Source organism: Mycolicibacterium novocastrense (genome assembly GCF_001499835.1).
GTDB lineage: Bacteria > Actinomycetota > Actinomycetes > Mycobacteriales > Mycobacteriaceae > Mycobacterium > Mycobacterium novocastrense.
Map to the genome: position 1 here is coordinate 1 of NZ_LQIH01000045.1, position 115,343 is coordinate 115,343.

The 115,343-nt window shown below is 67.9% G+C and carries 116 protein-coding genes (1 of these 116 running past the window's edge); 43 read left to right on the forward strand and 73 right to left on the reverse strand.

Going from position 1 to position 115,343, the window contains the following annotated elements; all coding sequences use genetic code 11:
- The 3 genes from AU072_RS21800 to AU072_RS21810 form a co-directional block, all read right to left on the reverse strand.
- Positions 1-1,724, reverse strand: a 1,724-nt coding sequence (locus AU072_RS21800) for a DUF2207 domain-containing protein (RefSeq protein WP_133147310.1), incomplete at its 3' end; no start/stop codon positions are given.
- A gap of 37 nt (positions 1,725-1,761) precedes the next feature.
- Positions 1,762-3,708, reverse strand: a complete 1,947-nt coding sequence (locus AU072_RS21805; protein WP_174523688.1) for a primosomal protein N' — start codon at positions 3,706-3,708, stop codon at positions 1,762-1,764.
- A 77-nt stretch (positions 3,709-3,785) separates the two neighbouring features.
- A complete protein-coding gene (locus tag AU072_RS21810) occupies positions 3,786-4,508 on the reverse strand; it encodes a lysoplasmalogenase (RefSeq protein WP_064415709.1) in 723 nt (240 codons plus the stop codon).
- Here AU072_RS21810 and AU072_RS21815 point away from each other — a divergent pair.
- Genes AU072_RS21815 through AU072_RS21825 form a run of 3 tightly spaced genes read left to right on the forward strand, consistent with a single transcriptional unit; the run spans position 4,507 to position 7,395 of the window.
- Positions 4,507-5,469, forward strand: a complete 963-nt coding sequence (locus tag AU072_RS21815) for an alpha/beta hydrolase (RefSeq protein WP_064415710.1) — start codon at positions 4,507-4,509, stop codon at positions 5,467-5,469. The two genes, AU072_RS21810 and AU072_RS21815, sit on opposite strands and share 2 nt — an antisense overlap.
- On the forward strand, positions 5,466-5,885 hold the full coding sequence (locus tag AU072_RS21820) for an ester cyclase (RefSeq protein ID WP_064415711.1): 420 nt from the start codon (positions 5,466-5,468) through the stop codon (positions 5,883-5,885). The genes AU072_RS21815 and AU072_RS21820 overlap by 4 nt, the downstream gene beginning before the upstream one ends.
- Positions 5,886-5,913: 28 nt before the next feature.
- Positions 5,914-7,395 carry a flavin-containing monooxygenase gene (locus AU072_RS21825; RefSeq protein WP_064415712.1) on the forward strand — a complete coding sequence of 494 codons (1,482 nt, stop codon included), beginning with the start codon at positions 5,914-5,916 and terminating at the stop codon, positions 7,393-7,395.
- A gap of 122 nt (positions 7,396-7,517) precedes the next feature.
- On the opposite strand, the gene metK is transcribed toward AU072_RS21825, so the two are convergent.
- From metK to pyrR, 12 genes are all read right to left on the reverse strand, one after another.
- Complete coding sequence (gene metK, locus AU072_RS21830; protein ID WP_064415713.1) at positions 7,518-8,726, reverse strand: methionine adenosyltransferase; 1,209 nt, start codon at positions 8,724-8,726, stop codon at positions 7,518-7,520.
- A gap of 126 nt (positions 8,727-8,852) precedes the next feature.
- Positions 8,853-10,103 carry a bifunctional phosphopantothenoylcysteine decarboxylase/phosphopantothenate--cysteine ligase CoaBC gene (gene coaBC / locus AU072_RS21835; RefSeq protein WP_064415714.1) on the reverse strand — a complete coding sequence of 417 codons (1,251 nt, stop codon included), beginning with the start codon at positions 10,101-10,103 and terminating at the stop codon, positions 8,853-8,855.
- A gap of 31 nt (positions 10,104-10,134) precedes the next feature.
- A complete protein-coding gene (gene rpoZ, locus AU072_RS21840) occupies positions 10,135-10,452 on the reverse strand; it encodes a DNA-directed RNA polymerase subunit omega (protein ID WP_064350753.1) in 318 nt (105 codons plus the stop codon).
- A gap of 73 nt (positions 10,453-10,525) precedes the next feature.
- Positions 10,526-11,101: a guanylate kinase gene (gene gmk / locus AU072_RS21845; RefSeq protein ID WP_064415715.1), complete on the reverse strand. Its 576-nt coding sequence runs from the start codon at positions 11,099-11,101 to the stop codon at positions 10,526-10,528.
- A gap of 9 nt (positions 11,102-11,110) precedes the next feature.
- Positions 11,111-11,428: an integration host factor, actinobacterial type gene (gene mihF, locus AU072_RS21850; protein WP_003889986.1), complete on the reverse strand. Its 318-nt coding sequence runs from the start codon at positions 11,426-11,428 to the stop codon at positions 11,111-11,113.
- A 427-nt stretch (positions 11,429-11,855) separates the two neighbouring features.
- The gene (gene pyrF, locus AU072_RS21855; protein ID WP_064415716.1) at positions 11,856-12,674 is read right to left on the reverse strand and encodes an orotidine-5'-phosphate decarboxylase; all 819 of its coding nucleotides are present in this window, start codon (positions 12,672-12,674) and stop codon (positions 11,856-11,858) included.
- Positions 12,671-16,018 (reverse strand): carbamoyl-phosphate synthase large subunit, encoded by a 3,348-nt coding sequence (gene carB / locus AU072_RS21860; protein WP_064415717.1) that lies wholly within the window; start codon positions 16,016-16,018, stop codon positions 12,671-12,673. The genes pyrF and carB overlap by 4 nt, the downstream gene beginning before the upstream one ends.
- Before the next feature lie 92 nt (positions 16,019-16,110).
- A complete protein-coding gene (carA, locus tag AU072_RS21865) occupies positions 16,111-17,241 on the reverse strand; it encodes a glutamine-hydrolyzing carbamoyl-phosphate synthase small subunit (RefSeq protein ID WP_064415718.1) in 1,131 nt (376 codons plus the stop codon).
- Positions 17,238-17,741, reverse strand: coding sequence for a PH-like domain-containing protein (locus AU072_RS21870; protein ID WP_064415719.1), 504 nt, complete (start codon positions 17,739-17,741; stop codon positions 17,238-17,240). The genes carA and AU072_RS21870 overlap by 4 nt, the downstream gene beginning before the upstream one ends.
- Positions 17,742-17,772: 31 nt before the next feature.
- Positions 17,773-19,065 (reverse strand): dihydroorotase, encoded by a 1,293-nt coding sequence (locus AU072_RS21875; protein ID WP_064415720.1) that lies wholly within the window; start codon positions 19,063-19,065, stop codon positions 17,773-17,775.
- Positions 19,062-20,012 carry an aspartate carbamoyltransferase catalytic subunit gene (locus tag AU072_RS21880; protein WP_064415721.1) on the reverse strand — a complete coding sequence of 317 codons (951 nt, stop codon included), beginning with the start codon at positions 20,010-20,012 and terminating at the stop codon, positions 19,062-19,064. Before AU072_RS21880 ends, AU072_RS21875 begins: the two co-directional genes overlap by 4 nt.
- Positions 20,009-20,605, reverse strand: a complete 597-nt coding sequence (gene pyrR / locus AU072_RS21885; RefSeq protein WP_064415722.1) for a bifunctional pyr operon transcriptional regulator/uracil phosphoribosyltransferase PyrR — start codon at positions 20,603-20,605, stop codon at positions 20,009-20,011. Before pyrR ends, AU072_RS21880 begins: the two co-directional genes overlap by 4 nt.
- Positions 20,606-20,749: 144 nt before the next feature.
- Here pyrR and AU072_RS21890 point away from each other — a divergent pair, with 144 nt between their 5' ends.
- Positions 20,750-21,952 (forward strand): serine hydrolase domain-containing protein, encoded by a 1,203-nt coding sequence (locus AU072_RS21890; RefSeq protein ID WP_064415723.1) that lies wholly within the window; start codon positions 20,750-20,752, stop codon positions 21,950-21,952.
- A 17-nt stretch (positions 21,953-21,969) separates the two neighbouring features.
- Positions 21,970-23,190 carry an FAD-dependent monooxygenase gene (locus AU072_RS21895; protein WP_064415724.1) on the forward strand — a complete coding sequence of 407 codons (1,221 nt, stop codon included), beginning with the start codon at positions 21,970-21,972 and terminating at the stop codon, positions 23,188-23,190.
- Here AU072_RS21895 and AU072_RS21900 read toward each other — a convergent pair.
- From AU072_RS21900 to AU072_RS21945, 10 genes are all read right to left on the reverse strand, one after another.
- Positions 23,166-25,871 carry a fumarate reductase/succinate dehydrogenase flavoprotein subunit gene (locus tag AU072_RS21900; RefSeq protein ID WP_064415725.1) on the reverse strand — a complete coding sequence of 902 codons (2,706 nt, stop codon included), beginning with the start codon at positions 25,869-25,871 and terminating at the stop codon, positions 23,166-23,168. The two genes, AU072_RS21895 and AU072_RS21900, sit on opposite strands and share 25 nt — an antisense overlap.
- Positions 25,868-26,629 carry an ABC transporter ATP-binding protein gene (locus AU072_RS21905; RefSeq protein ID WP_064415726.1) on the reverse strand — a complete coding sequence of 254 codons (762 nt, stop codon included), beginning with the start codon at positions 26,627-26,629 and terminating at the stop codon, positions 25,868-25,870. The genes AU072_RS21900 and AU072_RS21905 overlap by 4 nt, the downstream gene beginning before the upstream one ends.
- Positions 26,626-27,477: an ABC transporter permease gene (locus tag AU072_RS21910; protein WP_082680642.1), complete on the reverse strand. Its 852-nt coding sequence runs from the start codon at positions 27,475-27,477 to the stop codon at positions 26,626-26,628. The genes AU072_RS21905 and AU072_RS21910 overlap by 4 nt, the downstream gene beginning before the upstream one ends.
- A complete protein-coding gene (locus AU072_RS21915) occupies positions 27,474-28,901 on the reverse strand; it encodes an ABC transporter substrate-binding protein (protein ID WP_064415727.1) in 1,428 nt (475 codons plus the stop codon). Before AU072_RS21915 ends, AU072_RS21910 begins: the two co-directional genes overlap by 4 nt.
- Before the next feature lie 10 nt (positions 28,902-28,911).
- Positions 28,912-29,139 carry a 4Fe-4S dicluster domain-containing protein gene (locus tag AU072_RS21920; protein ID WP_064350766.1) on the reverse strand — a complete coding sequence of 76 codons (228 nt, stop codon included), beginning with the start codon at positions 29,137-29,139 and terminating at the stop codon, positions 28,912-28,914.
- Complete coding sequence (locus AU072_RS21925) at positions 29,136-29,879, reverse strand: GntR family transcriptional regulator (RefSeq protein WP_064415907.1); 744 nt, start codon at positions 29,877-29,879, stop codon at positions 29,136-29,138. Before AU072_RS21925 ends, AU072_RS21920 begins: the two co-directional genes overlap by 4 nt.
- A 179-nt stretch (positions 29,880-30,058) precedes the next feature.
- Positions 30,059-30,607 carry a hypothetical protein gene (locus tag AU072_RS21930; RefSeq protein ID WP_064415908.1) on the reverse strand — a complete coding sequence of 183 codons (549 nt, stop codon included), beginning with the start codon at positions 30,605-30,607 and terminating at the stop codon, positions 30,059-30,061.
- A gap of 3 nt (positions 30,608-30,610) precedes the next feature.
- Entirely contained in the window at positions 30,611-31,090 is a 480-nt protein-coding gene (gene nusB / locus AU072_RS21935; protein WP_064415728.1) for a transcription antitermination factor NusB, read from the reverse strand.
- Between the two features lie 75 nt (positions 31,091-31,165).
- On the reverse strand, positions 31,166-31,729 hold the full coding sequence (gene efp, locus AU072_RS21940) for an elongation factor P (protein ID WP_064350768.1): 564 nt from the start codon (positions 31,727-31,729) through the stop codon (positions 31,166-31,168).
- Positions 31,730-31,745: 16 nt separating this feature from the next.
- The gene (locus AU072_RS21945) at positions 31,746-32,831 is read right to left on the reverse strand and encodes a M24 family metallopeptidase (RefSeq protein WP_064415729.1); all 1,086 of its coding nucleotides are present in this window, start codon (positions 32,829-32,831) and stop codon (positions 31,746-31,748) included.
- Positions 32,832-32,864: 33 nt separating this feature from the next.
- Here AU072_RS21945 and AU072_RS21950 point away from each other — a divergent pair, with 33 nt between their 5' ends.
- Positions 32,865-33,410 (forward strand): B-4DMT family transporter, encoded by a 546-nt coding sequence (locus AU072_RS21950; RefSeq protein WP_064350770.1) that lies wholly within the window; start codon positions 32,865-32,867, stop codon positions 33,408-33,410.
- 29 nt (positions 33,411-33,439) lie between these two features.
- The gene (locus AU072_RS21955; RefSeq protein WP_064415730.1) at positions 33,440-34,336 is read left to right on the forward strand and encodes a hypothetical protein; all 897 of its coding nucleotides are present in this window, start codon (positions 33,440-33,442) and stop codon (positions 34,334-34,336) included.
- Here AU072_RS21955 and aroQ read toward each other — a convergent pair.
- Genes aroQ through AU072_RS21995 form a run of 8 tightly spaced genes read right to left on the reverse strand, consistent with a single transcriptional unit; the run spans position 34,264 to position 39,649 of the window.
- A complete protein-coding gene (aroQ, locus tag AU072_RS21960) occupies positions 34,264-34,731 on the reverse strand; it encodes a type II 3-dehydroquinate dehydratase (RefSeq protein WP_064415731.1) in 468 nt (155 codons plus the stop codon). The two genes, AU072_RS21955 and aroQ, sit on opposite strands and share 73 nt — an antisense overlap.
- 4 nt (positions 34,732-34,735) lie before the next feature.
- Positions 34,736-35,812, reverse strand: coding sequence for a 3-dehydroquinate synthase (aroB, locus tag AU072_RS21965; RefSeq protein ID WP_064350773.1), 1,077 nt, complete (start codon positions 35,810-35,812; stop codon positions 34,736-34,738).
- Positions 35,805-36,452, reverse strand: coding sequence for a shikimate kinase (locus AU072_RS21970; protein ID WP_064350774.1), 648 nt, complete (start codon positions 36,450-36,452; stop codon positions 35,805-35,807). Before AU072_RS21970 ends, aroB begins: the two co-directional genes overlap by 8 nt.
- A complete protein-coding gene (gene aroC, locus AU072_RS21975; RefSeq protein WP_064415909.1) occupies positions 36,452-37,663 on the reverse strand; it encodes a chorismate synthase in 1,212 nt (403 codons plus the stop codon). The genes AU072_RS21970 and aroC overlap by 1 nt, the downstream gene beginning before the upstream one ends.
- A 37-nt stretch (positions 37,664-37,700) precedes the next feature.
- The gene (locus AU072_RS21980) at positions 37,701-38,315 is read right to left on the reverse strand and encodes a TetR/AcrR family transcriptional regulator (protein WP_064415732.1); all 615 of its coding nucleotides are present in this window, start codon (positions 38,313-38,315) and stop codon (positions 37,701-37,703) included.
- A gap of 16 nt (positions 38,316-38,331) precedes the next feature.
- Positions 38,332-38,805, reverse strand: a complete 474-nt coding sequence (locus AU072_RS21985; protein WP_064415733.1) for a nitroreductase/quinone reductase family protein — start codon at positions 38,803-38,805, stop codon at positions 38,332-38,334.
- Complete coding sequence (locus AU072_RS21990; protein ID WP_064415734.1) at positions 38,802-39,290, reverse strand: DUF3237 domain-containing protein; 489 nt, start codon at positions 39,288-39,290, stop codon at positions 38,802-38,804. The genes AU072_RS21985 and AU072_RS21990 overlap by 4 nt, the downstream gene beginning before the upstream one ends.
- Positions 39,287-39,649, reverse strand: a complete 363-nt coding sequence (locus AU072_RS21995; RefSeq protein WP_231744757.1) for a nuclear transport factor 2 family protein — start codon at positions 39,647-39,649, stop codon at positions 39,287-39,289. Before AU072_RS21995 ends, AU072_RS21990 begins: the two co-directional genes overlap by 4 nt.
- Positions 39,650-39,781: 132 nt before the next feature.
- Between AU072_RS21995 and AU072_RS22000 the strand changes: the two genes are divergently transcribed.
- Genes AU072_RS22000 through AU072_RS22020 form a run of 5 tightly spaced genes read left to right on the forward strand, consistent with a single transcriptional unit; the run spans position 39,782 to position 42,158 of the window.
- The gene (locus AU072_RS22000; protein ID WP_064415735.1) at positions 39,782-40,324 is read left to right on the forward strand and encodes a DUF1097 domain-containing protein; all 543 of its coding nucleotides are present in this window, start codon (positions 39,782-39,784) and stop codon (positions 40,322-40,324) included.
- On the forward strand, positions 40,324-41,061 hold the full coding sequence (gene nthB / locus AU072_RS22005) for a nitrile hydratase subunit beta (protein ID WP_064415736.1): 738 nt from the start codon (positions 40,324-40,326) through the stop codon (positions 41,059-41,061). The genes AU072_RS22000 and nthB overlap by 1 nt, the downstream gene beginning before the upstream one ends.
- Entirely contained in the window at positions 41,058-41,678 is a 621-nt protein-coding gene (gene nthA, locus AU072_RS22010; protein ID WP_064350781.1) for a nitrile hydratase subunit alpha, read from the forward strand. Before nthB ends, nthA begins: the two co-directional genes overlap by 4 nt.
- Positions 41,675-41,965, forward strand: a complete 291-nt coding sequence (locus AU072_RS22015) for a nitrile hydratase accessory protein (protein ID WP_064415737.1) — start codon at positions 41,675-41,677, stop codon at positions 41,963-41,965. The genes nthA and AU072_RS22015 overlap by 4 nt, the downstream gene beginning before the upstream one ends.
- A complete protein-coding gene (locus AU072_RS22020; protein ID WP_064415738.1) occupies positions 41,958-42,158 on the forward strand; it encodes a CbtB domain-containing protein in 201 nt (66 codons plus the stop codon). Before AU072_RS22015 ends, AU072_RS22020 begins: the two co-directional genes overlap by 8 nt.
- On the opposite strand, the gene AU072_RS22025 is transcribed toward AU072_RS22020, so the two are convergent.
- From AU072_RS22025 to AU072_RS22060, 8 genes are all read right to left on the reverse strand, one after another.
- Positions 42,155-42,586 carry an A24 family peptidase gene (locus AU072_RS22025; protein ID WP_064415739.1) on the reverse strand — a complete coding sequence of 144 codons (432 nt, stop codon included), beginning with the start codon at positions 42,584-42,586 and terminating at the stop codon, positions 42,155-42,157. The two genes, AU072_RS22020 and AU072_RS22025, sit on opposite strands and share 4 nt — an antisense overlap.
- Before the next feature lie 99 nt (positions 42,587-42,685).
- Entirely contained in the window at positions 42,686-43,207 is a 522-nt protein-coding gene (locus AU072_RS22030) for a hypothetical protein (RefSeq protein WP_064415740.1), read from the reverse strand.
- A 20-nt stretch (positions 43,208-43,227) separates the two neighbouring features.
- Entirely contained in the window at positions 43,228-44,349 is a 1,122-nt protein-coding gene (locus tag AU072_RS22035; RefSeq protein WP_120271055.1) for an esterase-like activity of phytase family protein, read from the reverse strand.
- A gap of 56 nt (positions 44,350-44,405) precedes the next feature.
- The gene (locus tag AU072_RS22040) at positions 44,406-45,212 is read right to left on the reverse strand and encodes a shikimate dehydrogenase (RefSeq protein ID WP_064415742.1); all 807 of its coding nucleotides are present in this window, start codon (positions 45,210-45,212) and stop codon (positions 44,406-44,408) included.
- Positions 45,213-45,225: 13 nt separating this feature from the next.
- A complete protein-coding gene (locus AU072_RS22045; RefSeq protein WP_064415743.1) occupies positions 45,226-46,467 on the reverse strand; it encodes an endolytic transglycosylase MltG in 1,242 nt (413 codons plus the stop codon).
- On the reverse strand, positions 46,460-47,041 hold the full coding sequence (ruvX, locus tag AU072_RS22050) for a Holliday junction resolvase RuvX (RefSeq protein WP_064415744.1): 582 nt from the start codon (positions 47,039-47,041) through the stop codon (positions 46,460-46,462). The genes AU072_RS22045 and ruvX overlap by 8 nt, the downstream gene beginning before the upstream one ends.
- Before the next feature lie 4 nt (positions 47,042-47,045).
- A complete protein-coding gene (alaS, locus tag AU072_RS22055) occupies positions 47,046-49,742 on the reverse strand; it encodes an alanine--tRNA ligase (RefSeq protein ID WP_064415745.1) in 2,697 nt (898 codons plus the stop codon).
- A 147-nt stretch (positions 49,743-49,889) separates the two neighbouring features.
- Positions 49,890-50,291: a secondary thiamine-phosphate synthase enzyme YjbQ gene (locus AU072_RS22060; RefSeq protein WP_064415910.1), complete on the reverse strand. Its 402-nt coding sequence runs from the start codon at positions 50,289-50,291 to the stop codon at positions 49,890-49,892.
- A 122-nt stretch (positions 50,292-50,413) separates the two neighbouring features.
- Between AU072_RS22060 and AU072_RS22065 the strand changes: the two genes are divergently transcribed.
- Positions 50,414-51,034 (forward strand): hypothetical protein, encoded by a 621-nt coding sequence (locus tag AU072_RS22065; protein WP_064415746.1) that lies wholly within the window; start codon positions 50,414-50,416, stop codon positions 51,032-51,034.
- A gap of 72 nt (positions 51,035-51,106) precedes the next feature.
- Positions 51,107-51,415: a GlsB/YeaQ/YmgE family stress response membrane protein gene (locus AU072_RS22070; protein ID WP_064415747.1), complete on the forward strand. Its 309-nt coding sequence runs from the start codon at positions 51,107-51,109 to the stop codon at positions 51,413-51,415.
- A 66-nt stretch (positions 51,416-51,481) separates the two neighbouring features.
- On the opposite strand, the gene AU072_RS22075 is transcribed toward AU072_RS22070, so the two are convergent.
- From AU072_RS22075 to AU072_RS22090, 4 genes are all read right to left on the reverse strand, one after another.
- On the reverse strand, positions 51,482-51,955 hold the full coding sequence (locus AU072_RS22075) for an SRPBCC family protein (protein ID WP_064415748.1): 474 nt from the start codon (positions 51,953-51,955) through the stop codon (positions 51,482-51,484).
- A complete protein-coding gene (locus AU072_RS22080; RefSeq protein WP_064415749.1) occupies positions 51,952-52,326 on the reverse strand; it encodes an ArsR/SmtB family transcription factor in 375 nt (124 codons plus the stop codon). The genes AU072_RS22075 and AU072_RS22080 overlap by 4 nt, the downstream gene beginning before the upstream one ends.
- Before the next feature lie 78 nt (positions 52,327-52,404).
- Positions 52,405-53,733 carry a replication-associated recombination protein A gene (locus AU072_RS22085; RefSeq protein ID WP_064350794.1) on the reverse strand — a complete coding sequence of 443 codons (1,329 nt, stop codon included), beginning with the start codon at positions 53,731-53,733 and terminating at the stop codon, positions 52,405-52,407.
- Positions 53,734-53,753: 20 nt separating this feature from the next.
- Positions 53,754-54,590, reverse strand: a complete 837-nt coding sequence (locus tag AU072_RS22090) for a DUF3097 domain-containing protein (protein ID WP_064415750.1) — start codon at positions 54,588-54,590, stop codon at positions 53,754-53,756.
- Between the two features lie 120 nt (positions 54,591-54,710).
- Between AU072_RS22090 and AU072_RS22095 the strand changes: the two genes are divergently transcribed.
- Complete coding sequence (locus AU072_RS22095; RefSeq protein WP_064415751.1) at positions 54,711-55,511, forward strand: SDR family NAD(P)-dependent oxidoreductase; 801 nt, start codon at positions 54,711-54,713, stop codon at positions 55,509-55,511.
- Positions 55,508-55,981, forward strand: a complete 474-nt coding sequence (locus AU072_RS22100; protein WP_064415752.1) for a nuclear transport factor 2 family protein — start codon at positions 55,508-55,510, stop codon at positions 55,979-55,981. The genes AU072_RS22095 and AU072_RS22100 overlap by 4 nt, the downstream gene beginning before the upstream one ends.
- A 104-nt stretch (positions 55,982-56,085) precedes the next feature.
- Here AU072_RS22100 and AU072_RS22105 read toward each other — a convergent pair whose 3' ends face one another.
- The 4 genes from AU072_RS22105 to AU072_RS22120 all read right to left on the reverse strand — a co-directional run bounded on the left by AU072_RS22105 (position 56,086) and on the right by AU072_RS22120 (position 61,239).
- Positions 56,086-57,114, reverse strand: a complete 1,029-nt coding sequence (locus AU072_RS22105; protein ID WP_064415753.1) for a zinc-binding metallopeptidase family protein — start codon at positions 57,112-57,114, stop codon at positions 56,086-56,088.
- Positions 57,107-58,039 (reverse strand): transglutaminase family protein, encoded by a 933-nt coding sequence (locus AU072_RS22110; RefSeq protein ID WP_064415754.1) that lies wholly within the window; start codon positions 58,037-58,039, stop codon positions 57,107-57,109. The genes AU072_RS22105 and AU072_RS22110 overlap by 8 nt, the downstream gene beginning before the upstream one ends.
- Complete coding sequence (locus tag AU072_RS22115; protein WP_064415755.1) at positions 58,036-60,696, reverse strand: circularly permuted type 2 ATP-grasp protein; 2,661 nt, start codon at positions 60,694-60,696, stop codon at positions 58,036-58,038. Before AU072_RS22115 ends, AU072_RS22110 begins: the two co-directional genes overlap by 4 nt.
- A 75-nt stretch (positions 60,697-60,771) precedes the next feature.
- A complete protein-coding gene (locus tag AU072_RS22120) occupies positions 60,772-61,239 on the reverse strand; it encodes a winged helix-turn-helix transcriptional regulator (protein WP_064415756.1) in 468 nt (155 codons plus the stop codon).
- 94 nt (positions 61,240-61,333) lie between these two features.
- Between AU072_RS22120 and AU072_RS22125 the strand changes: the two genes are divergently transcribed.
- The gene (locus AU072_RS22125) at positions 61,334-62,515 is read left to right on the forward strand and encodes a thiolase family protein (protein ID WP_064415757.1); all 1,182 of its coding nucleotides are present in this window, start codon (positions 61,334-61,336) and stop codon (positions 62,513-62,515) included.
- 54 nt (positions 62,516-62,569) lie between these two features.
- The gene (locus AU072_RS22130) at positions 62,570-63,364 is read left to right on the forward strand and encodes an SDR family NAD(P)-dependent oxidoreductase (RefSeq protein ID WP_064415758.1); all 795 of its coding nucleotides are present in this window, start codon (positions 62,570-62,572) and stop codon (positions 63,362-63,364) included.
- Here the strand turns inward: AU072_RS22130 and AU072_RS22135 are convergent, their stop codons facing one another.
- Entirely contained in the window at positions 63,365-64,231 is an 867-nt protein-coding gene (locus AU072_RS22135; protein WP_064415759.1) for a DUF8686 domain-containing protein, read from the reverse strand.
- A gap of 46 nt (positions 64,232-64,277) precedes the next feature.
- Positions 64,278-66,044: an aspartate--tRNA ligase gene (gene aspS / locus AU072_RS22140; RefSeq protein WP_064415760.1), complete on the reverse strand. Its 1,767-nt coding sequence runs from the start codon at positions 66,042-66,044 to the stop codon at positions 64,278-64,280.
- A 78-nt stretch (positions 66,045-66,122) separates the two neighbouring features.
- Between aspS and AU072_RS22145 the strand changes: the two genes are divergently transcribed.
- On the forward strand, positions 66,123-67,010 hold the full coding sequence (locus tag AU072_RS22145; RefSeq protein ID WP_064415911.1) for an oxidoreductase: 888 nt from the start codon (positions 66,123-66,125) through the stop codon (positions 67,008-67,010).
- Between the two features lie 36 nt (positions 67,011-67,046).
- Entirely contained in the window at positions 67,047-67,547 is a 501-nt protein-coding gene (locus AU072_RS22150) for an SRPBCC family protein (protein WP_064415761.1), read from the forward strand.
- A 12-nt stretch (positions 67,548-67,559) separates the two neighbouring features.
- On the opposite strand, the gene AU072_RS22155 is transcribed toward AU072_RS22150, so the two are convergent.
- Positions 67,560-69,065, reverse strand: coding sequence for a carboxylesterase/lipase family protein (locus AU072_RS22155; protein WP_064415912.1), 1,506 nt, complete (start codon positions 69,063-69,065; stop codon positions 67,560-67,562).
- A gap of 31 nt (positions 69,066-69,096) precedes the next feature.
- Here AU072_RS22155 and ypfJ point away from each other — a divergent pair, with 31 nt between their 5' ends.
- The 5 genes from ypfJ to AU072_RS22180 are packed head-to-tail and all read left to right on the forward strand — an operon-like array spanning position 69,097 to position 74,000.
- Complete coding sequence (ypfJ, locus tag AU072_RS22160) at positions 69,097-69,990, forward strand: KPN_02809 family neutral zinc metallopeptidase (RefSeq protein ID WP_064415762.1); 894 nt, start codon at positions 69,097-69,099, stop codon at positions 69,988-69,990.
- Positions 69,983-71,641 carry a DUF885 domain-containing protein gene (locus tag AU072_RS22165; RefSeq protein ID WP_064415763.1) on the forward strand — a complete coding sequence of 553 codons (1,659 nt, stop codon included), beginning with the start codon at positions 69,983-69,985 and terminating at the stop codon, positions 71,639-71,641. The genes ypfJ and AU072_RS22165 overlap by 8 nt, the downstream gene beginning before the upstream one ends.
- Before the next feature lie 40 nt (positions 71,642-71,681).
- Positions 71,682-72,356 carry an MBL fold metallo-hydrolase gene (locus tag AU072_RS22170; protein WP_064415764.1) on the forward strand — a complete coding sequence of 225 codons (675 nt, stop codon included), beginning with the start codon at positions 71,682-71,684 and terminating at the stop codon, positions 72,354-72,356.
- Between the two features lie 56 nt (positions 72,357-72,412).
- Complete coding sequence (locus tag AU072_RS22175) at positions 72,413-73,159, forward strand: SDR family oxidoreductase (RefSeq protein ID WP_064415765.1); 747 nt, start codon at positions 72,413-72,415, stop codon at positions 73,157-73,159.
- Positions 73,160-73,172: 13 nt separating this feature from the next.
- The gene (locus AU072_RS22180; protein ID WP_064415766.1) at positions 73,173-74,000 is read left to right on the forward strand and encodes a mycofactocin-coupled SDR family oxidoreductase; all 828 of its coding nucleotides are present in this window, start codon (positions 73,173-73,175) and stop codon (positions 73,998-74,000) included.
- A gap of 103 nt (positions 74,001-74,103) precedes the next feature.
- On the opposite strand, the gene AU072_RS22185 is transcribed toward AU072_RS22180, so the two are convergent.
- On the reverse strand, positions 74,104-74,988 hold the full coding sequence (locus AU072_RS22185) for an acyl-CoA thioesterase (protein WP_064415767.1): 885 nt from the start codon (positions 74,986-74,988) through the stop codon (positions 74,104-74,106).
- 76 nt (positions 74,989-75,064) lie between these two features.
- Between AU072_RS22185 and AU072_RS22190 the strand changes: the two genes are divergently transcribed.
- The 4 genes from AU072_RS22190 (at position 75,065) to AU072_RS22205 (ending at position 79,530) form a co-directional block, all read left to right on the forward strand.
- Positions 75,065-75,715, forward strand: a complete 651-nt coding sequence (locus tag AU072_RS22190; RefSeq protein WP_064415768.1) for a TetR/AcrR family transcriptional regulator — start codon at positions 75,065-75,067, stop codon at positions 75,713-75,715.
- Positions 75,716-75,825: 110 nt separating this feature from the next.
- A complete protein-coding gene (locus tag AU072_RS22195; protein WP_064415769.1) occupies positions 75,826-77,049 on the forward strand; it encodes an amidohydrolase family protein in 1,224 nt (407 codons plus the stop codon).
- Positions 77,050-77,122: 73 nt separating this feature from the next.
- Positions 77,123-78,271 carry an acyl-CoA dehydrogenase family protein gene (locus AU072_RS22200; protein ID WP_064415770.1) on the forward strand — a complete coding sequence of 383 codons (1,149 nt, stop codon included), beginning with the start codon at positions 77,123-77,125 and terminating at the stop codon, positions 78,269-78,271.
- Entirely contained in the window at positions 78,268-79,530 is a 1,263-nt protein-coding gene (locus tag AU072_RS22205; protein WP_064415771.1) for an acyl-CoA dehydrogenase family protein, read from the forward strand. The genes AU072_RS22200 and AU072_RS22205 overlap by 4 nt, the downstream gene beginning before the upstream one ends.
- 27 nt (positions 79,531-79,557) lie before the next feature.
- Here AU072_RS22205 and AU072_RS22210 read toward each other — a convergent pair whose 3' ends face one another.
- Positions 79,558-80,577, reverse strand: coding sequence for an Rv2578c family radical SAM protein (locus AU072_RS22210; RefSeq protein WP_064415772.1), 1,020 nt, complete (start codon positions 80,575-80,577; stop codon positions 79,558-79,560).
- Positions 80,578-80,666: 89 nt separating this feature from the next.
- Here AU072_RS22210 and helR point away from each other — a divergent pair, with 89 nt between their 5' ends.
- Positions 80,667-82,835, forward strand: coding sequence for an RNA polymerase recycling motor ATPase HelR (gene helR, locus AU072_RS22215; protein WP_268874540.1), 2,169 nt, complete (start codon positions 80,667-80,669; stop codon positions 82,833-82,835).
- Positions 82,836-82,862: 27 nt separating this feature from the next.
- On the opposite strand, the gene AU072_RS22220 is transcribed toward helR, so the two are convergent.
- Complete coding sequence (locus AU072_RS22220) at positions 82,863-83,282, reverse strand: Rv2576c family protein (RefSeq protein WP_120271057.1); 420 nt, start codon at positions 83,280-83,282, stop codon at positions 82,863-82,865.
- Positions 83,283-83,536: 254 nt separating this feature from the next.
- On the opposite strand from AU072_RS22220, the gene urtA reads away from it, so the two are divergent.
- The 7 genes from urtA (at position 83,537) to AU072_RS28700 (ending at position 89,490) form a co-directional block, all read left to right on the forward strand.
- Entirely contained in the window at positions 83,537-84,802 is a 1,266-nt protein-coding gene (urtA, locus tag AU072_RS22225; protein WP_064415773.1) for an urea ABC transporter substrate-binding protein, read from the forward strand.
- A 7-nt stretch (positions 84,803-84,809) separates the two neighbouring features.
- Positions 84,810-85,694, forward strand: coding sequence for an urea ABC transporter permease subunit UrtB (gene urtB, locus AU072_RS22230; protein WP_064415774.1), 885 nt, complete (start codon positions 84,810-84,812; stop codon positions 85,692-85,694).
- Positions 85,691-86,809, forward strand: coding sequence for an urea ABC transporter permease subunit UrtC (gene urtC, locus AU072_RS22235; protein ID WP_064415775.1), 1,119 nt, complete (start codon positions 85,691-85,693; stop codon positions 86,807-86,809). Before urtB ends, urtC begins: the two co-directional genes overlap by 4 nt.
- Positions 86,806-87,624: an urea ABC transporter ATP-binding protein UrtD gene (urtD, locus tag AU072_RS22240; protein ID WP_064415776.1), complete on the forward strand. Its 819-nt coding sequence runs from the start codon at positions 86,806-86,808 to the stop codon at positions 87,622-87,624. The genes urtC and urtD overlap by 4 nt, the downstream gene beginning before the upstream one ends.
- Complete coding sequence (gene urtE, locus AU072_RS22245; RefSeq protein ID WP_064415777.1) at positions 87,625-88,317, forward strand: urea ABC transporter ATP-binding subunit UrtE; 693 nt, start codon at positions 87,625-87,627, stop codon at positions 88,315-88,317. It abuts the gene before it with no gap.
- A 103-nt stretch (positions 88,318-88,420) separates the two neighbouring features.
- Positions 88,421-88,951, forward strand: a complete 531-nt coding sequence (locus AU072_RS28430; RefSeq protein WP_174523683.1) for a hypothetical protein — start codon at positions 88,421-88,423, stop codon at positions 88,949-88,951.
- Entirely contained in the window at positions 88,948-89,490 is a 543-nt protein-coding gene (locus AU072_RS28700; RefSeq protein ID WP_064415778.1) for a hypothetical protein, read from the forward strand. Before AU072_RS28430 ends, AU072_RS28700 begins: the two co-directional genes overlap by 4 nt.
- 137 nt (positions 89,491-89,627) lie before the next feature.
- Here the strand turns inward: AU072_RS28700 and hisS are convergent, their stop codons facing one another.
- Complete coding sequence (gene hisS, locus AU072_RS22260; protein WP_064415779.1) at positions 89,628-90,893, reverse strand: histidine--tRNA ligase; 1,266 nt, start codon at positions 90,891-90,893, stop codon at positions 89,628-89,630.
- Positions 90,894-90,902: 9 nt separating this feature from the next.
- A complete protein-coding gene (locus AU072_RS22265) occupies positions 90,903-91,589 on the reverse strand; it encodes an MBL fold metallo-hydrolase (protein WP_064415914.1) in 687 nt (228 codons plus the stop codon).
- Positions 91,590-91,693: 104 nt separating this feature from the next.
- On the opposite strand from AU072_RS22265, the gene AU072_RS22270 reads away from it, so the two are divergent.
- From AU072_RS22270 to AU072_RS22280, 3 genes are read left to right on the forward strand one after another with little or no spacing between them, the layout of a single operon-like run.
- A complete protein-coding gene (locus tag AU072_RS22270; RefSeq protein WP_064415780.1) occupies positions 91,694-92,563 on the forward strand; it encodes a peptidylprolyl isomerase in 870 nt (289 codons plus the stop codon).
- 4 nt (positions 92,564-92,567) lie between these two features.
- Positions 92,568-93,701: a SecDF P1 head subdomain-containing protein gene (locus AU072_RS22275; protein WP_064415781.1), complete on the forward strand. Its 1,134-nt coding sequence runs from the start codon at positions 92,568-92,570 to the stop codon at positions 93,699-93,701.
- Positions 93,698-94,681, forward strand: a complete 984-nt coding sequence (locus AU072_RS22280) for a peptidylprolyl isomerase (RefSeq protein ID WP_064415782.1) — start codon at positions 93,698-93,700, stop codon at positions 94,679-94,681. The genes AU072_RS22275 and AU072_RS22280 overlap by 4 nt, the downstream gene beginning before the upstream one ends.
- A gap of 4 nt (positions 94,682-94,685) precedes the next feature.
- Here AU072_RS22280 and AU072_RS22285 read toward each other — a convergent pair whose 3' ends face one another.
- From AU072_RS22285 to yajC, 7 genes are all read right to left on the reverse strand, one after another.
- Entirely contained in the window at positions 94,686-94,979 is a 294-nt protein-coding gene (locus AU072_RS22285; protein ID WP_064415783.1) for a DUF4333 domain-containing protein, read from the reverse strand.
- A 107-nt stretch (positions 94,980-95,086) separates the two neighbouring features.
- The gene (locus tag AU072_RS22290; RefSeq protein ID WP_064415784.1) at positions 95,087-97,441 is read right to left on the reverse strand and encodes a RelA/SpoT family protein; all 2,355 of its coding nucleotides are present in this window, start codon (positions 97,439-97,441) and stop codon (positions 95,087-95,089) included.
- A gap of 86 nt (positions 97,442-97,527) precedes the next feature.
- On the reverse strand, positions 97,528-98,106 hold the full coding sequence (locus tag AU072_RS22295) for an adenine phosphoribosyltransferase (protein ID WP_064415785.1): 579 nt from the start codon (positions 98,104-98,106) through the stop codon (positions 97,528-97,530).
- Positions 98,061-99,752, reverse strand: coding sequence for an ABC transporter substrate-binding protein (locus tag AU072_RS22300; protein ID WP_082680640.1), 1,692 nt, complete (start codon positions 99,750-99,752; stop codon positions 98,061-98,063). Before AU072_RS22300 ends, AU072_RS22295 begins: the two co-directional genes overlap by 46 nt.
- Positions 99,753-99,755: 3 nt before the next feature.
- A complete protein-coding gene (secF, locus tag AU072_RS22305; protein WP_064415786.1) occupies positions 99,756-101,036 on the reverse strand; it encodes a protein translocase subunit SecF in 1,281 nt (426 codons plus the stop codon).
- Positions 101,037-101,039: 3 nt separating this feature from the next.
- Complete coding sequence (secD, locus tag AU072_RS22310) at positions 101,040-102,857, reverse strand: protein translocase subunit SecD (RefSeq protein ID WP_064415787.1); 1,818 nt, start codon at positions 102,855-102,857, stop codon at positions 101,040-101,042.
- A 79-nt stretch (positions 102,858-102,936) separates the two neighbouring features.
- Entirely contained in the window at positions 102,937-103,272 is a 336-nt protein-coding gene (gene yajC, locus AU072_RS22315) for a preprotein translocase subunit YajC (protein WP_064415788.1), read from the reverse strand.
- A 418-nt stretch (positions 103,273-103,690) separates the two neighbouring features.
- Between yajC and AU072_RS22325 the strand changes: the two genes are divergently transcribed.
- A complete protein-coding gene (locus tag AU072_RS22325) occupies positions 103,691-105,133 on the forward strand; it encodes a gamma-aminobutyraldehyde dehydrogenase (protein ID WP_064415790.1) in 1,443 nt (480 codons plus the stop codon).
- Positions 105,134-105,201: 68 nt separating this feature from the next.
- On the opposite strand, the gene AU072_RS22330 is transcribed toward AU072_RS22325, so the two are convergent.
- Together AU072_RS22330 and AU072_RS22335 are read right to left on the reverse strand one after the other, a co-directional pair.
- On the reverse strand, positions 105,202-105,510 hold the full coding sequence (locus AU072_RS22330) for a cytochrome P450 family protein (RefSeq protein WP_064415791.1): 309 nt from the start codon (positions 105,508-105,510) through the stop codon (positions 105,202-105,204).
- 248 nt (positions 105,511-105,758) lie between these two features.
- A complete protein-coding gene (locus tag AU072_RS22335; protein WP_064415792.1) occupies positions 105,759-106,496 on the reverse strand; it encodes a hypothetical protein in 738 nt (245 codons plus the stop codon).
- 190 nt (positions 106,497-106,686) lie between these two features.
- Between AU072_RS22335 and car the strand changes: the two genes are divergently transcribed.
- Complete coding sequence (gene car, locus AU072_RS22340) at positions 106,687-110,208, forward strand: carboxylic acid reductase (RefSeq protein WP_064415793.1); 3,522 nt, start codon at positions 106,687-106,689, stop codon at positions 110,206-110,208.
- A gap of 13 nt (positions 110,209-110,221) precedes the next feature.
- Here the strand turns inward: car and AU072_RS22345 are convergent, their stop codons facing one another.
- The 6 genes from AU072_RS22345 to AU072_RS22370 form a co-directional block, all read right to left on the reverse strand.
- Complete coding sequence (locus AU072_RS22345; protein WP_064415794.1) at positions 110,222-110,608, reverse strand: DUF1304 domain-containing protein; 387 nt, start codon at positions 110,606-110,608, stop codon at positions 110,222-110,224.
- Positions 110,608-111,246, reverse strand: a complete 639-nt coding sequence (locus AU072_RS22350; protein ID WP_064415795.1) for a hypothetical protein — start codon at positions 111,244-111,246, stop codon at positions 110,608-110,610. The genes AU072_RS22345 and AU072_RS22350 overlap by 1 nt, the downstream gene beginning before the upstream one ends.
- A gap of 10 nt (positions 111,247-111,256) precedes the next feature.
- Positions 111,257-112,327, reverse strand: a complete 1,071-nt coding sequence (gene ruvB / locus AU072_RS22355; RefSeq protein WP_064415796.1) for a Holliday junction branch migration DNA helicase RuvB — start codon at positions 112,325-112,327, stop codon at positions 111,257-111,259.
- Positions 112,324-112,911 (reverse strand): Holliday junction branch migration protein RuvA, encoded by a 588-nt coding sequence (ruvA, locus tag AU072_RS22360; RefSeq protein WP_064415797.1) that lies wholly within the window; start codon positions 112,909-112,911, stop codon positions 112,324-112,326. Before ruvA ends, ruvB begins: the two co-directional genes overlap by 4 nt.
- A complete protein-coding gene (gene ruvC / locus AU072_RS22365) occupies positions 112,908-113,474 on the reverse strand; it encodes a crossover junction endodeoxyribonuclease RuvC (RefSeq protein WP_064402843.1) in 567 nt (188 codons plus the stop codon). Before ruvC ends, ruvA begins: the two co-directional genes overlap by 4 nt.
- A gap of 76 nt (positions 113,475-113,550) precedes the next feature.
- Positions 113,551-113,859, reverse strand: a complete 309-nt coding sequence (locus tag AU072_RS22370) for a hypothetical protein (RefSeq protein ID WP_067390227.1) — start codon at positions 113,857-113,859, stop codon at positions 113,551-113,553.
- Positions 113,860-113,987: 128 nt separating this feature from the next.
- Between AU072_RS22370 and AU072_RS22375 the strand changes: the two genes are divergently transcribed.
- Complete coding sequence (locus AU072_RS22375; RefSeq protein ID WP_064415799.1) at positions 113,988-115,217, forward strand: mechanosensitive ion channel family protein; 1,230 nt, start codon at positions 113,988-113,990, stop codon at positions 115,215-115,217.
- Between the two features lie 7 nt (positions 115,218-115,224).
- On the opposite strand, the gene AU072_RS22380 is transcribed toward AU072_RS22375, so the two are convergent.
- Positions 115,225-115,343: the end of a hypothetical protein gene (locus tag AU072_RS22380; protein WP_064415800.1), read on the reverse strand. It continues 214 nt past the right edge of the window; the window shows 119 of its 333 coding nt (coding positions 215-333); its start codon lies beyond the right edge, outside the window; the stop codon is at positions 115,225-115,227.

Genomic DNA, 115,343 nt, shown 5'->3' on the forward strand with positions numbered 1-115,343 from the left:
GTACCGCAGCCATCGGAGGGAGTGACGATCGCCCCCAAGATCACCGTCGACGAGGCTCGCGTGCGCCCGGAGCCGCCGATGAAGCCCGAACCGCCGTATGTGGTCGAGTTGTACCAATCCGGTTGTGGCGCAGCCGTTCCCATCGTCGTCTCGTACTTCTTGGCCCACAAGGCCGCAGCACCCGCGGCGACCGCGAACGGGACATAGGCCGAATAGAGGTCCTTGCGCGCCCCGAAGTCGAACCGCGCTTCGGCCGAGTCGGTGGTCAACATCCGGTGGAAACCCCCTGCGCGCGACCAGAGTTCGCGGCCGGCCTCGGTACGCCTGGTGCCCACGCCGGCGGCCCAGGAGCCGATCGACAACAAGAAGAACGCCGCGAACGGCAGCGCCCACATCGTCGTCGGGAAGAGCCAGCGGAAGACGGCGCACAGCATCAGTACGAACGCGATCGCGTTCGCGGTGCGGAGCCAGAGTTCCTTGCGCCGTTTGACCAGAAGCTTGTTGTCGAAGGCCCAGTTCTGGACGGCTTTGGCCAGATCGGTCTTGGCTTTGTTGAGCTTCTGCCCCGACTTGACGGTCTTCTTCGCTTCGAACTCGCCGCCCGGATGCAATACCTTCAGCACCGACCCGACCGTCACACTGACCGGATCCACGTCGACCCAGGCGCTGTGCTCGGCGATGCCGCGGATCCGCCAATGCTGCTCACTGACCTGGCGCAGTTCGATCAGCCCCCGCTCGGCGAGGTAGAACAGCGTCGCGGTCAAGGCTTGTTTGGGCACCGCCTCGGTCCGGATGTACTCCGTCTGCACCGGACCGAGCCCCTCCGGCGGCGCGTACTGCAGCGGGAAGCCCGGCGACGGTTCGACCGTGCTGCGGTACCAGAGCAGACCGGCCAAGCCGGCCGCCACGGTCAGCGCCGCGACCCACAGCACTCCGGCCAGCGACTGTCCCAGTACCCGGTCCCACTCATGGGTCCACGGCAACTCGGTGCGCGGCGGGGTCGGGACGTCCACACTCGCGCGCACCGTCACCGGTGTGCGCGGCGGAAGGTTTCGCGCGGAGAACGTCACCCGGTTTCCGGCCGTCGTCAGGTCCAGGCAGGGTCCGCCGACGCCGTACCCGACCGAACATTGCACGCGGGGAACGTCTCCGGGAAGCCGGATCGAGATGTCGGCGCGCTGGATCCGGTTGTTCCAGGCCGGCGCGATCACGTTCCAGAAGAACACCGATTCGGTTGCGGCGGGTTCACCCGACGATGTGGCGAATCTGCGGTCGGCACCGGTGGTTCCGGGATCGAGGACGCCGTCGATGGAGTAGCGGATCTCATAGACGTGCTCGCCGTAGCTCAGGTAGCTGTCGGGATCGCCGATCTTGGCCACCCGGAACCGTTCCCCGTCTTCCCACAGCATCTCGTAGGGTGCTGGGTCGCCGTCGAGAAGGATCGACTCGATCTGCGGCACTTGACGTACGTGAGGACTGTTGGGGTTGGTCACGTCCCAGTACCGGAAGATGCCATGCCTGCTGGTGGGAAAATCGGCCGTGATGGTCTCCACGGCCTCGAGTCGCCCGTCCTCGTCGACGACGAGGTTCACGTCGTAGTCGGTGATGACGACGGGGTCGTCGGCGGGCGCGGCCTCTGAACCACCACCGCTGAACACCACGGGCCAGAGCACCGCAAATGCCAGCACCAGCAACGTGATCGACCACGCGAACAGCCGGCGCATGCGGACCTCCTGTTGCCTGCGACGCCAGGTTTCCGGTTCACCCTATGTGCAAAGGGTCGATTTGGACGCGAACCGGCTGTTGGTCGTGACGAGCGCTGAGCACGGCGGTGGCCCGGCGCAGGGCCGAGGAAAGGGCCAGTCCGGTGTTGCGGGGAACCCGCAGCAGCATCCGGATCACGGTCGTGTCGGGGCCCAGTCCTGGCGGGCGGCGCGCGCCGACCGGCAGATCGACCGGGCCGAGTTGTTCGGTGCCCTCGGGCGTATCGGCGGTGTCGAGCAAGGCGTGCACCGCCTCGGGCGGCCCGTCGACCGCGGCCATGTGCACAGCGGGCGGCAGGCCGACTTCGGCGCGTGCGTTCAGCTCCGCGTCGGCGTGGCCGACGGGGTCCCAACGGATCAGCGCCTGCACGGTGGGAATCGCGGACTCGGCCACCACGGCGATCACGCCGCCATCGCCGCGGTTGCGGACCAGCGCGCCCGCGGCCATCCACCGACGCAAGGTGTCCTCGGCCGCCCGCAGGTCCTGGCGGCCGAGCAGCGCCCAGCTGTCGAGCAGCAGCGCGGCGCCGTAGCCGCCCGCGGCCTTTGGTTCGGCGCCGGGGGTGGCGACGACGACGGCGGGCCGCTGCGGGACCTCTGCCACCATCGCGTCGCCGCCGGAGGTGATGACCGTCGCGCCCGGGAACGCCCTGCCGAGCTCCTCAGCGGTGCGCCGGGCCCCGACGACGACCGCGCGCACCGCATCCGAACCGCACCGCACGCAGCGCAACGACGGGTGGGCGCGTCCGCACCACCGGCACACCGCGCCGACGGCATCGCGGTCGGGCAGCGACAAGGGCCCGGTGCAGTTTCGGCACCGGGCGATGCTGCGGCAGCGCGCGCACGCGAGCGCAGGTACGTATCCACGGCGAGGCACCTGCACCAGCACAGGCGCGCCGGACTCCAGCGCCTTACGCGCGGCCTGAAGCGCCATCGACGGAAGCCGGGCCGACCGGGCCGCCGGGTCGCGTTCCTGTTCGAATCCGCTGTCGTCGAGGGCGATGACGCGCGGTGAGGCCGCCCGCACCACCGGCCGCAGCGCAACCAGGTCGTGCGCCCACCCGCTGCGCACCAGCGCCTGAGCCTCCGCGGTTCGGGCGAACCCGCCGATCAGTGCGGCGCAGCGCAGCTGATGTGCCCGCAACATCGCCACCTCCCGCGCATGCGGATACGGCGCACGGGGTTCGGCGAGCGTGTCGTCGCCGTCGTCCCACACCATCACTAGACCGAGGTCGGCGACGGGCGCGAACACCGCGCTGCGGGTACCGATGACGAGCCGAGCGCTGCCGCGGAGCACCGACAACCATCGCCGATAACGTTGCGCGGGACCGAGTCCCGCCGACAACGCCACCACCAGGGCCTCGTCGAGGAGGCCGAGCGCGGCGGCGTGCACCGCGTCGATGTCGCGCTGATCCGGCACGATCACCAGCACTCCGCGGCCCGCGTTCACCATCGCCGCCGCGGCCTCGGCCAGCCGATCGGGCCAGGCTTCCCCGGGCAACGCCTGCCATACCGCGCGGGCGGCCCGTCCGCCCGCCACCGCCGCGAGGAACTGCTCGCCTCTGCCGTAGGCGTTCCAGGGATCGCTTGGGACGGGTCGCGGGTCGAGCGGCGCGGTCTGCGGTGGCTCCTGTTTCTCGACCCGGGCGTGCCGCGGCGGGATGGCCAGCCGCAGAACGTCGGCGCGGGTGCCGGCGTAGCGGGCCGCCACGGCGTCGGCGAGTCGGCGGATCTCGGGCGTCAGCACCGGCTCGGGCGAGACCACCCGATCGAGCCAGCCGAGCTTGCCGACATGGTCGGTGTCGGACCGCCTCTCGAGGATGAACGCGTCGACCAGGCGGCCGTGGAAACGCACCCGGACGCGGACGCCGGGTTGCGCGTCATCGGACTGCTCGGCCGCGACCAGGTAGTCGAACTCGCGGTCGAGGTGCGGGACGGTCAGCATCGGCAGCACCCGCGCGACCGGCTCATGCTCGGCAGGCTGTCTCGTGGCGCCCGGGCGGGCCGGGCTGTCAGACCCCGTCACGCAGGATTGATAGCAGACGGCACCGACGTCCGGCCGAAGAAGAACCCGGCTGTGATGAGCACCAGCGAGGCCGCATACACCCACCAGATCGGCACCGCCAGAGCCTCCGAACCCAACACGAACTTGCCGATCCCGATCATCGCGTCCGACACGGCGAAACACACCGCGCCCAGTGCGGTCCACGGCGTGGGCAGCCGCGCCATCAGCGCGGCGCACACCATCGCCCCGAGCACCGCGATGTACAGCGTCACCGGAACGGCCATGCCCTCGGCGATCAGCCGCGGCCAGAACCACACCAGCAGGGCCAGGCAGGCCGCGACCGTGATCGCGGCGGCGGTCAGCCTGGGACCGGAGCGGGTGACCAACGGCCACAGTGCGCCCAGGAAGCACAGATGGGCGACCAGGAACGCGGACAACCCGAGCACGAACGAGGGCTCCCACCAGGGCAGCGCCAACAGGAAATCGCCCGCCGCCGAGAACAACAGCGCGGCCACCAACCAGCGTCGTTCCCGGGCGATCGGATGTGTCATCGCGGCCCCGGCGAGTAGCACCGCCGCGGCGGCCTTGACCGCGGGCTGCAGCGCGAACTGACCGGTGAGCTCGGCACCGGCGGGCAGCCGCAGCGCGGTCGCGATCAGGAACACCCCGTAGCAGGCGGCGACGACGGAGGCGGCCACCCACAGAAGTCGGGTTCGCCGGTGAACGTACGGTGTCCCCATGTCAGTCCCCGAGGTAGGGCCGGCCAGCCCGGAACCCATAGACGCCATTCTGCTGAAGGTACTGCAGGCAGTTCCGTTCCAGTTGACAACCGACGGCGGCGCGCAGGCCGCGCGTGAACGGTTCAACGCGCTGCCGCGGGTCGAGATCCTGCCCGAGGTGCGCGCCCAGGACCGCACGGTCGACGGGCCCGGCGGCCCGATCCCGGTCCGGGTGTACCGGCCGCCGACCGAAACCGATGCGCCGCTCCCCGTGGTGGTGTTCTTCCACGGCGGCGGCTGGTCGGTCGGCGACCTCGACAGCTACGACGGCACGGCGCGTCGACACGCGGCCGAGGCCGAGGCCGTGGTGATCTCCGTCGACTACCGGTTGGCACCCGAGCACCCCTATCCCGCCGCGGTCGACGATGTGTGGGCGGTGACGCAGTGGGCCGCCGCGAGCGCGGACGAACTGGAGGTCGACGCGTCCCGGCTCGCGGTCGCCGGCGATTCGGCGGGCGGCAATCTGGCCGCGGTGGTGGCGCAGTTGGCGCGTGATTCCGGCGGGCCGCAGATTTGCTTCCAGCTGCTGTGGTATCCGGCGACGACGTGGGACACCTCGTTGCCGTCGTTCGCCGAGAACGCCGACGCGCCGATCCTGAATCTCGATGCGGTGGGGGGCTTTTCGCGGTGGTACGTCGGCGACATGGATCTGTCCGACATGCCTGCGACGCTGGCGCCCGCGCGCGCGAAGGATCTGACCGGTCTGCCGCCGGCGTATATCGCCGTCGCGGGGCATGACCCGTTGCGCGACGACGGCGGCCGATATGCGGAGTTGCTCGCCGCCGCGGGTGTTCGCGTCGAACTGCACAACGCCGAATCCCTCGTGCACGGCTACCTCGGTTACGCCGGGGTGGTGCCCGCCGCGACCGAGGCCACCGAACGGGGATTGAACGCATTGCGCACCGCGTTACACCCCGTGTGAACACATCGAGATCCGTCGACATCGTGCACGCGTTCTGGGACGAGGTCTGGAATGCCCACGACCCGGCGGCGGTAGATCGTTTCGTGGTCGACGACTTCGTCATCGTCACCGGCGGCGAGACGGTCCGCGGCCGCGAGAACTTCAAGGCCTGGATCACCGGTTTTCTCAGCAGCGTCGACGATTTGCACCTCGACGTCGTCGAGTCGTTCGCCAACGCCGACGGCAGCCGAGTCGCATCGCGGTGGTTGCTGACCGGCAAGAACAACGGCTATCTAGGGACCGCGCCCGACGGTAGCGACATCGCGATGACCGGCACCGCGGTGTGGGCGGTCGGCGCGGACGGCAAACTGCTCACCAACTGGGTCGAACGCAGCGCTTGGGAGTTGTCGCAACGGCTGAACGACGGGGTACCGTGAGCGAGATGTGAGCGACACGGGAGGCCCGATGACAGTGCCCGATCACGACACCATCATCGTCGGTGCTGGATTCTCCGGTATCGGCGCCGGGATCAGCCTCGACAAAGCCGGTCTCGGCGACTATCTGATCGTCGAAGCCGGCGAGGGCCCCGGCGGGACGTGGTACTGGAACACCTATCCCGGTATCGCCGTTGATATTCCGTCGTTCTCCTACCAGTTCTCCTTCGAGCAGAGTCCGGAGTGGACCCGCACCTACGCACCGGGGCACGAACTGCGCGCGTACGCCGAGCATTGCGTCGACAAGTACGGCCTGCGGCCCAAGATCCGGTTCAACACCAAGGTGCTCGGCGCGGTCTTCGACGACGACGAGAACCTGTGGCGAATCGAACTCGACTCCGGCGACGTCGTCACGGCGCGGTTCCTGATCAATGCGTGCGGGGTGCTCATCACACCGAAACTGCCCGATATCGACGGGGTCGACTCGTTCGCCGGCGTGACCATGCACACCGCGCGTTGGGACCACTCGCAGGACCTCGCGGGCAAGCGCGTCGCGGTCATCGGCACCGGCGCCTCAGCGGTACAGGTGATCCCCGAGATCGCGCCGATCGTTAAGCAGCTCACCGTCTTTCAGCGCACACCGATCTGGTGTTTCCCGAAGTTCGACGTGCCGCTGTCGTCGACGGCGCGGCGGATGATGCGGCTGCCCGGCGGCCATGTGGTGCAGCGTCTGCTGAGCCAGGCGTATGTCGAGCTCACCTTCACGCTGCCCGCGCAGTACTTCACCATCAACCCGATGGCGAAGAACATGTCGAAGGTCGGCGAGGCGTATCTGCGCAAAGAGGTCCACGACTCGGAGGTCCGCGACAAGCTCACGCCGCGCTACGCCGTCGGGTGTAAACGGCCCGGCTTCCACAACACGTATCTGTCGACGTACAACCGGGACAACGTCGAGTTGGTGACCGAGCCGATCGACAAGATCACCGGTTCGGGTGTGGCGACCTCCGACGGGACGATCCGCGATGTGGACGTGCTGATCCTCGCCACCGGTTTCAGGGTGATGGACGCCGACGACATGCCGACCTATCCGGTCACCGGTTCACGCGGTCGGTCGTGGAGCCGGCACTGGCAGGAGAACCGGCTGCAGGCCTACGAGGGTGTGAGTGTGCCGGGTTTCCCGAACTTCTTCACCGTGTTCGGGCCGTACGGCTACGTCGGATCGTCGTACTTCGCGCTCATCGAGACGCAGACGCATCACATCGTCCGCTGCCTCAAGCACGCCCGGCGGAAGGGGGCCCGCCGCGTGGAGGTGACGCAGGAAGCCAACGACCGCTACTTCGACGAGATGATGCGCAAGCGCCATCGCCAGATCTTCTGGCAGGAGAGCTGCCAGCGGGCCAACAGCTACTACTTCGACAAGAACGGCGACGCTCCGCTGCGCCCGACCACGACGCTGGAGGCGTACTGGCGCAGCCGCCGCTTCCCGCTACGCGATTACGCGTTCAGCCCCTGAGTGGGATGGGCGCCGAGACTACGGTTTCTGACGGAATTTGCCCGAAATCGATCAAAAAGCGCAGTCTCGACGGCACGTGTCTGACTCCTCAACGCGGCTCGTACCTCGCCGCTTGATCGTCGTCAGACGGAAGCCTTGAGCTCGTCGACCTTGTTCAGCTGCTCCCAGGGCAGCTCGACGTCGGTGCGGCCGAAGTGGCCGTACGCGGCGGTCTGCGCATAGATCGGGCGCAGCAGGTCGAGGTCGCGCACGATCGCGCCGGGGCGCAGGTCGAACACCGAGGTGATCGCCTTCTCGATGCGGCCCGGATCGACCGACTCGCTGCCGAACGTCTCGACGAACAGACCGACCGGCGCGGCCTTGCCGATCGCGTAGGCCACCTGGACCTCGACGCGCTCGGCCAGACCCGCTGCGACGACGTTCTTGGCCACCCAGCGCATCGCGTAGGCCGCCGAGCGGTCCACCTTGGACGGATCCTTGCCCGAGAACGCACCGCCGCCGTGACGGGCCCAGCCGCCGTAGGTGTCGACGATGATCTTGCGGCCCGTCAGCCCCGCGTCACCCATGGGGCCGCCGAGCACGAACTTGCCCGTCGGGTTCACCAGCAGGCGGAAGTCGGAGGTGTCCATCGAGTCGTGGTTCAGGTCGGCCAGCACCGTGTTGACGACCTTCTCGCGGATGTCCGGCGTCAGCGTCCCCTCGAGGTCGATACCCGCCGCGTGCTGCGTCGACAGCACGACCGTGTCGAGGCGCACCGGGGTGGTGCCGTCGTACTGCACCGTGACCTGGGTCTTGCCGTCGGGGCGCAGGTAGTCGAGCACACCGCTCTTGCGGACCTCGGTCAGCCGACGTGACAGCCGGTGCGCGAGCGCGATCGGCAGCGGCATCAGCTCGGGCGTGTCCTTGATCGCATAGCCGAACATCAGGCCCTGGTCGCCCGCGCCCTGCAGGTCCAGCGGGTCGCCGGCGCCCTCGACGCGGGTCTCGTGCGCGGTGTCGACGCCCTGGGCAATGTCCGGCGACTGCCGGCCGATGCCGATGTTGACGCCGCAGGTCTCACCGTCGAAGCCCTTCTCCGACGAGTCGTAGCCGATCTCGAGGATGCGTTCGCGCACCGTGGTGGCGATGTCGGCGAAAGCCTCCTTGGCCGCCGTCGTCACCTCACCGACGACATGCACCTGCCCCGTGGTGACCAGGGTCTCGACGGCGACCCGCGACTTGGGATCACCCGCGAGCAAAGCGTCGAGCACCGAGTCGCTGATCGCGTCGCAGATCTTGTCGGGATGGCCCTCGGTTACCGACTCACTGGTGAACAGCCGAGCTTGACTCACGGTGTGGATCCTTCCGCTCTCATGTCGCGATAGTTAGTACATCAAGTTATAGGTGTGCCCTGTTGCACCCAAGCCTGTGCTTGCCTTGCGCGCAAGCATTTCACGCAGCCGGATGCGTGATCCGCGCTACCCGCTGCCGCTGTGCAGGAAGGCCACGATCGCGTCCACGATACGGCTGGCCATCAGCGTTTTCGAACCGTGTTCCAGTGCGGACTCCGTGCCGTCGGCCGCCAGCAGCCACCCGTCGTTGTTGTCCACTTCGAACGCCCGATTCTCACCCACCGCATTGACCACGAGCAAATCGCATCCCTTGCGCTGCAGCTTCGCGCGAGCGTGGTGGAGCACATCGCCGTTGGCGTCGCCGGTCTCTGCAGCGAACCCCACGATGGCCCGCATATTGGGCAGCTGTCCGTCGGCACGAGCCCGCACGGCGCCCGCCAGCACGTCTTCGGTGCGGGTCAGTTCGATGACCGGCGCGGCGGCATCCGGATCGGCGGACTTCTTGATCTTGGTGGCCTGCATCTGCGTGGGCCGGAAGTCGGCGACCGCGGCCGCCATCACCAGTACGTGCGCGTCCGGCGCGTGCTTGGACACGGCGTCCTTGAGCTGGGCGGCCGAGCCGATGTGCACGACGTCGACGCCGGCCGGGTCGATCAACCCGGCGGTGTTGCCGGCGATCAGCGTGACGTCGGCGCCGCGCTGGGCCATCACTCGGGCCATCGCATAGCCCTGCTTGCCCGAGCTGCGGTTGCCGATGAACCGCACGGGATCGATCGGCTCGCGCGTCCCGCCCGCGGAGACCAACACCTTGACGCCGGCCAGGTCGTAGGGCAGCGCGTCCGGCCGCGTCAGCAGGAGCTGGGCCAGCGTGCTGATCTCCTCGGCCTCGGGCAAGCGGCCCGCGCCGCTGTCGGCTCCGGTCAACCGGCCCGACGCGGGTTCGAGGACGATGGCACCGCGCCGACGCAACGTGGCGACGTTCTCCACCGTGGCCGGGTGGAACCACATCTCGGTGTGCATGGCCGGGGCGAACAGCACCGGACATCGCGCGGTCAACAGCGTCGCGGTCAGCAGGTCGTCCGCGCGGCCCGCGACGGCACGCGCCAGGAGATCGGCGGTGGCGGGCGCGACGACGACCAGGTCGGCCTCCTGGCCGAAGCGGACGTGCGGTACCTCGTGGACATCGTCCCAGACGCCGGTGTGTACGGAATGACCCGAGAGCGCCTCGAAGGTGGCGGCACCGACGAACCGGAGAGCGGACTCGGTGGGGACGACGCGCACGTTGTGTCCGGCCTCGGTGAGCTGTCTGACCACCGTGGCCGCCTTGTAGGCGGCGATACCACCGGCGACGCCGACGATGATCCGCTTGGACTCCATGGCGGCCGCTCCCCTATGCCTCGCGGTGTTGCTACTCGCCTTCGGTGTGCTCGAGCAGATCCGCGTGGATCTCGCGCAGCGCGATCGACAGCGGCTTCTCCTGCAGGCCGGGCTCGACCAGCGGGCCGACGTACTCGAGGATGCCGTCGCCGAGCTGGTTGTAGTAGTCGTTGATCTGGCGGGCGCGCTTGGCGGCATAGATCACCAGCGCATACTTGCTCGACGCGCGATCCAGCAGCTCGTCGATGGGCGGGTTGGTGATGCCCAACGGCGTGTCGTAGGCACTGGCGGCGGACGCGTCGAAATCGTCCACAGCGGCCAGCTGCGTGTCGGCGTGCGGGGTGCTCACGAAAAATTCTCCTGGCGGTTTTAGCTGAATGCGAGATAGCTGTCGGGCCTGCGGCGCCGTCTCCGGCGCGTACTTATCGGTGGCCCACCAGCAAGGATACCAATTCGGCGCAGGCAGACTCCAATTGACTGTTCACGACCACGGTGTCGAAGTCATCCTGCGCGGCGAGTTCGGCCCGGGCGGTGGCCAGCCGGCGCTCGATCGCCTCGGGTGTCTCGGTGCCGCGTCCGGTGAGCCGGTTCTTCAGCTCCTCCCAGCTCGGCGGGGCCAGGAAGACGGTGAGGGCCTCGGGCATCGCCGTCTTGACGGCCCGCGCGCCCGCGAGATCCACCTCGATCAGTACGGGCCTGTCCGCGGCGATCGCCTCGCGGACAGGCCGGGCCGGTGTACCGGAGCGGTGCAGCCCGCCGTGGATCTCCGCCCATTCGAGCAGGGCGCCGTCGGCGATCAGGTCATCGAATTGGTCAGGCGATACGAAGGAGTAATCAACGCCGTCGACTTCCCCCGGGCGCGGGGCTCTGGTGGTGACGGACACGCTGAAGTGCAGGTCGGGAACGCGTTCGCGCAGACAGCGAACGACGGTCGACTTCCCGACGGCAGAGGGGCCGGACAGCACGACTACCCGGCCGGCCCCTCGGCCGGCGCTCAACTTATGCGCCTAGGACTGGTCGAACTTTTCCAGCAGCGCCTTGCGCTGACGATCGCCGAGGCCACGCAAGCGGCGGGTCGGGGCGATCTCGAGTTCGGTCATGATCTCCTGCGCCTTGACCTTGCCGACCTTGGGCAACGCCTCCAGCAGCGCCGAAACCTTCATCTTGCCCAAGACCTCGTCGGTCTCGGCGTCCTTGAGCACCTGCTTGAGGTTGGTGCCGCCGCGCTTGAGCCGATCCTTCAATTCGGCTCGGGCTCGACGTGCGGCGGCAGCCTTCTCCAACGCGGCCGCGCGCTGTTCGTCGGTCAACTGGGGAAGGGCCACGGGTTCCTCCGTCTCATCACCATCAATTTCCATGCCTCGGCTGATCGGGAAAACCCGCAAACAGCCAGCGACGACGACCGTACCCACGCAGGCTGACGAAAGCGAACCCCACCCCCTGGTTACGGCGTCAAAAGCCCAGCGTGTCGGGCGGTCGCCCCGAGCCCGCGCCTACGGCGTTTCGCGACCAGGAGCGGCGAAATCTCGCATTCCGCCGCCGGAACCGCCTGCATATCAAGGCAATTCGCATCGCGCGGAGCGCTGATCGAGCGCTCAGCGCGTGACCTGCGCCACACTTGCGCGAGTCGGCGGCGCGAAAAAAGAAAATTTTCGCTGGTCATCAGCTTTCGGGCGTGTCGCGACCAGCCAGTTTGTGACTTCTGTGACAGCTGAGACTGACGTTGCCCGTGTTACACCGTCTGCGGGTGCGTCAGGCCAGATAGGCGACCGCATCGCGCATTTTGCCCGCCGCTGAGCGCACCGCGCCCACGTCGGGACCCGCGCGCAGCACCTCGCGGGACACCGCGGGCAGTAACTGGCCCGACTGGGCCCCTCCGAGGCCGCTCAACGCCTCTGGACGCCCACCCTGGGCGCCGACACCCGGGACCAGGACCGGTCCGGCGAGCGCGCTGACGTCGGGCGGTTCGGCCAGCGTGGCCCCGACCACGACACCCACCGGGCCGGGTCGCGCGGACACGGTGCGGTTGACCGCCGCGGCGGCGTCGACGATCGACTGCGCGACGGTGCGGCCCCCGGCATCGGCGCGCTGCACGGATGCGCCTTCGGGATTCGAGGTGGCCGCGAGGACGAACACTCCGCGGTCGTTGGCCATCGCCGTCTCGATCAGCGGTTGCAGCGAGCCGAAGCCCAGGTAAGGCGATGCGGTCACCGCGTCGGCGGCCAGCGGCGAATCACCCACCCAAGCCGCGGCGTATGCGGCCATCGTGGAGCCGATGTCGCCGCGTTTGGCGTCGGCGAGTACCAGCACTCCCGCCTCGCGCAGCGCGGCGATGGTGTGCTCCAGCACTGTGAACCCGGCGGCGCCGTACGCCTCGAAGAACGCGACCTGTGGTTTGACGACGGCGAAATCGGCGAACGCGGTCACGCACACGTCGCAGAACCGGCGCAACCCATCGGCGTCGGCGCCCAGTCCCCATGCGCGCATCAACTCCGGGTGCGGATCGATGCCCAGACACAGCGGTCCACGCCGGGCCACCGCATCGGCCAACCGCAGGCCGAAACTAGTCACGGCCCCAGCACGCTGTGCAGTTCCTGCAGCGACATCACGCCGATGTCGCCGCGGATCCCGGCCTCGATGCCCTGAACCGCCGCCGAGGCGCCCTGCACCGTCGTCACACACGGAATGCTGTTCGCCACTGCCGCCGAGCGGATCTCGTAACCGTCGACGCGAGGACCCGAGTTGCCGTACGGGGTGTTGATCACCATGTCCACCTCACCCGCCTTGATCAGGTCGACGGCGGAGGAGGCCGGTCTGTCCGCGCTGGGTTCCTGGAAGTGCTTGCGTACCTCTTCACACGGGATCCCGTTGCGCCGCAACATCTCCGCGGTGCCCTCGGTGGCCAGGACCCGGAACCCGAGATCGGCGAGCCGTTTGACGGGGAACACCAGCGAACGCTTGTCGCGGTTGGCCACCGACACGAACACTGTGCCTTCGAGCGGCAGGGACCCGTAGGCGGCGGTCTGACTCTTGGCGAAAGCGCTTCCGAAGTCGTGGTCGATACCCATCACCTCGCCCGTCGACTTCATCTCCGGGCCGAGCAGCGAGTCTATCTGCGTGCCATCGTGTTTGCGGAAGCGGTTGAACGGCAGGACGGCTTCCTTGACCGCGACGGGAGCGTTGCGGGCGGTGCCCGCGCCGTCCCCCGTGCGCGCCAGCACGCCTTCCTCGCGCAGCTCGGCGATCGTCGCGCCGAGCATGATCCGCGCACACGCCTTGGCCAGCGGCACCGCGGTGGCCTTGGAGACGAACGGCACGGTGCGGCTGGCGCGGGGGTTGGCCTCCAGCACGTAGAGCACGTCGTCCTTGAGCGCGTACTGCACGTTGAGCAGGCCCACCACGCCGATACCGTGGGCTATCGCTTCGGTGGCACGTCGCACGGCCTCGATGTCGCTGCGACCCAACGTCACCGGCGGCAGGGCACACGCGGAGTCGCCGGAGTGGATCCCGGCTTCCTCGATGTGTTCCATGATGCCGCCGATGTAGACCTCGGACCCGTCGCACAGCGCGTCGACGTCGATCTCGATGGCGTCCTCGAGAAAGCGGTCCACCAGCACGGGATGCTCGGGCGAGAGTTCGGTGGCCCGAGTGATGTAGCCCTGCAGCGTCTCATCGTCGTAGACGATCTCCATACCGCGACCGCCCAGCACGTAGGACGGCCGCACCAGCACGGGATATCCGATCTCGGCGGCGATGCGCCGCGCCTGCTCGAAGCTGGTGGCCAGGCCGAACCGCGGTGCGGGAAGGCCCGCGTTGGTCAACACTTCGCCGAACGCGCCGCGATCCTCGGCCAGATCGATTGCCTTGGGGCTGGTCCCGACGATCGGCACGCCGGCGTTCTGCAGGCGTTCGGCCAGTCCGAGCGGCGTCTGGCCGCCGAGCTGAACGATGACGCCGACCACACCGGGACCGCCTGCGCCGGAGACGGATTCGGCGTAGTACACCTCGAGCACGTCCTCGAAGGTGAGTGGCTCGAAGTAGAGCCGGTCGGCGGTGTCGTAGTCGGTGGACACCGTCTCGGGGTTGCAGTTGACCATGACCGTCTCGAAGCCGGCCTGACTCAACGTCGTCGCGGCGTGCACACAGCTGTAGTCGAACTCGATGCCCTGCCCGATGCGGTTGGGGCCCGAGCCGAGAATCAGCACCTTGGGCCGTTCCGTCTGCGGCGCCACCTCGGTCTCGGCGGCGGGGTCGAGCTCGTAGCTGCTGTAGTGATACGGGGTCTTGGCCTCGAATTCGGCGGCACACGTGTCGACGGTCTTGAACACCGGGTGGATGCCCAGCCGCTGGCGCAGCGCCCGCACGCCGACCTCACCGGCGAGTTCGGGTCGCAGCGCGGCGATCTGGCGGTCCGACAACCCGTGGTACTTGGCGCGCCGCAGCAGGTCGGCGTCGAGCACCGGCGCGTCCACGATTTCGGCGCGCAGCGCGACCAGCCCGGCGATCTGCTCGACGAACCAGGGGTCGACCCCGGAGGCCTTCGACACCTGTTCAACGGTCGCGCCCTTGCGCAGCACCAGCTCCAGGTCGTACAGGCGTCCGTCCGAGGGAGTGCCCAGCCGCGCCAACAACTCGTCGACGGTGACGGTGTCTTCCTCGGGGTCGGGCTTGGTCCAGAAGCCGGCGCGCCCGGCCTCCAGCGAGCGCATCACCTTGCCGAGCGCCTCGATGAAGTTGCGCCCCAACGACATCGCCTCGCCGACCGATTTCATCGTGGTGGTCAGCGTGCCGTCGGCCCCGGGGAACTTCTCGAACGCGAACCGCGGTGCCTTGACGACGACGTAGTCGAGCGTCGGCTCGAAACAGGCCGGGGTCTCCTTGGTGATGTCGTTGACGATCTCGTCGAGCGTGTAGCCGATGGCCAGCTTCGCCGCGATCTTGGCGATCGGGAACCCGGTCGCCTTGGACGCCAACGCGCTCGACCGCGACACCCGCGGATTCATCTCGATCACGATCAGGCGCCCGTCGGCCGGGTTGACGGCGAACTGGATGTTGCAGCCGCCGGTGTCGACGCCGACCTCGCGCAGGATCGCGATGCCCAGATCGCGCATCGTCTGATATTCGCGGTCGGTGAGCGTCATGGCCGGCGCAACGGTGACCGAGTCGCCGGTGTGCACACCCATCGGGTCGAAGTTCTCGATCGAGCACACCACGACCACGTTGTCGCGGCCGTCGCGCATCAACTCGAGTTCGTATTCCTTCCAGCCGAAGATCGACTCCTCGATCAGCACGTTGGCGCTCGGCGAGGCCGCGAGCCCGTCGCCGGCCATCCGCTCGACGTCCTCGGCGGAGTACGCCATGCCCGAGCCCAGCCCGCCCATCGTGAAGGAGGGACGCACCACCACCGGCAAGCCGAGGTCCTCGACCGTCTCGCGCACCTCGTCCATCGTGAAACACACTCGGGAGCGGGCGGATTCGCCGCCGACCTTGGCGACGATGTCCTTGAACCGCTGCCGGTCCTCGCCGCGCTGGATGGCCTCGAAGTCCGCGCCGATCAGCTCCACCCCGTGCCTGGCCAGCGCACCGGACTCCGACAGTGCGACGGCGGTGTTCAGCGCCGTCTGGCCTCCCAGCGTGGCCAGCAGACCGTCGATCTTGTTGCCGCGCTCGGCCTGCTGCACGATCACCCGCTCGACGAACTCCGGCGTGATCGGCTCCACATAGGTGTGGTCGGCGTATTCGGGGTCGGTCATGATCGTCGCCGGGTTCGAGTTGATCAGGCTGACCTGCAACCCCTCGGCGCGCAGCACCCGGCACGCCTGGGTGCCGGAGTAGTCGAACTCGGCGGCCTGACCGATCACGATCGGCCCGGAGCCGATCACCAGGACGTGGTTGAGGTCGCTGCGCTTAGGCATTTACCGCGCCCCCCTTGTGCCGCCAAAGACCGTGTCTGCACACGACACTCCGCGTCCATCCGTACAACAGCGGTCGCTCACCGCGGACGACGTCACTTGTTTTCCCCTGCCATCAGGTCGACGAACTGGTCGAACAGATAGTTCGCATCGTGCGGTCCCGCCGCGGCCTCCGGGTGGTACTGCACCGAAAAGGCCAGCCCACTGACGAGTTTGATGCCCTCGACGACGCCGTCGTTGGCACACGTGTGGCTCACGATCGCCTCGCCGAACGGGGTGTCGAAGCGCTCCCCCGCCTCGCCCTCGAGGGCGAAACCGTGGTTCTGCGCGGTGATCGCGACCGCCCCGGTCTGATGGTCGATCACCGGCACGTTGATCCCGCGGTGGCCGAACACCATCTTGTACGTCGAGCGTCCCAGCGCACGGCCCAGGATCTGGTTGCCGAAGCAGATGCCGAACAGCGGAATACCCGCGCCGAGCACCTCCTTGGTGACGGCCACGATGTGGTCGGCGGTGGCGGGGTCGCCGGGGCCGTTGGACAAGAACACGCCATCGGGTTTCAGGTCGGCGATCTGCTCATAGGTCGCCGACGCGGGCAGCACGTGGCTGCGGATACCGCGCCTCGCGAAATTGCGCGGGGTGTTGGTCTTGATGCCAAGGTCGATGGCGGCGACCGTGAACCGTTGTGGCCCTTCGGGTTCCACCACATAGCTGGCGTCGGTGCTGACCTCTCCGGCCAAGTTGGCGCCGAGCATGCCGGGCTGACTGCGCACCCGCTCGAGCAGTTCGTCGGGGTCGGCCAGCGCCGACCCGGAGAACAACCCGGCCCTCATCGACCCCCGACTGCGCAGGTGGCGCACCACCGCGCGGGTGTCGATACCCGCGATGCCGACGATGCCCTGACGTTCGAGTTCTTCGTCGAGCGTGCCGGTGGCCCGCCAGTTCGAGGCCCGCGGCGAGGGGTCGCGCACGGCGTAACCGGCCACCCAGATCTTGTCGCCGCGACTCTCGGCGTCCTCGTGGTTCCATCCGGTGTTGCCGATCTGCGGTGCCGTCGCGACCACGATCTGCCCGTGGTAGCTGGGATCGGTGAGCGTCTCCTGATAGCCCGACATACCGGTGGAGAACACCGCCTCACCGAGCGCCTGCCCGACCGCGCCGAACGTCGTGCCCGTGAAGACGCGGCCGTCCTCGAGCACAAGAACAGCCTTGCCTGTTGCCCTCACGCCGCCTCCTGTTCCACCCAGTGCGAGTACTCGCGGCGGTCGTTGGCGCGGAACCCGGTGTCGATCTCGGTGCCCGACGGTAACCGCCACCGGATCGCGAGAATGCCTTCGTGCGTCATCGCCTTGCCCGCGATCCCCTTCTCGGTGCGGATCTCGGTGATCGCCTCGTCGGGGATCCAGATGGGCAGGGCGCCGCTGCGCTGCAACATGATTCCTTCGGGGTAACGGGTCAGCACGGCCTTGGCGCGGAAGCCCAGGTCGCCGACCACGATTCGGTCGTTCCAATGTGGGGCCAGCGTGCTGCCGACGTACAGGCCCTTGGTGGCGGGCACGATCGCGGGCCCGACGGTGTCGGGAAGCGCAGGCAGCGTGCCGATCAGTTCAGCCTGACGCTCTGCGCGACGACGCCATCCGCGGATCATCGCCTGGATCAGCACCGCGATGAGCACGGCCACGACGGCGGCCATGACCAGCGATCCCACGAGCGTACCGGTGTTCATGCGCGATCCGCCCGCGCTACTCGCTCGAAGTTCACGCCGGGCACTTCCCGTCCCGCGCAGTCACCTTGCCGCGCAACAACGTCAGCGTGACCGCCGCGGGCAGTTCGAGCGCCTCGTACGGCGTGTTGGCCGAGCGGCTGGCCAGAGCGGAACCTTCGACGGTCCACGTGGCGTCGGGGTCCACCACGGTCAGGTTGGCCGGCTCGCCGATCTCCAGTGGCCTGCCCTGATCGGGCAGCCCGACGATTCGGGCGGGCCGCTCGCTCATCACCCGCGCGACGTCCCGCCAGGTCAGCAGCCCCGGGCGCACCATCGTCTCCACCACCACCGACAGCGCGGTCTGCAATCCGAGCATGCCGGGACGGGCGACGGAGAACTCGCAGCACTTCTCGTGCTCAGCGTGCGGGGCGTGATCGGTGGCCACACAGTCGATGATCCCGTCCGCCAGCGCCTGGCGCAGCGCCCGCGCGTCCGAGGCCTCACGCAGTGGCGGGTTGACGCGGTAACGCCCGTCGTAGGTGGCCAGCCGTTCGTCATCGAGCAGCAGGTGGTGGGGGGTCACCTCCGCCGTGATCGAGATCCCCTGTGATTTCGCCCATCGCACGATCTCGACGGTGCCGGTGGTGGAGGCGTGGCAGATGTGCACCCGCGCGCCGGCGTCGCGCGCCAGCAGCGCGTCGCGCGCGACGATCGACTCCTCGGCCGCGCGCGGCCACCCGGCCAGCCCCAGCCGGGCGGCGTTGGGGCCCTCGTGGGCGACGGCGCCGACTGTGAGTCGCGGCTCCTCGGCGTGCTGGGCGATCAGCACGCCGAGGCCGGTGGCGTATTCGAGCGCGCGGCGCATGATCAGCGGGTCGTGCACGCAGATGCCGTCGTCGGAGAACATCCGCACCTGTGCCGCACCGCCGGCCATCATGCCCATCTCGGTGAGCTGGGCGCCGGCCAGCCCGACGGTCACCGCGCCCACGGGATGCACGTCGACCAGACCCACCTGCTGACCTCGCTGCCAGACATGGTCGGTCACCACCGGGCTGTCGGCCACCGGGTTGGTGTTGGCCATTGCGAACACCGCGGTGTACCCACCGAGAGCCGCTGCGGCCGAACCGGTTTCGATGTCCTCGGCGTACTCGCGGCCGGGCTCACGAAGGTGGGTGTGCAGGTCGACAAAGCCGGGCAGCAGCACCTGGCCGGTGGCGTCGATGACGTCGGCATCGTCGGGAATCTGAAGTTCCGCACCGATGTCGGCGATCTGTCCTTCGGACACCAGCACGTCGACGGGATCGCCCTCGCCGTAGAGCCGGACCCCTCGTATCAGCGTGCTCATACGCTGATGGCCTCCTTCTCGGCGCCCACCAGGAGGTGGAACAGCACCGCCATCCGGATGTGCACACCGTTCGAAACCTGTTGCAGCACAGCTGATTGCGGCGAGTCGGCGACGGAGAACGCGATCTCCATACCCCGGACCATCGGGCCCGGGTGCAACACCACCGCGTTGCCCGAAAGCAACGCCTGGCGCTTCTCGGACAAGCCGTAGAGCACCGAATACTCCCGCGCCGACGGGAAAAATCCGCCGTTCATGCGCTCGGCCTGCACCCGCAGCATCAGTACGGCGTCGGCCAGCGGCAGTTCGGCGTCGAGGTCGTGCGACACCGTGACCGGCCAGTCGGCGACCCCGACCGGCAGCAGCGTCGGCGGTGCGACCAGCACCACCTCCGCGCCGAGGGTGTGCAGCAGAAGCACATTCGAGCGGGCGACCCGGCTGTGCAGCACATCGCCGACGATCACCACCCGCTTGCCCTCGATGTCGCCGAGGCGTTGACGCATGGTCAACGCGTCGAGCAGCGCCTGGGTGGGGTGCTCGTGGGTACCGTCGCCGGCGTTGATCACCGCGGGACCGTGCCCGTCCGGGGTGGCCGTCCACTCGGCGAGTTGCTGCGGTGCTCCCGAGGCGGGGTGACGCAGGATCAGCGCATCGGCTCCCGCGGCGCGCAGCGTCAAGGCCGTGTCGCGCAGCGACTCACCCTTGGACACCGACGATCCCGAAGCGCTGACGTTGATCACGTCGGCGCTCATCCACTTGCCCGCGACCTCAAAGGAGACCCGGGTGCGGGTCGAGTTCTCGTAGAACATCGTGATGATCGTGCGGCCACGCAAGGTGGGCAGCTTCTTGACCTCGCGACCGAGCAGGGCCTGGCTGAAATGGTCGGCATTGTCGAGGATCGCCAGCGCATCGTCGCGCGACAGATCCGCCGCCGAGAGAAGATGCTTCACCTGATCGGACCTCCGTACGGCGCGATGGACACACGGTCATGGCCATCGTCTTCGACCAACCGGACCTTGACGTTCTCGGTTCGGGCGGTGGGCACGTTCTTGCCCACGTAGTCGGCGCGCAGCGGCAGCTCCCGGTGACCGCGGTCGACCAGCACCGCCAGTTGCACCGCCTTCGGTCTGCCGATGTCGCGCAGAGCATCCAGTGCCGCGCGCACCGAGCGGCCGGTGTAGAGCACATCGTCGACGAGGATGACCAGGGCCTGGTCGACCCCGCCCTCGGGGATCGAGGTCTCCTCGAGAGCACGGGGCGGCTTGAAGTCGAGGTCGTCGCGGTACAGCGTGTTGTCCAGCGCGCCGTGAGGAACGACGACGCCGGAGAACTCCTTGATCTTCTCGGCGAGCCGGGTGGCCAACGTCACGCCCCGGGTGGGGATGCCGAGCAGGACGACGCGCGGGGCCTTGGCATCGCCGGGGGCACCGTCGAGTGCGGTCTTCTCGATGATCTGGTGGGCGATGCGGGAGATGGTGCGGCCGACGTCCGCTGCGGACATCAGCTCCCGGTCGGTGCCCGACGAGCCTTCATGCGCGCCCAAGCGACTCTGACCTCCTTCTCCGCCTCTCTGGACGGCTCCTTAAAGGACGTCGAAACTGCGGGGAAGCTTAGCACCCGGACAGCCGTGGTCCGGTCGCGCCACGAAGGGGCCTGCCCGCACCGGCGCGTCAGTAGGCTTGCCGCGATGAAACTCGACGGCAACCACGCGTCCATCCGCGAGGCGATCGACGCCGGGCTCCTCGCCGGGGCGGTGACCCTGGTGTGGCACGCCGGTGAAGTACTCCAGGTCAACGAGTTGGGGCACCGCGACGTCGACGCCGGACTACCGATGCAGCGGGACACGATCTTCCGCATCGCCTCGATGACCAAACCGGTGACGGTCGCGGCCGCGATGAGTCTTGTCGAGGAAGGCCGCTTCGCGCTCACCGACCCGATCGCCACGTGGGTGCCCGAACTCGCCGACATGCACGTTCTTGTCGACCCGCAGGGTGACCTCGAGAAGACGACGCCCGCCCGGCGCCTCATCACGTTCGACGACCTGATGACGCACCGCAGCGGCCTGGCCTATGCGTTCTCGGTGTTGGGTCCGTTGAGCCGCGCGTACGGCCGGATGTCGTTCCGCCAGGATCAGGACCGCTGGCTGGCCGAGCTGGCCGCCCTACCGCTGGTGCACCAGCCCGGCGACCGGCTCACCTACAGCCACGCCACCGACGTGCTGGGCATCGCGATGTCGCGGATCGAGGGCAAACCGCTTTCCGACATCCTGCGCGAACGGATCTTCGAGCCGCTGCAGATGCCCGACACCGGGTTCTCGGTGGGCACGTCGCGACGACACCGCGCCGCGACGATGTACAAGCTCGACAAGGACAACACCCTGCAGCACGACGTGATGGGGCCCGCGCCGATCACCGATCCACCGTTCTGCACCGGCGGTGCCGGCCTGTGGTCGACCGTCGACGACTACCTGCGCTTCGCGCAGATGCTGCTGGCCGGTGGCACGCTGGACGGCGTCCGGGTGCTGTCCGAGGCATCCGTGCGACTGATGCGCACTGACCGGCTGACCGATGAGCAGAAGCGCCAGAACTTCCTCGGCGCGCCGTTCTGGGTCGGTCGCGGATTCGGGTTGAACCTGTCGGTGGTGACCAATCCCGCCAAATCCCGTCCGCTGTTCGGACCCGGCGGGCTGGGCACGTTCAGCTGGCCCGGCGCCTACGGCACCTGGTGGCAGGCCGACCCGTCGGCGGACCTGATCCTGATCTACCTGATCCAGAACCTGCCCGACATCAACGTCGACATGGCCGCGATCGCGGGCAACACCTCGATAGCCAAACTGCAGAGCGCCCAGCCGAAATTCGTCCGCCGGACCTACCAGGCGCTCGACATCTGACCGTTTAGTCTGGCGGGGTGACCCAGCAGACCGTCCTGATCAGTGGTGCCGGGATCGCCGGGCCGTCGTTGGCGTTCTGGTTGACGCGCAACGGATATCGCGTCACCGTCGTGGAGGTCGCGCCGGGTGTCCGGCCCGGCGGCCAGACGGTCGATCTGCGGGGGGCGGGTGGCGACGTCGTCGAGCGCATGGGTCTGATCGACCAGATGCGGGCCCGCGCACTTGAGCAACGCGGTGCGGCCTGGGTGCGTTCAGACGGCAGCAGACGTGCCGAGATGCCGGTGACGGCGTTCGGCGGCAACGGTCTGGTATCGAAGCTGGAAATCCTGCGCGGCGATCTGGTGGAGGTGCTCTACCAGGCCACCCGGGACTCGGTCGAATACCGTTTCGGACAGCGGATTTCCGAACTCCGCGAAGGCGACGCGGGAATGGAGGCGACGCTGACCGACGGTTCGGTGCTGCACGCCGACCTCGTCGTCGGGGCCGACGGTCCGCATTCGGCGGTGCGCCGCCTGGCTTTCGGTCCCGAGGACCAGTTCGTCAACCCGATCGGCGGGTACAACGCGTGGTTCTCCGCACCCGACAGCGTCGGACTCGACGGCTGGTATCTGCTCTACCAGGCGCCCGGCGGCCTCAACGCCTCGATGCGCCCCTCCCACGACCCCGCAATCGCCAAGGCCGGCCTGGCTTTTCGGTCCGAACCCATCGAGTACGACCGGCACGACCTCGACCAACAACGCCAGATCCTCGTCGAGCGGTTCGCAGGCGCCGGGTGGGAATGCGACGCGCTGCTGGCCGCCGCCGGCGAAGCCGACGACTTCTACTTCGACTCCTTCGCCCAGATCCACATGCCGTCCTGGTCGACGGGACGCGTCACCCTGGTCGGTGATGCCGGATACTGCGCATCGCCGCTGTCGGGTATGGGCACGAGCCTTGCCCTGGTCGGCGCCTATCTTCTCGCGGGTGAACTGGGCCCGGCGAGTTCGTTCGAGGCCGACGGCCTGCCCGACGCACTGGCGCGATACGAATCGCGAATGCGCCCATACGTCGACACCTGCCAAAGGTTGAACAACACGATCGACCGGTACGCACCGATGTCGGAGTCCGACATCGCGGTCAACGCGGCGGTGATGAAATGGATGCAGCGCTGGCCGTTTCGACCGGTGGCCGCACGGCTGTGGTTCACGACGGCCGATTCGATCGAGCTGCCGGATTATCCGGCGATGTCCGTGTCGTAGCCCGCGCGCGCCAAGGCCTGCCGGGCGTGGGCCCGTACGTCGGCGTCGCCGTCTTTGAGCGCGATCTCCAACGCATCCCGCGCCGCCTGTTCGGAGGCCACCCAACGGCTCAGGCTGAGCACCGCGGCCTTGCGGACGTCGAGGTGTTGATCGGTCAGCGCCCCCGACAACGCCGGAACGGCGACGGCCGGTGCGGCGCCCGCAAGCCCGCGCGCCGCGCCCTCGCGTACCTGCCAGGCCGGCGCCGTGAGCGCTTCGCGCACACCCGGCTCGTCATCGCCGCCCCATCCGACCGCGCCGAGCGCTGAGAGCGCCGCCGCACGAACAAGCGGGTCGGTGTCGCCCACCAACCGGCGCACGGCGTCGGCGCCCGTGCCGAGCGTCGCCAATCCGTTAGCCGCCGCGATGCGAACCTCACGGTTGTCGTCACCGGCGGCCGCCGCCACCCCATCGGCGTCGTCGACCGACACCAGCGCGCGCACGCCCTCGATCCGCACGCGGTGATCGGCGTCGCCGAGGGCGCGACGATACACGTCCTCGGTACCCACACGACGCGACGACAGGAGGTAGATCGTCACCGCGCGCACCACCGGATCCGACGACTGGACGTGCGCTGCAACAGATTCCGGGGAGCTCAGCACCTCGACCAACTCGCGCACCCCGTCGGCGGCGGTCCGCCGGACGCCGGCATCGGTATCAGCCAGTGCGGCGATCAGCGGCGCCTCGTAGCCATCGGGCAGATGCTCCACAAGCGTGGCCACCGCGGTGCGCCGCACGCCTGCATCGGCGTCGGCGAGGAACTCGGCCAGCTCCGGGACCGACGGCAACTCGAGCGCGAGCACCGCGGCGATACGCGGCGACGGCGGCTGGGCAGGCGCGGCGCGCCGGATCCGTGATGCGCCGTCAGCGGGAGCCCGGCCGATAGCGATCGGTGGCTGGTGGACGTGCGTGACCGGATCATCGGAGGGCAGGTGCTCCAGATCGGGCACCGGCACGAAATACGGTGCCACGGGCCGTTTGACGAACGCCATGGACCCGTCGGAATCCTTGCGCAGGTTCAGGTGATACCGCCAACCTTCATCGTCACGCTGCGGCAGGTCGGCCCGGTCGTGGTAGAGGCCCCACCGAGATTCGGTGCGCGTCAACGATGAACGCGCCGCCATTTCGGCGCAGTCACGAATGAACGAGACCTCGACGGCGCGCATCAGCTCGTGCGGTGTCGTCGCGCCCATTTCGGAGATCTCGTCGCGCATGCGCTCGAATGTCTCGATGGCGATCGACAGCTTGGTGGCCGTCTTCGGCGGTGCCACATAGTCGTTGACGAAGCGGCGCAGTTTGTACTCGACCTGCGGCTGCGGCGGTCCCTCGGGATGGCGCAGCGGGCGGTAGACGAGGTCGTGCGCCTCGCGCAGCTGACCCTGCGGAAGGGCCGCCGGCAGGGCGACGTCGGCGAGCGTGGACGCCGCGTGCTCGCCTGCGAGGTCGCCGTAGACGAAGGCCCCGATCATGTAGTTGTGCGGTACGCACGCCAGATCGCCGGCCGCGTACAGTCCCGGCACCGTGGTCCGCGCATGTTCGTCGACCCACACGCCCGAGGCCGAGTGCCCGCTGCACAAGCCGATTTCGGAGATGTGCATCTCGATGTCGTGGGTGCGGTAATCGTGCCCGCGGTTGGCGTGGAAGGTGCCCCTGGTGGGCCGCTCGGTGGTGTGCAGGATGTTCTCGAGCGCGCCGAGCGTCTCGTCGGGCAGGTGCGAGACCTTCAGGTAGATCGGGCCGCGGGCCGATTCGATCTCGCGTTTGACCTCGGCCATCATCTGCCCCGACCAGTAGTCGGAGTCGACGAACCGCTCCCCGAGCGCGTTGACCTGGTACCCGCCGAACGGGTTGGCCACGTAGGCGCACGCCGGTCCGTTGTAGTCCTTGATCAGCGGATTGACCTGGAAGCACTCGATCCCGGACAGCTCGGCGCCGGCGTGGTACGCCATCGAGTAACCGTCGCCGGCGTTCGTCGGGTTCTCGTAGGTGCCGTAGAGATAGCCCGATGCCGGCAGCCCCAGCCGCCCGCACGCACCGGTGGCCAGAATCACCGCTTTCGCCCCCACGGCGACGAATTCGCCGGTGCGCGAGTTGAGCGCGGCCGCGCCGACGGCGCGTCCGGTGTCGTCGGTGAGCACCCGCACCGGCATCAACCGGTTCTCGATGCGGATCTTCTCGCGCATCGACCGCTGCCGCAGCACCCGGTACAGCGCCTTCTTGACGTCTTTACCCTCGGGCATGGGCAGGACGTAGGAGCCGGACCGGTGCACCCTGCGCACGGCGTACTCGCCGTGTTCGTCCTTCTCGAACTTGACGCCGTACCGCTCGAGCCGCTGCACCATCGCGAACCCGCGGGTCGCCGTCTGATAGATGGTGCGCTGGTTGACGATTCCGTCGTTGGCGCGCGTGATCTCGGCGACGTAGTCCTCCGGTGTCGCCTTGCCGGGGATCACGGCGTTGTTCACACCGTCCATCCCCATCGCGAGTGCGCCGGAGTGCCGCACGTGCGCCTTCTCCAACAGCAGCACCTGTGCGCCGTGTTCGGCGGCGGTGAGCGCGGCCATGGTGCCCGCGGTTCCGCCACCGATGACCAGCACGTCACAGTCGAGCCGAACGGTGTCGGCGAGTTCAGGAATTTTCATGAGGAATAGTGAAGAGCAGCAAGGATTTCGGTACGTGCTTCGGAACGGACGGCGTCGGTGACCCGCGGTTCGGGCACATCGACGAGCGCGCGCAGCGGTTGGCCCACTCGGCCCAGCACCGCGACACGGTCGCCGATGATCAACGCCTCGTCGACGTCGTGGGTGACGAACACGATCGTGGTCGGGTGCGCCTGCCACGTCTGAATCAGCAGGCGCTGCATCGCCGCCCGCGTCTGGGTGTCCAGCGCGGCGAACGGCTCGTCCATCATCACCGCCCGCGGCGCACCCGCCAGCCCACGCGCCAATTGCACGCGTTGACGCATACCGCCCGACAGGCTCTTGGGCAGGTAATCGGCGAATCCGGAAAGCCCCACCTCATCGATCCACCGCTCGGCGCGTTCGCGTCGCCCCGACCGCGGGACACCGCGCAGCTGCAACGCCAGTTCGATGTTGGATCGCACTGTGCGCCAGGGCAACAAAGCGCTGTCCTGGAACACCATGCCCCGGTCGCGCGACGTCGTCGCGACCTCGGCGCCGTCGGCGAGCACTCGGCCGGAGTCCGGGCGCAACAGCCCGGTGAGCGCGCGCAGCACCGTCGACTTGCCGCACCCTGATGGTCCGGTGAGTACCAGGATCTCTCCTGGGCGCACGTCGAGGCTCAGGCCGTCGACGACGGGTTCGCCGGTGTAGGACAACCGGACGTCCTCGATCTGCAGCCGCAAGCCCTGCAGCGTCTCGGGGGCGACGGTGACGGTCATCGAATGTTCTCCTCGGCGCGAGGCAGCCAGCGCGTCGCTCGCCTGCCGATCAGTTCGACCGCGGCAGCCGTCGTGAAACCCAGCACCCCGATCGTGATGATGCCGACGAACACGTCGGAGTAGTTGAGAACCGTGTAGGCCTGCCACGTCCGGTACCCGACACCCAGTCGGCCGGAGATCATCTCGGCCGAGATCACACAGATCCACGCCACGCCCATGCCGACCGAGAGGCCGCCGAACAGACCCGGCAGGATTCCCGGTAGCACGACCCGGCGCAACACATCGGCGCGGCTGCCGCCCAACGTACGGACCGAGTCCTCCCAGATGGTCGGGAGTGCGCGGACCGCGTGACGCGTGCTGACCATGATCGGGAAATACGCCGCGAGGAACGTGATGAACACGATCCCCGCCTCGTCGGTGGGAAACAACAGGATCGCGACCGGCACCATGGCGATGGCCGGGATGGGTCGGGCGAGCTCGGCGAGCGGTCCGAACACGTCGGCGAACACCGTCGATCGGCCGAGCATGATGCCGGTGACGACACCGACGAGTGCGGCAAGCCCGAACCCGGTCAGGATCCGGATCAGCGACTGCCCGAGGTCGAGCCAGTAGTTCTGGGTGCCCAGCCGGCCGGTGAGCGCGGTGGCGACCTCGGTCACCGTCGGGAGGGTGTCGAAGCGCAGCCACGCGCGAACATCGTTGGCCGTCAACACCTGCCAGAGGGCCACGGCAGCGACGACGGACCCCACCCGTACCGACCGGCGGCGCCAGAGCACCGACTTCCCGTCGCGCACCGATGCGGCCTCGACGCGCACCGGGGATTCGATCACCTCGGCCACGGTCGTCATGCCGCACCTGCCAACGCCTGCTCGTAGTCGACGGCGGCGCTACCGGGATGCGCGGCGATGAACCGCTGCGCACCGCCGGGGGTGGCGAACGGCCGGTAATCTTGGCCGTCCTTCACCCAGATCGCTTTGTCGGCGAACCAGCGGGTGCCGAACTCGGTGTCGGGCACGTAGGCGGCGCGGATGGTCGTCCCGTGGGCGGTGGCCTCACGAACGGCCTTGAGCAGGCACCCGGGCGTCGCCGCCGGCTGTGTGGCGTCGGCGCCGTCCAGCCACAGTTCACCGGCCTGGGCGGGATCGGTCACCGCGGTGTTGCAGACGGGGTCGGTGCCCTTGATCAGCGACGGGTTGGCCGTGGCCGCCACCGCCTCGTCGTAGTCGAGGCCGCGCTCGTCGAACGCGGCGCGCAGCGGAGCGTCCTCGACGAAGCCGGCCACGTCCAGGTCGGCAAAGTCGTCGATCGACTTCAAATACGGCACATCACCTTCGAGCGCTTTGATCAGCGACGGCTTGAGCGTCGTGTCGAACGATGTGCCGCCGGGACCGTTGTAGAGGTACACCACCTCCTGCGGCAACCCGCTGGCCTCGGCGACGATCCGCGCGGCCTCCAACGGTTGGTCGTTGAGGAATTCGGTCGCGTCCAGCTGCGCCTGCAGGAACGCATCGAGCACCTCCGGGTGCTCGGCCGCGTAGGCACGCCGCACGACCACCCCGTGCAGGGTCGGGTAGTCCAGCTCGGCGCCGTCGTAGAGCAGCTTGGCCTTGTCCTGGAAGACGAGCAGCCCGGGCCAGGCGACGAACTGCGAGAGTGCCTGTACCTGACCGGATTCCAGGGCCGAAGCGCCGACCTGCGGTTGCTGGTTGAGCACCTCGACCCCGGTGGTGGGGTCCACGCCCGCTCGCGACAGCGCCTGCACCAGCATGCCGTGGCCCGCCGACCCGACGCTGGCCGACACCTTCTGGCCCTTGAGGTCGGTCAGCGTCTGCGCCGGTGAATCCGGTTTGACGACAACCATATTCAGTGCGCCTCTGGGGTTGTAGCCCGTCACCGAGACGATCTCGGTGCGGGCGCGCTCGTTGGCCTGCGTCTTGGATCCGTTGATCAGCATCGGATAGTCGCCCATGGATCCGATGTCGATCTTCTCGGCGACCATCTGTGCGGTGATCGGCGCTCCGGTGTCGTAGTCCTGCCACGTCACGCGGTACTCGGTACCGGTGCGCTCGCCGATGTCGCCGAGTCGACGCTCCAGGTATCCCTGCGCGCGCAGCAGCGTGCCGGCGGTGACGGTGTTGATGGTCTTGGACTGGTATCCGACGACGACGTTGACGACGTCGGAGGAATCGGACGCGGAGTCGAGCGCGCAGCCCGAGGCCGCGACGGTGAGCCCGGCGGCCAACGCGGCCAGGCGGATGAACGGTCTGGTCATGGTGGGGTCCTCAGCGGATCAGGTAGGGCATGTTGACGGTGACGGCGCCGGTGGGACAGCGCGCAGCGCAGGGACCGCAGTACCAGCACTCGTCGACATGCATGAAGGCCTTGCCGTTGTCGGGGTTGATCGCCAGCGAGTCGAGCGGGCAGATGTCGACGCACAGCGTGCAGCCCTGTATGCACAACGACTCGTCGATCGTCACGGGCACATCGGCGCGTTGGTTGATCAGTGTCACGGGTTGCTCCTCATCAGGCTGCCGCGCATGGTGATTCGGTCACCGCGCATGCGGATGTACTCCAAGTCGACGGGCCGGCCGTCGTCGAGACTGGTGAGTCGTTCGAGCATCAACAGGGCCGCGCCGTCGGGCACCTGCAGCGTCGCCGCGGAGTGCGCGTCGGCCGAAACCGCCTCCAGCGCCAGTGTCGCCGCGCCCAGCCGGTGACCGCTGACCTGTTCGATGAGTGCGAACACGTCGTTGGTCTCCAACGGGTGCGTCACCACCTCGGCCCCGATGTCGGGGGCCAGGTACGTCAAATCAAGTGAGAGCGGAAGGTCGCCGAGATAACGCAGCCGCTCGATGAAGACGACCTGCTCGCCCGGTTGCAGCCGCAGCCTGCGGGCGACCGCGGGAGGCGCCGACAGGCGCTGCACCGCGCGGACCTCGTTGCGAACCTCGCCGTAGTCCTTGAACGTCTCCTTCAACCCCACCAGCGCGTCGAGCCCGTGGTCGTACTTCCGCACCGCCACCTGGGTGCCGACCTTGGGCCCGCGATCGATCAGCCCCTCGTTCTTGAGAACGGTGAGCGCCGCGCGAATCGTGTTGCGCGACACGAAGAACTCGGCCGCCAGATCGTGCTCGGCGGGCAGGCCGCCGTCGAAGGCGCCCGCGTGGATCTGGTGCCGCAACACATCGGCGACCTGCCGGGCGCGATCGGCGCGGGGCCGGCGCAGGGGCGTCGGCTCGGGCTGCGACATGCCGAACACGCTAGGGGCGTGGGCGAGCCGTCGCGCGGTGCCCGACATCGCCTCGAAACGGCGACGTTCAATGCGCCGCCCGCACCGGGCGGCTACCAGGTGAAACTGCGCCGAAGGACGCGTATGCGCCACCAGCGCTGCGGCGACCGATTAACAATCGCGGTGAACGAAAGTTGGGGTTATTGCATGCTGCGCGAGAGGACCCGGCCGAACTGCAGCAGCCGTTGCATTTGAGCGAGCCCACCGTTGTCGACGGACTTGTAGTAGCGGAACGACTCGCAGTAGATGTCTGACTCGGTGGCCGACTTCTGCCGTACGCGGGTGATCAGTTGGGTGTACATCCGCAACCTCACCTCCGACAGGCGCCGAGTGCCGTCGTCGAGCACCTCGTACTCGGTCGTGAGCACGTGATCGGTGATCGTCGACAGCAGGATCGTGCGCACCGATGCGTTGAGGACGCGACGGTCGCGGTCGGTCGACGACATCTCGTCATCGGCGCGCCACATGATCAACCGGTGCCCGTCGGTGAGGACGACCTCCTGCCACAGGGCTTGGTCCTCCTCGCCCCACGGCTCGTCGATGTAGCCGCGCGACATGATGAACGACTTGATGATCGGCAGGTCCACCACCGGCCGCAGTTGGTCGAGCGCGAGTTCGGGGTCGCGTAAATACACCCTGGCCGCTTCGTCGACGCTCGAGTACGGCGCCCAATCCTGCGGTGTGGGCATCACCTATTTCCCGCTACCCTCACCCCGCACGGCCGCAGCGGCGGCTCGGATCTGCGGCGTCACGAGCATCACCTGACCGAGCACTCCGTTGACGAAACCCGGTGAGTCGTCGGTGGACAACTGCTTGGCGAGTTCGACCGCCTCGTCCACTGCCACCGGTTCGGGAACGTCGTCGGCGTGCAGCAGCTCCCACACCGCGACCCGCAGGATCGCGCGATCGACCGCGGGCAACCGCTCGAGCGTCCACCCCTGCAGGTGGGCGGCGATCAGATCGTCGATGTGTGCGGCATGCTCCGTCACGCCCCGGGCCACCGTCACGGTGTAGGGATTCAGTGGCGATACGTCGGACTGACTCTCGGCCAACGCATTTCGCGCATCGGCCACCTCCGCTGCGGTGAGGCCGCGCGCTTCGGCTTCGAAGAGCAGGTCGACGGCGCGCTTGCGGGCCTGATGCCTTCCCCGATCGCCTTTGCGGTCACTCACCCCGTCGCTCCGCTGCGCTCCGCTCGCCCCTCAGGTCACTCACCCCGTCGCTCCGCTGCGCTCCGCTCGCCCCGGTCAGGCATTCACCCGACCCAGATAGCTGCCGTCGCGCGAATCGATCTTGAGCTTGTCGCCGGTGTTGATGAACAGCGGCACCTGGATCTCGGCACCGGTCTCGACGGTCGCGGGTTTGGTGCCCGCGCTGGAGCGGTCGCCCTGCAGGCCCGGCTCGGTGTGGGTCACCTCGAGCTCGACGGTCACCGGCAGTTCGAGGTAGAGCGGGTTGCCGTCGTGGAAGGCGATCTGCACCGGCATGCTCTCGAGCAGGAAGCCGGCGGCGCGGCCGACCAGCGACTCGGGCAGCGGGTGCTGCTCGTAGTCCTCGGAATCCATGAACACGAAATCCGTACCGTCGCGGTACAGATAGGTCGCGTCGCGCCGGTCGACCGTCGCGGTCTCGACCTTCACCCCGGCGTTGTAGGTCTTGTCCACGGTCTTGCCGGAGACGACGTTCTTGAGCTTGGTGCGCACGAAGGCCGGCCCCTTGCCCGGCTTGACGTGCTGGAACTCGATGATCTGCCACAGCTGGCCGTCGATCACCAGGACGAGCCCGTTCTTGAAGTCGGCGGTCGTTGCCACGTTGGTAGTACTCCTGTCAGAGAATGGCCAGTTCCTTGGGGAACCGGGTGAGCAAGTCTGGAGTGTCGTTTCCGACGACGAGCGTGTCCTCGATCCGGACACCGCCACGGTCGGGCAGGTAGACACCGGGCTCCACAGTCACCGCGGAGCCAGCAAGCAGTGTACCGACGGACGCGCCGCTGATTCCCGGCGCTTCGTGGATCTGCAGCCCCACGCCGTGGCCGAGCCCGTGGGTGAAGTTCTCGACGTAACCGGCATCGGCGATGACCTGCCGCGATGCCGCGTCGACGTCCTTGCACGCGACTCCCGGCGCCAACGCTTCGCGACCGGCCTTCTGCGCGGCGGACACCAACGCGTAGATCTCGTGCTGCCAGTCCGCGATCGGCGCGAGCACGAAGGTCCGGGTCATATCCGAGTGGTAGCCGCTCACCAATGCACCGAAGTCGATCTTGACGAAATCGCCGGCCGCCAGCACGGCGTCGGTGGGGCGGTGATGCGGGATCGCCGAGTTCGGCCCGGCCGCCACGATCGTCTCGAACGACGGACCGTCGGCGCCGTGCTCGAGCATCAGCCATTCCAGTTCGCGGGCGACCTCCTTCTCGCTGCGCCCGGCCCGCAGCCCGCCCCGGTCGACCAGGTCCCGCAGTGCCGCGTCGGCCGCCTCGCATGCCAGCCGCAGCAATGCGACCTCGCCGGCATCCTTGACTTCGCGCAGGGCCTCGACCGTCCCGGCGGCGCGCACCAGTTCGGTCCGCTCGCCGGCGGCCTTCGCCAGGGCCGAAAACGCATCGACGGTCACCACGTGACTCTCGAAGCCGAGCCGGCGCACTCCGTCGGCGGCGGCACGACCCGCCAGATGCGGTCCGCAGGCCCGCTCGATCACGATTTCGGCGTCGGGCGCCTGCTGCCCCGCCTGCGTGCGGTAGCGCCCGTCTGTCGCCAACACCGGCGTTTCGTCATCAGCCTTGACCAGCAGCGCGGCATTGGAGCCGGTGAACCCGCTCAGATAGCGCACGTTGACCAGGTCCGATACCAACATGGCATCGATTCCGGATTCGGCCAGCCGCTCGCGCAGCCGGTCCCGGCGCTGTGAAATAGTCACGGTCGATGACGCTACTCGCTAAGGTGAGGCCCCATGAGTAAGTGGTTGCTGCGCGGACTGGTGTTCGCGGCCCTGATGGTGATCGTGCGATTGCTGCAGGGCGCGCTGATCAACGCGTGGGAGACCAAGGCGGGACTGATCAGTGTCGTGCTGGTCGTTCTGTACGCCGTCGCGGTGTTCCTCTGGGGGTTCGTCGACGGACGCGCCGACGCCCGCGCCAATCCGGACCCGGACCGCCGCGGCGACCTGGCGATGATCTGGCTGCTGGCCGGCCTGTTCGCCGGGATCGTCAGCGGCGCGGTGGCCTGGTTCATCTCGCTGTTCTACAAGGCGCTCTACGTGGAGGCGCTCGTCAACGAACTCACCACCTTCGCGGCCTTCACCGCGCTGCTGGTGTTCCTGTTCGCTCTCGCGGGGGTGGCGCTCGGCCGCTGGCTCGTCGACCGCAAGGCCGACCAGACCCCGCACCTGCACCGCGCCGGTGACGACGACCGCGCGGACACCGACGTGTTCGCCGCCGTCAGCCAACCGGGCACGGACGAGACCACCCAGACCGCGCCCCGCGACGACCGGGTCTAGCGCCGGGCCAAGCGCTCTGTAGTTTCCCTGTGAATCCGGACGAGTTCTGCACGTCCGACCAATGGAGCGTGCTGTCGTCCGCGGCGTCGAACTCACAGCTCGCCGGGGTGCTAGGCGGCTTCCTGATCACCGCGATCGCCCTGCTGTTCGACAAGAACAGCCGCGAGGGCGTGCACACCCTCGCGCTGTTCTCCTCGGCCGTTCTGGTCCTGATGCTCGACAGCTTTCTGTTCAGCTTGATCACCGGGACCCAGGTGCCCGACGGATCGCGCCGGGCCACCTGCGCGATCGCCTGGACTCAGGGTGCGGTGTCGACCGGGATGCTGGCCGCGGGTGCGGCGGCGTTGTTCGGCGGGCTCGGCTGGATGCTGGCCAGCCACGCCGTCAACAAGGTGAGCGACCAGGACCCCGCCGACGTGCGCGCGTACTGCTTCCTTGCCGAACTCGGAGGCTGGCTGACCTTCGCGGCCGCGATGACGGCGACGCTGATCGTGTCCGAGACCTCGATCGACTATCTGCGCTTCATGTGGGGCCACCGGCCCGCGGTGTGGGTCGAGGGCACCATCGTCGTCGCGGCCGCGGCGTTCGTCATCGCCGATTTCGTGCTGGTGTACCTGCGCACCCGGACGTTGCGGAAGTCGTTGGCCGACACCGCCGAACCGACGCTGCTGGAGCTTCGGTCGATCAAGTTCGCGACCATCGGCACCGTGGTGCTCGCGATCGTCGGATCCTGGCTCGCCGTCAGCCTGGCCCGCATCCCCGAGGCCTGGCTCACGGCGCCGAACCCCGCAATCGTCATCTGCGTGCTGGTGCTCACCCTCGTGTTGCCGACCGTGATCTCGACGGCGATCTGCTACTCGGTGGCCAGCACCGACGAACGCGGATCCTCACCCAGGCTGGCCAGATACCGCAGGGCCAACAGGTAACCCTGCACCCCGAGCCCGACGATGACCCCGGTGGCCACCGCGCTCAGGTACGAATGATGCCGGAACTCCTCGCGCGCGTGCACATTTGAGATGTGCACCTCGATCAGCGGCGCGCGGAGTTCGCTGCACGCGTCGCGCAGGGCAACCGACGTGTGGGTCAGCGCGCCGGCGTTGATGATCACCGGATCCCCCGCGTCGGCGGCCGCATGAATCCAGCCCAGCAGGTCGGCCTCGTTATCGCTCTGGCGCACAACGGCCTTCAGACCGAGAGTCTCGGCCTCGCGGTCGATGAGCGTCACTAGCTCGTCGTGGGTGGTGCTGCCGTAGACGTCGGGTTCGCGCCGGCCCAGCCGGCCGAGGTTGGGGCCGTTGAGCACGAGCACGGTCTGGGTCATGACGTCACCGCCCTATCTCTGCGTAGGCCGCCGCCAGGAGCGACGGGTCGGGCCCTTCCAGGCGCCCGGGCTTGCCCAGACCGTCGAGCACGACGAACCGCAGCACACCGGCGCGGGTCTTCTTGTCACCGGCCATGTTTTCCAACAGTTCGCCGAACGCGTCGGGGTCATAGCTGACGGGGAGTCCCAGCGAGGTGAGCACGGAGCGGTGTCGCTCGGCGGTTTCGTCGTCCAGTCTGCCTGCGAGCCGGCCGAGTTCGGCGGCGAACACCAGCCCCACCGAGACGGCAGCGCCGTGCCGCCACTGGTAGCGCTCGCGGCGTTCGATCGCGTGGGCCAGGGTGTGGCCGTAGTTCAGGATCTCGCGCAGTTGCGACTCCTTCTCGTCGGCGGCCACCACCTCGGCCTTGACCGCGATCGCGCGGCGGATCAGTTCGGGCAGCACGGTGCCCGTCGGGTCGAGCGCCGCGTCGGGATCGGCCTCGATCAGGTCGAGGATCGTCGGATCGGCGATGAAACCGGCCTTGACGATCTCGGCCATACCCGCCACGAGTTCGTTGCGCGGCAACGTCTCCAACGTCGCGAGGTCGACGAGCACCGCCGCGGGCTGGTGAAACGCGCCGACCAGGTTCTTGCCCGCGTCGGTGTTGATGCCGGTCTTTCCTCCGACCGCGGCGTCGACCATGCCGAGCAGCGTGGTGGGCACGTGCACGATGTCGATTCCGCGCAGCCAGGTCGCCGCGGCGAACCCGGCGACATCGGTGGCCGCTCCCCCGCCCAGGCTGACGATCGCGTCCTTGCGGCCGACCCCGATGCGCCCCAACACTTCCCAGATGAACCCGACGACGGGCAGGTCCTTGCCCTTCTCGGCGTCCGGGATCTCGATGCGGTGTGCGTCGATCCCCTTGTCCGCCAGGGTGCTTCGAATGACCTCGGCGGTCTGCGCGAGCGTCGGCTGGTGCAGGATCGCCACCTTGTGCCTGCCCTCGAGCACGCGTTCGAGATCGCCGAGCAGTCCGGTGCCGACGATCACCGGGTAGGCAGGGTCGACGAGGACGTCTATGGTCACGGGCTCAGTCACGGTTGGCCTTCGGATTGCGGGCGGCGACCGCCGCCGGGGACGGCGGGGCCTCGGTACTGGGTTCGGCGGTCAGCTGCGACGGCCCCCTGCGCCACGGCGAGCGGCGCTTGCGTCGCGGAGGGTGGGAGGTTTCGGGGTTCTCGAGGCGGGCCACGATGTAGCGCACCACCGCGCCCGGGTTGCGCCGGTTGGTGTTGACCCGCAGCGTCGCCACTTGGCGGTACAGCGGAACCCGTTCGGACATCAGCGCTTTGAACTTCTCGCTGCGGTCACCGCCTTCGAGCAGTGGACGCACGGTGCTTCCGCCGGTTCGGCGTACCCCCTCGGCGGCGCTGATCTCCAGATAGATCACGGTGTGACCGGCCAGCGCCTCGCGCACACCGGGTGTGGTCACCGCGCCGCCGCCCAGCGACAGCACGCCGTCGTGGGTCTGCAGCGCCGAGCGGATCACCTCTTCCTCGATCCGGCGAAACTCCTGCTCGCCGTCGGTGGCGAAGATGTCGGCGATTGTGCGGCCCGTGGTCTCCTCGATCGCGGCATCGGTGTCGAGCAGCGAGAGGTCGAGCGCCTTGGCCAGCCGCCGCCCGATGGTGGATTTACCCGAGCCGGGCAACCCCACCAGCACTGCTCGGGGCGCCATCAGCCCGAAGCCTGGACCCGTTGCGGCGAGGGCTCGCGTTCGGCGACCGCCCGCAGGTAGTTGTCGATGTTGGCGCGCGTCTCGGTCAACGAGTCGCCGCCGAACTTCTGCAACACCGCGCGCGCCAGTACCAGCGCCACCATGGTCTCGACGACCACGCCCGCGGCGGGCACCGCGCACACGTCGGAGCGTTGGTGGATCGCGACGGCCTCCTCACCGGTGGACATGTCGACGGTGGCCAGGGCGCGCGGCACCGTGGAGATCGGCTTCATCGCCGCCCGGACGCGCAGCGGTTGGCCGTTGGTCATCCCGCCTTCCAGTCCGCCCGCGCGGTTCGTCGAGCGCATGATGCCGTCCGGTCCCGGATACATCTCGTCGTGGGCGACGCTGCCGCGACGGCGCGCGGTCGCAAAGCCGTCGCCGATCTCGACGCCCTTGATCGCCTGGATGCCCATCACCGCGGCCGCGAGTTGGCTGTCCAGCCGGTTGTCACCGCTGGTGAAGGAACCCAGTCCGACCGGAAGGCCGTTCGCGACGACCTCGACGACGCCGCCCAGCGTGTCGCCGTCCTTCTTGGCCGCCTCGATCTCATCGATCATCGACTTCTCGGCGTCCTTGTCGTAGGCGCGCACGGGGCTGGCGTCGATCGCCGCGAGGTCGCCGGCCTGCGGCGGCGGGCCGTCGTAGGGGTCGGAGCCGCCGATCGAGATGACATGGGACAGCACCTCCACGCCGAGGGCCTCGGAGAGGAACGCCCGGGCGATGGTGCCGGCGGCGACGCGCGCCGCGGTCTCGCGCGCGCTGGCGCGCTCCAGCACCGGGCGGGCGTCGTCGAAACCGTATTTGAGCATGCCCGCGTAGTCGGCGTGCCCGGGCCGGGGCCGGGTCAGCGGCGCGTTGCGCGCGCTTTCGGCCAGCTCCGCAGGGTCGACCGGATCCGGCGCCATCACCGTCTCCCACTTCGGCCACTCGGTGTTGCCGATCTCGATCGCGATCGGGCCGCCGAGCGTGACGCCGTGCCGGACCCCCGCAAGCATCGTGACCTGGTCCTGCTCGAACTTCATCCGGGCGCCGCGGCCGTACCCGAGACGTCGGCGCGCCAGCTGACCGGCGATGTCGTCCGAGGTGACGTGCACGCCCGCGACCATGCCTTCGACCACGGCCACCAGGGCGCGGCCGTGTGATTCACCAGCAGTGGTCCATCGCAACACGCGTCCCATCTTCCCACGTCGGCCGTCTCACCCCGAATCAGCCGATGACCAGGCCGCCGAGAACGTGACCGAGCTCGGTGACGGCCTGGCGGTGCGCGGAGCGCTGATCGGTTGCCCGCGCGACGATCATGGCCGTCTCGCACAGGGCCCCGAACAGGAAGTGGGCCAGTGGTCCGGGTGCACGGTTGGCGATCACGCCCGCGTCGACCGCGCGGGCGATCGCGGCCTCCATCATGTCGAGCAGCGGGGTCTCCAGCCGGCGCATCTCCTCCCAGCCCAGCGCGGTGAACGCGTCGCGCAGCACGATCCGCTGCACCCCGGGGTCGAGGCACTCGTCGAGGAACACCCGGCAGGCCGCCCCGAACGCGTCCCACGGATCCTTCTTGCGCGCGTAGGCACGCTGATAGGCCTCGGCCAGCGGTACGGCCATCCGCTCGACCTCGCGGGTGAACACCGCCTCGAACAGGCTGCGCTTGCCCTCGAAGTGGTGGTAGACGGCGCCCTTGGTCACCCGCGCCCGGGCCGCGACCGCGTCCAGCGAGGTCGCCTCGTATCCGTTCTCGGCGAACAACGCGCGCGCCGCGTCGACGAGCGCAGAGACGGTCGCCTCGGTGCGTTCCGCCTGGGTGCGCCTGGCGCTCTTCGTCGTCACGGCCGAACGATAACCGCTACGACCCGGCCGGTTCGAGCGCGATCAGCGGCAGTCGCCGCTCGGTGAAGCGGGCGTAGTACTCGGCTTGCGGATACATGCCGACAAACGCCTGCCACGCGCGCTCGCGCTCGGCGCCGGTCAACTCCCGGGGCCGCACCGACGTGCGAACCCGGCCGATCTGGACGACGCCGGTCCCGGCGTGACGCAGGTTCAGCCACCATGCGGGAGTGTGGGACGCCCCGGCGTTGGCGGCCAGCACGACCACGGCGTGACCGTGGCGCAGATAGAGCACGGGCGTGCGGCGCCGCGCACCGGTGCGACGGCCCGTGGTCTCGAGCACCATCACCGGAGCACCCGCGAACCAGCGGCGTCCGAGGCGCCCGCCGCTGGCCCGGTAGATCCGGGCATGCACGCGGCCCATCGCCCGCTGCGCACGCGGCCAGCGGTTGACCACCCGGTTCGACTGCCGGGCAAGCCGTTCGTCGTTCACAGCACTCGGTAGACGCGGTAGTCGACGTGACCGGGCGACAGGATGTTGTAGCCCACCGCGACCACCTCGCTGAGCCACGCGTATCGCTCGTCGGAGGTGGCGAACCTCGGTGTCGTGCGGACGTAGGTCTCGTCGAAGCCGAGCACCTCGCCGTGGGCCAACCGGTCGAGTCCGTCGGCCGGCACCTTGATGATCCCGGCGCTCTCGAAGTGGATCAGCACACCGTCGTGGGTGCGCAGCGTCGCGCGGACATCGACCCGGCCGCAGCCGTCGTCGCCGACGAGCAGCCAGTCCCCGCCGCCGGCAAGCACCTCACCGCGCAGCCGCGGTCCGTCGATGTGCCCGCCGGTCGTGATGAACGTCATGCGGGTTCCGAGGGGGGTCGGGATCGGTTGTGCCGGTTGCAGGTTGACGTGCATGTCGAACAGGTGCTCCACCGGCAGGGACTCGACGAGGGGCAGCTGGGCGGCCGCTGCCGTGGTCACGCTCGATCCCCCGCCATGGTCGCCGTCAGCTGGGCGGAGTCGATGAACGAATCCTTGCGCGAAACCAGCCCGTCGGGCGAGACGGTGACCAGGTCCAGGCAGTCGAACCGCACACCACCGGAGACCAGCGTCCAGTCCAGCACCCAGTGCGCCTCGCCGTAGAGGACCCGTTTGGTTTCGAACGCGAAGTCGGGGAACTGCGCGAAGACGGCGGCGAACGCCTCGCGCGCGGCGGCGCGGCCGACGACGGGCTCGGCGCCCAGATGTGTCCAGAAGCAGGTGTTCTCGGTGTGCAGAGCGGCGATCGCGTCGGGGTCGCGGTCGGCCCAGGCGGCGAAATAACGCTCGGATAGAGCCATCAGATCATTTTGCATACTCGCAGTATGTACTAACATACCCTGAGTATGCAATAGCTGTTCGCCGAGCCCGCGTTGTCACGAATCCAACACGGCCGTCACACCGCGGAAACACATTGGCTGCACAGTTCATCCATGGATTCAAGATCGGCATTGACGGTGAGCATCGGTGTGCTCGGCGGACTCGCGGTGGCCCTGACCGCGGAAGTGATCACGGTCCCGATCTGGGTGGTCTTCCTGACATGGGCCTCGTTCTTCTTCGTCGGCGGCGGAATCGGCGGATGGGTGCGGTCGCTGACGAGCAATCTGGCCGGCGTCCTGATCGCCTCGGCGAGCCTGTATGCGGGTCATCTGTTGGGCGGCAGCCTGGTGGCGGTCGCGGTCGCCGTCGGAATCGGCAGCGCGGTGATGGTGCAGGCGTCCTGGGTGCCGCTGCTGTCGACGACGCCGGCGGTGGTCGTCGGTTTCGCGAGCACGGTGTCCACGGTGGCCGGGACCGGCAACGCGATCACCGTGACGTCGATATCGCATCCGGGCCTCGTCGCCGCGACGGCGTGTGCGCTCGGCGCCTCGTTCGGGCTGCTCTCGGAGTACGTCGCGAAGGTGTTGACCCGCGAGACCGAACCCGACCACGCAAGCCCGGAAATTGCACCGACGACGGAAGGCAGCCCCGCGTAATGAAACTGCAGCACTACCTCGGCGGCCTCGAGGGGCTGCCCGAACCGCTCACCTTCGAGAAGCGGGTCTTCGTCGAAGAGTGGGAGAAGCGGATCTTCGGTATCCACGTCGCGATGATGGGGCTGTCGAACCACCTCGGATCCGCGCTTCCGCAGTACCCGATCGACACGGTGCCGACCGCGTTCAAGGACGAGTGGACGTGGGCCGATCTGCGCACCGGCGCCGAGGCGATGAACCCGTTCGACTACTTCAAGTTCCGCTACTACGAAAAGTGGCTGGGCGGCATCACACAGTTCTTCATCGACAAGGGCTACGTGACCGAGGACGAATTGTCCGCGCGCAAAGAGGAATTGGCCGTGGATGCCGCCCCTGCCCTCACCGATCCGGCGCCGGCGATCGACGAGCAGGTCGTCGACTATCTGCGCCGCGGCGACAGCCCACGCCGCGACGTCGCGCATCCGAAGTTCGCCGTCGGTGACAGCGTGCGCATCACCAACGTGCCCGCCGCCGCCCACACCCGCCTACCCGGCTATCTGCGTGGCCGCATCGGCACCGTCGAGCGGATCTTCGAGGGCGACTACGCGTACTTCACCCACACCGGCGACGGCATCGGTGACCCGATGCCGATCTACATCGTCGCGTTCGATCCGCTGGACTTGTTCGGTGAGCGCGCCGAGGACGGTCCGCTGACCATCTACGCCGAGTTGTTCGAGGCCTACCTGGAAGGAGCGCGATGAGCGACCAGTTCCACTACCCCGAGGACCGCGAGCTGTCCAGCGCTGCCAAAGTCGCGGCACTGGAATCGCTTCTGATCGAGAAGGGTGTGATCACCAACCAGACCGTGGACAAGGTGTTGTCGTACTTCGAATCGGAGATGACACCGCTCAACGGCCGCAAGATCGTGGTGAAGGCATGGACCGACCCGGAGTTCGCGGCTCGCATCGTGGTCGACACACCTGCGGCCATCGCCGAACTCGAGCTGCCCGAGGGCATGGCCGGCGCCGAGGGTGAGCATCTGCAGGCCGTGGCCAACTCGCCCGGTGTGCACAACCTCGTCATCTGCACGCTGTGTTCGTGCTTCCCGTGGCCGGTGCTCGGTCTGCCGCCGTACTGGTACAAGGACCCCGTGTTCCGTTCGCGGGCGGCACGCGAACCGCGCAAGGTGCTCGCCGAGATCGGCGTCGACCTACCCGAGGACACCGAGATCAAGGTGTGGGACAGCAGCGGTCACTCACGGTGGTTCGTCATCCCCGAACGTCCCTCCGGCACAGAAGAATTCACCGACGAAGAATTGATGGAGCTGGTCACGACCGAATCGATGATGGGTGTGGCGCTGGCGGGACCGGTCTCATGAGCCTGCACGAAACCTGCACCACCGACCAGGCCGCGCCGCAGTTCGATCACGACTGGCAGCGCCGGGCGTTCGGCCTGGCACTGGCCCTGTCGGAATTCCGCCACTTCGATTGGGTCGACTTCCAGCAGAGCCTGATCGAGACGATCGGGCGGTGGGAGGACATGCCCGAAACCGAGCGCGGCGACTGGCAGTACTACGACCACTGGGTCAGCGCGCTGGAGAAGGTGATTCACGATCACCATCTGCTGACCGCGCCGGCCCGCATGACAGGAGACAGCCATGACTGAGGCGACCGCCACCCGCATCGAGGTCAGCGCGCTGACCGCCACCGCGTGGTTGACCGGCACGGCGTTCCTGGCGTTGATGGTGCTGTACCTCGTCGGCCTCGACCAGGGTGCGACCTCGATCTTCGGCTCGGACACCCACATCCACGAGTTCGTGCACGACGCGCGCCATCTTCTCGGGTTCCCCTGCCACTAGGTCACCACGAGAGCGGTGGCGGTCGCAGCGGCCAGACACATCGACAGGCCGTGTGGGACGGTGCTTTTCGAACGGCACATCACGGCGACGACGGCCCATGTGGCCGTCACCAGCGGTGCTGTGAGCGCGGCGAGGGTCCACACGTCGACACCGAATGAACCGGTCAGCGCTCCGAGACCAATGGCGAGTTTGACGTCCCCCGCGCCCATCGCCGTCGGCGCGAGCAGGTGCACGATCAGGTAGACGAGGAACAGTGCCAGGGCGCCGATCGAGGCGGCAACACCGCGTTCCGCCACGAACGCGACCGCCACGATCACCAGGGCGCCCGGCAGCGTCAGCCAGTTGGGCAGCCGACGCTGCGTGACGTCGAACACGCTCAGCGTCACCAGCCACACCAGCGCGACGACACCGCAGACCCCCGCCCCCACGACTGAAGGCTAACGGCGTTCCGGCGCCGCGCTCATCACTTCTTTGAGCGCGGGTGTTGCGGTGAACCGCTCGACCTGGGTGTCGTGGCCTGGTGCGCCTCAACACGTCTCGACGGCAGTGATGGCCAGCAGCCGTCGCAACGGGATCACGAACCGCTCGCCTTCGGCGTCGAGATGAACCGCTCCGGTGCGGCCGGGCACCGGAACTCCACACACCGAGCCCTGCGAGGTCGTCACCTCTATCTTGGGCGCGGTCGGCGCCTCGCTGCGCGACTGCGGCCACCACCAGGTCAACGCCGCCACCGCGGTCAGCGCGGCCGCGGCGAACGTGAATGTGATCCCCACGCGCAGTCGCGAAATGGTGGCCGGACCGAGACGGGGCTGCCCGATGACAGGGTGTGCGATCGTGGCGACGAGAAAGATCCCCGCGACAGCCAGCACGAAACCGGCGAACGCGCTCACAGCGCCGATCTCCTGCAGCCAGTGCGGGCGGCGCCGACCCGAATCATCGCCGGTGAGAACGCCGCACAGGCCGACGAAGCCCAACACGGCAAGCTGAAGTGTCTGCCACTGGCGCGCCGACTCTTGAACGCGGTTGTCGTACTGATACGGCATGCCCACGGTGTTGCTCCCGGTCGCCGTTACAGCGCGAACGCCAGGAACTGGGTCACTTCGAACGGCTGGAAATTGTCGTCGCTGACCAGGACGACGGATCGGCGGCCGTCGGGCAGCACAGGACCCTGAGTGATTCCTTCGACGTTGTCGAGCGGCTCGAGTTCGTCGAGGGCATTGAGGTCAACGGCCAGCGACTTGGCCATCGGTGTGACCGACGCTTCGTTCAACGAGGGCATCCCCAGCACGTCGGTGGCGTTGCCGACATCAGCGCGGTAGAGCGCGACCCCGACGGCATGGGGAAGATTGGCTGCGCGTTCGATGACCAGCAGTGAGCTCTCCGAGAAGGCCAGGATGTCGGGCACACCGTTCTTGCCGGTTCGCGGCGCCGCGCGTTCCACCCGATAGACATACTGCGCGACGGCCGTCCTCGACTCGACGTCGAACTTGGTGATGCGGATCTGCCCGGCTGTCTGCTCGTCTGCGGTGGGGCCGTCCTGGTACAGCGAGTGCTCCATGGCCGCGAACAGGTAGCGGCCGTCGGGCGTGAGCGACAGCCCCTCGAGCACCCCGTTGGGACGAGGGCCGCTGGTCTCGTCGGCCGACAGGGAGATCCCTGGCGGCATGACGAATTCCCCGCGGTACGTACCGTCGAGGCCGGCGATCCTGATCCAGGGCTGCAACAGTCCTGCCGGGCCGGTGTCGTCACCGTCGGCGACGAATCCTTCGGAGGTCCAATACAACTGCTCGCGCGCACCGTCGAAGGCGATCGCCTCGGCGTCGGGCGCCAGCACCGGCGGCTCGACGGACATGTCGTTGGGGCCGAAGGGTTGTCCCGATTCGTCGAGCAGGTCGTGCTTGCTGACGAAGTGACCGCCGTCGACACCACCGTCGGAGACATTCAGTCGAACGCTGTAGAACCGAACCGTGCCATGGTCGGACTTGTCGTCACTGATCGTGTAGTACAGGTCGCGCTGCGGGTCGTAACTGATCCCGGAGAGACCTCCGATCACGGTGCTGTCGAAGACCGCGCCGCGGGGCGCCTGCCACTGACCCAGGTATTGCGGCGCCGAGGCATGGGCAACGGGCGGCGTCGCGGACAGGATCGCTGCCGTGGTCACCGAGAGAGCGGCCTTGCCGGCTGAGTTCATACCCTTACCAACGCCAGACCGGGCGAGCACGTTCACCACTGCCGGCAGACCGGTGATCATCGATCACGCAGCGCGGCCCGCATCGCCTCTTTCGGCGCCGGCATCCCGGTGAAGAGTTCGACCTGTGCGAACGCCTGGTGCAGCAGCATCTGCAGGCCGCTGATCACCTGTCCACCGGTGTCCTGCACCGCGGTGGCCAGCGGGGTCGGCCAGGGATCGTAGATCGCGTCGAGCAGCAGCGGGACGACGGCGAGCGCGGGGGCATAGGCCGCGGCGACGTCGGCCGGAATCGTGTTGATCATCAGGTCTGCGTCGGCCGCGGCCGCGGCCAGGCCGGTTCCGTTGATGTCGACCCATCGGGCGTCGGCGCCGACCCGCGTCGCCAGGTCCACCAGCGGAGCGGCCTTGTTCGGATCACGCGCGATCACGGTGATCCTGGCGACGCCGCGTTCGGCCAGCGCGACGATGGCCGCCGGCGCCGTGCCGCCCGACCCGATGACCACACCGTGTTGGGCAGGCGCCTCGCCCAGGGCGCCGCTCACCCCGTCGATGTCGGTGTTGTCGGCCCGCCAGCCGGTATCGGTGCGCACCAGCGTGTTCGCCGAGCCGACCAGTTCCGCGCGCGCCGTGCGCTCGTCGGCGACCTGGAGCGCGGCGAACTTACCGGGCATGGTGACCGACAAGCCGACCCACTCCGGTCCGAGCCCACCGACCAGGCCCGGCAGCTGTTGCGCCGTGCATTCGATGCGCTCGTAGGTCCAGTCGGACAGGCCCAGCGCCCGGTACGCCGCGAGATGCAACTGCGGAGAACGCGAATGCGCGATCGGCGAGCCGAGCACCGCCGCCTTTCGGCCCGGACTCACCGCGCTACTGCGCTCACCGCGCCGAATCGAGCACACCGTTGCGCCGGGCGAGCTCGATGTTCGCGAGGTGCTGCGGGTAGTCGCGGGTGAACAACGTCGTGCCCTGCATGTCGATGGTGACGAAGTACAGCCAGTCCCCCGGCGCCGGGTTCTCCGCAGCGGTCAACGCCGCGGTGCTCGGCGAACAGATCGGGGTCGCCGGAAGGCCGGGCCGCACATAGGTGTTCCAGTCGTTGTGCTGCGCGCGGTCGGCGTCGGTGGTGGCCACCTCGATGCGGTCGAGCGGATAGTTCACCGTCGAGTCGAACTCGAGCGTGCGGTTCTCGGCCAGCCGGTTGTAGATGACGCGCGCCACCTTCGAGAAGTCCTCCGGTGTCGACTCCCGCTGCACCAGTGAGCCGACGATCAGGATCTCGTAGGGCGACATGTCCATGGCCGCGGCCGTCTCGAGCAGTCCACCGTTGGCGTATTGCGTTGCGCTGGTGGAGATCAGATTCGTCAGGATCTCCTGTGGCTGGGCCGACGGGTCGATGTTCCACGTGCCCGCGGCGATCAACCCCTCGAGGCGGCGATGGTCGTCACCCATCGCCTGGACGGGGCCGAGGGCCCAGTCGGCCACACCGAGCGATGCCGGCGCCGCCGTCGCAGCCACGTTCTTCAACGCGTCCGCGGACACGCAGTGCCGCTCACCGTCGAGGTCGACACACGTCGCTCGGGAGATCAGCGTGAGGATGCCCTCGGTGACCGCGTTGGTCTTGACATCACGCACATCGTCGAGCTGGCGCCCTTCGGGGATGGTCAGCTTGCCGACCCGGTTCTTCGGATCCGAAAGCCGCGCAACGGCATTGGCCGCCGGAATCTCGGTCCGCATCTTGTAGAAGCCCGGCTGGATCGCCGATATCGCGTCGTTGCCCTCGGCGGCGTCGACGAACACGCTGGCGGTCGCGACGATGTTGTGCTCCTGCAACGTCTTGCCGATGGCGGTCGTCGAGTCGCCGTCATGCACCTGGATCACGACATCCGCGACGCCCTCACCGGTGAAGTCGTTGCCGCCGAACAGTGAGTGCCACAGCTTGGAACCCAGGAACACCGCGCCGATGACGACCACGATCAGCAGGCCGACGGCCAAACCACCCGCCACGCGGCGCTTGCGCCGGTTGCGAGCGGCCCGGATCCGCTCCGCGCGGGTCATCCGGCGCCGCGGCGGGCCCACCGCAACCGGTTCGGCCCGCTCGCCGCCCCAATGGTTAGTCATCCCCGACCTCTCCATGCGCGGCAACGTGCTGACCCGCTCCTCGCGTGCGCGCCGCTTCACGCCGCTGGTCCAACCAGTTCTGCAGAATGCCCACCGCCGCCGCCTGGTCGATCACCGAGCGCTGGCCTCTGGCGCGCACACCGGCATCCCGCAGCGAGCGTTGAGCCACCACCGTAGTGAGTCGTTCGTCGGCGAGTCGCACCGGTGTCGGCGCGATCCGTTCGGCCAACGCGTCGGCCAGCGCGACGGCGTCCTGAGCCGAGGACCCCGATCGATCGGCGAGCGTGCGCGGCAACCCCACCACGACCTCCACGGCATCCAGGTCCTTGACCAACCCGGTGAGCCGCCGGATGTGCCGGTTGGTGCGGTCGCGACGGACGGTCTCGACGGGGGTGGCCAGGATGCCGTCCGGATCGCTGGCGGCCACGCCGATCCGCACGCTGCCGACGTCGATGCCGATCCGGCGTCCGCGACCCGGATCCGGCGGGTTCAGTGACTCCCCGGGCCGATCCGGCCGACGGTCGCCTGATGCCCCCCGCGCGTGCGGATCGTCTCCCGCCGGTGTGGAATCCACGCCGCTAGCCTCGGTCGATCTCTGCGCGGAGCGCGGCCAGCGCCGCGTCGATGCCTGCCGCCCCCTTGCCGGAACCCTGTGCCAGATCGGCCTTTCCGCCGCCGCGGCCGTCGACCGCCGCACCCAACGTCTTCACCAGATCGTTGGCCCGGAATCCGAGGTCTTGGGCGGCCGGATTGACCGCGACCACGAACGGGACGCTGTCGTTCTCGCCCTCGGCGATCAACGCGACAACGGCGGGATCGCTGCCCAGCTTGCCGCGCACATCGCCGACCAGCGTGCGCAGATCACCGGCCGACATCCCACTGGCCATGCGCTGCGCCACGAGACGGACCTTACCGACAAGTTCTGCGCCGGCGGCGGCATTGGCTGCCGCGGCACGCGCATTGGCCAGGCGCAACCGGTCCAGCTCTTTCTCGGCCGCCCGCAGCCGCTCGACCAGGTTCGCCACTCGCGCAGGCACCTCGTCGGAGGGCACCTTCAGCGTCGAGGCCAGTCCCGCCATCAACGCCCGTTCCTTGGCCAGGTGGCGGAACGACTCGAGGCCGACGTATGCCTCCACCCGGCGCACGCCGGAGCCGACCGACGACTCACCGAGGATGGTGACCGGACCGATCTGCGCGGAGTTGTGCACGTGGGTGCCGCCGCACAGCTCCAGCGAGAACGGTCCCCCGATCTCGACCACGCGGACCTGTTCGGGGTACTGCTCGCCGAACAGCGCTATGGCGCCCATCGCCTTGGCCTTGTCCAACTCGGTGGTGAACGTGTGCACCTCGTGGTCGGCTTCGACCGCCTCGTTGGTCACCTCTTCAATCTGGCTGCGCTGGTCCTCCGAGAGCGGGCCCTGCCAGTTGAAGTCGAAGCGCAGATACCCGGGCCTGTTCAACGAGCCGGCCTGAACAGCGTTGGGCCCCAGCACCTGCCGCAGCGCGGCGTGCACCATGTGGGTCCCGGAGTGTCCCTGCGTGGCACCGTGGCGCCACTTCGGGTCGACCGCGGCGACGACCGTGTCGCCCTCGACGAACTCGCCGGACTCCACGTGGACGCGATGCGACCACAATGTCTTCGCGATCTTCTGCACGTCGGTGACCGCCGCCTTGGCCGCGGTGGAGGCGCCCGATCCGCTGATCGTGCCCTCATCGGCGATCTGGCCGCCGGACTCGGCGTAGAAGGGTGTGCGGTCGAGGATCAACTCGACGCGGTCCGGTGGCGGGCCGCCCCCGTCGTGGCTCACGACGGGTACGCGCTCACCATCGACGAAGATACCGAGAATCCTTGCCTCGGAGGATAATTCGTCGAATCCGGTGAACTCGGTAGGACCCGCGTCGACCAGGTCACGGTACGCCGACAGGTCCGAGTGCGCCTGCTTGCGCGCCGCGGCGTCGGCCTTCGCGCGTTGGCGCTGCTCGGCCATCAGGCCGCGGAAGCCTTCCTCGTCGACGGACAGACCGTGTTCGGCCGCCATCTCCAAGGTGAGCTCGATCGGGAATCCGTAGGTGTCGTGCAGCGTGAAGGCATCCGAGCCGGACAGCACCGTGGCTCCCTTGGCCTTCGTCGCGCCGGCCGCCTCGTCGAACAACCGCGAGCCGGAGGCCAGCGTCCGGTTGAACGCGGTCTCCTCGGCCACGGCGATGCGTTGGATGCGGTCGAAGTCTTCGGCCAGTTCCGGGTACGACGGGCCCATCGCGTCGCGCACGGTGGTCATCAGGTCGGCCATGATCGGCTGTTCGACGCCGAGAAGTTTCGCGGCGCGGATGATCCGGCGCAGCAGGCGACGCAACACGTAACCGCGGCCCTCGTTACCCGGGCTCACACCGTCGCCGATGATGATCGCCGCCGTGCGGCTGTGGTCGGCGATGATGCGGTACCGCACATCGTCGGTGTGGATGCCCTGCCCGTAGCCGCGCGGGGCGTGCGCGGCCATCAGGTCGATGGCCGGACGCAGCAGGTCGGTCTCGTAGACGTTGTCCACACCCTGCAGCAGGCACGCCACCCGCTCGACGCCCATCCCGGTGTCGATGTTCTTGCGCGGCAGCGGCCCGAGGATCTCGAAGTCCTCCTTGGAGGTGCCCTCGCCGCGCTCGTTCTGCATGAACACGAGATTCCAGATCTCGATGTAGCGGTCCTCGTTGGCGATCGGACCGCCCTCGACGCCGTACTCGGGTCCCCTGTCGTAATAGATCTCTGATGACGGACCGCACGGCCCGGGAATACCCATCGACCAGTAGTTGTCGGCCATCCCGCGGCGCTGGATGCGCTCGGCCGGGAGCCCGGCGACCTCCTGCCACAGATCCATCGCCTCGTCGTCGTCGAGGTAGACGGTGGCCCACAGCCGCTCGGGGTCCAGCCCGTATCCGCCTTGTTCAACCGGGTTGGTCAGCAGCGTCCACGCGAACTCGATGGCGCCCTTCTTGAAGTAGTCGCCGAACGAGAAGTTGCCCGCCATCTGGAAGAAGGTGTTGTGGCGGGTGGTGACGCCGACCTCGTCGATATCGGGCGTGCGGATGCACTTCTGGATGCTGGTGGCCCGCTTCCACGGCGGAGCCTGCTGCCCCAGGAAGTACGGCACGAACTGGACCATGCCGGCGTTGACGAACAGCAGATTCGGGTCGTCCAGGATCACCGAGGCGCTCGGCACCTCGGTGTGGCCCGCCTTCACGAAGTGATCGAGGAAACGCTTCCTGATCTCGTGTGTCTGCACGTCTGATACATCCTTGAAGTTTCGCTGATACCTGCGACTATTCGACCGCACTACAGTACCGGTCGCCGTTGTCACGCTGAAAAGACAACGAACGGGCAGCGTCGGCGGTGCCCAGGTCAGACTCGGTCGGGTGTCACCGACGTCACGTCACCCGTCGATGAAGCTCAGTCGGACCTTGCGTTGCGGATTGTCGCGGTTGAGGTCGACGAGCACGATGCTCTGCCAGGTGCCGAGCAACGGCTCGCCGTCCTGCACGGGGATGGTCACCGACGGCGACACCAGGGCGGGCAGCACATGATCGGCACCATGTCCCGGCGAGCCGTGCGAGTGCCGGTAGCGGTCGTCGCGCGGGAGCAGGTTCTCGAGGGTGTCGACGAGATCGTCGTCGGAACCCGCACCCGTCTCGATGATCGCCACACCCGCCGTCGCGTGCGGCACGAAGACGCTGCACAAGCCGTCGCCGCGGCGACCGCAGAACGAGCGCACCTCGTCGGTCAGGTCGATGATGCGGCGCTGGCCGGTCTCGATGTCGATCACGTCGGTATCCACGTCACCGAGGGTACGAGGCTTCTCGGCCGAATCGTCCATTGAATCGACCACCCCCCAGGAGGAAGCTGGGAGGTGGTCCGGCGGCGCCGCTGGGGCGCTGCCCCGAGCAAAGGGGGTCGGCCGTGTACGCACGTTCCACCACCGTCCACGCACGACCTTCGTTGATCGACGACGGCGTCGCGTTCATCCGGTCCGAGGTCCTGCCCGCACTCGAAGCGATCGACGGGTTCGTCGGCTTGTCGCTGTTGGCGGATCGAGAATCCGGCCACTGCATCGCGACCAGCGCCTGGGACTCCGAGGACGCGTTGCGGACCAGCGCCGAGCGGGCGGCACCGCTGCGCGATCGCGCCGCCGAGGTCCTCGGCGGTGAGGCGACCGTCGATCAGTGGCAGCTCGGCGTCATGCACCGCGATCACCGCTCGGCAGAGGGCGCCTGCGTCCGGGCCACCTGGCTGAGGGTGCCGCGCGAGCACATCGCACGCTCGATCGAGTTCTACAAGACCGATGTGCTGCCGGCCCTGGAGGCACTGGACGGCTTCTGCAGCGCCAGCTATCTGATCAACCCCGAATCGGGGCGCGCCGTGTCGTCGGCGACGTTCGACAGTCGTGAAGCCATGGCGGAAAACCGCGAGCAGGCCAGGGAACTGCGCAACGCCCGCACCCGCGAACTGGGCGCCGACATCGTCGATGTGGGCGAGTTCGATCTGGTACTCGCCCACCTGCGCATCCCGGAAATGGTCTGATCCAGTCGTCGATCCGTTTATTGACGTCGGTGTCGGGGTATGTCAGCTGCACCCCGAGACCCTGGAGGAACCATGACCGTCACCGGCGTTATCACCGCGATTCTCATCGGCGCAGTGGTCGGCGTGCTCGCCCGCCTGATCCTGCCCGGCAGGCAGCCCATCGGCATCATCGTCACCGTTCTGGTGGGTATCGTCTCGGCTCTGATCGGCACCGCGATCGCGCGGGCGCTGGGTCTTCCGACCGCCACAAGTGGCGTCGACTGGATCGAGTTGCTCTGCCAGGTCGTCGTCGCCGTGATCGGCGTGGCGCTGGTGTCCGCGCTCATGGGCCGCAGGCGCACCGGCGTGACGGGTGGCCGCCGCGGCGGCGTGCTGCGCTAGCGAAACCACCCAGGCGATCCCGGCTGCACCCCCCGGCAGCCGGGATCGCTTCTGTCGCAGCGCCTGTCATAGGGCGGCCAGCAGTTCGTCGAGCTTCTCATAGCCCTCTGTCATCCCGCCCTCCATTCCGGAGGACAGCAGCGCGTCGCGGGCCTCGACGGTCGGGCAGATCGACCGGCCACGCAACCGGCTGCGGCCGCCGCCGAGATCCTCGAACCACAGGTATTCGATGTTGACCTGATCGGGCGCCCCGTCGAACTCGAACGTCTGCAGGATGAACTCGTTTTCCCGGACGGTGTGGAATGTGCCGTTGAAGCCGTATGCGCCGCTCTGGTCCTTGTGCACGTATCGATATCCGCCGTGGCTCTTGAACTGCCATTCCTCGATCGTCATCTCCAGTCCGCGCGGGCCGAGCCATCGCTTGAGCAGGTCGGGCTCGGCGTGTGCGCGGAACAGAGCGTCGACGGGTGCGTCGAACTCCCGGGTGAACTCCATGGCCAGGGTGTCCACGGGGGCGGTGAGATCCAATGCGTTGCTCATGTGTCGGTTCCTTCCTCTGGTGTGTGGGTTGGTGTGTCGGTCATCTCAGCCAGCAAGGCATCCAGCCGGCGGTAGCTGCGTTCGGCGTCGAGCCGGTACCGGTCGATCCATGCGGTGAGCCGCTCCAGCGCGGCGGCGTCCAGGTGCACGGGCCTGCGCTGAGCCTCGCGGGTTCTGGTGACCAGGCCGGCGTGCTCGAGCACCTGAATGTGTTTGGACACCGCCTGTTTGGTGATCTCGAAGGGCTCCGCGAGCTCGTTGACCGTGGCGGGTCCCCGCGAGAGCCGCGCCACGATGGCTCGCCGGACGGGGTCGGCCAGCGCCAGGAAGGCGCGGTCGAGCGCAGAGTCTGCATCGTCATCACGCTCCAATTATCAATCCTTTGATTGATCAACTCGATGGTTGAATACCAAGGTAGAGCGACGCTCAAGGTATGTCAATGGCCGAGGTCAGCGCTTGCGACGGATGATCGCGCGCAGCTTGTCGAGCCGGGCGGCGATCTCCCGCTCGACGCCGTGCGACGTCGGCTTGTAGTAGTCGACGCCGACCAGTTCATCGGGCGGATACTGTTGCGGCACAACGCCGTCCGGATCGTCGTGGCTGTATTTGTAGCCGACCGCGTTGCCCAGCTTCTCCGCGCCCGAGTAGTGGCCGTCGCGCAGATGCGGCGGCACCAAACCGGCCTTACCCGCCCGGATGTCGGCCATCGCCGCCCCCAGCGCGGTGGTCACGGCGTTGGACTTCGGGGCTGTCGCGAGATGAACCGTGGCGTGCGCGAGCGTGAGTTGGGCTTCGGGCATGCCGATCAACTGCACGGTCTGCGCTGCGGCCACGGCGGTCTGCAAGGCGGTCGGATCGGCCATCCCGATGTCCTCGCTGGCCAAGATCATCAGCCGGCGCGCCACAAAGCGCGGGTCCTCCCCCGCGACCAGCATCCGGGACAGATAGTGCAGCGCGGCGTCGACATCGGATCCGCGGACGGACTTGATGAACGCGCTGATCACGTCGTAGTGCTGATCCCCGTCGCGGTCGTAGCGAACGGCGGCCTTGTCCAGGGATTGCTCGATGGTCTCGACCGTCACGGCCTCCCCCGCTTCGGCCGCGACCTCGAGCGCGGTCAGCGCCCGGCGGGCGTCGCCGGCCGACAGCGCGACCAGAAGGTCGACAGCCTCGTCGGTGACGCTGACCTTGCCGGCTAGTCCGCGAGGGTCGTCGATGGCGCGGCGGACCAGCGTGCGCACCGCATCGGCGTCGAGGGGTTGCAGCTGCAGGATCAGCGACCGCGAGAGCAGCGGAGCCACCACCGAGAACGAGGGGTTCTCGGTGGTGGCGGCGACCAGAGCGACGACACGGTTCTCGACCGCGGACAGCAGGGCGTCCTGCTGCGTCTTGGAGAAGCGGTGCACCTCGTCGATGAACAGCACGGTCTGCTCGCCGTATGCGGCCGCGCGCCTGGCGACGTCGATCACGGCGCGCACCTCTTTGACGCCCGCCGACAGCGCCGACAGGGCCTCGAACCGGCGCCCGGTGGCTTGTGAGATCAGCGACGCCAGCGTGGTCTTACCGGTACCGGGCGGGCCGTAGAGGATGACCGAGGCGGCACCCGAGCCCTCGACCATCCGGCGCAGCGGAGAGCCGGCCTGCAGCAGGTGGTCCTGGCCGACCACCTCGTCGAGCGTGGCCGGGCGCATCCGCACCGCCAAAGGCGACGACGCGCCGACGGGCCCGGCCGCGGGCGTGGGAGCCTCGCCGGGGACGTCGAACAGACCGTCGGACACGCCTTCTGCTTACCACGCCGTCACGACGCGGGTTGCGTCACGAAGTCGATCAGCTCCTCGACCCGCCCGATCAGCGCGGGCTCGAGGTCGTTCCAGTCCCGCACCCGCCCGCGGATGCGCTGCCACGCCCGTGCGATGTCGGCCTGACCGGCGGCGGGCCACCCGAGCGCGCGGCACACGCCCGTCTTCCAATCGATGCCCTTCGGAATGACGGGCCACGTCTCGACGCCGAGCCGCTCGGGCTTGACGGCCTGCCAGATGTCGATGAACGGGTGCCCGACGACCAGGGTGTGGGCGCCGCCGGGGCCGCGCCGGACCGCGTCCGCGATGCGTGCCTCCTTCGACCCCGAGACCAGGTGGTCGACGAGCACGCCGAGGCGGCGGCCGGGCCCGGGCCGGAAGTCCTCGACGATGGTCACGAGATCGTCGATGCCGCCGAGATGTTCGACGACGACGCCCTCGATCCGCAGATCGTCACCCCAGACCTGTTCGACGAGTTCGGCGTCGTGCCGGCCCTCGACATAGATGCGGCTGGCCAGCGCGACCTTGGCCCGCGCACCGTGCACTGCGACGGATCCCGACGCGGTGCGGATGGTCGTGGGTGCGGCCCGGCGGGGCGCGGTCAGGATCACCGGCTTGCCGTCGATCAGGTAGCCCGGCCCGACGGGGAACGGCTTACGTCGTCCGTTGCGGTCTTCCAGTTCCATGCGGCCGTACTCAACACGGACGATGGCGCCGACGTATCCGGTCTGCGCGTCCTCGACGACCAGCCCGATCTCGGCCGGTTGTTCGGTGGAGCGAACCTTACGCGGGTGCGGATTGTTGGCCAGGATGTCGGAGCCATATCGATCAGCCACCGGGCGATCGTAGGGCCGCCTCTCGCCGTCGACGGACCCAAGGTGTTTCCGACACGCCGAGATGTCGGGTGGCCCACGTCCGCCCGCGGAAGCCGACAGCGCGTCGGCGACAATGCGGGCGTGACGGATCTTGCTCGATACGGACCTTGGGCGGTGATCGCCGGCGGCTCGGAAGGTGTCGGCGCCGAATTCGCCCACCAGCTCGCCCGCGCGGGCTTCAACCTCGTGCTGATCGCACGCAAGCCCGATCCGCTCGAGCAGACGGCGGAGGCTTGTCGCCGCAGCGGCGTGGAGGTGCGCACCCTAGCCGTCGACCTGACCTCACCCGACGCGATGGAGCGCACCGTGGCGGTCACCGGTGACGTCGAGGTCGGCCTGCTGATCTACAACGCGGGGGCCAACACCTGCAGCGAGCAGTTCCTCGACGCCGGCCTCGCTGACTTTCAGAAGGTGATCGACCTGAATATCGGCACGATGCTCGCGCTGGTGCAGCACTTCGGCCGTCCGATGCGTGAGCGCCGCCGCGGAGGCATCTTGATGGTGGGGTCGATGGCCGGTTACCTCGGCTCCGAGCGCCATACGGTCTATGGCGGGGTGAAGGCGTTCGGCCGGATCTTTGCCGAGAGCCTGTGGCTCGAATTGCGTGACTACGACGTGCACGTGCTCGAACTCGTCCTGGGTGTGACCCGCACACCGGCGATGGAGCGGGTGGGCTTGAACTTCGACGTGCCCGGTATGCGGGTGGCCGATCCCGCCGATGTGGCGCGCGAAGGTCTGGAGCAGTTGGCCAATGGGCCGGTACATATCGCGGGCGGTAACGCCGACGACGTCGCACGCCGTAACGACCCGGACCGCGCGAAGGTAGTGCTGCGCACGCACGAGTTCATGCAGAAGCTGCTGGGCGAGAGGGGAACCCGATGACCGAGTTGGCGGACCTGGAGCGGCGGCTCGCCCGCATCGAGGACGAGCGCGCGATCGAACGGCTGATCGCGTCCTACGGTCCGCTGGTGGACGCCGGCGAAGCCGATGCGGCAGCAGACCTCTGGGCCGACGACGGCAGCTACGACGTCGAGGGTTGGCACATGGCGGGCCGTGAGGAGGTCGCGGCGATGGTGCGCTCCGGCGCCCACCAGGGTTTGATCCGTCGCGGTTGCTGCCACTTCCTTGGGCCCGCGGTGGTCACGGTGGACGGCGACGATGCGGTCGCGGTCTGCGAGTCGCTGTTGGTGACGCGCCACGACGACGGTTTCGCGGTATCCCGGGCAGGGGCCAACCACTTTCGGTTGCGCCGCAGCGACGGGCGGTGGGTCATCGTCGAACGGCGGACCCGTCAGCTCGACGGCGGCGCCGAGGCGCGCGAGCTGTTGGCCACGGGTGTGGCGGGGCGGTGACTCAACCGGCGCGAGCGACCGCGAAATGACGACGTTGCGCGGCGTGTTGCATGCAGACACGGCCGCTCGCGGAGGTGGTGTAGGTGCTCGCGGAGGTGGTGGGACTAGGTGTGGGTGATCTCGTCGACCACGGTGTGGACGAACCGCATCTTCTCGAGCACCGGGACGGGCAGCACAAAGGGATAGACATCGTCCTTGCCCATCGAGCGGTTGAGCATGTTCAGCGCCCACGACAGCGGCAGCCACATGTCGATGATCGCATCGAAGCTGCTCGGCCCCAGCACCTTTCGCTCGAACGTTGCCGCCGCGGGCGCCACCCCGAACGCGGCGGCGGTGTCGAGGGTGTCGCGGATGTGCAGATAATGCGCGAACGTCTCCGCCCAGTCCTCGGCCGGATGCATGGTGGCGTAGGAGGAGACGTAGCTCTCCCCCCAGTTGTCGGGCGGGCCCTCGTTGTAATGGCGGTCCAGCGCCGCCTGGTAATCGGCGTCGGGGTCGCCGAACAACTCGCGGAACCGGGCGTCGTAGTCGGGTGACACGCTGACCAGGCGGTAGTAGTAATAGTGCCCCACCTCGTGGCGGAAGTGGCCGAGCAGCGTGCGGTACGGCTCGTCCATCGCCTTGCGCAACTGCTCACGGTGCACATCGTCGCCCTCGGCGAGATCCAATGTGATGACACCGTTTTCGTGACCGGTGAATACTTTCTGATGCTCGCTGGAGAGCAGGTCGAAGGCCAGGCCGTAGTCGGGATCCTCGTCACGGCCGACGATCGGCAGCTTGAGCTCGTACAGTTCGACCAACAACCGCCGCTTGGCGCGCTCGGCGTCGGCGAACGCCGCGAGCGCCTTGGTGTCGGAGTCCTGGGGCCGGGTGCGGGTGAGGCTGCACGACTCACACAGCTTGTGGATCGGACCCTTCTCCACCAGCCAATTGCATTCCGCCAGATGCATGTTCGCGCACAGTTGATACTTCTCGCCGTCGACGAAGCCGGCGTGGTTCTGCTCGTCCCCGGTGGCGATGACCAACAACGCCATGTCGTCGAGGGAGAACCCGAGCGGTTTACCGCACGACAGGCACAACGAGTTCTCGAAAGCCAGGCGCTGTCCGCAATTGGGGCACAGGAAGTCACGCATGCAGCACTCCCCCCTCGAACGGTTCGACGTCGACGGAGACGTCGATCTCGCTGCTCTGCGAGTCGGTGTAGATGATGCCGCGCAACGGCGGGACGTCGGCGTAGTCGCGGCCGTACCCGACGGTGATGTAGCGCTCGTCGACCATCTGGTCGTTGGTGGGATCCAGGCCCAACCACTGATTCTGCGGTGTCCACACGGCGGCCCACGCGTGGGTCGCGTCGATACCGATCATCCGTTCCTTCCCGGGCGGTGGATCGGTCGCCAGATAACCGGACACATAACTGGCGGCCAACCCGTTGGCGCGCAGGCAGGCGATGGCCAGCCGTGCGAAGTCCTGACATACCCCTTCGCGTGCCGCCAAAACCTGGCTGACCTGAGTGGACACCGTCGTCGATCCCGATCGGTAGGTGAAATCGGAGTAGATGCGGTGCGTCAGGTCCTCCAGCGCGTCGATCAGCGGCCGTTCCGGCTCGAAACTCGCTGCGGCGTAATCGCGTAGGGCCGGCGTGATCTCCGGCGGTTGCAGGTCGAGGGTGAACTCGGTCGCCAACGCCGCGTCGACGCCGACGGGGCGGGCGATCTCCCACGGCGCCAACGCCGAACCGGCCCCGTACAGCGTGGGCGGCGGTGGGTCGACTTCGACCACCGAGCGGCTGGTCACCGTCAGCTCCCGGTGACGTTCGGTGACGTGGAAGTACGAGCTGATGTTGCCGTAGACGTCGCGACTGGTGGAGCTGTCGGCGGCTGGCGGATCGATCTCGAGCTCGTGCGACAGGCAGCGCTGCCGCTCGGTGTCCCGTGGGGCCAGGAAGCCGCGGCCGTAGGAACTGGTGACATCGGCGGCGTAGCGGTACACGGTGCGGTGCATGATGCGGTAGATGCGGCTGGCGGCCGACGAGGTCGGGCCGTCCGGGAACGCGGTCATGGCATCAACCTTCGCTCGTCCTTGCCCCACAGGTGCTGCATCCCGCCGGGCAGCGACAGATGGGTCGCGGTGATGACGTTGGCCAACTCGCGGAGGTCGGCATGCATCCCGTCGAGCAGCTCGGCCAGCTCGGCTCGCCTGCCGTTCACGATCTCCTCCAGGTCATCGGGGTCGAGTCGCCGTAGCCGGGTACCGATCTCGTCGACCATCCGCTCGGCCCGAGACGATCCCGAGGAACCGGGCAGCGCCTTGAGATTCGTGCGTAGCCGCTCCAGCTGGTAGGCCAGCGAGCGCGGGTTGTCGGCGTCGAACAGCACGAGGTCGGCGACTGCGGACACGCTGACCTTGCCCAGCATGCGGCGCCGGTAGATGATCGCCGACTCGCACACCACCAGAGTCGATTCGGTGATGGCCTGTTCGGCGCCGGGGTTACGGGCGGTGGTCAGCGTCGCACTCAGCAACGCGGTGAGGTTCAGCCCGCGTTCGATGCGCTTGCCGATGTCCATCATCGTCCAGCTGACGTCACGGATCATCGACTCCGCCGCCACGCCCGACAGCGCCAGCATGCCCGCGAGGGTCAGGCTGGCCGTCGCGGTGAGGAACGCCTCGCCCTCGGCCTGGGAATCGGGCGGCTCGTCGGCGGAACGGCCGGACGATGACGCGGGTGGATGAAGCAGCGCCCGTTCGACAGCGGCCAGCACCATCCAGGTGTCGTTGGACATCTGGTCGCGCACCGAACGGGTGAGCAGGCCCAGACGTTCGACGGACTGCGCCAACGAGCCCGGGCGGTGCCGGTCTGCGGTCAACGACCACAGGGTCGACTGGGCGGTGGCGATCAGCTCCGCGTCGTCACCGTCGGCGCCGGTGTCGGTACCGGTTTGGTGGCCCAGCGCGGTCAGCAACACCGGCACGCATTCGCTGCCGTCCATGTCTCGGCGGTAATGGAATTCGTGGTAGCGCTCCCTGGTCACGGTGAGCAGCCTCGCCATGTGCTCGGCGCGTTCGGCGTAGCGTCCCACCCAGAACATGTCGGCCAGCACGCGCGGCGAGCTCACCGCCCGCGTCGGGCTCGGCGTGATCGCGGGCAGATCGACCGGCGGAACCCGCTCCACGGTGCCCCGCTCCGGTGCCCGAACCCAGACATCCTTGGCCGCAACGGTGTTCAGTGTGTACGCTGAGTCGCCCGGCGCCAGTACGTAGCCGAGGCCGCCGATCATCGGCGCATACCCGCCGCGCTGTGCGACGGTGAACAGGCGCATACCGACGTTCGCCGCCGACAGGGCACCCGAACTGACGATGCTTGGCGCAGAGGAGAACTCGGGTAGTTCCTGGCCGACCCACTGCCACGGCGTTGCTTCGATGCACGCGCTCAGCTGGCGGCGCTGCTCGGCGGACAGAGCCGGGCCGACGATCGGGCGGCCACCGGTCACCGGCTTGATCAACAGCGACGACAGGTGGGCGACCAGGTGCGAGCGCTCGGTGCCGTTGCCGCCCCAGTACATCGGCGTGGTGTCGAGCATCGGTGACTCGCCGAGCAACACCTCCGAGAGTTCAGGCAGAAACCGCTGCAGCCCGGGGCTTTCGAGGATGCCGCTGCCCAACGTGTTGACCACGGCAACCGTGCCACGGCGCAGCGCCTCGACCAGACCGGCGACTCCGATCCGTGAGTCCGAACGCAGATCCAGCGGATCGACGAAGTCCGCGTCCACCCGGCGCAGCACGACGTCGACGCGCTTGAGCGTTCCCATCGAGCGCATCCACAACTTGCCGTCACGCACGACGAGGTCGGCGCTCTCCACCAGCGGGAAGCCCAGCACGCCGGCCAGATACGCCTGGTCGAAGGCGGTCTCGGAGTGAATGCCGGGGCTGAGGACCACCACCGTGGGCTCCTCGGCAGACTCGGGGGCGGCGTCGATGAGCGCCAGTCGCAGCGCCTGCGCCCACGGAGACGCCGGCCGCGGGCCGATCCGTTCGTAGAGGTCGGGAACGGCGTGCGCCACCACGCGCCGGTCCGCCAGCGCGTAGCCCGCCCCCGAGGGTGCCTGCGTCCAGTCGGCGTTGACCCGGAAGCCGCCGTCGCCGACACGGCTGACGTCGCAGCCGTGCAAAAACAGCTGGTGGCGGCCGGGGATGTCGATGCCCCGCGCGGCCCGCACGTAGCCGGGATGGGCGAAGAGAAGCGCAGCGGGAAGCACGCCGCTGGCGATCGACAGCTGAGGCCCATACAGGTCGGTCAGGACCGCATCGAGCAGTCGGGAGCGCTGCAGCAGACCGGATTCCAGCGTGTTCCACTCGTCGGCCGAGACCACCAGGGGCAACGCGTCGAGATGCCAGGGTCCCGGTTCCGCGGGCTCATGGCCGTCGGGGCCGGCCTGGCCGACCACCGAACCGCGCCCGTCGACCGAGACGTAGGTGATGCCGTCGTTGTCGACCAGGCTGCGCACCACGTCACTCAGCTGCGCCAGGCCGGGGCGGCCACGCCCGGCGACGCATTCGGCCAACTCCTGCCACCCCGGGCGGATATCGCCTGCGGCGTCGACGAACTCGTCGTAGCCGCTGCCCGCGCCCGGTCGCACGTCGAACAGCGCCTGCTGAACGCGCGCGGTGCGGTACCTACCCAGCAGGTCGTCGGGCGGGTGGTGTAGCGGTAATGCCATCAATGCAGAACCGTAACCGGTGATCGCCGAATGTGGCGGGACGGCACTCTTGACGCGAGACCCCACCGCCGGGGCTCACCGCTTCAGCCGTACCGCGAGTTCCTCGGGCGGGACGCGGTGGCCGTCGGCGCAGCGGATCTCGACGGTGGCCTCCGCGCCACAGCCCCGGTGCGCGAGGCGCAACGGCGTGCGGTTGGGCAGATGGCGTCGTCCCCACTCGAACATCGCCCAGACCACCGGCATGAACTCCCGGCCCGCCTCGGTGAGCACGTACTCGTCGCGGCTGCGCTGACCCGGCTCCTGATAGGGCTGGCGCTCCAGCAGACCAGCCTCGACCAGGTCCGAAAGCCGGGCCGCCGCGGCGGCTTTGGTGATCCCGACCCGGCGCCAGAAGTCCTCGAAGCGGGTGGTGCCGTAGTAGGCCTCGCGCATGATGAGCATCGCCGACTTGGTGCCTGCCACCGCCATCGTCTTCTCGATGGGGCACTCCCCGACCGCCGACCAGGCGTCCCGGTCGGCCAGCCTCCCCTGCAGAACTGTCATGGAATTCACCGTACCCCTGAGTTGTTATCGCTATACCTAGCTGCTATAGCTGGGTATAGACAAGTTCACTCAGCGTGGAGGCTAGGAGGCAGCAATGTCGGGATTCTCAGGTCGGGACGCCGTCATCGTCGGAGCGGTTCGCACACCGGTCGGAAAGGGCAAGCCGAACGGGGCGCTGCACGACGTGCTGCCCGTGGACCTGCTCGCGCACAGTCTCAAAGAACTGGTGGCCAGGACCGGCATCGATCCGGCGCAGATCGACGACGTCATCGCCGGGGCGGTCACCCAGGTCGGCGATCAGGCGGTCAACATTGCGCGCAATGCCGCTCTGGGCGCCGGGTTCCCCGAATCGGTACCGGGTACGACGGTCGACCGCCAGTGCGGCAGCAGCCAGCAGGCCATCCACTTCGCCGCCCAGGGCGTCATCTCGGGCGCCTACGACATCGTCGTCGCCGCCGGGGTGGAATCGATGTCGCGGGTACCGATGGGCTCCAGCGTGCTGCCCGGCAGCGACCCGTTCGGCGCGATGGCCCAGCGCTACCCCGAAGGCCTTGTGCCACAGGGCATCAGCGCTGAGTTGATCGCTGCGAAATGGGGACTGTCGCGTCAGCAGCTCGACGAGTTCTCGGCGGGCAGCCACGAGAAGGCCGCGGCCGCGACCAAGGAGGGCCGCTTCGACAACGAACTGATCCCGGTCGCCGGTCTCACCACCGACGAGATCATCCGGCCCGGCACGACCGTCGACACGCTGGCCGCGCTCAAACCGGCGTTCTACAACCCCGCCTACGAGCAGCGGTTCGGCCAGATCGGCTGGAAAATCACCCCGGGCAACTCGTCGCCGCTGTCCGACGGCAGCGCCGCGGTGCTGATCACCACCAGCGAGGTGGCCACGCGTCTGGGTCTGCGTCCGCTCGCCCGCATCCACTCGATGACCGTCGTCGGCTCCGATCCGCTCTACATGCTGACCGGCGTCATCCCCGCGACGGAGAAGGTGCTGCAGCGAGCCGGGCTCACCCTCGCCGATATCGACCTGTTCGAGGTCAACGAGGCGTTCGCCCCCGTCGTGCTGTCCTGGGCACAGGACACCGGAGCCGATCTCGCCAAGACGAACGTCAACGGCGGCGCGATCGCCATCGGTCACCCGCTGGGTGCGTCCGGCGCGCGCATCATGACGACTCTCGTGAACGCGCTCGAGCAGCGCGGCGGTCGCTACGCCCTGCAGACGATGTGTGAGGGCGGCGGCATGGCCAACGCCACCATCATCGAGCGTCTCTGAGTGAGGAACGGCCCGGTATTCCTTAGATATTCCGCATCCGCATAATCGACAACTATGCGGGTGATCGTGACGGGCGGTAACAGCGGCGTCGGCAAGGCCACGGCGGCGGCACTGGCGGCCGACGGCCACAGCGTGCTCATCGCCTGTCGCGATGTGGACAAGGGCCGTCGGGTCGCGTCCGAGATGACTGGTGACGTCGAGGTGGCCGCCCTCGACCTCGCCGACCTGGCCAGCGTGCGCTCGTTCGCCGATTCCGTCGAATCCGTTGATGTGCTGGTGAACAACGCCGGCGTGATGGGCATGCCGCTGACGCGCACCACCGACGGTTTCGAATCGCACATCGGCATCAATCATCTCGGCCACTTCGCGTTGACGTGCCTGCTGGCCGACCGGATCACCGACCGGGTGATCTCGGTGGCGAGCGCGACGTACCTGTTCGCCACTTTGCATCTCGACGACTTGAACTGGCATCGCCGCAAGTACTCGAAGTGGAGCGCCTACGGCGAATCCAAGTTGGCCAACCTCCTGTTCGTCGCCGAGTTGGCCAATCGGGGTGTGCGCGCCTACGCCACCGACCCCGGCTCCACCGACACCGACATCACCCGATCGCTCGGAATGGGTGAGCATCAACGGATCCGTCGCCTGATGCACACCCCAGCCCAGGGGGCCCGGGCCACCTTGCAGGCGGTGACGACCGACCTGCCCAGTGGGACCTATCTGGCGCCGCGGTTCAATCAGCTCGGCAGGCCCAAGGTCACCCGGTTGCGACGCAAGGCCGTCGATCCGGCGATGGCGCGCCGCCTGTGGCACACGTCGGCCGAACTCACCGGCTGCGACTGGCCGCGCTGATCAGTCCTTCTGTCGCCACCACGCGACGACGTACAGCACCATCGCCGCCGCCAGCGCGATCAGCACCCACAGGACCACCGCCAGGTCGATCCAGGCGCCCGCCGGCGGCGCGCCGGGCAACAGGTTTCGCAGCGGCACCACCGCGAACAACATCGCCGCGAACCAGGTCGTCAACGGCGGCAAGAACTTTCGTCGCCCCAGCACCGTCTCGATCGCCACGAACAGTGCAGCCGCGGGCAGCGCAAGCAGCACCAGCAGCACCCCGACGTCGAACGCGAGCGCTCCCCTGGTGCGCTCCATCGTGAAACGCACGGTCGACACCCCCTCGGCGGTGCCTTGTTCGGTGTGGACGTCCCATCCGTTGATCTGCCCTGCGACGACGATGCCCGCCGCGATCGGGCGTTGCTCCGGGCCGTCGCCCGAGAAAGCCTGCACGCCGATGATGTCGGTGGTGAACCTGTCGAACGGCCAGTCGTCGGGGTCCCCGACGGCGACCAGCTGGGTCGTCGTGTCATTGGCGGACAACGCGGGGTGGACGTAGATCAGCTCGCCGGAGCGGGTCCACGAGCTCAGGCGGATCGTGACGTCGTCGGTTGCGCCGGTCTGCAGTTCCGGGCCGGGGTGCAGCAGGACGTCGACGACGAACCGGTTCTGCACCGCGTTCATCTCCCGCAGCCGGATGATGACGACGGTTTCGCCGGTGACCGAGGGCTCGGAGAACTGGAAATGTCGGTGCTCGGGCTCCAGCAGGGCGTATCCCACCAGGGAGCCGATGTAGACGGCGATGACCGCGACCACCGTCGTCACGACGGTGACCCGTCGCCGCCTGGGCGTGCCTGAGGGCGCCGACGGAACCGCACCTGTCACGCGCGGATCGTAGCCTCAGTGGCGACTGATCCGACGCGGATTGGATTCAGTCGGTCTTCGGCTTGGCGTCGATTCCGGATTCCTTGCGCTGCTGCGGGGTGATCGGCGCCGGTGCACCGGTCAACGGGTCGACACCACCGCCGGACTTCGGGAACGCGATCACTTCGCGGATCGAGTCCGCACCGGCCAGCAGCGCGGTGGTGCGGTCCCACCCGAACGCCAGGCCGCCGTGCGGCGGCGCGCCAAAGGTGAACGCCTCCAACAGGAATCCGAACTTCTCCTCGGCCTCGGCCTTGTCGATACCCATCACCGCGAACACCCGCTCCTGGATGTCGCGGCGGTGGATACGGACCGAGCCGCCGCCAATCTCGTTGCCGTTGCACACCACGTCGTAGGCGTCGGCCAGCACGCTGCCCGGATCGCTGTCGATGCGGTCTTCGAACTCGGGTTTGGGGGCGGTGAACGCGTGGTGCACCGCGGTCCACGCTCCGGACCCGACCGCGACGTCGCCGTGTGCCGTCGCGTCATCGGCGGGCTCGAACAGCGGCGGGTCCACCACCCACGTGAACGCCCAGGCGTTCGGGTCGATCATGTCGAGCCGTTTGGCGATTTCGATGCGCACCGCGCCGAGCAGCGCCCGCGAACTCTTCGCCGGACCCGCCGAGAAGAACACGCAGTCACCGGGCTTCGCGCCGACGTGGGCGGCCAGACCCTCACGTTCGGCGTCCGACAGATTCTTGGCCACCGGGCCGCTCAGCGTGCCGTCCTCGCCGACGAGTACGTAGGCCAGCCCCTTGTGACCCCGCTGTTTGGCGAAGTCCTGCCAGGCGTCCAGGGTGCGGCGAGGCTGGGAGGCTCCGCCGGGCATGACGACGGCGCCGACGTACGGCGCCTGAAACACCCGGAACGGGGTGTCTTTGAAGAACTCGGCACACTCGACGAGTTCGAGTCCGAACCTCAGATCGGGCTTGTCCGAACCGAACCGGCGCATCGCGTCGGCGTACGTGATCCGCGGCAGCGGCAGGGGTACGTCGTAGCCGATCAACCGCCACAGCGCCGCGACGATCTCCTCGGAGACGGCGATCACGTCCTCGGAGTCGACGAAGCTCATCTCGAGGTCCAGCTGGGTGAACTCGGGCTGGCGGTCCGCGCGGAAATCCTCGTCGCGGTAGCAGCGCGCGATCTGGTAGTAGCGCTCCATGCCCGCGACCATCAGCAGCTGCTTGAACAGCTGCGGGCTCTGCGGCAGCGCGTAGAACGATCCGGGCTGCAGCCGTGCGGGCACCAGGAAGTCGCGCGCACCCTCGGGGGTGGAGCGCGTCATCGTCGGGGTCTCGATCTCGACGAAGTCGTGCCGCTCGAGCACCTCGCGGGCGGCGGCGTTCACCTTGGAACGCAGCCGGATCGCGTGGCCGGGTTCATCGCGCCGCAGGTCGAGGTAGCGGTACTTCAGGCGTGCCTCTTCGCCGGGCTGCTCGTCGAGCTGGAACGGCAGCGGCGCGCTCTCCCCCAGCACGGTCAGCGACGTCGCGTTGACCTCGATTTCGCCGGTCGCGATGTCGGGGTTGGCGTTGCCTTCGGGGCGGATCTCCACGACGCCGTCGACGGCGATGCAGAACTCGGCGCGCAACCGGTGCGCCGACTCCAAGACAGCCGCTTCGCGGAACACGACCTGCGACACCCCCGACGCGTCGCGCAGATCGATGAAGATGACGCCGCCGTGGTCGCGCCGACGCGCCACCCAGCCGGCCAACGTCACCTTCTGACCGGCGTCGGCGGGCCGCAACGATCCGGCGGCATGACTGCGCAGCACTGAGACTCCTGAGGAAATCGCCTGACAAGACAACTGCCCAAGTGTAGAGGGGTGCGGTTCGCCGGTAACTTGGCGTTCATGCCTAGTCGCGTCGCCCTCGTCGGGCCCGGGGCGATCGGTTCGACGGTAGCGGCTTTGTTGTATGCGGCCGGTCACGCGGTGACGCTGTGCGGACGGACACCGCGCGACTCGATCGAGGTCAGGTCTGACGACGGCGATCCGATTGTGGTGCCCGGTCCGGTGCTGACCGACCCCGCCGACGTCGACGAGTCGGTCGACGTCGTGCTGCTGGCGGTCAAGGACACCCAAAACGAGCAGTCCGCCGGGTGGCTGGCGAAGTTGTGCGACGACCGCACCGTGGTGTGTGCGCTGCAGAACGGTGTCGAACAGGTCGAGCGCGTCGGCCGCTTCTGCCCGGGTTCGACGGTTGTGCCTGCGGCCGTGTGGGTTTCGGCCGAGCCGACGCCGCAGGGTCATGTGCGGTTGCGCACCGGAGCGCGGTTGGTGCTGCCCGACACGGCAGGCGCGCAGACGTTGGCAGACCTGTTCGCCGGCAGCGCGGTCGCGGTCGAAATCGATCCGAACTTTCTCGACGCCGCCTGGCACAAGCTCCTGGTCAACGCGGTGGTGGGGTTCATGGTGCTCAGCGGTCGCCGCTCGGGCATGTTCCGGCGCGACGACGTCGACGGCCTTGCCCGCCGTTATCTGGCCGAGTGCCTCGCCGTCGCGCGGGCCGAGGGCGCCACGTTGGGCGACGAGGTGATCGACGACATCGTCGGCCTGCTCGCGAAATCGCCGGAAGACATCACGACCTCGATGCTGACCGACCGCGAGGCCGGCCGGACGTTGGAGTGGGACATCCGCAACGGGGTGATCGCCCGCAAGGGCGCCGAGCACGGGTTGAGCACGCCGATCAGCGATGTGCTGGTGCCGCTGCTGGCGGCGGCCAGCGACGGACCTGGCTAGACCTGGGCTCTGACTAGACACCGTCCTTTACTGTGTATGCCCATGCAGCAGTGTGAACGCGTCGACCTGGGCTTCATCGAGAGCGCGCCGTTCCGGTTCGTCAGCACCGTCGACCTCGCGATCACACCCGAACAGCTCTTCGAGGTGCTTGCGGACGCGGAGTCATGGCCGCGCTGGGCCACCGTGATCACCGAGGTCACATGGACCAGCCCCGAACCACGCGGTGTCGGGACCACCCGAACGGTGAAAATGCGCGGCGGCATCGTCGGCGACGAGGAGTTTGTCGCCTGGGAGCCCTACAGCCACATGGCTTTTCGGTTCAACGAGGCCTCGACCGGAAGTATCGCGGCGTTCGCCGAGGATTACCGGGTCGTGCCGACGCCGCAGGGCTGCCACCTGACGTGGGTGATGGCGATGAAACCCAACGGCGCCGCCGCCCGGATCGGGATGACGCTCGGCAAGCCGGTGATGGGCCGGCTGTTCCAGAAGTTCCTGTACAACCTGCGCGACTATGCCGCCAACCGCTTCGGGGCCTGACCTCTCGGCGGCCTAGTAAAGCCATGTCCAGGCCTCGCGTCGCGCAGCGTCGGGATCGGAGACGACCGTGTCGCGCGCGCTCATGATGATCCGGGTGCAGCGCCGGTCGGTGTCGTAGACGGGCCAGTCGTGCCCGTTGGACCAGTGGATCTCGCCGCTGTCCCACCCCTGAGAAGCGAAGTCGAGCCACGCCCGCTGCATACGCCTGCCGACCGCGGGCTGCAACCGCCGCCCCAGCGGGTGGATCTTGCGCCCGAGATATGACGCGTAGCTGTGCTGGATGTGCACGATCTCGCTACCGTGTGTCGCGCCGAGGCCGAGCATGCGCAGGCTGAAACCGAAATGGTCGAAGCGGTACATGTGGGTGGGGGCGTGAGCGCTGTACGCATCGGCGAACGCCCACGCCGGCCCGCCGAACATCACGTCGGAGGCGAACGCCACCAGCTCCCGTCGGCGCGGATAGTGCGGGTACGCGGCCAGCACGCGCTGTTTGGCGTCGGGCCCGATGCGGGCGAAGTACGCCTCCACAGACGCCTGAGTGGTCGGCAGCATCGGCGGTTTGGTCCAGGCGAACATCGACGCTTCGTGGCTGTTGGTCCCGATGATCAGCGGCACCCGCCGCAGGGCTCCGGCGCGTGCGGCATCCACCGGGTGACGGGGCAGTAGGTCGACGCCGTACGTCAACCCGTAGGCCAACGTCGGCGTGCGCGCGGCGCTTTCGAGTTGCAGCCTGCCCGCCGCGCGGCGCAGCTCGCGTTGCGGTAGCCCCTTGACCTCGGATACCGGCACGCCGAGTCGGCGCACGAACTCGTGCGCCTGCTGGGCCCGCTGCTCCCGATCGGCGATCAGCGGCAGCGCCGGGCTCTGGGCGATCGCGCGGCTGAACAGGCCCTCGGCGGCGGGGCTGGCGATCAGCGCGAGCACCGACGTGCCGCCCGCGGACTCCCCGAACACCGTCACGCGGGACGGATCGCCGCCGAAGGCCGCGATGTGGTCGCGGACCCACCGCAATGCGGCGATCTGGTCCCGCAGCGCGAGGTTGTCGTCGAACCCGTCGCCGAGGTCGCCGAGTTCGAAGCCACCGAAGACGCCGATGCGGTAGGTGATGTTGACGACGACCACGTCGCCGTTGGCGGCCAGCCGCGAACCGTTGTAGAGCTGGAACTGACCGGCACCGAACACGAACGCGCCGCCGGGGATCCACACCATCACCGGGAGCGACGCACTGGTGTCGGGCGACCACACCGTCAGGGTGAGGCAGGCCTCGTCGCGGACCTTGGGATCGTCGCGGCCACCGCCGACGAACGACTTGCCCTGCGGTGGCAGCGGCCCGTGCTCGACCGCGTCGCGCAACCCTGTCCACGGCCGCTTGGGCTCGGGACCGAGGAACCGGCGCTCACCCACGGGTTGCTCGGCGTAGGGCACCCCTCGCCAGACCCCGACGCTGCCTTCGGTCGTGCCGCGGAGATCACCGAGGTCGGTGTGCACGACGACCGAATGTCCGACAACGGTGGCCACGACCGAATCGTAGTGTGCGAAGCTGAACGTCATGACCTTCAACGAAGGTATGCGGATCGACACCAGCACCGCCTCGTCCAGTGGCGGCGGGGGCGGACCCGGGCGGGGTATCGCGGTCGGGGGTGGAGTCGGCGGCCTGCTCATCCTCGTGGTGGCGCTGTTCCTCGGCGTCGACCCCAGCACGGTGGTGCCCCAGCAGGGTCAGTACGACAGCCAGGGTGTGCAGGCGCCCGGTTTCGACGTCAGCCAGTGCAAGACCGGCGCGGATGCCAACGCGATCCCCCAATGCCTGGTGCTCGCCACCGCCACTTCGTTGGACGGGATATGGCCGCAGCTGATGCCCGACTACACGCGGCCCGGCGTTCACCTCTTCACCGAGAGTGTCAACACGGCGTGCGGCCATGCCACCAGCGAGGTCGGACCGTTCTACTGTCCGGCGGATCAGACCGCCTACTTCGACGTCGGCTTCTTCGATGTACTTCGTGACCAATTCGGTTCCAGCGGCGGGCCGTTGGCACAGGAATACGTGGTGGCCCATGAGTTCGGCCACCACGTGCAGAACCTCACCGGCGCGCTGCGAAACTCGCAGGGCCCCGGGGCGGCGGGACCCACCGGCGGCGGCGTGCGCACCGAACTGCAGGCCGACTGTTACGCCGGGGTGTGGGCGCACTACGCCGCCATCACCAAGCAGGAAGGCACCGACGTCACGTTTCTAGAGCCGTTGACGGACAAGGACATCGCCGATGCGCTGTCGGCCGCGGCCGCGGTGGGCGATGACCGTATCCAGAAGCAGACCACCGGCCGGGTGAACCCCGAGGCGTGGACGCACGGATCCGCCGCGCAGCGGCAGAAGTGGTTCACCGAGGGCTACCGCACCGGTGATCCCAAGGCCTGCGACACCTTCTCCACGAACGACCTTGGGTAGGACGCCCACGGCTGTCGACGCCGTCGCCGAACGCTACCTGGACACCCTCGCCGAGCTCGACCCTTGCGCCGCAACGAAAATGGGCATAACCGGTCACGACCGCAACTATGAGGAGGAGATCACCGACTACTCCCCCGACGGTGTCGCCGCGCGCGCCGACGCAGCGCGTCGCACACTGCGCGAACTGTCCGAGGTCACACCGGCGGACGCGGTCGACGAGGTCACGGTGGCGGCGATGCGCGAGCGCCTGGGAATCGTGATCGACCTCAACGACGCCGGCCTCGATCTGGGCGAACTCAACGTGATCGCCTCACCGCTGCAGTCGATGCGCAACGTGTTCGACCTCATGCCGACCCAAACCACCGACGACTGGGCGGTGATCGCGCGCCGGCTGTCGCAACTGCCCGACCGTGTCGCCGGATACGCCGACGCCCTGCGTGCCGCGGTCGCCGACGGACATCCTCCGGCGGTGCGCCAGGTCATGCGCGGGATCGAACAGGCCGCGAGCATTCAGCACCTGCTGGTCGACATGGTCGCGAACGCGGTCCCGGAGAACAAGGCGTTGCACGACGAATTGCAGCAGCACGCGGCGAACGCCGCCAACGCCTACCGGGAGCTGGACAGGATCCTCGGCGACGAGATCGCCCCGCATGCGCGCGCCGAGGACGCCGTGGGCCGAGACGTTTACCGGTTGCGTTCGCGTTCGTTCCTCGGCGCCGAGGTCGATTTCGACGAGACGTACGAGTGGGGCCTGGAGCGGCTGGAAAGCATTGTCGCCGAACAGGAGAGGCTCGCTCAGCAGTTGTATCCCGGGACGTCGATCGCAGACGCGCTGCGGCGACTGGACGGTGAGGAGCGCTACCTCATCCACGGCGTCGACGCGCTGCAGGCATGGATGCAGGACCTGTCCGACCGTGCTGTCGAGGCACTGGCCGGCACGCACTTCGACATCGCCGAACCACTGCGTGAGCTGGAGTGCCGGATCGCGCCGACGCACACCGGCGGCATCTACTACACCGGTCCGTCGGAAGATTTCAGCAGACCGGGCCGGATGTGGTGGTCGGTTCCGCACGGCGTGGACACCTTCCACACATGGCAGGAGACGACGACGGTGTTCCACGAGGGCGTTCCGGGACACCATCTGCAGATCGGCCGCGCGGTCGTGCGCGCCGACCAACTCAACCGGTGGCGGCGGCTGGGCTGCTTCGTGTCGGGTCACGGCGAGGGTTGGGCGCTGTACGCCGAACGGCTGATGGCCGAACTCGGCTGGCTCGACGATCCCGGCGACCACATCGGAATGCTGGACGCGCAACGCTTTCGGGCCGCGCGCGTCGTCATCGACATCGGGGTGCACTGCGGTATGACCGCGCCCGACGGCGCCGTGTGGGATGTCGACAAGGCGTGGCAATTCCTGGTGTCCCACAGCGCGATGAACGAGGAGCACCTGCAGTTCGAGCTCGACCGCTACCTGGGCTGGCCGGGCCAGGCGCCGTCGTACGCGATCGGGCAGCGCATCTGGCAACGGCTACGCGACGAGATGCTGGGCCGCGGTGTGTCGCTCAAGGAATTCCACGATCGCGCGCTGGACCTCGGCGGACTGCCGCTCGACGTGCTGCGGTCGGCGCTGACGAGTGATTTCGCCTCCGGCTGAGCCCCTTTCGCCGCCCGCTCGTACGCCCTAGCGTGGACGCATGGAGTCCGTTGCCGTCACCGCGAACCTCACCATGCTCGTCGTCGACGGGTGGCAGGTCTACGCCTGGCGCGACGGTGGCTCGGTGACGCTGATCGACACTGGGGCACCGGGATCCGGCGCGGCCATCGCCGAGGCCGTACCCGGAGTCGATCGGATCGTCTTGACACACGGGCATGTCGACCACGTCGGCTCGGCGGCCGAACTCCACACATCGACGGGGGCCCCTGTCCTCGCCGGCGCCGGCGACGCCGCGGCCATTCGCGACGGTGCCGCGCTGCCCCCACCGGTGTTCGAAGATTGGGAGGTGCCGATCCACGCGCGTGTCGCCGCGGGATTGCCCGATGCGGCCGACCCCGTGCCCGTCGCTCGGGAACTACGCGACGGCGACGTCCTGGATTTCGGCGGCGGCGCCGAGATCCTGTCGATACCGGGCCACACCGAGGGCAGCATCGCGATCCATCTGCCCCGCCACGGTGTGCTGCTCACCGGTGACACCATCGCCAACGTCGGCACGCTCATGCTCGGCACCTTCAACCAGGACCGGGCGCGCACGGTGGCGTCATTCCGCCGCCTCGCCGCGCTCGACATCGACACGGCGTGTTTCGGGCACGGCGAACCGATCATCTCCGGTGCGGGCGCACGGCTTCGGGAGGTCGCGGCCACGCTGAGCTGACCGGCCCCATCCGCATCCCCCAGCGAGTACCGTCACCGTGGTCGAAGGAGACACTCATGCGCATCGCAATCGCAGGAGCGACGGGAAACATCGGCGCCCGCACCGCCGCCGCACTCGAGCGCGACGGCCACGAGGTCGTCCGCATCAGCCGCTCACTCGGGGTCGACCTGATGTCCGGTGAAGGCCTGGACTCCGCGCTCGCCGACGTACACGCCGTCGTCGACGCCGTCAGCGCACCACCCATCGACCGGGACCGCACCATCGAGTACTTCGGCACCACCACAGGCAATCTGCTCGCCGCCGAGCAGCGCGCCGGTGTCGGTCACCATGTGCTGTTGTCAATCGTCGGCATCCACGACATCGAAGGCAATGCGCACTACTCGGGCAAGCGGGAACAGGAACGGCTCGTCGCCGACGGACCGGTGCCGTGGACCATCGTGCCCGCCACCCAGTTTCACGACTTCGCGGCCATGGTCGCCGGTTGGTTCGAACAGGACGGGGTGTCGACCATCGCCCCGCTGCTCGTGCAGCCGATCGCGCCCGATGACATCGCCGAGGTCCTCGCCGAGGTCGCCGTCGGTCAACCGCAGGGCCGGTATGTGGATGTCGCGGGACCCGAGACCCAGGACCTTGTCGACATGGCACGCCGGACGCTGGCCGCCAGGGGCCGGCAGCTGAAGCTCGTCCCGACCTGGTCGGGCATGTTCGGGCTCTCGATGGCCGGAAACGTCCTGCTGCCCGGCGAGAATGCGCGCATCGCCCCGACGACGTTCGACGACTGGCTCGCCGCCGGCGCCAACTGATCAGGAGAACTGAATGACCAACCCCGACACCCCACTGGCCGGAAAGGTGGCCTACGTGACGGGCGCCGCCCGCGGCCAGGGCCGCTCGCACTGCGTCCGGCTGGCCCGCGCCGGCGCCGACATCGTCGCGATCGACGCCTGCGGTCCGGTCGCCGCGCACAACGGTTATTCGCCCGCGGGCCCGGAGGATCTCGCCGAAACGGTGAGCCTCGTCGAAGGTGAGGGCCGCAAGATCGTCGCCGACCGGGTCGACGTCCGCGACCTCGCCGGCCAGCAGCGGGTGGTCTCCGACGCGATCGAGCAGTTCGGCCGCCTCGACATCGTCGTCGCCAACGCCGGTGTGATGAATTGGGGCCGGCTGTGGGAGATTTCGGCGCAACAGTGGCAGGAAGTCCTCGACGTCAACCTCACCGGTGTGTGGAACACGATCAAGGCCGCCGTACCGCCGATGATAGCGGCGGGCAACGGCGGGTCGATCATCACGATCAGTTCGGCAGCCGGCATCAAGGCCGTCCCCGGCTGCGGTCACTACTGCGCCAGCAAGTTCGGCGTCGTCGGGCTCACCAACTCGTTGGCGGTCGAACTCGGCGAGTTCGGCATTCGGGTCAACTCGGTGCATCCGTACGGCACCGACACCCCGATGGGCAACGACACGTCGATGTACCAGATCTTCGCCGACCACCAGACCTACATCCACAGCTTCTCCCCCGGCGCGCTCTCGACGGAGTCGCTGGCCGACCCGGATCTGGTCTCCGACATCGTGGTCTGGTTGGCCAGCGACGCCTCGTCACTGCTGACCGCGGCGCAAATCCCCGCCGACAAGGGCTATCTCAAGATTTGAGCGTGCCGCGCGTCTGAACTTGTGCGCCAAATGTCAACGAATGTTCGTGCAGGAGTTCAGTTTCGGCGCCCGGCCACCGCCTCCGTCAGAGCCACCGCCTCCGTTAGAGCCGGGACTGCTCCTTGATCGCCGTATCGCTGGTGCGCAGCGGCCGGATCAGCCCGTCCTGGGCGAAGGATGCGATCAGCTCACCCGCCTCGGTGTGCACCGTGCCGCGCACGTATGACATGCCGGCGCCCACCTGGGTGCTCTCGTGGCTGTAGAGCAGCCATCCGTCCCAGCCGAACGGCTCGTGGAAGCTGACCGACACCGTCATCGGCGCGGTCGACACGGTGATGTGCGACTGCGCGGTGCCGATACCCTCGTGCGCGCGCATCGTCGTCGAAATACCAAGGTGCCCGGTCAGATACGCGACGAGCGCCTTGGCGAGCTCGTCGCGGTCGGGGGTCTTGTCGTAGTGCACCCAGGCGTACAGTTCCGGCGGGCCGACCTCGTCGGGGCTGTTGACGTCGACGACATCGACCAGCCGGATCTCGCGACCGGCCATGGCCATGCCGGCATCGTTGGCTTCTGCGGGTGGCTTCACGTCGGGTCGCGGCACCGCATGCCGGATGACGTCGTCGGTCGGGACGTCGGTCAGCACGGTGACGGTGATGCAGCGTTTGCCGTTCTGCTTGGCCGCGACGACAGCGGTTGCGGTGGAACGGCCTTCGTTGACGACGTCGATCTCCAACTCGACCGGTCCGGCCGCGACCATGACCGCCCGCGAGAACACCGCATGCACCGATCGAACCGACTTACCCTCGAATCGCTTGGCCACCGCCACGATCACCTGCGCGAGCACCTGGGTGCCCTCGACAACCTGCCGGTCCTCCTCACCGGCGGGCCCGGTCTCGGCGATGAATCGGTTCTCCCCGTCCGGGCGGACGTCGAACAGGTCGAGCAGGGTGTCGACGGTCCACTGTTGCTGCGCTGAGTCTGCGGTCATGCAAGGAACAGTAACCGAGCCTCTACAAAAGCGGTAACGTCGTTACCAGTCAATCACGAGCCGGAAGGTGACGACCATGGCCAAGCCGAGCGGGCGCCCGGCCGCGAGCGCTACCCGCACGGCCGACGCTGCCGATGGCGATCCCCGGCCCAAGCGCTTCATGAAGTCGGCGTTGGCGATCCTCGGAGAGACCGGGCGCACCGACTTCACCGTGCTCGAGGTGGTCGAGCGGTCGAAGACGTCGCTGCGGTCCTTCTACCAACACTTCTCGACCAAGGACGAGCTGCTCCTCGCCTTGGTCGACAAGATCATGTCCGAGTCGACGCGCCGCTGGCGCGAGGACACTGACGGGCTACCGGCCGCCGCGGCCCTTCGGGTCCTCATCGACCGGATCTGCACCCCGCCCGAGACCACCGCACAGGACAAGGTCAACCGGGGTCTGACGAACTACAACGACCGCCTCGCCGAGACCTTGCCGCGTGAGTACTCGCGCGTGCTCTCCCCGGTCTACGAGTTGATCAGAGACATCATCAACCGCGGCATCACCGAGGGCGTTTTCCGGTCGGACCTCAACGTCGACGCGCGGGCCGCGCTGATCATGCAGTCCGCACTGGGCGCGATCCGGCTGCAGGTGCTCGGTGCGGAACTGAGCGGCGCACCGGTCGGCGCCGACGACATCTACGACTTCTGCCTCAGCGGGCTCACCGGCCCGGACAAGCACGCTTGACCTGCATCGCACAAGCCGAGAACCAGCCTCTCCAGGGCGGCTGTTTATGCTGGTCCGAAAGTGGTAATGTCATTACCACTCACAGCCAATCAGACTTGCAGGAGGCGAACATGACACGCCAGCTTCCCTATCCCGTCTTCGACGCGGACAACCACTTCTACGAGCCCAAAGAGGCGCTGACCAAGTTCCTCCCCGACCACCGCAAGCACGTCATCGACTACATCGAGGTGCGCGGGCGGACCAAGATCATGGTGCGTAATCAGGTCAGCGACTACATCCCGAACCCCACCTTCGAAGTCGTCGCGCGCCCGGGCGCCCAGGAGGAGTACTTCAAGCACGGCAGCGGCGGCAAGAGCTTCCGCGAGGTGATGGGCAAGCCGATGAAGGCGATTCCGGCCTTCCGCGAACCCGCCGCACGACTCGAGGTCATGGACGGCCTCGGCCTGGACTACTCGCTGATGTTCCCGACCCTGGCCAGCCTGGTCGAGGAACGGATGAAGGACGATCCGGAGCTCATTCTCGATGTCATCCACGCGCTCAACGAGTGGATGTACGAGACCTGGCAGTTCAACTACGAGGACCGGATCTTTTCCACCCCGGTGATCAACCTCGGCATCGTCGACCGCGCGCTCGAGGAACTCGAGTGGTGCCTGGAGCGCGGCGCCAAGACGGTTCTGGTGCGGCCTGCGCCGGTGCCCGGGCTCAAGGGCACGCGTTCGTTCGGGCTGCCCGAGTTCGATCCGTTCTGGGACGCCTGCGTCAAGGCCGGCATCCCGGTGTCGATGCACGCATCGGATTCCGGCTACGCCGAGTACCTCAACGACTGGGAACCTGCCGACGAGTACCTGCCCTTCAAGCCGACCGCGTTCCGGATGGTCTCGATGGGCAAGCGGCCGATCGAGGATTCGATGGCCGCGCTGGTGTGCCACGGCGCGCTCACCCGCAACCCCGACCTGCGGATCTTGTCGATCGAGAACGGTGCCGACTGGGTGCCCTACCTGTTCAAGCAGTTCGAGGGCGTCTACAAGAAGATGCCGCAGGAATTCCCCGAGAATCCGATCGAGGCGTTCAAGCGCGGCGTGTATGTCGCGCCGTTCTGGGAGGACGACTTCAAGCAGATGGCCGATCTCATCGGCGTCGACCGGGTGATCTTCGGATCGGACTGGCCGCACCCCGAGGGCCTGGCCGAGCCGACCCATCTGATCGACGACCTGCAGGGCCTCGACGAGGAGGGCCAGCGGAAGGTCATGGGCGGCAACATGATCGAGTTGTTCAAGGTGCCCAACGAGATCGTCCACAACCCCGACGTGCCCGCGCTCGTCATCCCCGCCTGAGTTCAGGCACCGTCGCGAAACGTGCGTGTCGATCCGGCGGCACGCACGTTCGCACGATTACGAAAGAGAGCCCGTGAGCGACAGCGCGAACAACGGCACGAATCCCGAGCTATTGCTCTTCGCCTCGACGACACAGTCGTTTCTCGAGAAGGAAGTGCCGCTGAGCCGTATACGGCAGATGCACGACGCCGGAACCTCGTTCGACACCGACTGGTGGCGTCGAGCCGTCGAACTCGGCTGGACCAGCCTGCTGGTGCCCGAGGAACTCGGCGGCGGCAGTGTCTCCGGTGACGGCGTCAAGGATCTGGCACTGGTCGCCGAGATCGCCGGTAAGACCGTCGCTCCCGGGCCGCTGCACCCGGTGAGCACCGTGCTCGCCGGACTCGTCGACGCGCCCACTGGCCACGAGGACACCATCGCGGCGCTCGTCGACGGCGATGCGGTGGCCAGCTGGGCGGTGTATGAACCCGGCCGGCCATGGTCTCCCCTGACCCCGTCGGTCACCGCCACCGCCACCGCGACCGGTTTCCGCATCGACGGCGCCAAGGACCGTGTCGAGGCCGGCGCGCACAGCGGATTGTTCTTGGTGACAGCACAATCCGACGACGGTGTCCGTCAGTTCCTCGTACCCTCGGACGCACCGGGTGTGCGTGTGGAGCCACAGCGTTCGATCGACATGGTCAAGAGTTACGCGCGCGTGCACTTCGACGGGGTCGAGGTCGACGCGGGCGCGGCGGTCGGCACGGCCGAGGTGACACCAGCGCTGATCGAGCGCCAGGCCCAGATCGCCTCCGTGCTGCAGTGCGCCGAAGTCGTCGGCATTCTGGATACCGTGTTGGCCTTCACGATTCAGTGGGGATTCGACCGGCACAGCTTCGGCCGCCCCCTGGGCTCGTATCAGGCACTCAAGCACAAGTACGCCGACCTGAAGATCTGGTTCGAAGGGTGCCGGGCCACGACCAACGCCGCGGTGGCCGAGGTGGCGGCGCGGACTCCCGGGGCGGCGATGGCCGTGAGCGTCGCGAAATCCTATGTGGGCGAATACTCACCGGGCATGTTGCAGCTGTGTGTGCAGCTGCACGGCGGCATCGGGGTGACGTGGGAGCACGACCTGCACCTGTTCCTGCGTCGAACCACGGTGAACCGCTCGATGTTCGGCACCCCCGAGGACCACAACCTGCGCGTCTACGCCCTCACCGAGAACCTGGAGCAAGCGTCATGACCGAGACGACGTCGGCCCCGGCCGCGCCGGCCACCGCGGAATCCGTCGAGGAGTTCGCCGCCCGGGCTCAGGCATGGCTGGCACAGAAAATGCCGTCCATCGATCCGAACAACCCGCCCGAACACGATCGCGGCGAAGAGGAACCGTGGCAGCGCGCGCGGGAACTCCAGAAGCGGTTGTGGGACGGCGGATTCGCCGGCATCTGCTTCCCGAAGGAGTACGGCGGGCTCGGCCTGCCGATCGCCTACCAGAAGGCGTTCGACAACGTGTCGCGCTGCTACGAGATGCCGGTGATCCTGAACACGCCGACGTTCACGATCTGCGCGGCCACCATCCTCGACACCGGAAGCGAAGAGCAGAAACGTCAGCACATCTCTGCGGCGCTGCGCGGCGACGAGGTGCTGGTGCAGCTGCTGTCGGAACCCAGCGGCGGCTCCGACCTCGCCGGCGTGATCACCCGTGCGGACCGCAAGGGCGACAAGTGGGTGATCAACGGCGCAAAGACGTGGAGTACCAGCGCTTTCGCTGCCGATTACGGGTTGATGCTCGCGCGCACCGACTGGGATGTGCCCAAGCACGAGGGCCTCACCATGTTCCTGGTGCCGATCGACAGCCCCGGCATCACACTGCGCCGCATCAAGCAGGTCAACGGTTCCGTCGAGTTCTGCGAGGAGTTCTTCGACAACCTCGAACTCGGCGACGACGCGGTCGTCGGCGAGGTCAACGGCGGCTGGCACGTGGCGTCGCGCCAGCTCTACCACGAGCGGCGCGCGGTCGGCGGCGGCTCGGAGTTCGCCAGCGGTATCGGCGCCGAGGGCAAATCCGATGTGCCGATTAACTACGTCGAGCTGCTCGACAAGGTCGGCCAGCCGGACAATGAGCGGCTGCGCGCGATGGCCGGCCGCGCGCTGGCGCACCGGGCGGTCCGCGAACAGCTGATCGACCACGTGTACCACGGCGTCCTCGACGGATCGCTGCCTCCGGCGGCGGGTTCGATCATCCGCATCGCGCACGCCGACATCCACCATCTGGAGTTCGACACCGCCCTGGCCATCACCGGCAGCGCGGGCGTCGTCGACGTCGACGGTGACCTGATCCGTTACGGCGAGCGGTATCTGGGCCGGCAGGCTGCCGCCCTCGGCGGCGGCACCACCGAGATCGCGCGCAACATCATCGGCGAGCGCGTGCTCGGCTTCCCACGCGAACCCGCCGCGGATCGCGACGTGCCGTTCAAAGAGGTCAAGCGCAACAGGGGCTGACTCTCCGTGCGCCCGCGACCGTTGCGTTCAGAACAGAGTGGGCTGCAGGGTCTGGACGGGTGACGGCACCGGCGGTGTGTCCGCGGCGCGGAACGACCGGCGGTCGGGCGCCAGACCGTGCTTGGCGACCAGCGGTGCCGCCCTGTCGTGCAACATCTTCCGGTAGTCCTGCGGCAGGTAGGCGCCGCGGCGATACAACTCGCGGTATTTGGGCACCAGCTGCGGGTGTGCGCCGGCCAGCCAGTTCATGAACCAGCCGCGCGTGGAACCGCGCAGGTGCAGGCCGAACACGGTGACACCGGTGGCTCCTGCCGCCGCGATCTGGGCCAGCAGCGCATCGAGGTGCTCGGCCGAGTCCGTCAGATGCGGCAACACCGGGGCCACCATCACATGGCAGCCCAGCCCGGCGTCGCGGATCGCGGCGATCATCCCGAGGCGCGCCTGCGGCGACGGGGTACCCGGTTCGACTTCTTTGTGCAGCACGGGGTCTCCGACGGCGAGCGAAACCGCCACGCTGACGTCCACCTGGCGGGCGGCCTCGCGGATCAGCGGCAGATCGCGTCGCAGCAGGGTGCCCTTGGTGAGGATGGAAAACGGCGTACCGGAATAGGTCAGCGCCGAGATGATCCCCGGCATCAGCGCATAGCGGCCCTCGGCCCGCTGGTAGGGATCGGTGTTGGTGCCCAAGGCCACCGTCTCGCGTTGCCACGACCGTCGCGACAGTTCGCGGCGCAGCACGTCGGCCACGTTGGTCTTGACCACGACCTCGCTGTCGAAATCGCTGCCGGAGTTCAGATCCAGATACTCGTGCGTGGGCCGCGCGAAGCAATAACGGCAGGCGTGTGAGCATCCGCGGTAGGCGTTGACCGTGAACCTGAACGGCAGCATGGCCGCGTTGGGCACCTTGTTGAGCGCCGACTTGCACAGCACTTCATGGAAGGTCATGCCCTCGAACTGCGGCGTCCGCACGCTGCGCACGAAACCGATACGCTGCAGTCCGGGCAGCGCGCCGTCGTCGACGCTGACATCCTGCCCATCCCACCGCATACATCCGATTCGAACTCACGTTCGATAGGATGTCAAGGTCGACGCGCGCGCGAGCCGGCGGTGACCCGACAGAGAGGGGCAGTGTGCCGATCGAGGGCCACGAGGACGAGCTGGCATCCGAACAGCGCTACATCGACGGGTTGTATGCGCGACTCGACGCCGAACGCGCCCGCGTGCGCAAGCACTACGACGCGGCGCTGCGCGGTGACGGCGGCTCGCTGGTCGACCGCGACGCCGAGGTGCGCGCGGTGGCCAAGCGGATGAACCGGCTCAACGTCGCCGACCACGGTCTGTGCTTCGGTCGGCTGGACAGCGTCACGGGCGATCGTCTCTACATCGGTCGCATCGGGTTGCTGGACGAGGCCAACGAGTACGAGCCGCTGCTCCTCGACTGGCGGGCTCCCGCGGCGCGCCCCTTCTACGTCGCCACCGCGGCCCACCCGGAGGGTATGCGCCGGCGGCGCCAGTTCCACTCCATCGGGCGTCGCATCACCGATTTCACCGACGAGACCCTGGGCCGACCCACCGAAGGCGCGCAGGGTGACGCCGCACTGCTCGCGGCGGTCAACGCACCTCGCGGTGTAGGCATGCGCGACATCGTCGCGACCATCCAGTCCGAACAGGACGAGATCATCCGGCTCGAGCACCCGGGCGTGCTGGTGATCGAGGGCGGCCCCGGCACGGGCAAGACCGTCGTCGCATTGCACCGCGTCGCCTACCTGCTCTACACGCAGCGCGAGCGGATGGAACGCCACGGCGTGCTGGTGATCGGCCCGAACACCGCGTTCTTGCGCCACATCGACCGGGTGCTGCCCTCGCTCGGCGAAACGAACGTCGTGTTCATGACGACCGGTGACCTCGTTCCCGGCCTGCGGGTCACCGCCGAGGACTCCCCCGACGCGGCGCGGGCGAAGGGTTCGCTGACGATGCTGGACGTGCTGGCAGCGGCGATCGCCGACCGGCAGCGGGTTCCCGAAGAACCGGTGCCGATCAAGCTGGCCGACGTCACCGTCCGGATCGACGCCGAGACGGCCGAGTGGGCGATCCAGGAGGCCCGCGACAGCGGCTTGCCGCACAACGACGCGCGCGCGGTGTTCGTCGACGTCATCACCTGGGTCCTCACCGAGCGTGCGATAGCCCGCATCGGCAAGGGCTGGCTGACGCGCGGCGACAAGGCGGCGTGGGAACACCTGCGAGCCGAGCTTCTCGACGAGCTCGGTGACCACGAGGCGTTCCACACCGCCCTCGACGATCTGTGGCCGCAGCTGACGCCGGAGGCTCTGCTGGCCGGGCTCTACGAGTCTGCCGAACGGCTCAGTGCCGCAGGCGCTGACGAGTCCCTGTTGCGCGCGCACGGCGATGCGTGGACGGTGTCGGACGTACCGCTGCTCGACGAGCTCGTCGACATGCTGGGCGGGGTCGAACCCGACGCCGCGGCCGAGACGCAACGCCGGGAGGAGGCCGCCTACGCCGCGGGCGTGCTGGATCTGATGGTGGCCCGCGAGGACCTGATGGACGACGAGGACCACCTCATCGCCGCCGACCTGCTCGATGCCGAGGATCTCGCCGAGCGCTTCGTCGAGCGCGACAATCGTGACCTCGCCGAACGTGCTGCCGCAGACCGTGATTGGACGTATCGGCACGTCGTCGTCGACGAGGCGCAGGAACTCTCGGAGATGGACTGGCGGGTTCTGATGCGTCGGTGTCCCAGCAAGTCCTTCACCGTGGTCGGCGATCTCGCGCAGCGCCGATCGGCCGCGGGCGCCACGTCATGGGGCGCGATGCTCGATCCGTATGTGCCCGGGCGCTGGGTCTACCGGCCGCTGTCGGTGAACTACCGCACGCCCGCCGAGATCATGGACGTCGCCGCCGGCCTGCTCGACGAGTTCGCTCCCGAGGTGCGGCCGCCCGAATCGGTTCGCGCATGCGGTGTTCGGCCATGGGCGCGCCTTGTCGACGACGAGGAGCTGCCCGTCGCGATCGAGGAGTTCCGCCGCGATGAACAGGGCCGCGAAGGGACCAGCGTCGTGATCGGACCTTCGGGAATGGCCGGGACGGTGTCACCGGCCGAGATCAAGGGATTGGAATTCGACGCGGTCCTCGTCGTCGAGCCGGGCCGCATCCTCGCCGACGGTCCGCGCGGAGCGGCCGACCTCTACGTGGCGCTCACGCGAGCGACACAGCGGCTCGGTGTGCTACACACCGAGCCGCTGCCACCCACGTTGAAATTGTCCGAACTGGAGAGTGTGGCCGACTGAGCGGCCCCGAGATCTACTGCGGTGCCCTCACCACTGGCTGAGCTGACACTGCACCGTGTAGGTGCCGTCCTGCTGCACCGCCACCTGACCGTCGATCGCGATCTCGCAGTGCGGGTTCGGGGAGGCTTGCATGGCGTGTACGCCGGTGCTCGCGGTGAGGATCGCCCACTGCGGGTCGGCCATCGTCGTCTCGAACACCCACGGCACGCCCGGCTGCAGGACCACTTCTTCCTTCTTCAGGTACGCATACGCGTCGGCGTTGTAGGCCTCCTTGCTCGGAGGCTGAGCCGTCAGATAGTTGAGTTGGAAGTCGGCGGGGGCCGTTGACGTCAGCGTGTACCGGACCACGTGGCCTTCCGACTGGGCATTCGCCGTCGCATGGCTGACCGCGACTGACGCCGCCGCCACCATGAGTGCCGCCCCAACCTTGGCTGTAGCTGTTCGCATGTTCGTCACATCGCCGGACGGTACCAAACCGTTACGGCTCCGGCATCGCCGCTGGCGAGCGCCTTCCATCCGCCACTGAATGGCGAACGACCTGCGGAGAAGTCACAGGTTAATTTGTTCGTCACACGCAGACATTTCCCAGAAACACCACCGCTCTAACGTCCCGATTCGACAACCACGCGATGTCGGGACCACGCGCCCGGCTCGACGCTCATCGCCGATGTGCGCTGCGGATATATAGGGAAAGGCTGTTCATGCGACTACCACGACGGTCCTCCGTGAGACGTTCAGCCCTTGTTGCCGGCGGAATCGTCGCTGCGACGAGCCTGGTGCTGGCCGGCTGCGGAAGCAAGGCGACCGAGTCGGACTCGGCGAATGCCCAATCGTGTGTGGACACCTCGGGCCCGACGATCAAAGTGGGTGCGCTGAACTCGTTGTCGGGCACCATGGCCATCTCGGAAGTGACCGTCCGCAACGCCATCGACCTCGCGGTCGAGCAGATCAACGCCTCCGGCGGTGTGATGGGCAAGCAGATCCAACTCGTCGGTGAGGACGGCGCATCCGAGCCGACGGTGTTCGCGGAGAAGGCCGAGAAACTGATCAGCAGTGACTGCGTGGCAGCGGTGTTCGGCGGGTGGACCTCCTCCTCGCGCAAGGCGATGCTGCCGGTCTTCGAGAGCGCGAACTCCCTGTTGTACTACCCCGTGCAGTACGAGGGTCTGGAGTCGTCGAAGAACATCTTCTACACCGGCGCCACGACCAACCAGCAGATCGTTCCCGCGCTGGATTACCTCAAGGAGAAGGGCGTCAAGTCGCTCTATCTGGTCGGCAGCGACTACGTGTTCCCGCAGACCGCCAACCGGATCATCAAGGCGTACGCGGGCGCCAACGGCATCGAGATCAAGGGTGAGGACTACACGCCCCTGGGCTCGACGGACTTCTCGACCATCGTCAACAAGGTCCGCACGGCGGGCGCCGACGCCGTGTTCAACACCCTCAACGGCGATTCGAACGTGGCCTTCTTCCGCGAGTACCGCAATGTCGGCCTGACCCCGGAGGCCATGCCGGTGGTGTCGGTGTCGATCGCCGAGGAAGAGGTCGGCGGCATCGGTATCCAGAACATCACCGGCCAGCTCACCGCCTGGAACTACTACGAAACCGTCGACAACCCGGTCAACAAGGCGTTCGTCAAGGCCTACAAGGACAAGTACGGCGCCAACAAGCCGACGTCGGATCCGATGGAGGCCGCCTACGTGTCGGTGTACCTGTGGAAGAACACGGTCGAAAAGGCAAAGTCGTTCGACGTCAAGGCGATTCAGGACAACGCCGGCGGCGTGACGTTCGACGCGCCGGAAGGTCTGGTCACCATCGACGGCGAGAACCACCACATCACCAAGACCGCACGCATCGGCGAAATCCGTCCCGACGGGTTGATCTACACGATCTGGGAGTCGCCGGGGCCGATCGAACCCGACCCCTACCTCAAGTCGTATCCGTGGGCAGCCGGCCTGTCCAGCTGAGCCACCTATGGATGTCCTGATCGGGCAGCTGGCAACGGGATTGAGCCTCGGCTCGATCCTGTTGCTGGCCGCGCTGGGGCTGTCGCTGACGTTCGGCCAGATGGGCGTCATCAACATGGCGCACGGTGAGTTCATCATGGCCGGCTGCTACACCGCCTACGTGGTGCAGCAGATCGTGTCGAGCGCCGGTGCGTCGCTGTTGATCTCGCTGGGCGTCGGATTTGTGATCGGCGGCGCGATGGGCGCCCTTCTGGAGACCACGCTCATCCGCCGCATGTATCACCGCCCGCTGGATACACTGCTGGTCACCTTCGGTGTCGGGTTGATCCTTCAGCAGGTCGCCCGCGACGTCTTCGGAGCCCCCGCAGTCAATGTGGTGGCGCCGGCGTGGCTGTCGGGCGGGGTGGAGATGTTCGGGGCGGTCGTGCCCAAGACGCGGATCTTCATCCTGGTGCTGGCCGTGGTCTGCGTGGCTGCGCTGGCCACCGCCCTCAAGGTCAGCCCGATGGGACGGCGGATACGGGCCGTCGTGCAGAACCGCGACCTCGCCGAAACCAGTGGGATCTCGTCCCGCAAGACCGACATCACAACGTTTTTCATCGGGTCGGGCTTGGCCGCGGTGGCCGGTGTCGCGTTGACGCTGATCGGTTCGACCAGCCCGACCATCGGGCAGAGCTATCTGATCGACGCTTTTCTGGTGGTCGTGGTCGGTGGACTCGGCCAGATCAAGGGCACGGTGATCGCGGCGTTCGCGTTGGGCTTTTTGAACTCGTTCATCGAATACAACACCACCGCATCACTGGCGAAGGTGATCGTGTTCGTGATCATCGTGATCTTCCTGCAGGCACGGCCGCAGGGCCTGTTCACCGTCCGGACAAGGAGTCTCGCGTGAGAACCTTCGTTGGCCGCTGGCAGACCTGGGCCGGTTTCGCGGTGGCCGCGGTGCTGCTGTTCGCCGTGGCGCCCGCGGTGCTGTCGGACTTCCGGCTCAGCCTGCTGGCCAAGTTCCTGTGCTTCGCGATCGTCGCGGTCGGCATCGGGCTGGCCTGGGGCCGCGGCGGCATGCTCGTGTTGGGTCAGGGCGTGTTCTTCGGGCTCGGCGGCTACATGATGGGCATGCATCTGAAGATCGCCGACGCGCAGTTGCGCGGCGACGATGTGCCCGACTTCATGCAGATCGCCGGAGTACGCGAATTGCCCGGTTACTGGCAGCCATTCGCCTCCCCCGCCTTTACCTTGGCGGCGATCGTGCTGGTGCCGACGGCGATCGCGGCCGCACTGGGGCTCGGTGTGTTCAAACGCCGCGTCAAGGGCGCCTACTTCGCGATCCTGTCCCAGGCGCTGGCCGCCGCGCTGGCGATCCTGCTCGTCGGGCAGACCAGTCTGGGTGGTAGCAACGGGCTCAACAGGTTTCGCACGTTCTTCGGGTTCACTCTCAACGACCCGGCCAACCGGCGAATGCTGTACTTCATCGCCGCCGGTGTGCTTTTGGCCGTCGTCGCGGTGGTCCGCCAACTCATGCAGAGCCGGTACGGCGAGCTGCTGGTGGCGGTCCGCGACGGTGAGGAGCGTGTCCGATTCCTCGGATACGACCCGGCGAACATCAAGGTGGTCGCCTACACCGTGGCGGCATTGTTCGCCAGCATCGCCGGTGCGCTGTTCGCACCGATCGTCGGGTTCATCGCGCCGTCGCAGGTGGGCATCCTGCCCTCGATCGCGTTCCTGATCGGCGTGGCGATCGGTGGGCGCACCACGCTGCTGGGGCCGGTACTCGGCGCGATCGGGGTGGCGTGGGCGCAAACCCTGTTCTCCGAACGCTTCCCGTCCGAGTGGACCTACGCGCAGGGTCTGCTGTTCATCGTCGTCGTCGGATTCTTCCCGGCGGGGCTGGCCGGGCTCGGTGTGCTGTTCAAACGGCGCCGGATCCGCCGGCGCAGCAAGCCCGTCGAACCCGAACCCCAACCGCAGACCGATCCCGACACCGAGAAGGTGGGCGCAGCCACATGACCCTTCAAGCGGAGCCGATTGCGGGCGGCAACGTCGGTATGGGCACCGAGTACCTCGAAGTACGTGGTCTCACAGTCGATTTCGACGGTTTCAAAGCGGTCAGCGATGTCGATCTGACCCTCTTCCAGGGTGACCTCAGATTTCTGATCGGCCCGAACGGTGCGGGCAAGACGACGGTCATCGACGCGATCACCGGCTTGGTGAACGCCGCCGGGTCGGTCAACAAGTCCGGCGTCGAACTGCTGGGCAAGAAGGTGCATCAGATCGCCCGACTCGGGGTGGGGCGCACGTTCCAGACGGCCACCGTGTTCGAGCAGCTGACCGTGTTGCAGAACCTCGACATCGCCGCGGGTGCGGGACGGTCGGCGTGGACGCTGTTGCGCCGTCGCAAGGGTGTGCTGCCCGCGATCGAAGAGGCGCTCGACATCATCGGGTTGACTGAATTGGCCGACAAGCCGGCCGGGGTGCTGGCCCACGGGCAGAAGCAGTGGCTGGAGATCGGCATGCTTCTGGTGCAGAACGCCGACGTGCTGCTGCTCGACGAACCCGTTGCCGGCATGAGCCACGAGGAACGCGAGGAGACCGGAAAACTGTTGCGCCGCATCGGTGCCCAGCGCACCGTCGTCGTCGTCGAACACGATATGGACTTCATGCGCGCGTTCGCCACGTCGGTGAGCGTCCTGGCCCGCGGGCAGGTGATCGCGGAGGGCACTGTCGCCGAGGTGCAGGCCAACCCCAAGGTGCAAGAGGTCTACCTCGGCACCGCGGCGGCCGGGACCGCCGATGTGCCCGCCGAACTCATCGAGGAGTCGTAGATGCTGTCACTGGTCGACGTGCGTTGCGGTTACGGTCGTTCCGAGGTCATCCATGGGGTCAGCGTGGATGTGCCCTCCGACGGGGTCGCCGCGGTGATGGGCCACAACGGCGCGGGTAAGACCACGCTGCTGCGCGCCGCCGTTGGGTTGCTGAAATGCAGTGCCGGCAAGGTGCTCTTCGACGGTGACGACATCAGCCGGCTGCGGCCGAGCGCACGCGTCGCCCGCGGACTGGCCTACGTCCCTCAGGGCCAGCAGTCGTTCGGCCAGCTGACGACGATGGAGAATCTGCAGGTCGTCGCGGACGGACGCAAGAACGGCAAGCGGCTCATCGACGAACAACTCGACCTGTTTCCCGCATTGCGGGAGTTGTTGACCCGGCGCGCCGGTCTGCTCTCTGGCGGTCAGCGCCAGCAGTTGGCGATCGCCCGCGCGCTCATCACCACGCCGAAGTGCCTGATCCTCGACGAGCCGACCGAGGGTATCCAGCCGTCGGTGGTCGCCGAGATCGAGGCCGCGATCACGTCGCTGACCCGGCGGGGTGACCTGGGTGTGCTGCTGGTCGAACAGCACATCGGTTTCGCGCTGGAGTCCTCGCAGCACTACTACGTACTCGAGTCCGGCCGCGTCACCTCCGACGGTGCGGGCGGTTCGGCCTCCGAAGCCGACGTCCGCGCCGCCATGGCCATCTAGTGCTCTCCCTTTGTTGCGCGAGCGAGCGGGTCTGCAGACGACACGCCGCAGATTTCCGACAGTTTGCGCACGCTCGCGGGCGCCGAAGTGGCACAGTGCACCCGTGAACACAGCTTCGGAGCCACAGGTACTGGCCGACACCGGCGGTCTTGTCGTCACCGACGACGGCCGTCGGGTGCTGGTCGTGGACCGCGGGACAGGAGCGCTGACGGTGCTGGCGTTCGTGCTCGGCGTCCTGACGCTCGTCGTGGCCGGGTTCGGGCTGGTCGCACTGATCGGCGGAGTCCCGTCGCGGGCGCTGGGCGCCGCCTTCCTGGCCGTCGGCGTGGCGCTGGCGGTGGCCACATTCTTGGTCGTCCGCAAAATCCGCCGGTACCGCAGCCGACCGCTGCACGAGTGCCGGCCCGCCGCGGTGCTGGATCGCAAACTCGAACTGTTCAGCTACCGCGGCGGCGCCCTGGTGCAGCTGGATCAGGTGCGTTTCGCGCGTAAGTTTCAAATCGGTTCCAGCTCACCGAAACTCGTTGCGGTCACCCCCGGCGGCACGAAGACGCTCAAGCGCGGCAACCCGTTCGACGGTGGGGTCGGGCACATCGACGAACTCCTCAACTCGGTCGCTCGCGGCTCTGCGTGAGCACACCGCTCGAGCCGATCCCGCTGGCGGATCAGGGCGCGGTAGTGGTGGCCGAACGGGGGCCCGAGGTCCTGCTCATCGACCGCGGACGGGCGCCGACTGAGGTGACGGTGCTGTTGTTGACGATGTCGGCGTTGATCTTCGGCGGCTTCGGCGCCGTGTCGATCTTCTACGCCTTCGCGTATTCGATGGTGTGGCCCTCGGCGGTGATCGGCGCGGGGCTGCTTGTCATCGGCATTGCGGCCTTCAGGGCGATGATTCGCGGGGGCGCGGCACTTCGACACATGCGGATGACACCGCTGAGCGCATATCCCCCGGTGGCCGTCTTCGACCGCCGACACCAGACCTACCGCGACGGCGCCGGTGAGATCGTGGCCCCGCTGAACCAGGTGCGGTTCGAGCGGCGGTCGCGATTGCTGACGTCGAGTCTGGTCGCGGTCACCCCGTCGTCGACGCGAACACTGATGCGGGGCAACATGTTCAGTGGTGGCATCGGGATGCTCGAACGGGTGCTCACCGCCGCCGTGCACCGCGTTTGAGCACGCTCGCCGGCCCGCGAGCGTGCGCAAACCGTCGAAATTTCGCGGTGTGTCGTCGACAGACACGCACCGTCGCGCAACAGGGGCTCGCGCAACAAGGATGCGCGCGCAACAGGGGCCAGCGCTCGCGCAACAAATCAGGCGCGGTTGAGGCGGGCCAGCACTTCGGTCAACACGTCATCCACCGGCACATCCGTCTGCTGCCCGGTCGCCAGGTTCTTCACTCCGATCGTGCCCGCTTCGATGTCGCGGTCACCGGCCACCAGCGCCAGTGCCGCACCCGAACGGTCCGCGGCGCGCATCGCGCCCTTGATGCCGCGGTCGCCGTAGGCAAGGTCGACGCGCACACCCGCCGCCCGCAGTCGCGCGCCCAGCACCGACAGCGTCACCTTGGCCTGCTCCCCCAACGGAACACCGAACACATCAACGCGCGCTGTCCCGCCGACGGTCTTGCCCTCGGCCTTCAACGCCAGCAACGTGCGATCGACTCCCAGCCCAAATCCGATGCCGGACAGGTCTTTTCCGCCGAGCTGCGCCATCAGGCCGTCGTAGCGTCCGCCGCCACCGATACCTGATTGGGCGCCGAGCCCGTCGTGGACGAACTCGAACGTCGTCTTGGTGTAGTAGTCCAGCCCGCGCACCATGCGCGGGTTGATGACGTACGGCACGGCCAACGCGTCCAGGTGCGCCAGCACGGTGTCGAAGTGCTGTTTGGCGACATCCGACAGGTGGTCGAGCATCACCGGCGCATCGGCGGTCATCTCACGCATCTTCGGGCGCTTGTCGTCGAGCACCCGCAGCGGGTTGATCTCGGCGCGCCGCCGCGTCTCGTCGTCGAGGTCGAGCTTGAACAGGAAGTCCTGCAACAGTTCCCGGTACTGGGGACGGCATGTCTCGTCACCCAGCGAGGTGATCTCGAGGCGGAAACCGTCGAGCCCCAGCGATCGGAAGCCCGCATCGGCGATCGCGATCACCTCGGCGTCCAGTGCCGGGTCGTCGACGCCGATGGCCTCCACCCCGACCTGCTGCAGCTGACGATAGCGGCCGGCTTGCGGACGTTCGTACCGGAAGAAGGGCCCCGAATAGCACAGCTTCACCGGAAGCGGCCCGCGGTCCAGGCCGTGCTCGATGACGGCGCGCATCACCCCCGCGGTGCCCTCGGGCCGCAGCGTGACCGAGCGGTCGCCGCGGTCGGAGAACGTGTACATCTCCTTGGACACCACATCGGTCGACTCGCCGACCCCACGCGCGAACAGCGCGGTGTCCTCGAAGATCGGCAGTTCGACGTCGCCGTACCCGGCGCGCCGTGCGGTGTCGAGCAGACCGTCGCGCACACCGACGAACTGCGCCGAGTCGGGTGGCAGGTAGTCCGGTACGCCCTTGGGCGCCTGAAATTCACTCACTGGAGCTCACTAGGTCAAGCCTTCGAGAAACGGGTTGGTGCGGCGTTCGACGCCGATCGTGGACTTCGGGCCGTGCCCCGGTAGTACCACGGTGTCGTCGTCGAGCACCAACAGTTTGTTGACGATCGAGCCGAGCAGGTCCCGCCCGCTGCCGCCCGGCAGGTCCGTGCGGCCCACCGACTGCCGGAACAGGGTATCGCCCGTGAACGCGACCGCACCCGGCCCCGACCCGAAGCCCTCCTCGACGCGGAACACCACCGACCCGCGGGTGTGTCCGGGTGTGTGGTCGACGGTGACCGTCACACCGCCCAACTCCACCTTGTCGCCGTCCTTGTCCAGTTCGACGACCTGCCTGGGCTCGCGGAACAACACGCCGAACGCCGAGCTGGCCAGCCCCCCGACGAAGCCGCGCCCGAAGTCCTTGATCGGATCGGTCAGCATGAAGCGGTCCTCAGGATGGATGTAGGCCGGGCAGCCGTACATGTCGGCCACCTTCTGCGCCGACCAGATGTGGTCGATGTGGCCGTGCGTCAACAGCACCGCCGCAGGTGTCAGGCGGTTTTCGTCCAGGATCCGGCGCAACGGCCCCATCGCCCGCTGGCCGGGGTCGACGACGATGGCGTCGGCCCCGGCCCGCGGGGCCAGCACGTAGCAGTTGCATGCCAGCATGCCGGCGGCAAACCCGGTGATGAACACGACGTCCAGTTTCCCACCACGCGATGGTGTGGGTCGCGGCGCCACACTCAGCAATGCCTGGCACACTCGTCTCCGATCGACCGACAAAGAGGAGGACATCAGCGGTGCCGACCAACGAACAGCGGCGGGCGACGGCGAAGCGCAAGCTCGAGCGGCAGTTGGAGCGTCGCGCGGAGAAGGCACGCAAGCGGCGCCTGTACACGATCATCGGCTCGGTCGCGGGCGCGATCATCGTGATCGCCGCGGTGGTCGCGGTCGTCGTCACCACCCGTGACTCCGAGAGCCAGACCGCAGCCGCCACCGAGACCTCCCCCACCTCGGCCGCGCCGTCGGCGCCCGGCTCGCTGCCCGCGTTCGCGGCTCCGGCCGGACTCGGCGAGAACTGCCAGTACCCGGCGTCCGCGGAGCAGGCCAGCAAGCAGGTGAATCCGCCCCGCGCCGGAAAGGTGCCCACCGAGCCCGCCGAGATCAGCGCCAGCATGTCCACTGACCAGGGCAACCTCGGCCTGTTGCTCGACAACGGCAAGGCGCCGTGCACCGTGAACAGCTTCGCCAGCCTCGCCCAGCAGGGCTACTTCGACAACACCCCCTGCCACAGGTTGACCACCGCCGAACAGCTCAAGGTGCTGCAGTGCGGCGACCCGACCGGCAAGGGCACCGGCGGGCCGGGCTACTCGTTCGCCAACGAGTACCCGACCAACCAGTTCCAGCCCGACGACCCCAAACTCCAGGAGCCGGTCACCTATCCGCGCGGCACCCTGGCCATGGCCAACGCCGGCCCGAACACCAACGGCAGCCAGTTCTTCCTCGTGTACCAGGACTCCAAGCTGCCGCCGAACTACACGGTGTTCGGCCGCGTCGACGACACCGGGCTGGCCACGTTGGACAAGATCGCGCAGGGCGGGGTCGACGGCGGCGGTCAGGACGGCGCGCCGGCCACCCCGGTCACCGTGAAGTCCATCCTGTTGGACTGACGCCGTGACCGCGCCTCCGCCCTACGGCGGTCCCCCGCCGCCGTACGGCTATCCGGCGCAGCAGTACTCCTACCCGCCGCCCAGACGGCCGTCACTCGCGGGGCCGTACCTCGTGTTGTCGCTGCTGGCCGTGCTCATCATGGCGTATGCCGCGGTAGCGATTCTGACGCGGGCGGAATGGATGGGTACCGGCCCACGGGCCGGCACGCAGGTCACATTCAGCGTGCACGCGCTGGACGGATCAGCGCCTTCCCCCGAGGCGCTGTCCCAGACGCGCGACATGGTCGCCGCGCGAGCGCAGGAGATGGGATTACCGAATGCGCGGGTGACCTCCGACGGCGACGCTTTGACCGTCACCGCCCCCGGCGACGCCGACGCGGTACGTGCCGTGGGCCGGATCGGACGGATGTACATCCGTCCGGTGATCTACGCGATCCCGGCAGAGCCCAGTACCGCGACCCCCGCGACCCCCGCGGTGCCGCGGCCGCCCGACCCCGGGCTGGCGCAGCGCATCGCCAACGAGCGACAGTTGCGACAAAGCACCGACGAGCAGATCCAACTGTTGGCTTTACAGTTCCAGGCGACTCGTTGCACGGACGATGACGATCTGGTCGGCCATGACGACCCGAATTTGCCCCTCATCACCTGCTCGCAGGACAACGACGAGGTGTATCTGCTCGACAAGGCGATCATCAACAGTGAGCAGATCGTGGACGCCACCGCTGACCTGGACGTAAAGCGGGGCGAGTATGTCGTTGACCTTCAGTTCGACGGCGACGGCAGCGAGGTGTGGGCCGACTTCACCGCCGCAAACACCGGTGCCCAAGCCGCGTTCGTATTGGACACGAAGGTGATCAGCGCACCCGAGATCGGCGAACCCATCCCGGGCGGGCGCACCCAGATCACCGGTCAGTTCACGGCCGGCAACGCCCGTGCGCTGGCGAGCCTCTTGAACCACGACGCCCTGCCTGTTTCGCTGAAGTTCGAGTCATCAAAGCCGGAAACGATTCCTGGGCAACCGGGTTCGACACCGCTACGCATCGGACTGCTTGCCGGTGGGGTCGTGCTGTCGACTGCTCTCGTCGGCGCCGTCGTGTATGTGGTGCGCCGCCGCACGGCCTCGGGAGCAGTTCGATGACCACGTCGCCGCAACCACCGCCTTACGGCGGATACTCGCTGGGCTATCCGCCGTATCCGCCGCCCAGGCAGACCAATTCCCTGGCCGTCGCGGCGCTGGTGTGCGCGTTCGTGTTCGCGCCGCTGGGCATCGTGTTCGGGCACGTGTCGCTGTCGCAGATCAAGAAGACCGGCGAAGAGGGCCGCGGGATCGCGATCGCGGGCCTGGTCATCGGATACCTGGTGACGATCCTGACGGTGCTGATCGTCGTCGTCAGCGTCCTCGTCCTCGCGGCGGTGGGCCGCGACCTCGAGAGCTTCGACGGTGTGATTCCCGACGACACCGCGACCGGAGGCTTGGCCGTCGACGAGCTCCCGAAGTTCAACCCGCCCGCGACGCTGGGCGCGAACTGCCAGTACCCGCGTACGCCTGGCCCGTCGAGCAAGCCGGCCACGCCGCCCCGCAGCGGCCGCGTGCCGACCGATCCCGCACTCGTCAGCGCCAGCGTCACCACCAATCAGGGCAACATCGGCCTGCAGCTGGACAACGCCAAGGCCCCGTGCACGGTCAACAACTTCGCCAGCCTCGCCCAGCAGGGCTTTTTCGACGACACCCCCTGCCACCGGCTGACGACGGACGTGCATCTCGGGGTGTTGCAGTGCGGCGACCCCACTGGCACCGGTATCGGCGGACCCGGGTATCAGTTCCCGAACGAGTACCCGACCAACCAGTACCGGTTGAGCGATCCGGCGCTGCGGTCGCCGGTCCGCTATCCGCGCGGGACGCTGGCGATGGCCAATGCAGGAGTCGGCACCAACGGCAGCCAGTTCTTCCTCGTCTACGAGGATTCACAGCTTCCGCCGACGTACACGGTGTTCGGCACGATCGACCAGACCGGTCTGGCGACGCTGGACAAGATCGCCGCCGAAGGAGTCGCCGACGGCAGCGAGGATGGCGAGCCCGTCGCCGACGTCGTCGTCGAGTCGATCCGACTGGATTAGGCGGCTACTCGGTCGGGGCGGTCTCGATGTAGAACTCGACGTCCTCGTCCTCGACCTTGGTCACCCGCATGTTCGCGGTGTACTCCTCGCCCTCGGGTCCAGTGAACTTGCATTCGAACTTCGCGCCCTCTTTGGCCTCGACGCCCTCGGGGCACTTCACGTCGGTGGGTTTGAACCCGGTCTGCTCGGAGACGAGGTCGACGACGGCCTGTGCAGCCCCTTCCGGTTTGATCGTCGATCCGCAACCGGCGACGGCTACTCCCAGAGAGACGAGCAAGACGATTACCGCGGGCCGCATCGTCGCAGTATCCCAGAACCGGCAAAAATTGACGCGCTTCGGCGAAATTTGCGGGCTACGCCGCTTCTGCCCGATTGCGACTCACGCCGCTTCTGCCCGATTGCGGCTCACGCCGCGGACGTGACCCGGTAGACGTCGTACACACCCTCCACATTGCGCACGACGTTGAGCACATGGCCCAGATGCTTGGGGTCGCCCATCTCGAAGGTGAACCGACTGATGGCCACCCGGTCGTTGGACGTCGTCACCGATGCGGACAGGATGTTGACCTTCTCGTCGGCCAACACCCGCGTGACATCCGACAGCAACCGGTGCCGGTCGAGCGCCTCGACCTGAATGGCGACCAGGAACACCGACGACGGCGACGGCGCCCACTTCACGTCGATGATCCGTTCCGACTGCTGCTGCAGCGACCCGGCGTTCGTGCAGTCGGTGCGGTGCACGCTGACCCCGCCGCCGCGGGTGACAAAACCCATGATGTTGTCGCCGGGCACCGGCGTGCAGCACTTGGCGAGCTTGGTCAGCACACCGGGAGCACCCGGCACGGCCACCCCGACGTCGTCGCTGGTGCGTTGGCGCACCGGCATCGTCGCTGGCGTCGAACGTTCGGCCAGCTCGTCGGAGGCCTCCTCGTCGCCACCGACCTGGGCGACCAGCCGCTGCACCACATGGCGCGCGGAGACATGCCCCTCGCCCACCGCGGTGTAGAGCGCCGAGACGTCGACGTACCGCAGTTCGCGGGCCAGCGCCCCCATCGACTCGGCGTTCATCAAGCGCTGCAACGGAAGCCCGCCGCGCCGAACCTCGCGGGCGATGGCGTCCTTACCGGCTTCGAGCGCCTCCTCGCGGCGTTCCTTGGCGAACCACTGCCGGATCTTGGCCTTCGCGCGCGGCGAGACCACGAAGGTCTGCCAGTCGCGCGACGGTCCGGCGTTGGGCGCCTTGGACGTGAAAACCTCGACCACTTCCCCGTTTTCAAGCTTGCGCTCCAACGCGACGAGGCGACCGTTCACCCGAGCACCGATACAGCGGTGACCGACCTCGGTGTGCACCGCGTAGGCGAAGTCGACCGGCGTCGAGCCGGTCGGCAGCGTGATGACATCACCCTTGGGGGTGAAGACGAAGATCTCCTGCACCGCAAGGTCGTAGCGCAGCGATTCCAGGAACTCGCCGGGGTCGGCGGCCTCCCGCTGCCAGTCCAGGAGCTGTCGCATCCAGGCCATGTCGTCGATCTCGGCCGACGAGTGCTGGTTCGGAACGGCGTTGCGGCCCTTGGTTTCCTTGTAGCGCCAGTGCGCAGCGATACCGAGTTCGGCCGTCTTGTGCATGTCGTGGGTGCGGATCTGCACTTCCAGCGGCTTGCCCTCGGGCCCGACGACGGTGGTGTGCAGCGACTGATACACGCCGTAGCGCGGCTGGGCGATGTAATCCTTGAACCGTCCCGCCATCGGCTGCCACAGCGAATGGACCACGCCCAAAGCCGCGTAGCAGTCCCGGATCTCGTCGCAGAGGATGCGCACGCCGACGAGGTCGTGAATGTCGTCGAAGTCGCGGCCCTTGACGATCATCTTCTGATAGATCGACCAGTAGTGCTTGGGGCGGCCCTCGACGACGGCGGTGATCTTCGACGCGTTGAGCGTCGCGGTGATCTCGGCGCGCACCTTGGCCAGGTAGGTGTCGCGCGACGGCGCACGGTCGGCGACCAGCCGCACGATCTCCTCGTACTTCTTGGGATGCAGAATCGCGAAGGCGAGGTCTTCGAGTTCCCACTTGACCGTTGCCATACCCAACCGATGTGCAAGTGGGGCAATGACTTCCAGCGTCTCGCGCGCCTTGCGTTGCTGCTTTTCGGGCGGCAGGAAACGCATCGTGCGCATGTTGTGCAGTCGGTCGGCGACCTTGATCACCAGCACGCGCGCGTCCCGCGCCATCGCGATGATCATCTTGCGGATGGTCTCGCCCTCCGCGGCGGTGCCCAGCGCGACCTTGTCCAGCTTGGTGACGCCGTCGACCAGATGGCCGACCTCGGTGCCGAACTCCTCGGTCAACGCTTCCAGGGTGTAACCCGTGTCCTCGACGGTGTCGTGCAGCAGCGCCGCGATCAGCGTGGTGGTGTCCATGCCGAGCTCGGCCAGAATGTTGGCCACCGCCAACGGATGGGTGATGTAGGGATCACCCGAGCGGCGCAGCTGATCGGCGTGCCGCCGCTCGGCCACCTCGTAGGCCCGCTGCAGCAACTGCAGATTGGCCTTCGGATAGATCTCCTTGTGGACGGCGACCAGCGGCTCCAGCACCGGGTTGATCGCGCTGCGCTGCGACGTCATCCGGCGCGCCAACCGGGCCCGCACGCGGCGTGACGCGCTCGCGGAGGGCTTCGGCATCTCCAGCGGCTGCGTCTCGGGGATCTGGTCGCCGGGCGGCGCTGACTGCACGGCCTGGCCCGTGCCGGGTTCCTCAGCCATGGTCACCTCCCGGTCTGGTCGTTCACGCCGAAGCGCTCATCCGTGTCTCGACAGCGGCGTCGCACGCGCGCCTTCGAGGATATCCCTCAGACCCGGTATAGCGACGTGACCGGCAACGGATCGAGCGCTTCGCGGCCGCCCAGCGCGGTCAACTCGAGCAGCACCGCGGCGCCTGGTACCGAGGCGCCGGCGTTCTGCAGCAGCTTGACCGCCGCGGCCGCGGTGCCGCCGGTGGCCAGCACATCGTCGATGATGAGCACCTTGCGGCCGCCCAGGTCGACCCCGTCGGCCGGAATCTCCAGCGTGGCCGTGCCGTATTCGAGCGCATAGGTCTCGCTGAACACCGGCGGCGGCAGCTTGCCGCCCTTGCGGATCGCCAACACACCCGTCCCCAGCCGCAACGCGACCGCCGCGCCGAGCAGAAAGCCGCGGGCGTCGATGCCCGCCACCAGGTCCGCGCCGCGGGCGACATCGGCGAGCGCATCGGTGACCGCGGCCAGCCCACGCGCGTCGGCCAGCAAAGGGGTGAGGTCCTTGAACGCGACGCCCGGTTCCGGGAAGTCGGGCACCTCGCGCATCATCCTCGCGATCAGGGTCGAGATGTCTTCTCCGCCTGAACTCACCGGTCCAACACCCAACGGTCCATGTTCCAGCCCGCGCCCCATCGCGTCGGATTACTGCTCACAGCGAACATCTTCTTCGAAGTCAGCACCGTGCGCTGCTGGCGGTACAGCGGCAACGTCGGCATGTCGGCCCACAGCACGGGGCCGCCCTCGCCGAGCAGCCGGGCCATCTCCTTGGGGTCGTTGGTGATCGCGATCGCCGAGATGACCCGATCGACCTGCGGATTGGAGTAGCGCGGCAGGTTGTTGCCGTTTCCGGTGTGGAACTGATAGGCGTCCATCGCCGACGAGCCGGTCGACCCGCTCCCCGCGGCGCCGCCCGTGCTGGCGATCAGTACGTCGATCTTGTTGTCGCGCAAGGACAGTGGGCCCACGGCGTCGCCCGCGGCGTCTTCGACGGTGATGCCGGCCGGCGCACACGCCTTGGCGATGGCGCCGACGGTCGCCGCCAACCGCGCGTTCGGGCTTTGGTACCCCATGCGCACGGTCAGGGGGCGCGCGTTGAGCGCGGCCCGGGCGGCGTCGGGGTTGGCGGCGACGAACTGTCCGGGCTCAAGACCGGCCTCAGCCCCGCTGTAAGCGTCCTCGGACGCGGGATTGAGCCGCGAATTGGCGATCGGCTGCTCGGCGTTGCGCGCGATCACGTCGCGCGGCGTGCACAGGGCCAGCGCGCGGCGAGCCGGCGGAGCCGCCAACGGCCCCTGCGGCGCGAATATCAGCTGTTGGATGCCGGCCGACGGGGCATCCGTGCGCACGTAGTCATCGGGCATGTTCAGCGTGCCCGACGATCCGGTGGCGATGTCGACGACGTCGTAGGCGCCCTGATTGACGCGCTCCTGAATGTCGGCGCCGCGCGGCCACACGGTGACCTTCTTGGTGACCGGCTCGGCGCCCCACCACTTGTCGTTGGCGACCAGCTCCACGGCCCCGTCCTCGGTCACCGATTCCAGCTTGTAGGGCCCCGACGAGGGGAACCGCTTCAGGTCCAGATCAGGCTTGAGGTCCCAGCCGGTGTTCCAGACCGCGGCGATGCGCTCCACCGCGGCACCGTCGTTGTCGAGAATGGCCCGAGTGACTCCGCCGTCGCCGAGACCCAATTGGTCGGCGATGACGTGCGACGGCATCATCGACGTGGCGGAGAACAGCTGCCCGAAGTCGACGAAACCACGATCAGGGGCGAACGACACCCGCGCCTTCTTCTGCCCCGGCGTGCAGTCCACCGTCGCGATATCGCTGTAGCCCGCGCGGCTGGCCGCGTCGAAGTCCGGGAACCGGCCGGACTGCGACGCCCACGCCAACACGACGTCGTCGCAGGTGATCGGTTTGCCGTCGGAGTACACCGCGTTCGCGTTGACCTCGTAGTCGAGGACCAGCGGTTGTCTACCGACGACCGAGATGGTCCCGAAGTCGTGATCGCCGACGATCTGGCCGTCGGGTCCGTGGTAGTTGAAGCCGGTCAGCACCCGAGCGAACGCCTGCGGGCCTGCCGAAGCGGCGCCGGCGACGGTGTTGGTGTTATAGGTGATCAGCGTGCCGTCGACGGCGTAGTCGATGCTGTCGGCAGGGCTGCGCGTGCACGCCGACGCCAACGACGCCGCGAGCACCAGTGCCGCCGCCAGAGCACCGCAACGCCGGATCGGGCTCACTGCCCTCGCGGGCTGTGTGCCCGCCCGCTTGCCGGCGCTCATCCCCTACCGCCGCCGCGTGTCGCGCTTACCCGACGGACGTCCGGTCCGGCTGCTGCTCGGTCGCACCGGACGCGCCCCCGGCGCGGGTTTGTCCGGCGGCGGCGTAGTCCTCGTCGCGGCCTCGGCACGCGCGGGCGCGGCGGCCCCGACGGTCTCCGGCTCGGCGGCGTCTTCGTCAGCTCCCTCCGCCTGGGAGGCCCTGGCCGACGCGTTCTTGCGACGGTTCATCACCCGGCGGGTGTGGTTACGCACGAGGTCGGTGCGCTCGCGCAGCGTCACCAGCAGCGGGGTCGCGAAGAAGATCGACGAGTAGGTACCGACGATGACGCCGACCAACTGCACCAGCGCCAGGTCCATCAGCGTGCCCACACCCAGCAGCCACACCGCCACGACCATCAGCGCCACGATCGGCAACACGGAGATGAGGCTGGTGTTGATGGACCGCATGAAGGTCTGGTTGACGGCGAGGTTGGCGTGTTCGGCGAAGGTGCGTCTCGTGGTGTGCTCGAAGCCGTGGGTGTTCTCCTCGACCTTGTCGAACACGATGACGGTGTCATAGAGCGAGAAGCCGAGAATCGTGAGCAGGCCGATCACCGTGGCCGGGGTGACCTCGAAGCCGACGAGTGAGTAGACGCCGGCGGTCACCACGAGGTCGAACACCAGCGTCGCCATCGCCGCGATCGACATGTAGCGCTCATAACGCAGCATGATGTAGATGGTCGCCAGCACCAGGAACACCACCAGCGCGATGAGCGCCTTCTGCGTGATCTGCCCGCCCCACGTCTCCGACACCGCGGAATCGCTGATGGCCTGCTTACTGGGCTGCCCGTCCGCCCCCTTGGGCTTGAACGCGTCGAACAGCGCGGTGCGCAGCTCCTCGGTCTCCTCGTTGGTCAGCGTCTCAGACCGGATCTGCACGGTGGCCGATCCGCCGCTGCCGACCACGACCACCGACTCCGGGCTCTTACCCAGCGTCTGGCTGAAGACGTCCTCGACCTGCTGGGTGGTCACGGTGCCCGATTCGGTCGCGGTCGGCATCGACACCTTGGTGCCGCCCTCGAAGTCGATGCCGAAGGTGAAGCCGCGCAGCAGCATGCTGGCCAGGCACACCAGGACGATCGCACCGCTGACCGCGTACCACAGCTTGCGCTTGCCGATGACCTCGAAGGCCCCGGTGCCGGTGTAGAGGCGGACGAAGAAGCCGTGGCGAGGCGTGGCGGACTCGAGGTCCGGCGCCTCCACGGCGGTGCTCTGCGGTTCGTCCGATGACTGTTTGGGCGCCATATGTCAGTCCCGTCCCGTCGCGTGCGCGGCCGCTCGTCGCTCCCTGGCGATCTGTTGCACCGCACCGAGTCCGTTCAACGAAGGCTTGGCCAGTGTCGGCGACTTCGACGCCAGATACACCAGCGGCCACGTCACCAGGAACACCACGACCACGTCGAGGATCGTGGTCAGACCCAGGGTGAACGCGAAGCCCTTGACCTGTCCGACCGCGAGGACGTAGAGCACCGCCGCGGCGAGCAGCGTCACCGCGTTGCCGGACACGATCGTCTTGCGGGCCCTCGCCCAACCGCGGGGCACCGCCGAGCGGAACGAACGCCCTTCGCGGATCTCGTCTTTGATGCGTTCGAAGAACACCACGAACGAGTCGGCCGTCATACCGATACCGATGATCAGACCGGCGATACCGGCCAGGTCCAGCGTGTAGCCGATCCACCTGCCGAGAAGCACCAGAATCGCGTAAACCATTGCACCGGAAGCGATCAGCGACAGCGCGGTCAACACGCCCAGCATCCGGTAGTAGAGCAACGAATACGCCAACACCAACGCCAGGCCGACCGCGCCGGCGATCAGGCCCGCGCGCAGAGACGACAGACCCAATGTGGCGGAGACGGTTTCAGCCTCCGACGACTCGAAGGACAACGGCAGCGAACCGTATTTCAGCACGTTGGCCAACTCGCGGGCCGACTGCTGGGTGAACTGGCCGCTGATCTGTGTGCGTCCGCCCGGGATCGGTTCCCGGATCTCGGGTGCGCTCATCACTTTCGTGTCGAGCACGAACGCGGTCTGCGTCCCGACGTTGGCGGCGGTGAAATCCGCCCACGTCTTCGCGCCATCGCCCTTGAACTGGAGGTCGACGACGTACTCACCGCGCTGCTGGTCGAGACCGGAGGTGGCGTCCTGGATCTGCTCTCCGTTGATGATCGACTTGTCCAGCAGGTACACCTCCCTGCCGTCGGCCGAGCAGGTGATCAGCGGAAGGTTCGGGTCGTCGTTACCCGCGAGAACGTCGTCCTCGTGGCAGCGGGTGGCTTGGAACTGCAATGCCAGGATCTGAACCTGCTGATCGGTGCTCTGCCGCAACTGCTTCTCGTCGGCGATGCGCTGCGCCAGCGGAATGTCCTCGGGTGACGTGGGAGTGGTCGTCGGTTCGGGAGCATCCGGCGCGGGTGTCGGCTCGGGGCTGCCCGGTGTCGGGGGCGGCTCCGGTGCGGGCTGCGCGGGTGGCTCCTGAGGGTAGGGGCGCGGCTGCGGAGCCGGTGGAGCGGCCGGATCGGCCGGCGGCTGATCACCGGCGGGAGGCTGTTGGCCGGCGGGAGGCTGCTCACCGGGGGGCGCTTCGGTTCCCGGCATACCCGGGATCAAGCCCGGCATCCCGGGAATCGGACCGCCCGGAGGTGCGCCTGCCGGCCCCTCCATCGGCGGCTGCTCGCCCGGCACCTCGGCGGGCATCACGTGCACGACCGGGCGGATGTACAGGCGTGCCGTCTGGCCGAGGTTGCGGGCGTCACTGCTCTCGCTGCCGGGAACGGTGATGACGAGGTTGTTGCCGTCGATGATCACCTCGGAGCCCGACACGCCGAGACCGTTGACTCGGTCGTTGATGATCTGCTGCGCCTGGCCCAACGCCTCGCGGGTGGGAGGCGACCCGTCGGGTGTGCGGGCGGTGAGAGTGACGCGGGTACCGCCCTGCAGATCAATGCCGAGTTTGGGTTCGGGCTTCTTGTCTCCGGTCAGAAAGACCAGGCAGTAGGCGCCGACGAGCAACACCAAAAAGAGCGAGAGGTAGCGGGCAGGGTGCACCGGCGTCGAAGACGATGCCACGTTTTGTCAGGTCTCCTCGGAATCGGTTCGTCAGCACCGCAGAGACTACGGGCTCGGGCTGTGAAGATCGCCCGCGGACTCAGCCGTCGGTCTTGGTGTTGGGGCTTTCGGTGAGCTCGGTCGCGGTCGACTCGGGCTCGTCGTCCTCGAACTCGTCGTCGTCGGTGATGCGGTCGCGCACCGCCAGCTTCATCCAGGTGGTGACGACACCGGGCGCGATCTCCAGTTCGACCTCATCGTCGGTGATGCCCTTGATGGTCCCGACCAGACCGGACGTGGTGTGCACGCGGTCATCGATCTGGAGCGATTCGTGCAGGTCGATGGTGGCCTGCATGGCTTTCTTCTGTCGGCGGGACGCGAAGAACATGAATGCGCCCAGCACGATGAGCAGGGGAAGGAAGACAACCAAATCCATGGCGACAGAGTCTTTCGTTAGGTCATATGGTCACGGCGCAGCGCCGGTTCAGGCGCGCGCCCATAAGTGACCAGTGTGCCATTGCGGGCTTCCGCGGCGACCAGCCCACCGCGATGAGACCCCGCATTGCCCGGGCCGCAAGCCAGCCGGGGCGCCCCGAGACATCCGGACTCAACGAATTCCGTCGCGTTTCCGCCGTGTGGCCGCGGATCACCCTGCACCCGCCCGCGGATATCAACCGGATCGGTGCTGTCTTGGTTAGGCTCTTGCTCGATGAGCACCGTCGAAGAGAGCCGGTAGTTGTCTCGCGGACCCTCGTCGATGTGCTGCGCTCCCGTCCGCCCCTGACGACCAGCGACTTGCTGGCCGAAGACCGTGAGCCGACGTGCTCCAAACCCGGTACCGAAGAGAGGATCGAATGACCAGCGACTTCAAGGTCCAGAACTTCATCGGCGGCGAGAACGTCGACTCGGTCAGCGGTGCCACCATGCCGCTGGTCGAACCGTCGACCGGTGAGCGGTACGGCACCGCACCGATCTCCAACGAGGCCGACATCGACAACGCGTACGCCGCCGCGTCGAAGGCGTTCGCCGACTGGAAGCGCACCACGCCGTCGGTGCGGCAGAAGGCGCTGCTCGACTTCGCCGACGACGTCGAGGCAAGTGCCCAGGCGCTCGTCGAGGCCGAGGGACGCAACACCGGTAAGCCCAACCACGTCACGATGGCCGAAGAGATTCCCCCGATGGTGGACCAGATCCGCTTCTTCGCAGGTGCCGCGCGAATGTTGGAGGGCAAGTCGGCCGGCGAGTACATGGAGAACCACACCTCGTGGATCCGCCGCGAACCGGTCGGGGTCATCGGGCAGGTGGCCCCCTGGAACTACCCGATGATGATGGCGATCTGGAAGTTCGTGCCCGCTGTTGCGGCGGGCAACACCGTCGTCGTCAAGCCCAGCGACACGACCCCGGTGACGACGGTGATGCTGGCCCAGATCGCCGCCAGGCACTTTCCGCCCGGAGTGCTGAATGTCGTTTGCGGAGACCGGGAAACCGGCGCCGCCGTCGTGGCGCACCCGACTCCGCAGATGGTGTCGATCACCGGTTCGGTCGCCGCGGGCCGCGCGGTGGCGGTCAGCGCGGGCGGACACCTCAAGCGCACACACCTGGAGTTGGGCGGCAAGGCGCCGGTGATCGTGTTCGACGACAGCGACATCGCATCGGCCGCCGAAGGTATCGCGACGGCGGGCTATTTCAACGCCGGACAGGACTGCACAGCGGCAACGCGCGTGCTCGCGACGGCGCGGGTGGCCTCGGACCTGACCGAGGCGCTGGCCGAGCAGGCGCGCGCCGCGACGACGACGTACGGCAGGTCCGCCGACGACGAGGACGCGTGGGTGCCGCCGGTCAACAACTCCACTCAGTTGGAGCGGGTGCTCGGGTTTCTGGGAGACGTGCCGTCACACGCCTCGGTCGCGGTCGGCGGAGGACGCCAGGGAGACAAGGGTTTCTACGTCGAACCGACGGTGATCGGCGGCCTGCGGCAGGACGACAGGCTGGTCCAGCAGGAGATCTTCGGCCCGGTCATCACGGTGCAGTCGTTCTCCGACGAGGATGAGGCGATCGCGTGGGCCAACGGCACCGAATACGGATTGGCGTCGTCGGTGTGGACGCGCGATGTGTCGCGCGCACTACGGGTTTCGGCTGCCCTCGATTTCGGCTGCGTGTGGATCAACACGCATATCCCTCTGGTGGCCGAGATGCCGCACGGCGGGTTCAAGTCGTCGGGCCACGGTAAGGACCTGTCGATGTACGGATTCGAGGATTACACCCGCATCAAGCACGTCATGGCCTACACGGGCTGACGTTCCGCGCGATTTGTGGAGCGTCAGCGGCGCTGACCGCCGGTGCGGCTCCACGAATCGCCAATGGGTCAGAAGACCCTGACGCCGATCAGCGTGGAGACGAAGCGGTAGATGTCGTCGACGGTCAGTTCGATGCCTTCCACCTCGACGTCGATCAAGTTGGACAACAGGTCGTCGGTTGGTTTCCAGCAACGCTCGGCGATCTTGACGTCGATGTACTGGTACAGCGCCTCTTCGTCGTGAGGCGTCGTCGGGCCGCCGGCCAACCGCGCGAACAGCGGCCAGTCCTCCTGGGGGAAGCCGAACGCCTCACACACCGCGGTAGCCGAATTCTGGCGCGCGACAATGGAATCGGTGATACCAGGCCTGTCGGACATGGTTGGCCTCCTGACAAGATTGACGTCAATATCGAACGCCGTTGACCGGGTTCAACCGAGAGGCGCACGTCGAATGGATTACATAGCCAGGCTAGCTTCGACTGCTGATGCAGGCAGTCGTACGAGTCACACGGACGCGGTGAAACTCGTCGCATGAGCCGACATTTGGGATCTACGTCACCCGCACTGCCCGTGACACGCAAAGCGCCCCACAACCTGTGTGGGGCGCTTTGTGGTTGGGCTGATGCTTACCGGTGTGCGAGCCGACCGCCGCGATGGCCGCGAGAGCGGAACCTGTCGAGCAAGCCGCGGCGACGCGGTTTTGCGGCCTCGGCCGTGGGTCCGATGACCTCGGTCCGCTGCTCCGCCATCGCCGGCTGCCCGGCGGTGTGTGGAGTGTGGCCGGGGGCTGGAGCGGGTTCGGCCGCAGCAACCGGCGCGGCGGTGGCCGACGCGGGTTCGTCGGTGTCGGTGTGCGCGGTCGCCGGGCGATCGGCCCACTCGACGTCGCGCACGCTGCGCACCGAAATGCGTCCCAGCGCCGCCGCGCCCAGGAACACGATCAGCGCGCCCAGGCCGTAGAAGTACGTCAGCTCCAGTGCGATGCGCTTGCCCTCGGTGGCGGCGACGGGCATACCCGCGTCACCCATCCCCAACGGGCCCGCCATCGCGCGGCCGATGATGAACCAGACGCCACCCGCCACGGCGAGCCACCCGCCGAGCGATGCGGTCGCACGGTTCCGTGACATCAGCAGGAGCAGGCCGCCCAGCACCGTCACCACGCCCGGTAGTACCTCCAGCCAACCCCGGCCGGTCGTCCACGTCCACGCCTGGTCGGGTCTGTACGCGAAGTTGAACAGGGGCCCGATGAAGGGAGCCAGGGCGCCCCACGCGCCCAGCAGGATCAACAGGAATCCACTCGTGGCGCCGCGACTGCGCGGCATTCGCATACGCCCACCTCGGGGGTGTACTCGCGTGTCGGTCATGATGCCTCCTTGGTCGTGAGGCGTGATTACCCGCGCTGACGCCTCCGTAACCGGCGTTAGCGGAAAAGCACTGCTGGCGCTCACAGCAGGCTCCCAGCCAGGCCGAGAATAGTTTTTACATCGACTATCGATGTTTTTGGTGGACGCAACGGCGCGCCCCGCAGTCCACGCTCGTCCAAAGGACTTCTTGATGACGACCCTTACCCGTGAAGCGCGACTCGAGCGCCGCATTTCCGATTTGTTCGAAACAGACCCGCAGTTCGCCGCTGCCCGCCCCTCCCAAGGGGTCGCTCATGCGATCGAAGCCGCCGGTCTTCCTCTCCCCCAACTCGTGCGAACGATCTTCGATGGCTACGCCGAGCGACCCGCACTGGGGCAACGCGCCGTCGAGTTCGTCACCGATCCGGCGTCCGGACGCACCGCCGCCCAGTTGCTTCCGCGTTTCGACACCGTCACCTACCGCGAGTTGTCGGATCGTGTCGAGGCCGCCGCCGCCGCACTGACACGGGTTCCGGTGCGACCCGGTGACCGCGTTGCGATCCTCGGCTTCACCAGCATCGACTATGCGACCGTCGACATGGCGCTCATGCACCTGGGCGCGGTCTCGGTGCCCCTGCAGACCAGCGCTCCCGTCTCGCAGTTGCGGCCCATCCTCGCCGAAACCGAACCGGTCGCCATGGCCTCGAGCGTCGACTTCCTCGACGACGCGCTCGAGTTGATCGTCGACGGCCATGTGCCCCAACACCTGATCGTGTTCGACTACCACCACGAGGATGACGACCACCGCGCGACGATCGATGCCGCCGCGGCTCGCCTCGACGGAACCGGTGTGCGCATCGAGACGTTGACCGACGTCCTGACTCGCGGCCGTGCACTGCCCGTTCCAGTTCCGGCCGACCGGTCCCACGACGACCTCGCGCTGCTGATCTACACCTCCGGCAGTACCGGGGCGCCGAAGGGCGCGATGTACCTGCGAGAGATGGTGGCGAACTTCTGGCGCCGCTCGAGCATGGCCATGTGGGGCGGCGGGCCGGCGCTTCCGTCGATCACGTTGAACTTCATGCCGATGAGCCACGTGATGGGCCGCGGCATCCTCTACGCCACCCTGGGCGCCGGCGGCACCGCGTATTTCGTTGCCAGGAGTGACCTGTCGACGTTGCTCGAGGATCTCTCGCTGGTGCGCCCGACACAGCTGAGTTTCGTCCCCCGCATCTGGGACATGATGTTCCAACACTTCCAAACCGAGGTCGACCGCCGCACCGGCGACGGCGTGGACCGCTGGGTCGCCGAGACCGATGTGATCGCCGACCTGAGGCAAAACCTGTTGGGCGGCCGGTTCATCTCCGCGATGACCGGGTCTGCGCCGATCTCGCCCGAGATGAAGGCATTCGTCGAATCTCTGCTCGACCTCCATCTGACCGACGGCTACGGATCCACCGAAGCAGGATCGATTTTCGTCGACGGACGGGTGTCGCGGCCGCCGGTCATCGACTATCGCCTGGTCGACGTGCCCGACCTCGGCTACTACCGCACCGATCGCCCACTTCCGCGCGGTGAGCTTCTGGTCAAGTCGGACACGATGTTCCCGGGCTACTACAAGCGCCCGGAGATCACCGCGTCGGTGTTCGATGCCGACGGTTATTACAGGACCGGTGACATCGTGGCCGAGGTCGGACCGGATCAGTTGGAATACCTCGACCGCAGAAACAACGTCCTGAAGCTGTCGCAGGGCGAATTCGTCGCGGTGGCCAAACTCGAAGCGGCGTTCGGTACCAGCCCGCTGATTCGCCAGATCTTCGTCTACGGCAACAGCGCTCGTTCCTACCTGCTCGCGGTGATCGTGCCGACCGGCGATGCGCTGGCCCGGCACGACGCCGACGAACTGAAGACCGCGATCACGCAGTCCCTGCAGGACGTCGCCAGGACCGCGGGGCTGCAGACCTACGAGATTCCGCGGGAGTTCATCGTGGAGACAACGCCGTTCACCCTGGAGAACGGTCTGCTCACGGGGATCCGCAAGCTCGCGCGCCCGGCGCTCAAGGAGCGCTACGGCGAACGGCTGGAAGCGCTCTACACCGAGCTCGCCGACAGCCAAGCCGCCGAACTGCGTGCCCTGCGTCGGCACGGCTCCGAGGGGCCCGTCATCGAGACGGTCAGCCGCGCTGCGGGTGCCCTGCTCGGCGCCACCGCGGCCGATCTGCGACCCCGCGCGCACTTCACCGACCTCGGTGGTGACTCCTTGTCGGCGTTGACCTTCGGCAACCTGCTGAACGAGATCTACGACATCGAGGTGCCCGTCGGTGTCATCGTCAGCCCGGCCAACGACCTGGCCGCACTCGCCGCCTACATCGAGTTCGCACGCGAAGGAGGTTCGACGAGAGCGACATTCGCATCGGTGCACGGGCATCAGGCAACCGAGGTACACGCGAGCGACTTGACATTGAACAAGTTCATCGACGACGGCACTCTGGCCGGCGCGCCCGCGCTGCCGGGTCCGAGCACCGAGGTGCGCACGGTGCTGTTGACCGGCGCGACCGGTTTCCTGGGCCGCTATCTCGCCCTGGAGTGGCTCGAGCGGATGGCCATGGTCGGAGGCAGGGTGATCTGCCTGGTCCGCGCGAAGGACGATACCTCGGCGCGGGACCGGTTGGACCGGACATTCGATTCGGGAGATCCCGAATTGCTTCGCCACTACCGGGAATTGGCCGCCGATCATCTCGAGGTCATCGCCGGGGACAAGGGTGAGGCCGATTTGGGACTCGATCGTGCGACCTGGCAGCGGCTCGCCGACACCGTGGACCTGATCGTCGATCCCGCCGCGTTGGTCAACCATGTGCTGCCCTACAACCAGCTGTTCGGCCCGAACGCCGTCGGTACCGCGGAGCTGATCCGCATCGCGTTGACGACGAAGATCAAACCGTTCGTCTACGTGTCGACGATCGGTGTCGGCGCGGGCATCGCGCCCGGTCGGTTCACCGAGGACGGCGACATCCGGCTGATCAGCCCGACACGCAAGATCGACGGCTCCTATGCCAACGGGTACGCCAACAGCAAGTGGGCCGGTGAGGTGTTGCTGCGCGAAGCGCACGACCTGTGCGGGCTGCCGGTCGCCGTGTTCCGTTGCGACATGATCCTGGCCGACACCACCTACGCCGGTCAGCTCAATGTGCCGGACATGTTCACGCGGTTGATCCTGAGCCTGGTGGCGACCGGCATCGCGCCGTTCTCGTTCTATGAGGTCGACGATGAGGGCCGCCGCCAACGCGCGCACTATGACGGGCTTCCCGTCGAGTTCATCGCCGAGGCCGTCTCGACGCTGGGCGCGCAGGTCGGCCACGATGCCGAACCGGGTTTCGAGACCTACCACGTTATGAACCCCTACGACGACGGCATCGGGCTCGACGAGTTCGTCGACTGGCTGATCGATACGGGTCATCGGATTGAACGCGTCGGCGACTACGCCACATGGCTACAACGATTCGACACCGCGATCCGCGGCCTGCCCGAACGGCAGCGGCAGGCATCGCTGCTACCGCTGCTGCACAGCTACCAGCGCCCCGCAACCCCGATCCGGGGTTCGATCGCCCCGACGGAGCGGTTCCGCACGGCGGTGCAGAACGCGAAGATCGGTCCGGACAAGGACATTCCGCACGTGACGCGCGAGGTCATCGTCAAGTACGCCACCGACTTGGAACTGTTGGGGCTGCTGTAGACGACGCACTCGGCTACAGCGTGACCGCCACCGCCAACAGCACGATCGCGATCAGCGGGAAGATGCCCTGGGTGACAGCGGCTTTCGCCTTGTCCGGTGAGGACAGCAACAGCACCAGCGCCGCGGCCAGCATCGACCCGATGCCGGCGAAGATCAACGCGATGCCGACCCCGTTGTAGCCGACGGCGCCGATCACGATTCCAGCGAGCGTGATCACGGCCAGAAACAGGTTGTAGAAACCCTGATTGAAGGCCAACTCCTTGGTGGCCAACGCTTCCTCCTCGGTCAGACCGAAGGTCGCTCTGGTGCGCGCCGACGTCCACGTCAGCGACTCCATCACCCAGATGTAGATGTGCAGCAGGGCGGCGAGGCCCGCGAAGAACAATCCGACGAAACCCATTACGCGACCACACTTTCCACCCGCACCACCGGCGGTATGGCCAACATCAACAGGCCGGTCAACGCGACCCAGACCGCCACGCTGTACGCACCGGGCAGCCCGATCCAGGTGTGCAGCAGCGCGGGCAGCCCGAGCAGCGCCAGGGCCGCCGACCACTTCGGCAGCACACCGGTCCGCCACACGATGTACGCAGTGGCGAATATCAATGCGGCCGAACCGATATGGCTGTAGTGGTACAGCCAGACCGCCAGGCCGAGGAACGGTTGCGAGTACGACGTCACGGTCAGGTCGTCGAACCGCACGATCGCTGCGGGCACGGCCACCTCGGCGGCCAGACCGGCCGCGGTCAGTGCGAGGAACACCGTCCCACCGATCAGCGCGGTGTACACCGCGCCGGTGGGCCCGGCCGCCGACCGCAGCATCGACACGAGCACGCCGAGGAAGAGCAGCCCGAACAGCAGATGCAGTAGCGCAAGCGTGCCGTTCAGCGTGAGAAATGTTGCTGCGCTGTCGAAGTAGGCGTCCACCGCTCCGGTGTCCTTCGGCGTCTCCGGTGAGCCGACCAGATACGCCGGTACGATCGCGCCGGAACAGGCCACGCCGAGCAACCCGCCCAGCCGGATCGTGCCGCTGCCCATGCCGTCCTCCTCAGTCGAAAAGACCCACCTGCCCCAGACCGGTGACTCCGCTCGGCGGGGTCAGGCCCAGGTGCGTCCAGGCCTGCGCGGTGGCCACGCGTCCCCTCGGTGTGCGCGCGATCATCCCGGCGCGCACGAGGAACGGCTCACAGACCTCCTCGACGGTCGTCGCCTCCTCGCCGACCGCGACCGCCAGCGTGGAGACACCGACCGGTCCCCCGCCGAAACTGCGTGTCAGCGCGGACAGCACGGCGCGGTCGAGGCGGTCGAGCCCGAGCTCGTCGACGTCGTAGACCTCCAGCGCCGCCTTGGCGATATCGCGGGTGATCACCCCGTCGGCGCGCACCTCGGCGTAGTCGCGGACCCGGCGCAGCAGCCGGTTGGCGATGCGTGGCGTGCCCCGCGACCGGCGCGCGATCTCTGCGCCCGCGTCGGCGCCCAACTCGATACCGAGGATTCCCGCCGAACGCGCCAGCACCCGCTCCAGTTCGGCGGGCTCGTAGAAGTCCATGTGGGCGGTGAAACCGAAGCGGTCACGCAGGGGCCCCGTCAGCGCGCCCGAACGGGTGGTCGCCCCCACGAGCGTGAACGGTGCGACATCGAGCGGAATCGACGTCGCGCCAGGGCCCTTGCCGACCACAACGTCGACGCGGAAGTCCTCCATCGCCAGGTACAACATTTCCTCGGCGGGCCGGGCGATGCGGTGAATCTCGTCGATGAACAACACGTCGTGCTCGACGAGGTTGGACAGCATCGCGGCGAGATCGCCAGCGCGCTCGAGCGCCGGCCCGGAGGTGACCCGCAGCGAGGAGCCGAGTTCGGCGGCGATGATCATCGCCAACGACGTCTTACCCAACCCGGGCGGACCCGACAGCAGGATGTGATCCGGTGTGCCGCCGCGGTTCTTGGCGCCCTCGATGACCAGCTGCAGCTGCTCGCGGACGCGCGGTTGCCCGATGAACTCCTGGAGCGAGCGCGGGCGCAGGCTCGCGTCGATGTCGCCCTCGCCGACCGTCAGCGCCGGGGAGACCTCGCGCTCGTCGGCGTCGGCGGCGTCGTCGTCGTCGGTGAATCGGCTCATTTGTTACCCAGCATCGAGAGCGCCGCCCGCAACGCGGTCGACTGATTGGCTTCGGGGTCGTTGGCCAGCACCTTGTCGGTGGCCTCTTCGGCCTGTTTGGCCGCGAACCCGAGCCCCACCAGCGCTTCCACCACCGGGCCACGCACCACATTGCCCGTCGCCGTCGCCGCGCCCGATGGCGAGACGGCGCCCACCTTGTCGCGCAGGCTCAACGCCATCAACTCGGCGGTCTTCTTGCCCACCTTGGGAATCCGGGTCAGCGCGGTGATGTCGGCGTCGCCGATGGCCTGGCGCAGGGTCGGCCCGTCGTACATGGCCAGCGCGCCGAGCGCGATGCTGGGCCCGATTCCGGACACCCCGAGCAGGGTCAGGAACAGGTCGCGCGCGTCGCCGTCGGCGAAGCCGTAGAGCGTCTGGGAGTCTTCGCGCACGATCATCGCGGTGATCAGCCGGGCCTCGGATCCGCGACGCAAGGTGGCCAGCGTCGCCGGGGTGGCCATCACCTTGTAGCCGACCCCGCCGGCCTCGATCACGACGTGGTCGAGTGCGATGTCGAGAACCTCACCGCGAACGGATGCGATCATCGTGCCGCCTTCGCTTTGGCCTTGAGCGTGGCCTTGTACTTGCGTTGCTGTTCGGCGGCCAGCGCCTCGGCCGCCGCCATCCTGGCGATCATCGGCGCCCGCCAGCAGTGGCAGATCGCGAGGGCCAACGCGTCGGCGGCGTCGGCCGGAGTCGGTTTGGCCTGCAGCGCAAGGATTCTGGTGACCATCGCGGTCACCTGCGCCTTGTCGGCGTTGCCGTTGCCGGTGACCGCCGCCTTGACCTCGCTGGGCGTGTGGAAGTGCACGTCGATGTCGCGGCGGGCCGCGGCGAGCGCGATCACGCCGCCGGCCTGGGCGGTGCCCATCACGGTGGAGACGTTCTGCTGGGAGAAAACCCGCTCGATCGCGATCACGTCGGGTTTGTGGGTGTCCATCCAGTACTCCACGGCCTCGCTGATCGCCAGCAGCCGCCGGTGCAGCGGATCGCCCGACGGGGTGCGGACCACGTCCACGTCGAGCGCGGTGACCTGTCGGCCTGTACCGCCCTCGATGACGGACAGGCCGCAGCGCGTCAACCCGGGGTCGACTCCCATCACCCGCACGTCCGGCCCTTCTGTGAACACTTGTTCGAGAGCTTAGCCGCCGGTCGGCCCGCTACTCGGCAGGGACACGCCCGCTTCAGATCACGAACTGGCCGCCGCGGCCGCCCGCGGTGATCTCCAGCGCGATCTCGCTGATGCGGCCTTTCGACCTGTTCCAGCCGCGGACCAGTTCGCGCCCCACCTGATGCCCGTCGCGCTCGATGGTGATCACCCAGCGCACGCCGCAGAACTTGGCGAGCAACCAGAACGGCCACAGCACCAGAAACAGCGCGCCGACGAGGATCTCCAGCCATCCGAACGTCAGGTCGAGCGCGTCGCCGGGGAACGGCCACCACCGCCTGTTGATTCCCCACTCGGTGCCGCCTGTGTCGCGTACCACTGTCACCCGCCAATTGTGCTTGTGAGAAGGCCGAATCCGCGTTCGACGCCCCGAAGCCGATGTTTCCGTCCGCGGCAACACGGCTACCGTCGATTGAGGACCTGACCCCGATTCGTGGAGTTGACCTCATCCCCATGCCCGACGAGACCGAACTGCAGACTGCAAGCAACATTGCCGTCACCCTGGCCTGGGCGGCTGGAGCGATCGCCGCCGTGTACGTGCTCGGGGTGGTGCTGACCTGGTTGATGGCGCGCATCAGCCGTCGCAGCGCGCTGATCAAGGACATCGAGGTGCTCACCCGCAAGCCGGTGCGCATGCTGCTGATGGTGATAGCGGCCACGGTCGCGGTGCGACGGACGTCCGACACTGCCGACTCGTGGCGTGGGTGGGTGGATCACTGGCTGCTGATCCTGCTGATCGCCTCGATCACCTGGCTGGTCACGGGCTTTGTCCGCGTCGCCGAGAGGCGCATGATCGCGCGTTACGGCGGGGGCGGTGAGGAGATCTCGGACGCCGACCGGCTGTGGCGCCGGGTCCGGACGCAGGTGACGGTGCTGCGCAGGCTCGCGATCGCGATCGTCGTCATCCTCGGCGGCGCGGCGATCCTGATGACGTTCCCGTCGTTCTCCGACATCGGCACCACGGTCTTCGCTTCGGCCGGTGTGTTGTCGGTGGTCGCCGGCCTGGCCGCGCAGACGTCGCTGGGCGCGGTCTTCGCCGGGATGCAGATCGCGTTCTCCGGGGCGATTCGCGTGGGTGACATCGTCCAGCTCGAGAACGGGCAGTGGTGGGGTCGGATCGAGGAGATCACGCTGACCTATGTCGTCGTGCGCATCTGGGATGAGCGCCGGCTCGTGTTGCCGTCCACCTACTTCACCACCGAGCCGTTCGAGAACTGGACCCGCAGCGCCACCGAGATCATGGGCACCGTCGAGTTCGACGTCGATTTCAACGTGCCGTTCAACGACATGCGCGCCGAGCTGGACCGGCTGCTGGCCGAAAGCGACCTCTGGGACGGCCGGCGCGGCGTCCTGCAGGTGACCGACGCGGTCGGTGGCGTGGTCCGCGTGCGTGTCGTGGTCAGCGCGCACAACGCCGGCGCGCTGTACGACCTGCAGTGCGCGGTCCGCGAGGGACTTGTCGACTGGGTGCAGCGCACCGGCGGCGTGGTGCCGATCCATCGCATTCAGCCCGCCGAAGCGGCTCCGGAACCACAGACGGGTGGCGGGGTCGCCGCCGAGACCAAGCGTGTGGCGGCCGGGATGTTCTCCGGCAGCCCCGAAGCCGAGGAGCGCGCCAAGGCGTTCGATCACACCATCGACTGCGACGACGACGAGCTCGTGCGGTCCAACGGCAGGGGCTGACGGCAGCTCAGGACGCCGCGGGCTCCTCGACCGGATCGAGCGGGTACGTGCCCGCCTGCACGGACGCCGCGATCTCGTGAATACGCTCGCCGGACCGGCGCCAGCCGCGCACACGTTCGCGGCCGA

Coding starts and splice junctions, on each gene's coding strand:
- AU072_RS22110 (WP_064415754.1), bottom strand. CDS start 58,039: ATGACCGCGTTCCCGGACGGCCCGACCTCGTCGGCCGCCAGCCGCATC.
- nthB (WP_064415736.1), top strand. CDS start 40,324: ATGAAACTGCAGCACTACCTCGGCGGCCTCGAGGGGCTGCCCGAACCG.
- AU072_RS22335 (WP_064415792.1), bottom strand. CDS start 106,496: ATGACCGACACGCGAGTACACCCCCGAGGTGGGCGTATGCGAATGCCG.
- ypfJ (WP_064415762.1), top strand. CDS start 69,097: ATGACCTTCAACGAAGGTATGCGGATCGACACCAGCACCGCCTCGTCC.
- AU072_RS22195 (WP_064415769.1), top strand. CDS start 75,826: ATGACACGCCAGCTTCCCTATCCCGTCTTCGACGCGGACAACCACTTC.
- aroQ (WP_064415731.1), bottom strand. CDS start 34,731: ATGACCCAGACCGTGCTCGTGCTCAACGGCCCCAACCTCGGCCGGCTG.
- AU072_RS22130 (WP_064415758.1), top strand. CDS start 62,570: ATGCGGGTGATCGTGACGGGCGGTAACAGCGGCGTCGGCAAGGCCACG.
- AU072_RS22175 (WP_064415765.1), top strand. CDS start 72,413: ATGCGCATCGCAATCGCAGGAGCGACGGGAAACATCGGCGCCCGCACC.
- AU072_RS21905 (WP_064415726.1), bottom strand. CDS start 26,629: ATGACCGTCACCGTCGCCCCCGAGACGCTGCAGGGCTTGCGGCTGCAG.
- AU072_RS22185 (WP_064415767.1), bottom strand. CDS start 74,988: ATGACCGCAGACTCAGCGCAGCAACAGTGGACCGTCGACACCCTGCTC.
- AU072_RS22190 (WP_064415768.1), top strand. CDS start 75,065: ATGGCCAAGCCGAGCGGGCGCCCGGCCGCGAGCGCTACCCGCACGGCC.
- urtD (WP_064415776.1), top strand. CDS start 86,806: ATGACCCTTCAAGCGGAGCCGATTGCGGGCGGCAACGTCGGTATGGGC.
- AU072_RS22205 (WP_064415771.1), top strand. CDS start 78,268: ATGACCGAGACGACGTCGGCCCCGGCCGCGCCGGCCACCGCGGAATCC.
- AU072_RS21805 (WP_174523688.1), bottom strand. CDS start 3,708: ATGCTGACCGTCCCGCACCTCGACCGCGAGTTCGACTACCTGGTCGCG.
- AU072_RS22000 (WP_064415735.1), top strand. CDS start 39,782: ATGGATTCAAGATCGGCATTGACGGTGAGCATCGGTGTGCTCGGCGGA.
- urtB (WP_064415774.1), top strand. CDS start 84,810: ATGGATGTCCTGATCGGGCAGCTGGCAACGGGATTGAGCCTCGGCTCG.
- AU072_RS22125 (WP_064415757.1), top strand. CDS start 61,334: ATGTCGGGATTCTCAGGTCGGGACGCCGTCATCGTCGGAGCGGTTCGC.
- AU072_RS22180 (WP_064415766.1), top strand. CDS start 73,173: ATGACCAACCCCGACACCCCACTGGCCGGAAAGGTGGCCTACGTGACG.
- AU072_RS21900 (WP_064415725.1), bottom strand. CDS start 25,871: ATGAAAATTCCTGAACTCGCCGACACCGTTCGGCTCGACTGTGACGTG.
- AU072_RS21825 (WP_064415712.1), top strand. CDS start 5,914: ATGACAGTGCCCGATCACGACACCATCATCGTCGGTGCTGGATTCTCC.
- AU072_RS21950 (WP_064350770.1), top strand. CDS start 32,865: ATGAGTAAGTGGTTGCTGCGCGGACTGGTGTTCGCGGCCCTGATGGTG.
- AU072_RS22150 (WP_064415761.1), top strand. CDS start 67,047: ATGCCCATGCAGCAGTGTGAACGCGTCGACCTGGGCTTCATCGAGAGC.
- AU072_RS21970 (WP_064350774.1), bottom strand. CDS start 36,452: ATGGCGCCCCGAGCAGTGCTGGTGGGGTTGCCCGGCTCGGGTAAATCC.
- AU072_RS21995 (WP_231744757.1), bottom strand. CDS start 39,649: ATGGCTCTATCCGAGCGTTATTTCGCCGCCTGGGCCGACCGCGACCCC.
- AU072_RS22100 (WP_064415752.1), top strand. CDS start 55,508: ATGACCGAGTTGGCGGACCTGGAGCGGCGGCTCGCCCGCATCGAGGAC.
- AU072_RS22145 (WP_064415911.1), top strand. CDS start 66,123: ATGCCTAGTCGCGTCGCCCTCGTCGGGCCCGGGGCGATCGGTTCGACG.
- secF (WP_064415786.1), bottom strand. CDS start 101,036: ATGGCGCCCAAACAGTCATCGGACGAACCGCAGAGCACCGCCGTGGAG.
- car (WP_064415793.1), top strand. CDS start 106,687: ATGACGACCCTTACCCGTGAAGCGCGACTCGAGCGCCGCATTTCCGAT.
- nthA (WP_064350781.1), top strand. CDS start 41,058: ATGAGCGACCAGTTCCACTACCCCGAGGACCGCGAGCTGTCCAGCGCT.
- AU072_RS22035 (WP_120271055.1), bottom strand. CDS start 44,349: ATGAACTCAGCCGGCAAGGCCGCTCTCTCGGTGACCACGGCAGCGATC.
- AU072_RS22020 (WP_064415738.1), top strand. CDS start 41,958: ATGACTGAGGCGACCGCCACCCGCATCGAGGTCAGCGCGCTGACCGCC.
- AU072_RS22115 (WP_064415755.1), bottom strand. CDS start 60,696: ATGGCATTACCGCTACACCACCCGCCCGACGACCTGCTGGGTAGGTAC.
- AU072_RS21925 (WP_064415907.1), bottom strand. CDS start 29,879: ATGTCGCAGCCCGAGCCGACGCCCCTGCGCCGGCCCCGCGCCGATCGC.
- AU072_RS22345 (WP_064415794.1), bottom strand. CDS start 110,608: ATGGGTTTCGTCGGATTGTTCTTCGCGGGCCTCGCCGCCCTGCTGCAC.
- urtE (WP_064415777.1), top strand. CDS start 87,625: ATGCTGTCACTGGTCGACGTGCGTTGCGGTTACGGTCGTTCCGAGGTC.
- AU072_RS22375 (WP_064415799.1), top strand. CDS start 113,988: ATGCCCGACGAGACCGAACTGCAGACTGCAAGCAACATTGCCGTCACC.
- ruvB (WP_064415796.1), bottom strand. CDS start 112,327: ATGAGCCGATTCACCGACGACGACGACGCCGCCGACGCCGACGAGCGC.
- AU072_RS21810 (WP_064415709.1), bottom strand. CDS start 4,508: ATGGGGACACCGTACGTTCACCGGCGAACCCGACTTCTGTGGGTGGCC.
- ruvA (WP_064415797.1), bottom strand. CDS start 112,911: ATGATCGCATCCGTTCGCGGTGAGGTTCTCGACATCGCACTCGACCAC.
- AU072_RS22280 (WP_064415782.1), top strand. CDS start 93,698: ATGACCACGTCGCCGCAACCACCGCCTTACGGCGGATACTCGCTGGGC.
- AU072_RS22045 (WP_064415743.1), bottom strand. CDS start 46,467: ATGACTAACCATTGGGGCGGCGAGCGGGCCGAACCGGTTGCGGTGGGC.
- AU072_RS22290 (WP_064415784.1), bottom strand. CDS start 97,441: ATGGCTGAGGAACCCGGCACGGGCCAGGCCGTGCAGTCAGCGCCGCCC.
- AU072_RS21815 (WP_064415710.1), top strand. CDS start 4,507: ATGTCAGTCCCCGAGGTAGGGCCGGCCAGCCCGGAACCCATAGACGCC.
- carB (WP_064415717.1), bottom strand. CDS start 16,018: ATGCCTAAGCGCAGCGACCTCAACCACGTCCTGGTGATCGGCTCCGGG.
- urtA (WP_064415773.1), top strand. CDS start 83,537: ATGCGACTACCACGACGGTCCTCCGTGAGACGTTCAGCCCTTGTTGCC.
- AU072_RS21870 (WP_064415719.1), bottom strand. CDS start 17,741: ATGAACACCGGTACGCTCGTGGGATCGCTGGTCATGGCCGCCGTCGTG.
- AU072_RS22350 (WP_064415795.1), bottom strand. CDS start 111,246: ATGGGCAGCGGCACGATCCGGCTGGGCGGGTTGCTCGGCGTGGCCTGT.
- AU072_RS22075 (WP_064415748.1), bottom strand. CDS start 51,955: ATGAGCAACGCATTGGATCTCACCGCCCCCGTGGACACCCTGGCCATG.
- AU072_RS22330 (WP_064415791.1), bottom strand. CDS start 105,510: ATGTCCGACAGGCCTGGTATCACCGATTCCATTGTCGCGCGCCAGAAT.
- AU072_RS22220 (WP_120271057.1), bottom strand. CDS start 83,282: ATGCGAACAGCTACAGCCAAGGTTGGGGCGGCACTCATGGTGGCGGCG.
- AU072_RS22295 (WP_064415785.1), bottom strand. CDS start 98,106: ATGGGGCGCGGGCTGGAACATGGACCGTTGGGTGTTGGACCGGTGAGT.
- AU072_RS22300 (WP_082680640.1), bottom strand. CDS start 99,752: ATGAGCGCCGGCAAGCGGGCGGGCACACAGCCCGCGAGGGCAGTGAGC.
- AU072_RS22285 (WP_064415783.1), bottom strand. CDS start 94,979: ATGCGGCCCGCGGTAATCGTCTTGCTCGTCTCTCTGGGAGTAGCCGTC.
- AU072_RS22015 (WP_064415737.1), top strand. CDS start 41,675: ATGAGCCTGCACGAAACCTGCACCACCGACCAGGCCGCGCCGCAGTTC.
- AU072_RS21890 (WP_064415723.1), top strand. CDS start 20,750: ATGAAACTCGACGGCAACCACGCGTCCATCCGCGAGGCGATCGACGCC.
- yajC (WP_064415788.1), bottom strand. CDS start 103,272: ATGGATTTGGTTGTCTTCCTTCCCCTGCTCATCGTGCTGGGCGCATTC.
- AU072_RS21910 (WP_082680642.1), bottom strand. CDS start 27,477: ATGACGACCGTGGCCGAGGTGATCGAATCCCCGGTGCGCGTCGAGGCC.
- AU072_RS21915 (WP_064415727.1), bottom strand. CDS start 28,901: ATGACCAGACCGTTCATCCGCCTGGCCGCGTTGGCCGCCGGGCTCACC.
- AU072_RS22120 (WP_064415756.1), bottom strand. CDS start 61,239: ATGACAGTTCTGCAGGGGAGGCTGGCCGACCGGGACGCCTGGTCGGCG.
- coaBC (WP_064415714.1), bottom strand. CDS start 10,103: ATGGAGTCCAAGCGGATCATCGTCGGCGTCGCCGGTGGTATCGCCGCC.
- AU072_RS22105 (WP_064415753.1), bottom strand. CDS start 57,114: ATGCGTGACTTCCTGTGCCCCAATTGCGGACAGCGCCTGGCTTTCGAG.
- AU072_RS22325 (WP_064415790.1), top strand. CDS start 103,691: ATGACCAGCGACTTCAAGGTCCAGAACTTCATCGGCGGCGAGAACGTC.
- AU072_RS21930 (WP_064415908.1), bottom strand. CDS start 30,607: ATGCCCACACCGCAGGATTGGGCGCCGTACTCGAGCGTCGACGAAGCG.
- AU072_RS21875 (WP_064415720.1), bottom strand. CDS start 19,065: ATGAGCACGCTGATACGAGGGGTCCGGCTCTACGGCGAGGGCGATCCC.
- AU072_RS22170 (WP_064415764.1), top strand. CDS start 71,682: ATGGAGTCCGTTGCCGTCACCGCGAACCTCACCATGCTCGTCGTCGAC.
- AU072_RS22210 (WP_064415772.1), bottom strand. CDS start 80,577: ATGCGGTGGGATGGGCAGGATGTCAGCGTCGACGACGGCGCGCTGCCC.
- AU072_RS22070 (WP_064415747.1), top strand. CDS start 51,107: ATGACCGTCACCGGCGTTATCACCGCGATTCTCATCGGCGCAGTGGTC.